This window comes from Rhodococcus sp. DMU2021 (assembly GCF_019641445.1).
GTDB lineage: Bacteria > Actinomycetota > Actinomycetes > Mycobacteriales > Mycobacteriaceae > Rhodococcus > Rhodococcus pyridinivorans.
Genome location: NZ_JAIFKB010000001.1, coordinates 1 through 115,343, shown reverse-complemented (window position 1 = coordinate 115,343; position 115,343 = coordinate 1). Strand labels below are relative to the sequence as shown.

97 protein-coding genes, 6 tRNA genes, 1 rRNA gene and 3 pseudogenes (1 of these 107 running past the window's edge) are annotated in these 115,343 nt (G+C 68.5%); 48 read left to right on the top strand and 59 right to left on the bottom strand.

Annotation, left to right across the window (positions count from 1 at the left end):
• Positions 1-1,761: the 3' portion of an aminopeptidase N gene (gene pepN, locus K3M35_RS00530; RefSeq protein WP_064060713.1), read on the top strand. 822 nt of this gene lie to the left of the window's left edge; 1,761 of the gene's 2,583 nt are visible here — the last part of the coding sequence; its start codon lies off the left edge, out of view; its stop codon occupies positions 1,759-1,761.
• A gap of 123 nt (positions 1,762-1,884) precedes the next feature.
• Here the strand turns inward: pepN and K3M35_RS00525 are convergent, their stop codons facing one another.
• The 3 genes from K3M35_RS00525 to K3M35_RS00515 are packed head-to-tail and all read right to left on the bottom strand — an operon-like array spanning position 1,885 to position 3,306.
• Positions 1,885-2,358 (bottom strand): DUF5130 domain-containing protein, encoded by a 474-nt coding sequence (locus tag K3M35_RS00525; protein ID WP_006551128.1) that lies wholly within the window; start codon positions 2,356-2,358, stop codon positions 1,885-1,887.
• Positions 2,345-2,617: a membrane protein gene (locus K3M35_RS00520; protein WP_006551127.1), complete on the bottom strand. Its 273-nt coding sequence runs from the start codon at positions 2,615-2,617 to the stop codon at positions 2,345-2,347. The genes K3M35_RS00525 and K3M35_RS00520 overlap by 14 nt, the downstream gene beginning before the upstream one ends.
• Positions 2,618-2,676: 59 nt before the next feature.
• A complete protein-coding gene (locus K3M35_RS00515) occupies positions 2,677-3,306 on the bottom strand; it encodes an HNH endonuclease (RefSeq protein WP_024100561.1) in 630 nt (209 codons plus the stop codon).
• Positions 3,307-3,492: 186 nt separating this feature from the next.
• Here K3M35_RS00515 and K3M35_RS00510 point away from each other — a divergent pair, with 186 nt between their 5' ends.
• A complete protein-coding gene (locus tag K3M35_RS00510; protein ID WP_006551125.1) occupies positions 3,493-3,885 on the top strand; it encodes a globin in 393 nt (130 codons plus the stop codon).
• 16 nt (positions 3,886-3,901) lie between these two features.
• On the opposite strand, the gene K3M35_RS00505 is transcribed toward K3M35_RS00510, so the two are convergent.
• Entirely contained in the window at positions 3,902-4,321 is a 420-nt protein-coding gene (locus K3M35_RS00505; RefSeq protein ID WP_064060711.1) for a cupin domain-containing protein, read from the bottom strand.
• Positions 4,322-4,405: 84 nt separating this feature from the next.
• On the opposite strand from K3M35_RS00505, the gene K3M35_RS00500 reads away from it, so the two are divergent.
• Complete coding sequence (locus K3M35_RS00500) at positions 4,406-6,019, top strand: glycoside hydrolase family 13 protein (protein WP_220665856.1); 1,614 nt, start codon at positions 4,406-4,408, stop codon at positions 6,017-6,019.
• Positions 6,020-6,026: 7 nt separating this feature from the next.
• On the opposite strand, the gene K3M35_RS00495 is transcribed toward K3M35_RS00500, so the two are convergent.
• From K3M35_RS00495 to K3M35_RS00435, 13 genes are all read right to left on the bottom strand, one after another.
• Positions 6,027-6,722 (bottom strand): hypothetical protein, encoded by a 696-nt coding sequence (locus tag K3M35_RS00495; protein ID WP_082921035.1) that lies wholly within the window; start codon positions 6,720-6,722, stop codon positions 6,027-6,029.
• Positions 6,723-6,750: 28 nt separating this feature from the next.
• Complete coding sequence (locus K3M35_RS00490; protein ID WP_016691845.1) at positions 6,751-7,185, bottom strand: thioesterase family protein; 435 nt, start codon at positions 7,183-7,185, stop codon at positions 6,751-6,753.
• A gap of 3 nt (positions 7,186-7,188) precedes the next feature.
• A complete protein-coding gene (locus K3M35_RS00485) occupies positions 7,189-11,997 on the bottom strand; it encodes an NAD-glutamate dehydrogenase (protein ID WP_220665855.1) in 4,809 nt (1,602 codons plus the stop codon).
• A 140-nt stretch (positions 11,998-12,137) separates the two neighbouring features.
• A complete protein-coding gene (locus K3M35_RS00480) occupies positions 12,138-12,560 on the bottom strand; it encodes a thioesterase family protein (protein WP_019289031.1) in 423 nt (140 codons plus the stop codon).
• A complete protein-coding gene (gene ettA / locus K3M35_RS00475; RefSeq protein ID WP_006551119.1) occupies positions 12,553-14,226 on the bottom strand; it encodes an energy-dependent translational throttle protein EttA in 1,674 nt (557 codons plus the stop codon). The genes K3M35_RS00480 and ettA overlap by 8 nt, the downstream gene beginning before the upstream one ends.
• 72 nt (positions 14,227-14,298) lie before the next feature.
• Positions 14,299-15,429, bottom strand: coding sequence for a lipase family protein (locus tag K3M35_RS00470; RefSeq protein WP_374107745.1), 1,131 nt, complete (start codon positions 15,427-15,429; stop codon positions 14,299-14,301).
• A gap of 90 nt (positions 15,430-15,519) precedes the next feature.
• Entirely contained in the window at positions 15,520-17,553 is a 2,034-nt protein-coding gene (locus K3M35_RS00465) for a cytochrome c oxidase assembly protein (protein ID WP_037216483.1), read from the bottom strand.
• 2 nt (positions 17,554-17,555) lie between these two features.
• Positions 17,556-18,806 (bottom strand): VWA domain-containing protein, encoded by a 1,251-nt coding sequence (locus K3M35_RS00460; protein ID WP_220665853.1) that lies wholly within the window; start codon positions 18,804-18,806, stop codon positions 17,556-17,558.
• Entirely contained in the window at positions 18,806-19,654 is an 849-nt protein-coding gene (locus tag K3M35_RS00455) for a MoxR family ATPase (RefSeq protein WP_138845521.1), read from the bottom strand. Before K3M35_RS00455 ends, K3M35_RS00460 begins: the two co-directional genes overlap by 1 nt.
• 44 nt (positions 19,655-19,698) lie before the next feature.
• Positions 19,699-20,610: an XdhC family protein gene (locus tag K3M35_RS00450; protein ID WP_037216509.1), complete on the bottom strand. Its 912-nt coding sequence runs from the start codon at positions 20,608-20,610 to the stop codon at positions 19,699-19,701.
• Positions 20,611-20,656: 46 nt separating this feature from the next.
• On the bottom strand, positions 20,657-23,050 hold the full coding sequence (locus tag K3M35_RS00445) for an aerobic carbon-monoxide dehydrogenase large subunit (protein ID WP_064060703.1): 2,394 nt from the start codon (positions 23,048-23,050) through the stop codon (positions 20,657-20,659).
• A complete protein-coding gene (locus tag K3M35_RS00440; RefSeq protein ID WP_019289024.1) occupies positions 23,050-23,535 on the bottom strand; it encodes a (2Fe-2S)-binding protein in 486 nt (161 codons plus the stop codon). The genes K3M35_RS00445 and K3M35_RS00440 overlap by 1 nt, the downstream gene beginning before the upstream one ends.
• A gap of 4 nt (positions 23,536-23,539) precedes the next feature.
• Positions 23,540-24,424, bottom strand: a complete 885-nt coding sequence (locus K3M35_RS00435; protein WP_024100552.1) for a xanthine dehydrogenase family protein subunit M — start codon at positions 24,422-24,424, stop codon at positions 23,540-23,542.
• Positions 24,425-24,673: 249 nt separating this feature from the next.
• On the opposite strand from K3M35_RS00435, the gene K3M35_RS00430 reads away from it, so the two are divergent.
• From K3M35_RS00430 to gdhA, 3 genes are all read left to right on the top strand, one after another.
• A complete protein-coding gene (locus K3M35_RS00430; RefSeq protein WP_006551111.1) occupies positions 24,674-25,330 on the top strand; it encodes a DedA family protein in 657 nt (218 codons plus the stop codon).
• Between the two features lie 62 nt (positions 25,331-25,392).
• Positions 25,393-25,466: transfer RNA gene (locus tag K3M35_RS00425), tRNA-Arg, on the top strand.
• Positions 25,467-25,667: 201 nt separating this feature from the next.
• A complete protein-coding gene (gene gdhA, locus K3M35_RS00420) occupies positions 25,668-27,011 on the top strand; it encodes an NADP-specific glutamate dehydrogenase (RefSeq protein WP_220665852.1) in 1,344 nt (447 codons plus the stop codon).
• 131 nt (positions 27,012-27,142) lie between these two features.
• Here the strand turns inward: gdhA and selB are convergent, their stop codons facing one another.
• From selB to K3M35_RS00405, 3 genes are all read right to left on the bottom strand, one after another.
• Positions 27,143-28,885 carry a selenocysteine-specific translation elongation factor gene (gene selB, locus K3M35_RS00415; RefSeq protein ID WP_220665851.1) on the bottom strand — a complete coding sequence of 581 codons (1,743 nt, stop codon included), beginning with the start codon at positions 28,883-28,885 and terminating at the stop codon, positions 27,143-27,145.
• Positions 28,885-30,189, bottom strand: coding sequence for an L-seryl-tRNA(Sec) selenium transferase (gene selA / locus K3M35_RS00410; protein WP_220665850.1), 1,305 nt, complete (start codon positions 30,187-30,189; stop codon positions 28,885-28,887). The genes selB and selA overlap by 1 nt, the downstream gene beginning before the upstream one ends.
• Before the next feature lie 33 nt (positions 30,190-30,222).
• Positions 30,223-30,317, bottom strand: a tRNA-Sec gene (locus K3M35_RS00405).
• Positions 30,318-30,375: 58 nt separating this feature from the next.
• Between K3M35_RS00405 and selD the strand changes: the two genes are divergently transcribed.
• The 5 genes from selD (at position 30,376) to K3M35_RS00375 (ending at position 38,117) form a co-directional block, all read left to right on the top strand.
• Complete coding sequence (gene selD, locus K3M35_RS00400) at positions 30,376-31,398, top strand: selenide, water dikinase SelD (RefSeq protein WP_024100547.1); 1,023 nt, start codon at positions 30,376-30,378, stop codon at positions 31,396-31,398.
• A 109-nt stretch (positions 31,399-31,507) separates the two neighbouring features.
• Complete coding sequence (fdh, locus tag K3M35_RS00390; protein WP_259443449.1) at positions 31,508-34,852, top strand: formate dehydrogenase; 3,345 nt, start codon at positions 31,508-31,510, stop codon at positions 34,850-34,852.
• Positions 34,849-35,760, top strand: a complete 912-nt coding sequence (locus K3M35_RS00385) for a 4Fe-4S dicluster domain-containing protein (RefSeq protein WP_024100544.1) — start codon at positions 34,849-34,851, stop codon at positions 35,758-35,760. Before fdh ends, K3M35_RS00385 begins: the two co-directional genes overlap by 4 nt.
• Entirely contained in the window at positions 35,760-36,779 is a 1,020-nt protein-coding gene (nrfD, locus tag K3M35_RS00380; protein ID WP_064256404.1) for an NrfD/PsrC family molybdoenzyme membrane anchor subunit, read from the top strand. The genes K3M35_RS00385 and nrfD overlap by 1 nt, the downstream gene beginning before the upstream one ends.
• A 33-nt stretch (positions 36,780-36,812) precedes the next feature.
• Positions 36,813-38,117 carry an OFA family MFS transporter gene (locus tag K3M35_RS00375; protein ID WP_006554384.1) on the top strand — a complete coding sequence of 435 codons (1,305 nt, stop codon included), beginning with the start codon at positions 36,813-36,815 and terminating at the stop codon, positions 38,115-38,117.
• A 22-nt stretch (positions 38,118-38,139) separates the two neighbouring features.
• On the opposite strand, the gene K3M35_RS00370 is transcribed toward K3M35_RS00375, so the two are convergent.
• Genes K3M35_RS00370 through K3M35_RS00355 form a run of 4 tightly spaced genes read right to left on the bottom strand, consistent with a single transcriptional unit; the run spans position 38,140 to position 41,256 of the window.
• On the bottom strand, positions 38,140-38,568 hold the full coding sequence (locus K3M35_RS00370) for a hypothetical protein (protein ID WP_220665849.1): 429 nt from the start codon (positions 38,566-38,568) through the stop codon (positions 38,140-38,142).
• 50 nt (positions 38,569-38,618) lie between these two features.
• Entirely contained in the window at positions 38,619-38,861 is a 243-nt protein-coding gene (locus tag K3M35_RS00365; RefSeq protein ID WP_006554382.1) for a hypothetical protein, read from the bottom strand.
• Positions 38,839-40,095 (bottom strand): acyl-CoA desaturase, encoded by a 1,257-nt coding sequence (locus K3M35_RS00360; RefSeq protein WP_220665848.1) that lies wholly within the window; start codon positions 40,093-40,095, stop codon positions 38,839-38,841. Before K3M35_RS00360 ends, K3M35_RS00365 begins: the two co-directional genes overlap by 23 nt.
• 42 nt (positions 40,096-40,137) lie before the next feature.
• Positions 40,138-41,256, bottom strand: a complete 1,119-nt coding sequence (locus K3M35_RS00355; RefSeq protein WP_220665847.1) for a ferredoxin reductase — start codon at positions 41,254-41,256, stop codon at positions 40,138-40,140.
• Between the two features lie 154 nt (positions 41,257-41,410).
• Here K3M35_RS00355 and K3M35_RS00350 point away from each other — a divergent pair, with 154 nt between their 5' ends.
• Positions 41,411-42,064, top strand: a complete 654-nt coding sequence (locus K3M35_RS00350; protein WP_006554379.1) for a TetR family transcriptional regulator — start codon at positions 41,411-41,413, stop codon at positions 42,062-42,064.
• Positions 42,065-42,142: 78 nt separating this feature from the next.
• Positions 42,143-42,976, top strand: a complete 834-nt coding sequence (locus tag K3M35_RS00345) for an alpha/beta fold hydrolase (protein ID WP_220665846.1) — start codon at positions 42,143-42,145, stop codon at positions 42,974-42,976.
• A 39-nt stretch (positions 42,977-43,015) separates the two neighbouring features.
• Here the strand turns inward: K3M35_RS00345 and K3M35_RS26830 are convergent, their stop codons facing one another.
• Both K3M35_RS26830 and K3M35_RS26825 read right to left on the bottom strand, forming a co-directional pair.
• Positions 43,016-43,141 carry a hypothetical protein gene (locus tag K3M35_RS26830; protein WP_019289009.1) on the bottom strand — a complete coding sequence of 42 codons (126 nt, stop codon included), beginning with the start codon at positions 43,139-43,141 and terminating at the stop codon, positions 43,016-43,018.
• A gap of 134 nt (positions 43,142-43,275) precedes the next feature.
• Positions 43,276-43,332 (bottom strand): annotated as a pseudogene (locus K3M35_RS26825) (TetR/AcrR family transcriptional regulator); the annotation flags it as partial.
• Positions 43,333-43,491: 159 nt separating this feature from the next.
• On the opposite strand from K3M35_RS26825, the gene K3M35_RS00335 reads away from it, so the two are divergent.
• Entirely contained in the window at positions 43,492-44,313 is an 822-nt protein-coding gene (locus K3M35_RS00335) for an acyl-CoA thioesterase II (protein ID WP_019289008.1), read from the top strand.
• 112 nt (positions 44,314-44,425) lie between these two features.
• On the top strand, positions 44,426-45,316 hold the full coding sequence (locus K3M35_RS00330; RefSeq protein ID WP_220665845.1) for an SGNH/GDSL hydrolase family protein: 891 nt from the start codon (positions 44,426-44,428) through the stop codon (positions 45,314-45,316).
• Positions 45,317-45,322: 6 nt separating this feature from the next.
• Here the strand turns inward: K3M35_RS00330 and K3M35_RS00325 are convergent, their stop codons facing one another.
• Positions 45,323-46,654: an MFS transporter gene (locus tag K3M35_RS00325; protein ID WP_019289006.1), complete on the bottom strand. Its 1,332-nt coding sequence runs from the start codon at positions 46,652-46,654 to the stop codon at positions 45,323-45,325.
• Positions 46,655-46,784: 130 nt separating this feature from the next.
• On the opposite strand from K3M35_RS00325, the gene cmrA reads away from it, so the two are divergent.
• Positions 46,785-47,591, top strand: coding sequence for a mycolate reductase (gene cmrA / locus K3M35_RS00320; RefSeq protein WP_006554373.1), 807 nt, complete (start codon positions 46,785-46,787; stop codon positions 47,589-47,591).
• A 27-nt stretch (positions 47,592-47,618) separates the two neighbouring features.
• Here the strand turns inward: cmrA and K3M35_RS00315 are convergent, their stop codons facing one another.
• On the bottom strand, positions 47,619-49,160 hold the full coding sequence (locus K3M35_RS00315) for a helicase HerA-like domain-containing protein (RefSeq protein ID WP_019289005.1): 1,542 nt from the start codon (positions 49,158-49,160) through the stop codon (positions 47,619-47,621).
• Between the two features lie 273 nt (positions 49,161-49,433).
• Here K3M35_RS00315 and K3M35_RS00310 point away from each other — a divergent pair, with 273 nt between their 5' ends.
• From K3M35_RS00310 to K3M35_RS00285, 6 genes and pseudogenes are all read left to right on the top strand, one after another.
• Positions 49,434-50,891 carry an NAD(P)/FAD-dependent oxidoreductase gene (locus tag K3M35_RS00310; RefSeq protein WP_220665844.1) on the top strand — a complete coding sequence of 486 codons (1,458 nt, stop codon included), beginning with the start codon at positions 49,434-49,436 and terminating at the stop codon, positions 50,889-50,891.
• Positions 50,892-50,963: 72 nt separating this feature from the next.
• Positions 50,964-51,563 carry an oligoribonuclease gene (gene orn / locus K3M35_RS00305; protein ID WP_024100533.1) on the top strand — a complete coding sequence of 200 codons (600 nt, stop codon included), beginning with the start codon at positions 50,964-50,966 and terminating at the stop codon, positions 51,561-51,563.
• An 86-nt stretch (positions 51,564-51,649) separates the two neighbouring features.
• A tRNA-His gene (locus K3M35_RS00300) sits at positions 51,650-51,725 on the top strand.
• 140 nt (positions 51,726-51,865) lie between these two features.
• The gene (gene nhaA, locus K3M35_RS00295) at positions 51,866-53,710 is read left to right on the top strand and encodes a Na+/H+ antiporter NhaA (RefSeq protein ID WP_220665843.1); all 1,845 of its coding nucleotides are present in this window, start codon (positions 51,866-51,868) and stop codon (positions 53,708-53,710) included.
• Positions 53,707-54,174 carry an MFS transporter gene (locus K3M35_RS26820; protein ID WP_374107749.1) on the top strand — a complete coding sequence of 156 codons (468 nt, stop codon included), beginning with the start codon at positions 53,707-53,709 and terminating at the stop codon, positions 54,172-54,174. Before nhaA ends, K3M35_RS26820 begins: the two co-directional genes overlap by 4 nt.
• 11 nt (positions 54,175-54,185) lie before the next feature.
• Positions 54,186-54,962, top strand: a pseudogene (locus tag K3M35_RS00285) (hypothetical protein); the annotation flags it as partial.
• A 40-nt stretch (positions 54,963-55,002) separates the two neighbouring features.
• Here the strand turns inward: K3M35_RS00285 and K3M35_RS00280 are convergent.
• Entirely contained in the window at positions 55,003-55,260 is a 258-nt protein-coding gene (locus K3M35_RS00280) for a DUF488 family protein (RefSeq protein WP_231780829.1), read from the bottom strand.
• 47 nt (positions 55,261-55,307) lie between these two features.
• Here K3M35_RS00280 and K3M35_RS00275 point away from each other — a divergent pair, with 47 nt between their 5' ends.
• Positions 55,308-57,974 (top strand): excinuclease ABC subunit UvrA, encoded by a 2,667-nt coding sequence (locus K3M35_RS00275; RefSeq protein ID WP_220665841.1) that lies wholly within the window; start codon positions 55,308-55,310, stop codon positions 57,972-57,974.
• Positions 57,975-58,937: 963 nt separating this feature from the next.
• On the opposite strand, the gene K3M35_RS26815 is transcribed toward K3M35_RS00275, so the two are convergent.
• The 3 genes from K3M35_RS26815 to K3M35_RS00260 form a co-directional block, all read right to left on the bottom strand.
• A complete protein-coding gene (locus tag K3M35_RS26815; RefSeq protein ID WP_374107744.1) occupies positions 58,938-59,390 on the bottom strand; it encodes an HIT family protein in 453 nt (150 codons plus the stop codon).
• Positions 59,391-59,483: 93 nt separating this feature from the next.
• Positions 59,484-60,626, bottom strand: coding sequence for a lipase family protein (locus K3M35_RS00265; protein ID WP_217579922.1), 1,143 nt, complete (start codon positions 60,624-60,626; stop codon positions 59,484-59,486).
• A gap of 17 nt (positions 60,627-60,643) precedes the next feature.
• Positions 60,644-61,864, bottom strand: coding sequence for an Ig-like domain-containing protein (locus K3M35_RS00260; RefSeq protein ID WP_211269804.1), 1,221 nt, complete (start codon positions 61,862-61,864; stop codon positions 60,644-60,646).
• Between the two features lie 257 nt (positions 61,865-62,121).
• Here K3M35_RS00260 and K3M35_RS00255 point away from each other — a divergent pair.
• Together K3M35_RS00255 and K3M35_RS00250 are read left to right on the top strand one after the other, a co-directional pair.
• A tRNA-Lys gene (locus K3M35_RS00255) sits at positions 62,122-62,194 on the top strand.
• A gap of 95 nt (positions 62,195-62,289) precedes the next feature.
• A tRNA-Lys gene (locus tag K3M35_RS00250) sits at positions 62,290-62,362 on the top strand.
• Positions 62,363-62,481: 119 nt separating this feature from the next.
• Here K3M35_RS00250 and K3M35_RS00245 read toward each other — a convergent pair.
• Positions 62,482-62,706: a DUF3618 domain-containing protein gene (locus K3M35_RS00245; protein ID WP_006554762.1), complete on the bottom strand. Its 225-nt coding sequence runs from the start codon at positions 62,704-62,706 to the stop codon at positions 62,482-62,484.
• Positions 62,707-62,795: 89 nt separating this feature from the next.
• Here K3M35_RS00245 and bcp point away from each other — a divergent pair, with 89 nt between their 5' ends.
• Complete coding sequence (bcp, locus tag K3M35_RS00240; RefSeq protein ID WP_217579923.1) at positions 62,796-63,269, top strand: thioredoxin-dependent thiol peroxidase; 474 nt, start codon at positions 62,796-62,798, stop codon at positions 63,267-63,269.
• Between the two features lie 24 nt (positions 63,270-63,293).
• Here the strand turns inward: bcp and K3M35_RS00235 are convergent, their stop codons facing one another.
• The gene (locus K3M35_RS00235) at positions 63,294-64,664 is read right to left on the bottom strand and encodes a dipeptidase (RefSeq protein WP_024100529.1); all 1,371 of its coding nucleotides are present in this window, start codon (positions 64,662-64,664) and stop codon (positions 63,294-63,296) included.
• Complete coding sequence (locus K3M35_RS00230) at positions 64,661-65,422, bottom strand: TetR/AcrR family transcriptional regulator (RefSeq protein WP_217579924.1); 762 nt, start codon at positions 65,420-65,422, stop codon at positions 64,661-64,663. Before K3M35_RS00230 ends, K3M35_RS00235 begins: the two co-directional genes overlap by 4 nt.
• Before the next feature lie 88 nt (positions 65,423-65,510).
• Between K3M35_RS00230 and K3M35_RS00225 the strand changes: the two genes are divergently transcribed.
• From K3M35_RS00225 to K3M35_RS00215, 3 genes are all read left to right on the top strand, one after another.
• Positions 65,511-66,458 (top strand): ATP-binding cassette domain-containing protein, encoded by a 948-nt coding sequence (locus K3M35_RS00225; RefSeq protein ID WP_217579925.1) that lies wholly within the window; start codon positions 65,511-65,513, stop codon positions 66,456-66,458.
• On the top strand, positions 66,455-67,240 hold the full coding sequence (locus K3M35_RS00220) for an ABC transporter permease (protein WP_019288998.1): 786 nt from the start codon (positions 66,455-66,457) through the stop codon (positions 67,238-67,240). Before K3M35_RS00225 ends, K3M35_RS00220 begins: the two co-directional genes overlap by 4 nt.
• Positions 67,241-67,319: 79 nt before the next feature.
• Positions 67,320-68,120, top strand: coding sequence for a TetR family transcriptional regulator (locus K3M35_RS00215; protein ID WP_006554758.1), 801 nt, complete (start codon positions 67,320-67,322; stop codon positions 68,118-68,120).
• Between the two features lie 10 nt (positions 68,121-68,130).
• Here K3M35_RS00215 and K3M35_RS00210 read toward each other — a convergent pair whose 3' ends face one another.
• Together K3M35_RS00210 and K3M35_RS00205 are read right to left on the bottom strand one after the other, a co-directional pair.
• Positions 68,131-68,538: a holo-ACP synthase gene (locus K3M35_RS00210; protein WP_006554757.1), complete on the bottom strand. Its 408-nt coding sequence runs from the start codon at positions 68,536-68,538 to the stop codon at positions 68,131-68,133.
• Between the two features lie 14 nt (positions 68,539-68,552).
• A complete protein-coding gene (locus K3M35_RS00205; RefSeq protein WP_220665840.1) occupies positions 68,553-77,864 on the bottom strand; it encodes a type I polyketide synthase in 9,312 nt (3,103 codons plus the stop codon).
• A 402-nt stretch (positions 77,865-78,266) separates the two neighbouring features.
• Between K3M35_RS00205 and K3M35_RS00200 the strand changes: the two genes are divergently transcribed.
• The 5 genes from K3M35_RS00200 (at position 78,267) to K3M35_RS00180 (ending at position 80,270) form a co-directional block, all read left to right on the top strand.
• On the top strand, positions 78,267-78,809 hold the full coding sequence (locus K3M35_RS00200) for an HNH endonuclease signature motif containing protein (protein ID WP_220665839.1): 543 nt from the start codon (positions 78,267-78,269) through the stop codon (positions 78,807-78,809).
• Positions 78,806-79,297, top strand: coding sequence for an HNH endonuclease (locus tag K3M35_RS00195; RefSeq protein WP_064257052.1), 492 nt, complete (start codon positions 78,806-78,808; stop codon positions 79,295-79,297). Before K3M35_RS00200 ends, K3M35_RS00195 begins: the two co-directional genes overlap by 4 nt.
• Before the next feature lie 28 nt (positions 79,298-79,325).
• Positions 79,326-79,410, top strand: a tRNA-Leu gene (locus tag K3M35_RS00190).
• 69 nt (positions 79,411-79,479) lie between these two features.
• Positions 79,480-79,896, top strand: a complete 417-nt coding sequence (locus K3M35_RS00185; protein WP_220665838.1) for a transcriptional regulator — start codon at positions 79,480-79,482, stop codon at positions 79,894-79,896.
• A complete protein-coding gene (locus K3M35_RS00180) occupies positions 79,893-80,270 on the top strand; it encodes a DUF3817 domain-containing protein (protein ID WP_006554752.1) in 378 nt (125 codons plus the stop codon). The genes K3M35_RS00185 and K3M35_RS00180 overlap by 4 nt, the downstream gene beginning before the upstream one ends.
• Before the next feature lie 76 nt (positions 80,271-80,346).
• On the opposite strand, the gene K3M35_RS00175 is transcribed toward K3M35_RS00180, so the two are convergent.
• From K3M35_RS00175 to K3M35_RS00165, 3 genes are all read right to left on the bottom strand, one after another.
• The gene (locus tag K3M35_RS00175; protein ID WP_006554751.1) at positions 80,347-80,787 is read right to left on the bottom strand and encodes a response regulator; all 441 of its coding nucleotides are present in this window, start codon (positions 80,785-80,787) and stop codon (positions 80,347-80,349) included.
• Complete coding sequence (locus tag K3M35_RS00170; protein ID WP_220665959.1) at positions 80,784-82,349, bottom strand: CHASE3 domain-containing protein; 1,566 nt, start codon at positions 82,347-82,349, stop codon at positions 80,784-80,786. The genes K3M35_RS00175 and K3M35_RS00170 overlap by 4 nt, the downstream gene beginning before the upstream one ends.
• A 70-nt stretch (positions 82,350-82,419) precedes the next feature.
• Positions 82,420-83,604, bottom strand: coding sequence for a PP2C family protein-serine/threonine phosphatase (locus K3M35_RS00165; protein WP_232333466.1), 1,185 nt, complete (start codon positions 83,602-83,604; stop codon positions 82,420-82,422).
• Positions 83,605-83,780: 176 nt separating this feature from the next.
• On the opposite strand from K3M35_RS00165, the gene K3M35_RS00160 reads away from it, so the two are divergent.
• Together K3M35_RS00160 and K3M35_RS00155 are read left to right on the top strand one after the other, a co-directional pair.
• A complete protein-coding gene (locus K3M35_RS00160) occupies positions 83,781-84,137 on the top strand; it encodes an STAS domain-containing protein (RefSeq protein ID WP_259443448.1) in 357 nt (118 codons plus the stop codon).
• Positions 84,138-84,192: 55 nt separating this feature from the next.
• Positions 84,193-84,675, top strand: a complete 483-nt coding sequence (locus K3M35_RS00155) for an ATP-binding protein (RefSeq protein ID WP_024100519.1) — start codon at positions 84,193-84,195, stop codon at positions 84,673-84,675.
• 82 nt (positions 84,676-84,757) lie between these two features.
• Here K3M35_RS00155 and K3M35_RS25930 read toward each other — a convergent pair whose 3' ends face one another.
• Positions 84,758-84,883 carry a hypothetical protein gene (locus tag K3M35_RS25930; protein ID WP_019288990.1) on the bottom strand — a complete coding sequence of 42 codons (126 nt, stop codon included), beginning with the start codon at positions 84,881-84,883 and terminating at the stop codon, positions 84,758-84,760.
• Between K3M35_RS25930 and K3M35_RS00150 the strand changes: the two genes are divergently transcribed.
• A complete protein-coding gene (locus K3M35_RS00150) occupies positions 84,882-85,073 on the top strand; it encodes a hypothetical protein (RefSeq protein WP_024100517.1) in 192 nt (63 codons plus the stop codon). The two genes, K3M35_RS25930 and K3M35_RS00150, sit on opposite strands and share 2 nt — an antisense overlap.
• 119 nt (positions 85,074-85,192) lie before the next feature.
• Positions 85,193-85,483, top strand: a pseudogene (locus K3M35_RS26570) (DUF3349 domain-containing protein); the annotation flags it as partial.
• A 192-nt stretch (positions 85,484-85,675) separates the two neighbouring features.
• Here K3M35_RS26570 and rdgB read toward each other — a convergent pair.
• From rdgB to clpS, 7 genes are all read right to left on the bottom strand, one after another.
• Positions 85,676-86,287 carry an RdgB/HAM1 family non-canonical purine NTP pyrophosphatase gene (gene rdgB / locus K3M35_RS00140; protein WP_006554745.1) on the bottom strand — a complete coding sequence of 204 codons (612 nt, stop codon included), beginning with the start codon at positions 86,285-86,287 and terminating at the stop codon, positions 85,676-85,678.
• A gap of 7 nt (positions 86,288-86,294) precedes the next feature.
• The gene (gene rph, locus K3M35_RS00135) at positions 86,295-87,083 is read right to left on the bottom strand and encodes a ribonuclease PH (RefSeq protein ID WP_006554744.1); all 789 of its coding nucleotides are present in this window, start codon (positions 87,081-87,083) and stop codon (positions 86,295-86,297) included.
• 34 nt (positions 87,084-87,117) lie between these two features.
• Positions 87,118-87,879 carry a cyclic nucleotide-degrading phosphodiesterase gene (locus K3M35_RS00130; RefSeq protein WP_071934706.1) on the bottom strand — a complete coding sequence of 254 codons (762 nt, stop codon included), beginning with the start codon at positions 87,877-87,879 and terminating at the stop codon, positions 87,118-87,120.
• Between the two features lie 143 nt (positions 87,880-88,022).
• A complete protein-coding gene (locus tag K3M35_RS00125) occupies positions 88,023-88,655 on the bottom strand; it encodes a rhomboid family intramembrane serine protease (protein ID WP_217579928.1) in 633 nt (210 codons plus the stop codon).
• A 26-nt stretch (positions 88,656-88,681) separates the two neighbouring features.
• Positions 88,682-89,812, bottom strand: coding sequence for a P1 family peptidase (locus tag K3M35_RS00120; RefSeq protein WP_217579929.1), 1,131 nt, complete (start codon positions 89,810-89,812; stop codon positions 88,682-88,684).
• A complete protein-coding gene (locus tag K3M35_RS00115; RefSeq protein WP_024100511.1) occupies positions 89,773-90,351 on the bottom strand; it encodes a DUF2017 domain-containing protein in 579 nt (192 codons plus the stop codon). Before K3M35_RS00115 ends, K3M35_RS00120 begins: the two co-directional genes overlap by 40 nt.
• A gap of 24 nt (positions 90,352-90,375) precedes the next feature.
• Complete coding sequence (gene clpS, locus K3M35_RS00110; protein WP_024100510.1) at positions 90,376-90,732, bottom strand: ATP-dependent Clp protease adapter ClpS; 357 nt, start codon at positions 90,730-90,732, stop codon at positions 90,376-90,378.
• A gap of 69 nt (positions 90,733-90,801) precedes the next feature.
• On the opposite strand from clpS, the gene K3M35_RS00105 reads away from it, so the two are divergent.
• From K3M35_RS00105 to K3M35_RS00095, 3 genes are read left to right on the top strand one after another with little or no spacing between them, the layout of a single operon-like run.
• The gene (locus tag K3M35_RS00105; RefSeq protein WP_217579930.1) at positions 90,802-92,133 is read left to right on the top strand and encodes a nicotinate phosphoribosyltransferase; all 1,332 of its coding nucleotides are present in this window, start codon (positions 90,802-90,804) and stop codon (positions 92,131-92,133) included.
• Between the two features lie 5 nt (positions 92,134-92,138).
• A complete protein-coding gene (locus K3M35_RS00100; protein ID WP_006554737.1) occupies positions 92,139-92,756 on the top strand; it encodes a nicotinamidase in 618 nt (205 codons plus the stop codon).
• Positions 92,757-92,781: 25 nt separating this feature from the next.
• Positions 92,782-94,809 (top strand): ATP-dependent DNA helicase, encoded by a 2,028-nt coding sequence (locus tag K3M35_RS00095; RefSeq protein ID WP_217579931.1) that lies wholly within the window; start codon positions 92,782-92,784, stop codon positions 94,807-94,809.
• 22 nt (positions 94,810-94,831) lie between these two features.
• Here the strand turns inward: K3M35_RS00095 and glgP are convergent, their stop codons facing one another.
• Entirely contained in the window at positions 94,832-97,408 is a 2,577-nt protein-coding gene (glgP, locus tag K3M35_RS00090; protein WP_024100507.1) for an alpha-glucan family phosphorylase, read from the bottom strand.
• 486 nt (positions 97,409-97,894) lie between these two features.
• Here glgP and K3M35_RS00085 point away from each other — a divergent pair, with 486 nt between their 5' ends.
• The 3 genes from K3M35_RS00085 to K3M35_RS00075 are packed head-to-tail and all read left to right on the top strand — an operon-like array spanning position 97,895 to position 103,597.
• Complete coding sequence (locus K3M35_RS00085; protein ID WP_217579932.1) at positions 97,895-99,913, top strand: maltotransferase domain-containing protein; 2,019 nt, start codon at positions 97,895-97,897, stop codon at positions 99,911-99,913.
• The gene (gene glgB, locus K3M35_RS00080) at positions 99,910-102,120 is read left to right on the top strand and encodes a 1,4-alpha-glucan branching protein GlgB (RefSeq protein ID WP_006554733.1); all 2,211 of its coding nucleotides are present in this window, start codon (positions 99,910-99,912) and stop codon (positions 102,118-102,120) included. Before K3M35_RS00085 ends, glgB begins: the two co-directional genes overlap by 4 nt.
• Before the next feature lie 28 nt (positions 102,121-102,148).
• Positions 102,149-103,597 (top strand): neutral zinc metallopeptidase, encoded by a 1,449-nt coding sequence (locus tag K3M35_RS00075; protein ID WP_217579933.1) that lies wholly within the window; start codon positions 102,149-102,151, stop codon positions 103,595-103,597.
• 58 nt (positions 103,598-103,655) lie between these two features.
• On the opposite strand, the gene K3M35_RS00070 is transcribed toward K3M35_RS00075, so the two are convergent.
• From K3M35_RS00070 to K3M35_RS00060, 3 genes are all read right to left on the bottom strand, one after another.
• Positions 103,656-104,546 carry a tetratricopeptide repeat protein gene (locus tag K3M35_RS00070; protein WP_019288978.1) on the bottom strand — a complete coding sequence of 297 codons (891 nt, stop codon included), beginning with the start codon at positions 104,544-104,546 and terminating at the stop codon, positions 103,656-103,658.
• 115 nt (positions 104,547-104,661) lie between these two features.
• Complete coding sequence (locus K3M35_RS00065; protein ID WP_006554730.1) at positions 104,662-105,021, bottom strand: DUF3817 domain-containing protein; 360 nt, start codon at positions 105,019-105,021, stop codon at positions 104,662-104,664.
• Positions 105,022-105,126: 105 nt separating this feature from the next.
• Positions 105,127-106,317, bottom strand: coding sequence for an acetyl-CoA C-acetyltransferase (locus tag K3M35_RS00060; protein ID WP_024100503.1), 1,191 nt, complete (start codon positions 106,315-106,317; stop codon positions 105,127-105,129).
• Between the two features lie 104 nt (positions 106,318-106,421).
• Here K3M35_RS00060 and mce point away from each other — a divergent pair, with 104 nt between their 5' ends.
• From mce to K3M35_RS00045, 3 genes are all read left to right on the top strand, one after another.
• Positions 106,422-106,907: a methylmalonyl-CoA epimerase gene (gene mce, locus K3M35_RS00055; protein ID WP_033096419.1), complete on the top strand. Its 486-nt coding sequence runs from the start codon at positions 106,422-106,424 to the stop codon at positions 106,905-106,907.
• Between the two features lie 83 nt (positions 106,908-106,990).
• Complete coding sequence (locus tag K3M35_RS00050) at positions 106,991-108,247, top strand: hypothetical protein (RefSeq protein ID WP_217579934.1); 1,257 nt, start codon at positions 106,991-106,993, stop codon at positions 108,245-108,247.
• A 56-nt stretch (positions 108,248-108,303) separates the two neighbouring features.
• Positions 108,304-108,975: a MerR family transcriptional regulator gene (locus tag K3M35_RS00045; RefSeq protein ID WP_308257037.1), complete on the top strand. Its 672-nt coding sequence runs from the start codon at positions 108,304-108,306 to the stop codon at positions 108,973-108,975.
• A gap of 239 nt (positions 108,976-109,214) precedes the next feature.
• Here the strand turns inward: K3M35_RS00045 and K3M35_RS00040 are convergent, their stop codons facing one another.
• Positions 109,215-109,538: an ATP/GTP-binding protein gene (locus K3M35_RS00040; RefSeq protein WP_217579935.1), complete on the bottom strand. Its 324-nt coding sequence runs from the start codon at positions 109,536-109,538 to the stop codon at positions 109,215-109,217.
• A 2-nt stretch (positions 109,539-109,540) separates the two neighbouring features.
• Positions 109,541-110,215: an endonuclease NucS gene (gene nucS, locus K3M35_RS00035; protein ID WP_006554723.1), complete on the bottom strand. Its 675-nt coding sequence runs from the start codon at positions 110,213-110,215 to the stop codon at positions 109,541-109,543.
• Positions 110,216-110,257: 42 nt separating this feature from the next.
• Between nucS and K3M35_RS00030 the strand changes: the two genes are divergently transcribed.
• The gene (locus tag K3M35_RS00030) at positions 110,258-111,805 is read left to right on the top strand and encodes an adenylate/guanylate cyclase domain-containing protein (RefSeq protein WP_217579936.1); all 1,548 of its coding nucleotides are present in this window, start codon (positions 110,258-110,260) and stop codon (positions 111,803-111,805) included.
• Positions 111,806-111,814: 9 nt separating this feature from the next.
• On the opposite strand, the gene ehuA is transcribed toward K3M35_RS00030, so the two are convergent.
• The 5 genes from ehuA to rrf all read right to left on the bottom strand — a co-directional run.
• Complete coding sequence (gene ehuA / locus K3M35_RS00025) at positions 111,815-112,579, bottom strand: ectoine/hydroxyectoine ABC transporter ATP-binding protein EhuA (protein ID WP_174479673.1); 765 nt, start codon at positions 112,577-112,579, stop codon at positions 111,815-111,817.
• Positions 112,580-112,640: 61 nt separating this feature from the next.
• A complete protein-coding gene (ehuD, locus tag K3M35_RS00020; protein ID WP_006554720.1) occupies positions 112,641-113,285 on the bottom strand; it encodes an ectoine/hydroxyectoine ABC transporter permease subunit EhuD in 645 nt (214 codons plus the stop codon).
• On the bottom strand, positions 113,282-114,016 hold the full coding sequence (ehuC, locus tag K3M35_RS00015; protein ID WP_217579937.1) for an ectoine/hydroxyectoine ABC transporter permease subunit EhuC: 735 nt from the start codon (positions 114,014-114,016) through the stop codon (positions 113,282-113,284). The genes ehuD and ehuC overlap by 4 nt, the downstream gene beginning before the upstream one ends.
• Before the next feature lie 16 nt (positions 114,017-114,032).
• On the bottom strand, positions 114,033-114,926 hold the full coding sequence (gene ehuB / locus K3M35_RS00010) for an ectoine/hydroxyectoine ABC transporter substrate-binding protein EhuB (RefSeq protein WP_006554718.1): 894 nt from the start codon (positions 114,924-114,926) through the stop codon (positions 114,033-114,035).
• Between the two features lie 305 nt (positions 114,927-115,231).
• Positions 115,232-115,343, bottom strand: a 5S ribosomal RNA gene (rrf, locus tag K3M35_RS00005); the annotation flags it as partial.

The window sequence follows — 115,343 nt, the reverse complement described above, 5'->3', positions numbered from 1 at the left end:
GCGGTGACCTTCCTGGAGGACTACGTCTTCCGGTCCAAGGTCACCCGCTACTCCTACGAGCGCCGCGCCGAGACCGTCCTGCACGAGATGGCGCACATGTGGTTCGGCGACCTCGTCACTATGCGCTGGTGGGACGACCTGTGGCTCAACGAGTCGTTCGCGACGTTCGCGTCGGTGCTGTGCCAGGCCTCGGCCACCGAGTACACCAACGCGTGGACGACCTTCGCGAACGTCGAGAAGTCGTGGGCCTACCGGCAGGACCAGCTGCCGTCGACGCACCCGATCGCCGCCGACATCCCCGACCTCGCCGCGGTCGAGGTCAACTTCGACGGCATCACCTACGCCAAGGGCGCGTCGGTGCTCAAGCAGCTCGTCGCCTATGTGGGGCAGGAGCCCTTCCTCGCCGGTCTGCGCGAGTACTTCCGCGACCACGCCTACGGCAACGCCACCTTCGACGACCTGCTCGCCGCGCTGGAGAAGGCCTCCGGCCGCGACCTGTCGGACTGGGGTGCCCAGTGGCTCAAGACCACCGGCCTGAACATCCTGCGACCGGACTTCGAGGTCGACGACCAGGGACACTTCACGCGTTTCGCGGTGGTGCAGGAAGGTGCCCAGCCCGGCGCCGGTGAGTTCCGCGTGCACCGCCTCGCGATCGGTGTGTACGACGACGACGGCTCCGGCAAGCTCGTCCGCACGCACCGCGTGGAGATCGACGTCGACGCCGCCGAGCGCACCGAGGTCCCCGATCTGGTGGGCGTGCCGCGCGGCGCGTTCGTCCTCGTCAACGACGACGACCTGACGTACTGCTCGGTGCGGCTCGACGAGGAGTCGCTCGCGACCGTCATAGACCGGGTCGGCGACATCGCCGAGTCGCTGCCGCGCACCCTGGTGTGGTCGGCGGCGTGGGAGATGACCCGTCAGGCCGAGATGAAGGCGCGCGATTTCGTCGCCCTCGTGCAGCGCGGTATCGCCGCCGAGACCGAGGTCGGTGTCGTCCAGCGTCTGCTCATGCAGGCGCACACCGCGCTGGAGAGCTACGCCGACCCGTCCTGGGCCGCGGAGCAGGGCCGGGCGGACTTCGCCAACCGTCTGCTCGAGCTCGCCCGCGAGTCCGTCGCCGGCTCCGACCATCAGCTCGCGTTCGTCAACGCGCTGACCACCGCGTACCTGTCTCCCTGGCACACCGAGGTGCTCGAGGAGCTGCTGGGCGCCGATCCGGCGACGGTCGGCCTGCCCGGGCTGACGGTCGACACCGATCTGCGCTGGCGGATCGTCCAGGCGCTCGCCGCGGCGGGTGAGGTCGACGGCGAGGGCGTGGAGTCGCCGTTCATCGACGCGGAGGCCGAACGCGACCCGACGGCCGCGGGTGCCCGCCAGGCGGCGGCCGCCCGCGCGGCCCGTCCGCAGGAGGCCGTCAAGGAGCAGGTGTGGCAGACCGTCGTGCACGACGACAGCGTCCCGAACATCACGGCGCGCGCCGTGATCGGCGGTTTCGCCCCGGCCGGTCAGGGCGAATTGCTCGAGCCGTACGTCGCGCGGTACTTCGCGGAGGTGCCGGGAGTGTGGGAGCGCCGTTCGAGCGAGGTCGCGCAGACCGTCGTGATCGGGCTCTACCCGTCGTGGTCGATCAGTGAGCAGTCGGTGGCTGCGGCAGACGAGTTCCTCGCCGGCGACCATCCGCCGGCGCTGCGCCGGCTCGTCGTCGAGGGTCGTGCCGGGGTCGTGCGCTCGTTGAAGGCACGCGCGTTCGACGCGTCCTGACGCGACGACCTCACCGAACGACCGTGGGCGGTGCCCACATGAGACGCCCACATGAGACGACTGTGGCCCGCCGCCTCTCCTTCGCGGAGTGGCAGCGGGCCACAGATGGTCGTGGGCTCCGGACTAGGGAGCGACCATGGCGTTCGCGATGACGCGGACGGCACTGGTGATGCCGTCGAGCAGATTCCCCTGGCCGAAGGACGACACGGCCGCGGTCACGCCGAGCTGCAGCACCCGGTCGGTGGCGCGGTCGGCGGCGGTGCGACCCGAGCGGATCTCGATGCTCCGCTGGTTCGGGAAGACGGCGACGAGGACCGAGTTGTCGGCGTCCGGCGTCGTCGGCAGCAGGGCGTCGGTCGCCGCGGCCGGATTCTCGTCGTCACCGATGTAGACGGTGAACCGCACATTGGTGATCCGCGTCGCGTGCGTGAGCGTGTCGTCGAGGGTGATGAGGTCGCGGTCCTTGAAGGGCGCACCCGTGAAGGCCTGACCGAGACCGCGCACGGCGGAGATGCGTCCGCTCGCGGTGAGTGCCGCACCGTGCGGCAGGTTCTCCGGCGCGACGACCGGACGCTGGATCACGTCACCACTTGCCACTTGCGGTACCTCCGATCAGCTCCGCCGAGGTCAGAGCGGCATGACCGTGACCATGATGCGGGTATTTCCAGGGATGGGTCGATTCGTCGGTCGCGGTCCACAGGAGCGGTCCGTGCTCCCATTTCCGGTCGAGCGTGTACGGGTCGTCCGACGGCGTGGAGCCCGGGTACTTGCTCAGGACGAAGGACAGCCCACCGAAGACCAAGACGATCAGCAGCGGGATGCCGACGAAGATCAGGGTTGTCTCGAGAATGCTCACAGCCAAACGTTAGCCCAGCCGGGCCCGAAAGGCCTCATATGCCCCGGAGAACGGCCCGATCAGGCCGCGCCCTCCCCCAGATAGGGCAGCCAGGTGGGGTGCAACTCGGGCAGGGTGGCGAGCAGGCGCCAGTGCCGGCCCTTGGGCGGATTCGGCACCACACGCAGGGTCCATCCGAGTTCGGTGAGCAGCTTGTCGGCCTTGCGGTGGTTGCACGGCGCGCAGCATGCGACGCAGTTCTCCCAGGTGTGCTCGCCGCCTCGGCTGCGCGGCACGACGTGGTCGATCGTCTCGGCCTTGCCCCCGCAGTAGGCGCACCGGTTCAGGTCGCGGTGCATGAGCGCGGCCCGGGTGAGCGGCACCCGCGCGTGATACGGAACGCGTACATAGTTGCGCAGACGGATCACCGATGGCAGCTGCACGGACCATTCTGCCGACCGCACCAGCGGGGCGAGCGGATCGTCGTGCACGGTATCGGCCTTGCCCCCGGCCATCAGGACCACGGCCCTGCGAGCGGGCAGGGCCGTGAGTGGCTCGTAGGTGGCGTTGAGCAGCAACACTCGACGTTTCAACCAGTCGGGTACCGTCGCGGTGCTGTCGTGCACCACGCGCAGTGTGGTAGCCCCCGGCACCCCTGCAGGGGCGTCCGCGGGCGGGAGTTGTCGATGCGAGCTGCTGCTGTGCTTCATACGACCTCCGAAAAGACTGGGAACAGTGGACCACGGATGCTCCCGAATCGCACCCCAAATCAGCGGACCGGTCCAGGTCGGGCCGGTGAACATCCGGTGACGGTCCCGCCCGGCACGGCTCGTCGGGCGGTGTGCGGTCGGGAGCGGGCACAATGGACGGTCGAGAGGGACGGTGAACGAATACAGATGAGTGACGAGCAGACCTTCTACGAGGCGGTCGGTGGCGCCGAGACGTTCCGCCGGCTCACTGCACGGTTCTACGAGGAGATCGCACGGGACGAGATCGTCCGGCCCCTGTATCCCGAGGAGGATCTCGGTCCGGCCGAACGACGCATGCGGATGTTCCTCGAGCAGTACTGGGGCGGCCCGCGCACCTACTCCGAGGAGCGGGGCCACCCGCGGCTGCGCATGCGTCATCATCCCTTCCGGATCGGGCCGCTCGAGCGCGACGCCTGGTTGCGCTGCATGCACACCGCGATCGCATCGATCGACGAGAAGACGCTCGACGACGAGCACCGCCGGCAGCTCGTCGACTACATGAACATGGCGGCCGACTCGATGATGAATTCCCCCATCTGACCGAGGTCGGCGCAGCTCAGCGGCCCAGAATCCGGCGCAGGCGGTCCTCCACCTTCTGGGTGAACCGCGCCGCCGGCGACAGGTGACGACGCAGGACGGCGTGCTTGCGCACGTATTCGGGGACCTCCCACAGAGCGGTGGTCCCGGCTCGGAAGATCGCCGCGTCCCCGGCACGCAAGGTGCGCGGCTCGGAGTCTGCGGACGAGACGATGACCGAGCCCTCCACGATGTGAACAATCTCGTCGACGCCGAAATGCCAGTCGAAGCGACCGGCCGTGCAGTCCCACACGTGTGTGGTGGTGGTGCGGTCGGCGCTGGTCGCCCACTGACCGCTGCGCGCCACGGGCGCGCCCTCGCGGATCCACGCAGGGTCGATCGGGTCGTCGCGCAGCTCCACGTCGTCCAACCGAACCGCGACGATCGATGTCGTATTCATGCCGTTCGTCCTATCATGCGGGCAGGCCCGGACGGAACGGCCGCGGCCACGTTCGCCCTGCCTTTCGCCCTGTCGTCTGACACGATGAGTCCCGTGGCCCACCCCGCAGCACCGACCTCCGGACGAGGCGACCCGACGGTTCCGTGGTGGCGCAACGCTGTCTTCTACCAGGTCTATCCCCGCTCGTTCGTCGATGCGAACGGTGACGGCATCGGCGACCTCGCGGGGGTGCGCAGCCGCCTCGGCTATCTCGAACTGCTCGGTGTCGACGCGATCTGGCTCAACCCGGTGATGCGTTCACCGATGGCCGATCACGGCTACGACGTCTCCGATCCTCGCGACATCGACCCGCTGTTCGGGGACATTGCCGATCTCGAAGCGCTGGTCGCCGACGCCCACGCGCGCGGCATCCGGGTGGTGATGGACCTCGTGCCGAACCACGTCAGCGTCGAGCACCGCTGGTTCCGGGCCGCGCTCGAAGCCGGGCCGGGCAGCCGTGAACGCCGGCGCTTCCACTTCCGCGACGGGCGCGAACCGGACGGCAGCGCACCACCGAACAACTGGCCGAGCGTCTTCGGCGGGCCGGCCTGGACCCGCATCACCGAACCCGACGGCACGCCCGGTCAGTGGTATCTGCACGTCTTCGCTCCCGGGCAGCCCGATCTGAACTGGGACGACGAGGAGGTCGTCGAGGACCTCGACAAGACCCTGCGGTTCTGGCTGGACCGGGGCGTGGACGGTTTCCGGATCGACGTGGCCCACGGGATGGCCAAGCCCGCAGATCTTCCCGACCACGAGGGGTGGGAGACCAACGAACTGCTCGGGCACTCCCCCGCCGACCCTCGGTTCAACAATCCCGAGGTGCACGACATCCACCGCCGCATCCGGCGAGTCTTCGACGAGTATCCGGACTCGGTGGCGATCGGTGAGATCTGGGTCGACGACCACGAACGGTTCGCCGAGTACCTGCGCCCGGACGAACTGCATCTCGCTTTCGACTTCCACCTGACGCTGTCGGACTGGGACGCCGACGCCGTCCGCGACGCGATCGAGAAGGGCCTGGCGGCGGTGACGTCGGTGCATGCCTCACCGACGTGGACGCTGTCGAACCACGACGTCGACCGTGAGGTCACTCGGTACGGAGGCGGTGAGGTCGGGCTCGCGCGGGCACGCGCGATGATCCTCGTCGCCCTCGCGCTCCCGGGAGCAGTGTTCGTTTACAACGGTGCCGAACTGGGGTTGCCGAACGTCGACCTGCCCGACGAGGTGCTGCAGGATCCGGTCTGGGAGCGATCCGGCCACACCGAACGCGGACGCGACGGATGCCGCGTGCCGCTGCCGTGGGAGGGCGAAACACCGCCCTTCGGGTTCACCTCCGCCGGGTCCGCGTGGCTGCCCCAGCCGCCGGAGTGGTCGGCGCTCACCGTTGAGAAGCAACTCGAGGATGCGGGCTCGACGCTCTCGCTGTACCGCCAGGCGATCGAGATCCGTACGGAGCGAAGGCGATCCGAGGGCGGTGGGATCGGCTGGTACGGAAGCCCGGCGGGGTGCCTGGCCTTCCGCCGTTCCGACGGCCTGACCTGTGTTCTCAACGCCGGCGACGTCGCGGTCGATCTGCCTCCCGGCGAGGTGCTGCTCGCGAGTGCGCCGCTCACCGGACACGCACTGCCACCGGACACCGCCGCCTGGTTGGCGTGAGGCTCCCTCAGAGGACGCTCAGACCGAGCCCCCCGCCGCGGCGCAGATAGACCGACCCGAAGCGGGCGTCGAGGCGCATCCAGGTGGCGGACGCCCGGACCCGGACCACCTCGGCGGGATCGATACCCGTCGAGTCGACGCTGTCACGACCGGCACCCGGCACGAAGCCCATCGCACCGAGCGCGAACACCATGCGCATCGGCACACCCACGGTCGTCCCGGCACCGCTCACCTCGAGAACCTCTTGGGCGAGCAACGACGCCGGCGGTCCCTGCGCGCCATGCTCGCGGGTGAGCGCGACGCCGCGTTGCGCGAGTGCGACGAGGATCCGTGCCGGCACGTCGTCGACGTGGACGTAGCCGTCGTCGGGTGGAAGTGCGCCGCGCCAGGCGGAATCCATCGCCCAGCCCGGGTCGACCTCGGTGCGCGGTTCGGACCCGGCGAGGAGCGCGGCCCGCAGCGACTCGGCGGCCACGCAGGTGTCGGCCGGAGCCACGGTTCCGCGGACGACGCGTCCGGCGAGCACCTCGAAACCGGTGCGTGTCCACACACCGAGCAATCCGTCGCCGCGGCGGCGCAACCGCACCACGGCAGCCTCGTCGAGACGCGCGGCCCGGGCCAGGAATGCGGCGAGGTCGACGCTGTCGTCGGGGTCGGCGAGCGTCAGGAGGCGCTCTGCACGTCGGATCCGGTCGTCGGTCACGTCGGCCTCGTCAATTGCGGTGCCACCGTCAGTTTCGTTGCCACTGACGCAGGAACTCGCGTTCGTCGTCGCTGAGCCGGCGCAGTCGCTGGGTCTCGATGTCGAACGCCGCGATCTGGGTGGACGCGACCACCGCCGGCGCCGAGTCGACCGGGGCACCGCCCGGCCGCACCTCGTACCCGATCGTGAAGTCGACGGCCCGCACCTTCTCGGTCCACATCAGCACGTCGAGCGGACCGTCGTCGTGGCGCAACTGCCCGCGGTAGCGGACGTGGAGGTCGGCGATGACGGCGCCTTCACGCAGATCGCGGGTGGGGCGACCGTCTGCGAACAGCCACGGGATCCGTGCTTCCTCGAGGAGGGTGACCATCCGCGCGTGATTGATGTGCTGGAAGACGTCCATGTCGGACCACCGCACCATCACCTCGGTGTGGAAACCGAACTGTTCGCCCGCACCGCTCACTCGTTACCTCCGATCGGATGCGCGCGTGCGCACCATGCCCCTGATCTGTCGTGCCGCCACCGAGAGGGTGGCGAGGTCCAGACTTCCAGACGCGAATATCTCGTCGAGCGCCGCCCTCGCACGGACGAGTTTGGAGCCGTTGGACGACTCCCAGTCCTCGATCATCTCCTCGGTCGACTCCCCGGGTTCGGCGCCGGCGAGCACGTCGAGGACGAGCGACCGCAACGAGCCGTACAGGTCTTCGCGCAGCGCGAGGCGTGCCAGCGAATGCCAGCGGTCGCCCCGCTCGAGACCGGAGACCGCCGTGAGCAGGCGGTCGACGCCGAGACGCGCGTCGAGGGCGTAGTAGAGATCGGCGACCTCCGCCTCGTCGCGCTGCTCTATGTCGGCGATGTCGATGACGTCGAGCAGCGGGAACTGGTCGAGGAGCCGGAAGACGACGCCCGTGAGCTCCTCCGGTGCTCCTCGTTCGAGGAGCGGGCGGGTACGACGAAGGAAGTCCTCGGCGTGGTGCCCGCGCATCCAGTCCGCGACCCGCGGTGCGAGACGCGCGAAGGCATCGCGGTAACGGCTGATCTCGGCACCGACCGCGAGGGGCTGCGGTCGCGTGGCGAGGAGCCGGCGCGACGCCCGGTCGAGCACGCGGCGGGATTCGAGCAGCAGGTCGTCCTCGATGTCGACAGGCAGCCCGGCGGCCCGGATCTCGTCCCACAGGGCCGGTAGCCCGAAGATGGTGGTAACGGCGGTGTAGGCGCGGATGGCGTCGGTCGCCGTCGCCCCGGCCTCCTCGGCGAGCCGGTAGACGTAGGTGGGGCCGCCGTTGTCGACCGTGGTGTTGGCCAGCATGGTCGCAACGATCTGCCGACGCAGCGGATGCGCCCGGATTCCGGCCCGGAACCGCTCGCGCAGAGCGGGCGGGAAGTAGGCGGGCAGGATCGACGCGAAGGTCTCATTGTCGGGCAGGTCCGTGGCCAGCAGGTCGTCGACGAGGGCGAGCTTGACGTGGGCGAGGAGCTGCGCCAGCTCCGGCGACGTCAATCCCTCCCCCGCCGCTTCACGACGATCGAACTCGGCCTCGTCGGGCAGGGCCTCGAGGCCGCGGTCGAGTCCACGATCGAGTTCCAGGGCTGCGAGCATCCGACGGTGCACCCCCAGCAGGGACGGCGCGACGGCCCGCTCGAGTCCGAGCACGGCGTTCTGCGAGATGTTGTCGGCGAGAACGAGTTCGGCGACGTCGTCGGTCATCGACGCGAGCAGCGGATTGCGGTCCTCCGCCGCGAGTTCGCCGGCGGTCACCATAGCGTCGAGGAGAATCTTGATATTGACCTCGTGGTCGGAGCTGTCGACGCCGGCCGAGTTGTCGATCGCGTCGGTGTTGATCTTTCCGCCGGCGCGCGCGAACTCGATGCGGCCGCGTTGCGTGACACCGAGATTGCCGCCCTCGCCCACGACCCGGGCACGCAGTTCCTGCCCGTCGACGCGCACGCCGTCGTTGCTCTTGTCCCCCACATCCGCATGGGTTTCCGTCGACGCCTTCACGTAGGTGCCGACACCGCCGTTCCACAACAGGTCGACGGGTGCGCGCAGGATCGCGCGGATCAGTTCGGGCGGTGGGAGTGCGGTGACGTCGTCGGGCAGGTCGAGCACCGCACGCACCTCGGGACCGACGGGCACCGACTTGGCCGTCCGGTCCCACACCCCGCCCCCGGCCGAGACGAGTTCGGTCGAGTAGTCCTTCCACGACGACCGCGGCAGTTCGAACAACCGGCGCCGCTCCTCGAACGACCGCTCCGGATCGGGATCGGGATCGAGGAAGATGTGCCGATGGTCGAAGGCCGCGACGAGCCGGATGTGCCGGCTGAGCAGCATGCCGTTGCCGAAGACGTCACCGCTCATGTCACCGATGCCGACGACGGTGAAATCGTCCGCCTGCGGGTCGGATCCGAGTTCGCGGAAGTGACGCCGGACGCTCTCCCATGCACCGCGCGCGGTGATGCCCATCTCCTTGTGGTCGTAACCGGCGGAGCCACCTGACGCGAACGCGTCGCCGAGCCAGTAGCCGTATTCCGCCGCAACGGAATTCGCGAGGTCGGAGAATGACGCGGTGCCCTTGTCCGCGGCCACCACGAGATACGGGTCGTCGTTGTCGTGACGCACGACCCGCTGCGGCGGGACCGTGTCGTTGCGGGCGGCGTCGAGGTTGTCGGTGATGTCGAGCAGACCGGCGATGAAGCACCGGTAGCACCGCTCGCCACGCTCGCGGACGGCGCGCCGGTCCGCCTCGGCGTCACCGGTCGGACGCGGGGCGTGCTTGACGACGAAGCCGCCCTTCGCACCCACGGGCACGATCACCGCGTTCTTCACGGCCTGCGCCTTGGCCAGGCCGAGCACCTCCGTGCGGAAGTCCTCCCGGCGGTCGGACCAGCGCAGACCACCGCGGGCGACGGGACCGAACCGCATGTGGACGCCCTCGACGCCCGGGGCGTAGACGAACACCTCGAAAGCCGGTCGCGGCTGGGGTAGTTCGGCGATCCGTCGCGGATCGAACTTGAGCGACAACGCCCGGCCGTCCGGGCGCTCGTGCCCGATACCGCCGGCCACGTAGAAGTTGGTGCGCAGGGTCGCACGGATCAACGAGAACAGTCCCCGGAGGATGCGGTCGGTGGCCAGGGCGGTCACCTCTGCGATCGTCGTCGTGAGTTCCTCGGCGATCTGCTGTTCGCGTTCGGCGGAGGCGTTCTCCGGATCGAATCGGGACTCGAACAGCCCGACGAGCAGCGCCGCGGTGTGGGGGGCGCCGAGCAGCACACCTTCGATGTTGTACTGGCTGTACGGAAATTCGGTCTGGCGCAAGTACTTCGCGTAGGCGCGGAGAAGCACGACCTGCTTCCAGGTGAGCCCGGCGCGCAGCACGAGCTGGTTGAACCGGTCGGTCTCGACCGCCCCCCGCCAGGCCACGGTGAAGGTGTCGGTGAGACGATCCGCCAGGGTCGGATCGGCCTCCACGATGCCGTGCTCGATGTCCTCGGGCAGACAGAGTCCAAAATCGTATATCCCGCACTCGATTCCGTCCGATCGCGGCAGCCGGTAGGGCCGCTCGTCGACGACCTCGACGCCGAGGCTCTGCAACACCGGGAGGATCCGGCCGAGGGTGACCGTCTCGTCGGCGATGTACAGGGTGAAACGCAACGACAACGGATCGTCGGAACCCGGACGGTACAGGTGCGTGTCGAGATCGCCGGAGTCGAGCGCTTCCAGACGCCGCAGGTCGTCCAGGGCACGTTCGGAGCCGAAGTCCTCCTTGTACGCCTCGGGCACGACCTCGGCGTACCGCTGCACCAGCAACGGATCGAGATCGCCGGTCGCGGCCGCCGCCTCACCGAGCCGATCGGCCCAGTTGCGGGTCACTTCCGCGAGCATCGCCTGGATCCGCAGGCGGTTCTCCTCGGAGGTGTCCACCTCGCGACGTGCGCGCCCGGAGAAACGGATCGTCACGTGCAGCAACGCGAGGTCACGTTCGGAGACCCGCGCGGTGTAGTCGAGTACGCCGCCACCGAACTCGCGCAACAGGATGTCCTGGATCGCCACGCGCACCTTCGTCGTGTAGCGGTCGCGCGGCAGGTAGACGAGGCACGAGATGTACCGCCCGTAGGTGTCGACGCGGACGAACAACCGCACCTGCCTGCGGATGTCGACCACCGCCGTGACGGTCTCGTAGAGGGTGTCGGTGTCCATGGAGAACAGTTCCGCGCGGGGCACCGTCTGCATGATCTCGAGCATCGCCTGGCCGCTGTAGGACGACAGCTCGACCCGCGCCCGCGCGACGACCTCCCGCACCCGGCGCGAGACCACGGGGATGTCGAGGATGTTCTCGTGCAGAGCGGTCACGGTGAGGACACCGAGGAAACGATCCTCCCCGACGAGCGCGCCGTCGGCGTCGAGCCGGGCGACGCCGACGAAGTACGGATAGACGGAACGGTGCACGGTGGCGGGAAGCGCGCCCTGAGTGAGCACGAGCAGCGGGCGGCGGCACGTGCCGACCTCACCGGGCAGGTCGAGCGGGTCCGCGACCGAGGCATCGGTGCGCAGCACTCCCCTGCCGCTGCCGGGCACGGGCGTCGCGCGCACGTTGTCGTCGCCGCCGTCGGGAACGAAGTCGTAGCGCCGGTAGCCGAGAAGGGTGAAGTTCCCGCCGCTCAACCAGCGCAGCAGTTCGGCGGTCTCGGTGAGCTCGTCGGCCGTGTAGTGCGCCGGCGGATCGGCGGCCAGGCCGTCGAGCGCGTCCGCGAGGTCGCGCTGCAGGGCGTGCATCTTCCCGGAGTCCGACGCCACCTGCCGCACATCGGACAGTACGCGCCGCAGGCCGTGATCGATCTCCTCGAGCGATTCGTCGTCGACGGGCCCGCGCAACTCGATGTGCATCCACGATTCGGCGACTCCACCCGAGGCCCGTCCGCCTTCGTCGGCCAGGCGCTCGAGGTCGCCCTCGGCGGTGCGGCGCGCAGACAGGACGGGGTGGATGACCGTCGCCACCGAGACACCCAGCCGGGACAGCAGTGCCAGCACCGATTCGACGAGCAGCGGCATGTCGTCGGTGACGATCTGTACGGCGACACCCATGCCCTCGGTGCGGCGCACACCGACGACAGCGGTGCCCGGTGCGCGGCGACGACCGAGACGGACGTGCTCGAACGCGGCCGCGCCGTGGTCCGTGGTGAACTCTCCGGAGCCCTGATAGATCCGCTCGAGGACCGCCTCGGGAGAGGCATCGCTGTCCGTTGCATTTGTCTGCACCACAGCCGGATCGGCCATCGACACCCTTCCTGCTCTGTCGGGCGGATACACCGCGCGCCGCGGACGGACTCGTGATCGAGCCTATCCGCGGCGCGCAATCGGGGGGTCGGAACCGGCGGGTCCGGTAACAGCCGGGCCGGTCGACAGGATGTACCCGCTCAGCCGGTGGGCGTGACGGCGCGGTGCCGGTCGAGCACCGCCCGTACCTCGTCTGTCAACGGCTGCGACGTGTCGGTCTCGGGATCGAAGCCGACGAGCACGGTGTCGGCGACCGCGCACACCACGCCGTCCCGGTCGAGGATCGTCTGACGCACCGTGAACGAGCTCGTGCCGAGACGAAGCACCGTCGTCTCGACCTCGATCGGCGCCGAGGAATCCTTGATCGGACGCAGGAACTCGACGTCCATCTTCCGGAGCACGACGGCATCGCGGGCCGGCAGCTCGCTCCGGAAGAACTTGATGCGCCCTTCCTGCAGGTATTCCACGACCTTGGCGTTGTTGACGTGCCCGAGCCGATCGGAGTCGCCCCAGCGCACCTCGACCGGGCACCGGTAGGGCCGGTGGCCGTTGCGCTCAGTCACGCGTGAGCTTCCGGTGCGTGACGCGGTGCGGACGTGCCGCATCGGCTCCGAGACGCTCGATCTTGTTCGCCTCGTAGGCCTCGAAGTTGCCCTCGAACCAGAACCACTTGCCTTCTTCGACGTTGCCCTCCCACGCCAGGATGTGGGTACAGGTGCGGTCGAGGAACCAGCGGTCGTGGGAGATCACGACGGCGCAACCCGGGAACTGCTGCAGCGCGTTCTCGAGCGACGACAGGGTCTCGACGTCGAGGTCGTTGGTCGGCTCGTCGAGGAGGATCAGGTTGCCGCCCTCCTTGAGCGTGAGCGCCAGGTTCAGGCGGTTGCGCTCACCACCGGAGAGCACACCGGCCGGCTTCTGCTGGTCGGGACCCTTGAACCCGAACGCGCTCACGTACGCGCGCGACGGCATCTCGTTCTGCCCGACCTCGATGAAGTCGAGACCGTCGGAGACCACCTCGAAGACCGTCTTCTTCGGGTCGATGTTCGCGCGGTTCTGGTCGACGTAACTCAGCTTGACCGTGTCGCCCACCTTGACGGTGCCGCTGTCGGGCTCCTCGAGACCGACGATGGTCTTGAACAGCGTGGTCTTGCCGACGCCGTTGGGACCGATGACACCGACGATGCCGTTGCGCGGCAGCGTGAACGACAGGTCCTTGATCAGGACACGGCCGTCGAAGCCCTTGTCGAGGTGCTCGACCTCGACAACGACGTTGCCCAGACGCGGCGGCGTCGGGATCTGGATCTCCTCGAAGTCGAGCTTGCGGTACTTCTCGGCCTCGGCTGCCATCTCCTCGTAGCGGGCCAGACGCGCCTTGTTCTTCGTCTGCCGTGCCTTGGCACCGGAGCGGACCCACTCGAGTTCCTCGCGGAGCCGCTTCTGCAGCTTCTGGTCCTTCTTGCCCTGGACCTCGAGACGCTCGGCCTTCTTCTCCAGGTAGGTGGAGTAGTTGCCCTCGTAGGGATGCAGCTTGCCGCGGTCGACCTCGCAGATCCACTGCGCGACGTGATCGAGGAAGTACCGGTCGTGGGTGACGGCCAGCACGGCGCCCGGATAGGAGGCGAGGAACTGCTCGAGCCACAGCACCGACTCGGCGTCGAGGTGGTTGGTCGGCTCGTCGAGGAGCAGCAGGTCGGGCTTGCTCAGCAGCAGCTTGCACAGCGCGACACGGCGGCGCTCACCACCGGAGAGGTGGGTGACGGGCTCGTCCGGCGGAGGGCAGCGCAGTGCGTCCATGGCCTGCTCGAGCTGCGAGTCGAGATCCCACGCGTTGGCGTGGTCGAGCTCCTCCTGGAGCTTGCCCATCTCCTCCATCAGCTCGTCGGAGTAGTCGGTGGCCATGAGCTCGGCGATCTCGTTGAACCGGTCGAGCTTGACCTTGATCTCGCCGAGGCCCTCCTCGACGTTCTCCCGGACCGTCTTCTCCTCGTTGAGGGGCGGCTCCTGCTGGAGGATGCCGACGGTGGCCTCCGGATCGAGGAAGGCCTCGCCGTTGCTGGGCTGATCGAGCCCGGCCATGATCTTGAGAATCGACGACTTGCCCGCGCCGTTGGGTCCGACGACGCCGATCTTCGCGCCGTGGTAGAAGCTCATGGTGACGTCATCGAGGATGACCTTGTCACCGTGCGCCTTGCGCACCTTCTTCATCGTGTAAATGAACTCCGCCATGACCACCAGCGTATCGGTCGACGGTCGATAACCCACATCGTGCGACCACGGGATGCCCGGGCCGCGCCCGCGTCAGCGCCGCAGCAGCTCCGCGACGAAGCCTGTCGTGTCGGGCAGCGACGCGAACATCGTCTCCGAATGCCCCGTCGGGTACGTCCGGAACTGCGCGTTCGCGCCCCCGGCCCACAGGTCCCCGATCAGTTCGAACGCGAGCGGCGCGGGCACCGTCGTATCGCGCAGACCCTGCGCGAGGAACAGTGGCCGGTCGTAACCACGGGTCGGCACCGCGACATAGTCGGTGAAGGCGGCGCGGAACCGGTCGTCGCTCAGCGGACGGGCAAGGACCTCACCGATGCCGACCTCGCCGTAGCGGTCCATCAGCTCGTCGTAACAGAGTCGCTCGGCGGCGTCGACCACCTCGCGACCGAGGGGAGTGAGGTATCCGTCGACGTCCAGGGAAGGATCGGCGTCGCGCAGACCCGCGAAGATGTAGGCGGCGAACGCCGTGAGCCCGTCGAGACCGAGATCGGGGAAGCCCGGGAATCCGAGCGGGAACAGGTACTCGAGGTTGGACGGGGCGCCGGTCGTGAGTGTCCCGCGAAAGTCCAGTTCGGGCGCGCGGGAGGTCGCAGCGTGCGCGGTGTGTAGACCGGTGTGCCCACCCTGCGACTGGCCGATCACGACCCAGCGGTCGGACAGCGACGGTTCGACAGCGCGTCCCGCCCGCACGATGTCGATGACGCTGTTCGCGGCGCTCTGCCCGTCCAGATAGCGGTGCAGCCCGCCCGACCCGAGGCCCGGATAGTCGGCTGCCACGACGGCATAGCCCTGCCCGAGCCAGTGGTCGAGATAGGCAGTGTCGCGCGGTGTGCGCGGCAACCGCGAGGGCGCGCACGAATCGTCGAGACCGACGGTCCCGTGGGCCCATGCGACGACGGGCCACCCGCCCTCGGGAGGCGTGCCGGGAGGGACGAACAGTGCCCCGGTCGCCGTGGTCGGGGTGCCGTCGCGCCACTGCGTGGTGTAGGCGAGGACGCGAGCCGAGGACGCCCCGGGCAGGGACGATTCCGGGTCGAGCGTGGCGACCTCGACAACCTTTCCCGGCGCCGGGTTCGCGCCCACCGCGGGAGGTGACACGACGGTCGTCAGCAGTGCCAGAGCACCGGCGAGCAGCAGGGCGGGGACGTGCGTGGTACGGGTCACGCCGAGGACGATACGGACCGTCCGGCCGCGGCGTCCGTATTCGTCCGATTCGCCGCGGCGCGACAGGATGTGCACGTCGGATCGGCGCGGCTAGCGGCCTTCGCGGTCGCGGCGCGCCAGCTCGGCGAACATCGCGTTGTGTGCCGCGAGATCGGCGTCGTCGTCGCGTTCGGCGGCCCGGTCGACACGTCGCGCCGTGCGCCGGTCGCTGCGCGACCACTGGACGAGCAGGGCGAGCATCACGAGCACGAGCGGGATCTCGCCGGCCGACCATGCGATGCTGCCGCCGACCTTCTGATCGGAGAACAGGTCGTAGTTCCACGGTAGTGCCAGGCCGCGGTAGTAGCTCTCGGCCATCACCGTGCCCATGCTCATGAGGGTCACGCCGAAGAAGGCGTGGAACGGGAGCGAGCCGAAGACCATCGCCAGCTTCGTCACGGGCTGCAGGTCGCGTGGCGACGGGTCGACGCCGATCACCACCCAGTAGAACAGGTAGCCGCTGAGCAGGAAGTGCAGGTTCATCAGGACGTGGGCGGTGTGACTGTCGATGAACGCGGTGAAGATCCCTCCGAGATACAACGCGTAGAAACCGCCGACGAACATCACCGATGCGACGATCGGATGCGTGAAGAAGCGCGACAGCGGGCTGTGCAGGAACTCGAGGATCCATTCGCGCGGTCCGGGAGGGGCGTTGCGGCCGGCCGGCTTGAACGCACGCAGGGCGAGGGTCATCGCCCCGCCGAGCGCAAGGAGCACCGGGGCGAGCATCGACAGAGCCATGTGCGCGCCCATGTGCACGCTGAACATCGCCGGGGAGTACATGCCGACGCCCGAACTGGTGGCGACGAACAGCACGAAGCAACCCGAGAACCAGGCGATCGACCGGCCGACCGGCCACGAGTCGCCGCGCTTGCGCAGCGTCCACAGACCGATGGCGTAGGCGGCGGCGAACACGAGAGCAGCCGTGCCGAAGATCAGGTCGAAGCGCCACTGGCCGAAGAACAGGCTCACGAACGACGGCGGTACGTCGAGCTGGTAGCCGAGCTCGACCTCCTGGATCGTCGGTACCGAGGCCGGCGGCGGCGGGGGCGTGCGGCCGAGTCCCACGGCCAGGCCGATGGTCGCGGCGAGGACGAACGCTTCGACGAGGGTGAACCGCACGAGCGCGGACCGGCTCGTGGGGTCGGCTTCGAGGGCCGGAAGCGCCCGGCGTCGCTGAGCCCAGCCGAAGATGCCGAGCAGGATCAGCGCGACGGTCTTCGCGAGCAGCAACCCGCCGTAGGTGGTGGTCGTCAGGTCGTCGAACGACATGCGGACCGCGGCGTTGATCACGCCGCTGACAGCCATCACGACGAACGCGAGTCCGGCGACGAAGGAGAACCGCCGGGCGGCGACATCGGTGTGCTCCCCTCCCCGCATCGAATGGGCGAGCAGCGCGAACAACCCGCCGGCCCAGACGGACGCCGCGCCGAGGTGCAGCACGAGGCTGTTGGTCGCCATATCGTGCGAACCACCCGACGAGGAGTGCCCGGTCAGGGCGATCGGCATGAGGGCGACGAACGACAGCAGCAACAGATACGGCGTCCACGACCAGCGCACTGCGAGTCGGGTCAGCAGCGCGGTGATCAGCGCGAGCACGGTCGTCCAGGCCCAGGCCAGCGCGACCTCCACCTGACCGAGCGCCGAGAACAGGTTCTCCGGACGGATGGCCTCACTCAGCGGACTGCCGGAAGTGTCGGACAAGGTCAGCGGCACCATCAGCGCCGCTGTCACGGCCCACACCGTCGCCGCGACGCCCGCCGTCCGCACGGCGCGATAACCGCCGACGTCGAGTACCCCGCTCCGCTGCGGGGGCACGAGGAAGGCGGCGAAGAACAGCGAGCCGATCGTGATGACCGTCGCGATCTCGGAGATCGCGCGGACCGCCGGGAGACCGTAGGTGGTGAGCGGACCGGGATCGGGGATGCCGAGCAACACCAGAGCCTGCGCAGCGGACAGTCCGACCGCGAACGCCGCGACGAGGGCGGCGAGGAGGCCGAAGAGAATCAGCAGTGCCGGCGGGTTTCCCCTCATGGGGGCGGGCGCCGGAGGCTGCGCGGGAGACGCGAGCTCGGATGTTGCCATGCCTACCAGGGTAGGACGTTCACGCCATGACCTACGACACGCCGTCGGAGTCCCCCGTCCCCCGTATCCGTGGACGTAACAACGTCGACGGCGTGCTGCAGGGCCACGAGTGTGTCGGCCGCCACCATCGCGTCGCAGTGTGGAAGCGCGGCGGACATCGACCCGGTCGAGGGCGTGAAACCGGACTGCCCGGCCCGGGGGTTGAGCCACACCAGCCGGTGCGCGCGACGCCGGATCCTGGCCAGGACGTGGGCGAGTTCGGTGGGATCGTCGCTGTCCCAACCGTCGGACGCGACGACGACGATCGCTCCGCGCATCAGGTGTCCGTGATGGGAGGCGACCACCTCGGCGAGCGAACCGGCGATGCGGGTGCCTCCGAACCGCGTCCGTACCCGCTCGTTGGCGACGCCGATCGCCTGATCGACCGACCGGTGCCGGAGGACCGGCGTCAGACGCGCAGCTGTGGTGGAGAACACGAAGACCTCAGCCGTTCCGGTGTGGGCGAGCGCACGCACGAGATGCAGATACACCCCGATGTAGGGACGCATGGAACGGCTGACATCGCAGAACACGACGACCTGCCGCCGGCGTCGACCCGGTCGCGTGCGGATCAGCCGGAGCGGCTCGAACCCCGTGCCGCGGGAGGCTGCGATGCTCGCGCGGATGTCGACGCGTCCGGTGTGGCGTTGCACCCGGCGGCGGGTGCGGCGGATCGCCCAGCGCGCTCCGGCCGCCTCGATCCATGTCTCGAGGAGTGCGAGTTGCGCCGGGTCGAGGTCGTCGAACCGCTGATCGGCGATCTCGGCCAGTGCGCTCGCCACCTCGCGCCCCGGGCGGCCGGGTGCCCGCTCCCCCTCTGCGGATTCGACGATCGTCCTGGTGACCCATGGAACGTCGCGCCCGGAAGTGGGAACCCCGATGGGCCGGCTGGGTCCGTCCGGTGTCGACGCCCCCGGCGCGCCTTCGTCCTCGGGTCCCGTGCGACGGGCGTGCGGGTCGAGCGGAACTGGTGCCTCGCCGAACACCCGGTCGAAGACCGTATCGAAGGTGGACAGGCTCTCGTACCGGTCGACGAGGGTGAGCCGCGCGGTCCAGTACAACCGAGTCCGCGTGGTTGGCGGACACGCACGCAAGCCGCGCGTGAAGGTCGCCGCTCCGTCCGCCGGGACCACGATCCCGGCGGACCTGAGCCGGTCGACCAACGCGACTGTGAAGGCGGCGTGATCGACCCCGGGGAGCAGCCCGGCGCTCATTACACTTCGGTGGAGACGAAGCGGGTCAGCGCCTCCCCCAGCGCGTCGCCGTCGTCGGGAGTCTTCGCCAGTGCCGCGAGCGACATCGCCGCTTCGGGCCGGACGAGGTCGGTGACACCGAGCGCGGCGAGGGCCGATACCCAGTCGATGGTCTCCGCGATTCCGGGTGCCTTGTCGAGATCGAGTCCGCGGGCCACCGCGACGAAATCTGTGGCACGTTCGACGAGCGCGAGGTTCGCCGATGGCACCGTGCGACGCAGGATCGCCACCGCCCGAGCGCGGTCGGGGTAGTCGATCCAGTGGTACAGGCAACGTCGCCGCAGTGCGTCGTGTAGGTCGCGGCTCCGATTCGAGGTCAGCACGACAACGGGCGGGCGGGTCGCGGTGAGGGTGCCGAGTTCGGGAATGGTGACGGCGAACTCCCCCAGGAACTCGAGCAGCAACGCCTCGAATTCGTCGTCGGCACGGTCGATCTCGTCGACGAGCAGAACGGCGGGTGTGTCGCCGCGGTGGCGGACGCAGCGCAGGATGGGGCGTTCGAGGAGGTATTCCTCGGAGTACAGGTCGGCTTCGGCGGGAACGTCGCCGCGCGCCTCGGCGAGCCGGATCGCGAGCAACTGGCGTTGGTAGTTCCAGTCGTAGAGGGCCTCGGCGACCGACAGTCCCTCGTAGCACTGCAACCGGATCAGCGGGCTGCCGAGAATCTGCGCGAGCACCTTGGCGGCAGTGGTCTTGCCGACCCCAGGTTCGCCCTCGAGCAACAGCGGTCGCCCCAATGCGACGGCGAGGTGGATGGCGGCGGCGGTGCCCTGATCGAGTAGGTGATCGTGGCTGTCGAATCTGGCCATCACGTCGTCGACGCCGGTGAAGATGCCCGGAGAGGACGGGTCGGTCACGCGACGTCGTCCTTCTCGAAGCGGCTGCGGCAACCCGGGCAGCAGAACCACATCGTCCGGCCCGCAACGACGAGGTGCGGGGTGGACTCGGTGATCGTGACGGTCATCCCGCACACCGGGTCGACGGCCGTCTGCGGCTTCGACTCCGTCTCCCTCGGCACCTCGACGCGTCGACAACTCTCCTCGGAGGGGCGGATGAGGCTGCCGCTGCGCGCGACTCGCACGATGTCGGCCACGATCGACAGTCCGATCTCCGCGGGGGTGCGGGCACCGATATCGAGCCCGACCGGGGTGTGCACGTGGGCACGCTCGTCGTCGGTCGGATCCACCTCGTCGAGCACCGCGGCGCCACGGGTGTGACTGGCGACCAGACCGATATAGCGGCTTCCGGCGTCGAGCGCCGCGCGGATCACACTCCCCTCGTCGCCTCCGTGACTCGCGACGATCACCACCGACGCCTCGGCAGGCACTCGCGTCCCGCGGATCCGTTCCACCGAGTAGTCGACGCGCCGCGCGAAGTCGCTCACGGCGTCGGCCACGGGCGAGTCCCCGAAGACGGCCACCACGAGCGCAGGCATCCGCGGCTCGAGAAAGATCTCGGTGGCCCCACCGGACATGCACGGGTTGACCGCGATCGTCGCCCCCGGGGTGTCGGGGAACTCGGCGGCTCCGGCCGGCAGCACCCGTAGGAGCATGCTCTCCCCTCGCTCGAGCACCGTGCGGGACATTTCGCGCACCGAGTTCTCGGTGCACTGTCCGCCGACGAACCCCTCGATCGTGCCGTCGGCGTGGACGAGCGCCCGGTCGCCCGAGTGCGCGGACGTCGGCGGCTGTGCCCGTACGACGGTCGCTTCCACGAACGGGCGGCGTTCGCTGCGCAACTGTGCTGCCCGCACCGCAAGGTCCATGTCCTCGTACTCCGCTCGTTCCACTCGAATCCTTCTGTCGCGTCGCTCAGATCGGCGGGGTCGCGCGACCCTGCATGGCTTCCCACACCCGCGACGGTGTCAACGGCATGTCGGCGTGCCGGACGCCGAGGGGTTTCAACGCATCGACCACGGCGTTGACGATCGCGGGTGGGGAACCGACCGTGGCGGATTCGCCGATGCCCTTCGCGCCGATCGGGTGATGCGGTGACGGAGTGACGGTGAACGCCGTCTCGAGCGTGGGTACCTCGAGGGCGGTGGGGATCAGGTAGTCCATGAACGACCCGCCCAGGCAGGTGCCGTTCTCGTCGAACGCGATCATCTCCATCAGGGCCATGCCGATCCCGTCGACGATGCCACCGTGCACCTGCCCCTCGATGATCATCGGGTTGATGCGGGTGCCGCAGTCGTCCACGGCCAGGAACCGGCGGATCTTCACCTCCGCGGTGCCGGGATCGACGTCGACGACACAGAAGTAGGCGCCATAGGGATAGGTGAGGTTCTCGGGGTTGTAGCAGATCTGCGCCTCGAGACCGCCTTCGAGACCTTCGGGCAGATCGCCGGCGCCGTGGGCCCGCATCGCGATGTCCTGGATCGTGACCGCCGCTGACGGGTCGCCCTTGACTCGGAAGGTGCCCTTCTCCCATTCGAGATCGGCGACGGAGACCTCGAGCATGCCCGATGCGATTATCTTCGCCTTGTCGCGCACCTTGCGGGCTACCAGCGCGGCGGCCGCGCCGGACACCGGTGTCGAGCGGCTTCCGTAGGTGCCGAGCCCGAAGGGGGTGTTGTCGGTGTCTCCGTGGACGACGTCGATGTCGTCGGGCGGGATGCCGATCTCCTCCGCGACGATCTGCGCGAAAGTCGTCTCGTGTCCTTGCCCCTGGGACTGCACCGACAATCTCACCACGGCCTTGCCGGTGGGATGGACACGCAGTTCGCAGCCGTCGGCCATGCCGAGACCGAGGATGTCCATGTCCTTGCGCGGACCGGCGCCGACGGCCTCGGTGAAGAACGACATGCCGATACCCATCAGCTCACCCCGTGCGCGGCGTTCGGCCTGCTCGCGGCGCAGCTCGTCGTAGCCGACGATGTCCATGGCCTTGCGCATGGTGGTCTCGTAGTCGCCCGAGTCGTACTTCCAGCCGGTCTTGCTCGTGTAGGGGAACTGATCAGGGCGCAGGAGGTTTTTCAGGCGCAGTTCCGCAGGGTCCATGTCGAGGTCGTAGGCGAGGCAGTCGACGAGCCGTTCGACGAAGTACACGGCCTCGGTGATGCGGAACGAGCAGGCGTAGGCGACGCCGCCGGGTGCCTTGTTGGTGTAGACCGCGGTCATGTGGGAGTAGGCGGCCTCGATGTCGTAACTGCCGGTGAACACACCGAAGAAGCCGGCCGGATATTTCACCGGGGCCGCGGTGGCGTTGAAGGCGCCGTGGTCGGCGAGGACACGGGACCTGATCGCGAGGATGCGACCTTCCTTCGTCGCCGCGATCTCCCCGACCATGATGTAGTCGCGTGCGAAGCCGGTGCTCATGAGGTTCTCGCTGCGGTCCTCCATCCACTTCACCGGATGACCGGTGACCAGCGACGCGACGATCGCTCCGACGTAGCCGGGGTAGATGGGGACCTTATTGCCGAATCCCCCGCCGATGTCGGGTGAGATGACGCGGATCTTGTGCTCGGGCAGACCCGCCACCAGCGCGTACAGCGTGCGATGGGCGTGCGGGGCCTGTGTGGTGGACCAGAGCGTCAGCTTCCCGGAGATCCGGTCGTAATCGGCGACCGCACCGCAGGTCTCCATCGGCGCGGGATGCACGCGTGGATAGACGATCTCCTGCCGGGTGACGACGTCGGCCTTCGCGAAGACCGCGTCGGTGGCCGCGGCATCGCCGGTTTCCCAGTCGAAGCAGTGGTTGTCGGTCTTGCCGTCGAGATCGGTCCGGATCACCGGTGCCTCGGGCGACAGGGCCGTGCGCACGTCGACGACCGGGTCGAGCATCTCGTAGTCGACGTCGATCAGTTCGAGGGCGTCGCGCGCCGAGTAGTGGTCGTCGGCGACGACGAAGGCGACCTCCTGACCGTGGAAGCGCACCTTGTCGGTGGCCAGCACGGCCTGTACGTCGTTCGACAGCGTCGGCATCCAGGCGAGCCCCTTCTCTGCCAGATCGGCGCCCGTGATCACCGCCCGCACCTTCGGGTGCGCGAGGGCGGCGGACGTGTCGATGCCGTTGATGCGCGCATGCGCAACCGGCGATCGGAGCACCGCGAGATGCAGCATGCCGGGCAGCCGGACGTCGTCGACGTAGTTGCCGCGGCCCCGCACGAACCGCGGGTCCTCCTTGCGCAGCATCCGGCCGTGTCCGCACGGCTTGCCATCGTTGTCCTGTTCCTCCGGGCGTGTGTCCGGTTCGACCGCGGTCATCACGACACCTCCGTGGGTTGCGCCTTCGAGGAGTGTTCGGCGGCCCACCGGACCGACCGGACGATGGTGGTGTAGCCGGTGCAGCGGCAGATCTGCCCGGAGATCGCCTCGCGGATCGTCGCCTCGTCGGGGTCGGGATCGCGGTCGAGCAGGGACCGCGCGGTGATCATCATTCCCGGGGTGCAGAAGCCGCACTGCAGTCCGTGGCAACGCACGAAGCCTTCCTGCACGGGGTCGAGGACACCGTCGCGTTCGAGTCCCTCGACGGTGAGCACCTCGTGGCCGGCGGCCATGACCGCCAGCGTGGTGCACGACTTCACCGGCTCGCCGTCCACGGCGACGACACACGTACCGCAGTTGCTCGTGTCGCAACCCCAGTGGGTTCCGGTCAGACCGAGGTGGTCGCGCAGGAAGTGCACGAGCAGCGTCCGGGGTTCGACGTCGGCGGTGACACTCTCGCCGTTGACCGTCATCGAGATCTGCATCGGTTCACACCCTTTCGGTGACGCCGAGACGTTCGGCGGATTGGCGCAGGGCCCGCACCGTCAACTCCGATGCGAGGTGACGCTTGTAGGCGGCAGTGCCGCGCTGATCGGTCTCGGGATCGCATGCCGACGCGGCCGCCGCTCCCGCCTCGCGGAAGAGTTCCTCCGAGGCCGGCGAGCCGCGCAACAGCTCGGACACCCTCGACAGCGCCGCCTCGTCGGCGCGCACCGCCGTCAGCCCGACACGCGCGTCGGTGATGCGTCCGTCGTCCGACATCCACAGCGCGGCGCCCGCGGCGGCCACCGCCCAGTCGCCGGTGCGACGCTCGACCTTCTCGTACGCACTGGCCCCGGTGCCCTTCCTCGGCAGCCGCACCTCGACGAGCAGTTCGTTCGGGGCGACCGCCGTCTCGTAGGGGCCGAGATGGAAGTCGTGGAAATCGAGCTCGCGCACCCCGCCCGGTCCGCGTACGACACAGGTCGCGCCGAGCACTGCACACACGGTGGACAGATCCTCGGCAGGATCTGCCTGACACAACGACCCACCGAGCGTTCCACGATTGCGGACGACAGGATCGGCGATCACGCGCTCGGCATCGCGGAAGATCGGGAAGATCTCGGCGAGTTCGTCGGATTCGAGAAGCCGGCGGTGCCGGACCAGGGCACCGAGGCGCACGGACCCGGGTTCGAACACGATGTGATCGAGTTCGTCCGCGAGATCGTTGATGTCGATCAAGTACTCCGGATTCGCGAGCCGAAGTTTCATCATCGGCAGCAGACTGTGCCCGCCGGCGACGACCCGGGCCCCCTCTCCGTGCCGGTCGAGCAACTCGACGGCGTGATCCACTCCGGTGGCACGCTCGTACTCGAATGGGCCAGGAACCTGCATGAAGAACTCCCGCCATCAGGTGGCGCGGACCGGTTTCCCCCACCAGCCGCCCACGATTCCCCCTTGGTGCGCTCATAGTAGACCCGACTCGAGATCGATGCGACGAAACGGGCGAATCAGAATCGAATCGTTCCCTTGCGGTCGACGGTGTGTGCCGTAACGCCGCCGTCGTCCGGAGTCCTCGGCGGTGCGAGCGGATAGCGTGGAAGGAGCCGACTGGCGGACCCGACGGGAGCACCACACAGATCCATGGACGTGATCAACGAATTCATCATCGGCCAGGCCGCAGCCCTGTGGGTCTACCCGTTGCTCTTCGCCGTGTGCATCCTCGACGGCTTCTTCCCACCGGTGCCCAGCGAGACCGTCCTGGTGACCCTGTCGTCCCTCTCCGGCTCGACCGGGCGTCCTTACCTGTGGATCGTCATCGTGCTCGCGGCGCTCGGCGCGATCATCGGTGACAACATCGCGTACGCGATCGGACGGAAGGTCGGTACCGAACGGTTCCGGTGGATGCGCCGCCCGAGGGCACGAGCCGCTTTCGCGTGGGCGCGGCGCGGACTCGACAAGCGCGGCGCCGCAGTGATCCTCACGGCGCGATACATCCCGATCGGCCGGATCGCTGTGAACATGACGGCCGGAGCGACCCGCTACCCGCGGCAGAAGTTCGTGCCGCTCACGATCCTCGGTGGCACGACCTGGGCGCTGTACTCGGCGTTCGTGGGGCGCCTCGTCGGCGGTTGGTTCGAATCGCAGCCGCTGTTCGGCGCCGCGGTCGCCATCTGCGTCGCGGTGGTCCTGGGTGTCGGAATCGACCATCTCATCCAACGGTTCAAGACCGGTCGAGTGGACGTTCCGCGGGGCGAATCGAGCCCCGACGACGAACGGGGCAGCACGCTCGAGCGCTGACCCCGGCGGGTACGAGGGTGTGTGCGGCGACCTCGGGGAGCACCCGCTAAGATTCTGGCCGCGCCTCCGTAGCTCAGCTGGATAGAGCAAGAGCCTTCTAATCTCTAGGTCGCAGGTTCGAGTCCTGCCGGGGGCACCTCGACCGCCGGCGGACCACCCGTCGCGGGGCCGCACATCATACCGGTGAACTGGGCATTTCGCCCGGTAGACAGGCCGTTCGGATCGTGTGTTTCTCATCCCACCTTGCCGCAGGGTTAACACATGCTAAGGGCCACGTCCTATAGTTCTCGTCGTAAATCCCGTGTTACAGAATCCTCACAGAGTCAGGTAGGTGGGCGTGTCGACATCGGACCGCATCGAAGAGATCTACGAGCAGGTCAAGGCCCGCAACGCAGGTGAACCCGAATTCCACCAGGCTGCGGCCGAAGTGTTCGAGTCTCTGCATGTCGTGCTCGAGCGGCACCCCGGATACTTCGAATCCGGTCTGATCGAGCGCCTGTGCGAGCCGGAGCGGCAGATCATCTTCCGCGTGCCGTGGATCGATGATCAAGGTAACGTCCACGTCAACCGTGGCTTCCGCGTGCAGTACAACAGCGTTCTCGGCCCCTATAAGGGCGGGCTGCGCTTCCACCCGAGCGTCAACCTCGGCATCGTCAAGTTCCTCGGCTTCGAGCAGATCTTCAAGAACGCCCTCACCGGCCTGCCCATCGGCGGCGGCAAGGGCGGCTCGGACTTCGACCCCAAGGGTCGCTCCGAGCAGGAGATCATGCGCTTCTGCCAGTCGTTCATGACCGAGCTGCACCGCCACATCGGTGAGTACACCGACGTCCCGGCCGGTGACATCGGCGTCGGCGGCCGCGAGATCGGGTACCTGTTCGGCCAGTACAAGCGCCTCACCAACTCCTACGAGTCCGGCGTCCTTACCGGCAAGGGCCTGACCTGGGGTGGTTCGCAGGTGCGCAAGGAGGCCACCGGTTACGGCGCGGCCTACTTCGTCAACGAGATGGCCAAGACCGCCGGCACCTCGCTCGACGGCCGCACCGCCGTCGTCTCGGGTTCGGGCAACGTCGCGATCTACGCCATCGAGAAGATCCACCAGCTCGGCGGCACCGCGATCGCGTGCTCCGACTCCTCCGGCTACATCGTCGACCGCAAGGGCCTCGACGTCGCTCTCCTCAAGGAGATCAAGGAGGTCCGCCGCGGACGCATCTCCGAGTACGTCGACGAGCGCGGCGACGCCGAGTTCTTCCCCGGCGGCAACATCTGGAACGTGCCGTGCGACGTCGCACTGCCGTGCGCCACGCAGAACGAACTCGACGAGGACTCGGCGAAGACCCTTGTCAGCAACGGCGTGAAGATCGTCGCCGAGGGCGCCAACATGCCCACCACCCCGGGCGGCATCAGTGTCTTCCGCGACGCCGGAGTCGCCTTCGCGCCCGGCAAGGCCGCCAACGCCGGTGGTGTGGCGACCTCGGCGCTGGAGATGCAGCAGAACGCCTCGCGCGACTCGTGGCACTTCGACTACACCGACGAGCGTCTCGCCGGGATCATGGCAGACATCCACGGCCGCTGCGTCGAGACCGCCGCCGAGTACGGCAAGCCGGGCGACTACATCCACGGCGCCAACATCGCCGGCTTCGTGAAGGTCGCCGACGCCATGTTCGCACTGGGCGTCATCTGACGCTGTGTTCGCACTGGGCGTCATCTGACGACTGATTCTTCATGCGAAGTGCGGGTACCGACGAGTTCGGTACCCGCACTTTGCGTTTCGGGTGAAGGGTCGTCCCGCCGGAGAGTGCGGGGACGGCGACTCTAGCGGACGATCTCGCGGCGGTCGTCGGGGAGCCGGCGTGTGCGACCCGCCTTGTCGAGCCGGTCGAGCAACGGCAGGACCACCCGCCGTGTCGTTCCCAGGCGTTCGCGCGCGGCACTGGTCGTGAAGGGCTGGTCCAATTCGCCCAGCAGCTCCACGGCCGTGTCGGCGGCGTCGGGGAGCAGGACGATGCCCGGGCCCGCCCGCCACAACCGTCCGCTGCGTTCGGCCGCGCCGAGGGCCCGGTCGTCGAGGCCGAGCTCGCGTAGGCGATCGGCGGTCGGGGCCGCGAACGGGGCGGCCGACAGGTCGCGGCGCACCTGCTCGACGGCTTTGCGGATCTTCGGCGGTAGACCGTCGGCGCCGGGAGCGATCACCCGCCCCCCGACCACTTCGAGCGGAGGTCGCACCAGCGCCCGGACGAGGTCCGGTGTGGGAAGACGCAGCTGCGACGCCAGCACCGTCAACGGCGCCGCCGGATCCAGTGGATGGGTGCGGGCATGGGCCTGCACGAGTGTGGGCAGCCGGTCGGCGACGGTCTTCGCGAGACCGGGTGCGACGAGCCACGGCCCGACCGTCAGGTGCTCTCCCCGTGCGAGTGGGATGCCCAACTGTCGCAACCGTTGCCGGTGCAGGAGTCCGCGGCGGGCGAGTTCGTCGGCCAGGTGCGGCGTCCCGTCGGCCCCTGCCAGTTGCAGCGCGCGGCGTGCCGCCGCGCCGCGACGCCGGAATCGGGGTGGATCGGGGTCGAGAACGGCGGCTCGCCAGATCATCCGGCGGCCCGGGTCGCGCAGCAACGCGCGGTCGCCGATCCGCAGGGGCAGCGGGCGGTCGAGGGTGAGCCGGACGAGATCGTCTGCCAGCGGACGGCACCGGACACCGACGTCCGCGGCTCCGATGTGCAGCACCGGAGCGACGGGCGGCCGGTCGTCGCCGCTGATCCGAACGTCGACGACGGTGGTGTGGTGCCACGCGCCGGGCGTGACGAGCACACTGCCCCGTCCCAGATCGTCGACCCGGCCGGTGAGATTGAGGGCGACCCTGGCCACGCCGCTCACCGCGCTCCGGTCGCGACCGAGTGCCTGCACGCTGCGGACCCGCAGCGGCGTGTCCCCCAGCACGAGGGTGTCCCCCACGCGCACCGTGCCCGCGGGAAGGGTTCCGGTGACGACGGTTCCGGATCCACGCACGGTGAACCGGCGGTCCACCCAGAGCCGGACGTCGGCCTGCGGATCGGGGTCCGGAAGCGAGGCGACCATCGTCGTCAGTGCGCTCCGGAGGTCGTCGAGGCCCATCCCGGTGCGCCCGCTCACGGCGACGACGGGCGCCCCCGCCAGACTCGTGCGGGCGACCTCCGCCGCGGCCCGCGCGGCCGCGGGTCCCGGATCGGCGAGATCGGCCCGGGTAACGGCGACGACCGCGTGGCGCACGCGGAGCGCGTCGAGTGCTGCGAGGTGTTCGGCCGCCTGCGGCATCCACGGATCGTCGGCGGCCACCACGAACAGCGCGGCCGGGACCGATCCCACTCCGGAGAGCATCGTCGTCAGGAATCGCTCGTGCCCGGGGACGTCGACGAAGGCGACCTCCCCCACCTCTGGCCAGGACGTCCAGCAGTAGCCGAGCTCGATGGTCAGTCCTCGTCGCCGTTCCTCGGCGAGCCGATCCGGGTTCGCACCGGTGAGCGCCTCGACCAGCGTCGACTTGCCGTGATCGACGTGACCGGCGGTCGCGACGACCTGCATCAGGATCCTTCGCGAGCGGCCACGCGCGTCACGGCGTCGATCAGCTCGCCGTCCTCGGCGGGGTCGACCGCGAGCAGGTCGAGCAGCAACCGGCCGCGTTCGACGCGGCCGACGACGGGGTGCTCACCGAGCCGCAACGGGAGTGCGAGATGTTCGGGCAGGGCGATCGCGACGCTCGGCAGGACGACGTCCGGGGCGCCACCGCCCCCGACGACGCCGTCGGAGTCGACCACCTCGGGTTGGCACTCCGAGGGCAGCGCCACGCAGATCGCCTGTGCGCGGGCGCGGAGATCTTCCGGGCGGGAGGCCAGCGCCGACGCCACGGGTGGCATCGGTCCCGTCAGGGTCGCTTCGAGAGCGGCCAGGGTGAGCTTGTCGACGCGCAGCGCCCGCGCGAACGGGTCGCGCCGCAGGCGTTCCACGAGTTCGGCCCGTCCGAGCAGCAGGCCGGCCTGCGGACCGCCGAGGAGCTTGTCGCCCGAGGCGGTCACCAGGTCGGCGCCGGCACGCAGCGCGGTGGTGGCGTCGGGTTCGTTCGACAGCCGCGGATGCGGCGCGAGCAGACCCGATCCGATGTCGACCACGACGGGCGGTCCGAGTCCGGAGAGTTCCCGGACCGACACCGACGACGTGAAGCCGCTGACGGTGAAGTTCGAGGGATGCACCTTGAGGACGAAGGCGGTGTCGTCGTCGAGGGCCGCGGCGTAGTCGCTCAGGCGCACGCGGTTGGTGGTGCCGACCTCACGCAGCGTCGCGCCCACGGATTCCAGCAGTTCCGGGATCCGGAAGCCGTCACCGATCTCGACCAGTTCGCCCCGTGCGATCACGATCGAGCGACCACCGCGTGTGAGCACCCGGGTGACCAGGGCGAGAGCCGCGGCACCGTTGTTGACGACGTGGATGCCGCCGGCGTCGGGTACCTGTTCGGCGAGTGCTTCGAGGGCGCCGCGTCCTCGCCGTCCGCGCCGACCGGTGGCCAGGTCGAGTTCGACGTCGGTGGCGCCCGCCGCGGTGGACACCGCCTCGACCGCCGCTCGGGACAGCGGGGCGCGACCGAGATTGGTGTGCACCACCACGCCGGTCGCGTTGACGACGCGGCGCAGGGTGGTCGCCTGCTGCGGCAGCGACGCGACCGCGACGTCGGCGACGGCATCGGGCCCGATCTCGCCGTCGCGGCACCGTTCCTGGGCCGCGACGACGGTCTGCTTGACCAGTCGGGCGCCGAGCCGGTCGACGGCCTCGCGCAGGCGCGGATCGGCCAGAACCTGGTCGGTGCGGGGAACGTCCCGCCTCGGATCCGGCACGCGCTCCTCAATCCCACGGTCGACGAAAACTTTTGGCGGAGGCGGACGGGAATCGAACCCGCCCAGCCCAGATACTGGGCCACAACGGTTTTGAAGACCGCGACCGTCACCAGACGAGAACCACCTCCGCGCTCACCCTAACCGAAGTCGGGCCCTCGGTTACGACTCGCCCGTATGTTTGGGTTCATGACCGCACACGTCGACTTTCCCGAGGGCGCCATCCGACTCACCCAGTACGCCGCCGGCGGCGGGTGCGCATGCAAGGTTCCGCCGGGTGAACTCGAGCGGGTGCTCGGCGGTCTGCAGGGTGGACGGGCCTCCGGCGAACTGTTGGTGGGTGTGGAGAACGGCGACGACGGAGCCGCGGTCCGGATCGATCCGGCGCCCGACGGGAGCGGCCGGGCCGTCATCGTGACGGCCGACTTCTTCACCCCGGTCGTCGACGACGCCTACGACTGGGGACGGATCGCCGCCACCAACGCCATGTCCGACGTCTACGCGATGGGTGGCACGCCGATCATCGCGGTCAACCTCCTGGGCTGGCCGCGCGAGCTCATCCCGTTCGAACTCGCCGCCGAAGTCATGCGCGGCGGCGCCGACGCGTGCGCCGAGGCGGGTGCCCATCTCGCCGGCGGGCACAGCATCGACGACCGGGAGCCGAAGTACGGACTGGCGGTCACCGGTCTGGGCGATCCGGATCGCCTGCTGCGCAACGACGCTGCCACGCCCGGCCTGCCGCTGACTCTCACCAAGCCGCTCGGTCTCGGCATCCTGAACAACCGTCACAAGGCCACCGGCGAGCGTTTCGAGGAAGCGGTCGCGGTGATGACGACACTCAACCGCGAGGCGGCACAACTTGCGCACGAGGCCGGTGTCCGCGCCGCCACCGACGTCACCGGCTTCGGTCTGCTCGGCCATCTGATGAAGATGATGCGGGCCAGCGGCACGACCGCTGTGATCGACTCCGCGGCCGTGCCGTACGTCGCGGGAGCGCGCGAGTCGCTCGCGGAGGGATTCGTGCCCGGCGGGAGCCGTCGCAATCTCGATTGGGTCCGCGAGCAGGTCGACTCCGAGGTGGACGACGACGAACTACTCCTGCTCGCCGACGCTCAGACGTCCGGCGGTCTCCTGGTCGTCGGGGAGCTCCCCGGCCATCCGGTCATCGGGGAGGTGGTCCCCGCGGGCGAACACGCGATCCGGGTGCGCTGACCCCGACGACCGACGGACATGCCGACACACCTGCACGGGATCCGGATTAACCGGCACGAAGCGCGGGTAGACGGTAACTTCGGAACGAGAGCGCAGGAAAGGAGCACCGATGGCGGAGAAAGACACGTCCCTCCCCTGGCCCGTCCTGCGCCAGTTCCTCGGTAAGGACCTGCTCGGACGCGGCAAGGCCGCACGGTCCCGTCGTACCGAGGAGATCGAACCGCGCACCTCCACCGCCGATCGTGTCGCCCGCAGCGTGTGCCCCTACTGCGCTGTCGGATGCGGACAGAAGATCTTCGTCAAGGACGAAAAGGTCGTCCAGATCGAAGGCGATTCCGACAGCCCCGTGAACCGCGGGCGCCTGTGCCCCAAGGGCTCGGCGAGCAAGAACCTCGTCACCAGCGAGCTGCGAGAGACCCGGGTCCGCTACCGCCGGCCCTACGGCACCGAATGGGAAGACCTCGATCTCGACACGGCCATGGAGATGGTCGTCGACCGCGTGCTGAAGACCCGCCGCGAGACCTGGCAGGAATTCGACGACAAGGGCCACCGTGTCCGGCGCACGATGGGCATCGCCAGCCTCGGCGGTGCCACGCTGGACAACGAGGAGAACTACCTCATCAAGAAGCTGTTCACAGCGATGGGGGCGGTCCAGATCGAGAACCAGGCCCGCATATGACACTCCGCCACCGTCCCCGGTCTGGGGACCAGCTTCGGGCGCGGCGGCGCCACCGGCTACACAGCCGACCTGGCCAACGCTGACTGCATCATCATCCAGGGTTCCAACATGGCCGAAGCCCACCCGGTGGGCTTCCAGTGGGTCGTGGAGGCCCAGAAACGCGGTGCCCGCGTCATCCACATCGACCCGCGCTTCACCCGTACCAGCGCGGTGGCGGACAAGCACGTCCCGATCCGGGTCGGCAGCGACATCGCCTTCCTCGGCGGCATCGTCAACTACATCCTGGGCAACGAGCTGGACTTCCGCGAGTACGTCGTCAACTACACGAACGCCGCGGTGCTCGTCAGCGACAAGTTCGAGGACACCGACGATCTCGACGGGCTCTTCTCGGGCTTCGACCCCGAGAAGCGGACCTACGATCCGACGAGCTGGCAGTACGACGTGGAGGACGAATCCGGCGACCTGCACAAGTCGCAGGCCAACGGCTCCGACGAGCACGCCGAGCATCGGGACACGGCCGCGGGCCTGCAGAACGAGTCGCACGGCATGCAGACGGCGAGCCACCCGAGGCGCGACGAGACCCTACAGCACCCGCGGTGCGTCTACCAGGTGCTCAAGCGGCACTTCGCCCGCTACACCCCCGAGGTGGTCGAGCAGGTGTGCGGCGTCTCGCAGGAGGACTTCCTCGACGTCTGCCGCGCGTGGACCGAGAACTCCGGTCGGGAGCGGACGACGGCGCTCGTCTACAGCGTGGGCTGGACCCAGCACAGTGTCGGTGTGCAGTACATCCGCACCGGCGCGATCCTGCAGCTGCTGCTCGGCAACATGGGCCGCCCCGGCGGAGGCATCATGGCGCTGCGCGGTCATGCCAGCATCCAGGGCTCGACCGACATCCCGACGTTGTTCAACCTGTTGCCCGGCTACCTGCCGATGCCCGACGCGAACAAGCACCACTCGTTCACGGACTGGGTCGACAGCGTGCGCAACCCGGGCAGCAAGGGTTTCTGGTCGAAGGCCGACGCCTACGCGGTGAACCTGCTCAAGGCATACTGGGGCGACGCGGCGACCGCCGACAACGACTACTGCTTCGACTACATGCCGAAGATCACCGGCGACCACGGCACCTACCGTTCGGTGCTCGACATGATCGATGGAAAGGTCAAGGGCTACTTCCTCCTCGGGCAGAACCCGGCCGTCGGCTCCGCCCACGGGCGCGCGCAGAGGCTCGGGATGGCGAACCTCGACTGGCTCGTGGTGCGCGACCTGTTCGAGATCGAGAGCGCCAACTTCTGGAAGGACTCCCCGGAGATCGAGACCGGTGAGATCGTGACCGAGGAGTGCGCCACCGAGGTGTTCCTCTTCCCGGCGGCCTCCTACGCCGAGAAGGAAGGCACCTTCACGCAGACCCAGCGGATGCTGCAGTGGCGGGAGAAGGCCGTCGAGCCGCCCGAGGACTGCCGCTCGGAACTGTGGTTCTTCTACCACCTCGGCCGCATGATGCGGGAGCGTCTGGCCGAGTCCACCGACGAGCGCGACCGTCCGCTGCTCGACCTGGCATGGGACTACCCCGTGCACGGCGAGTACGACGAGCCGAGTGCCGACGCAGTGCTCATGGAGATCAACGGCTACGACGTCGCGACCCGTCGGCCACTGTCGTCGTTCACCGAGATGAAGAACGACGGCTCCACCCTCGGTGGCTGCTGGATCTACACCGGGGTCTACGCCGACGGCGTCAACCAGGCCAACCGGCGTAAGTCCCGGCACGAGCAGTCGTTCGTGGCTCCCGAGTGGGGCTGGGCGTGGCCGATGAACCGCCGCATCCTGTACAACCGGGCATCCGCCGACCCCGAGGGCAGGCCGTGGAGCGAACGCAAGGCCTACGTGTGGTGGGACGAGGACGCACAGCAGTGGACGGGTGCGGACGTGCCGGACTTCGAGAAGACGAAGCCGCCGAGCTACCGCTCCCCCGACGGCGCCGACGGTGTCGAGGCGCTCGAAGGGATCGATCCGTTCATCATGCAGGGCGACGGCAAGGGTGCCCTCTACGCCCCCCAGGGGCTCGTCGACGGTCCGATGCCGACGCACTACGAACCGGTGGAGTCGCCGTTCCGCAATCCGCTCTACGCGCAGCAGGCCAACCCGACGCGCATGGAGTACCGGCGTGACGACAATCCGATGAACCCCTCACCGCCGGATGAACACAGCGACGTGTTCCCCTTCGTGTTCACGACGAGTCGTCTCACCGAGCACCACACCGCCGGCGGCATGAGCCGCTATCTCGAACATCTCGCCGAACTGCAACCGGAGATGTTCGTGGAGGTCTCCCCCGCCCTGGCGGCCGAACGCGGACTCGAGCACATGGGCTGGTGCCACGTCGTCACCGCCCGCTCTGCGATCGAGGGCCGGGTCCTGGTGACCGAGCGGTTGCGTCCGCTGAAGGTGGAGGGACGGACCGTCCACCAGGTGTGGATGCCCTATCACTGGGGCAGCGGCGGCATGGTGACCGGCGACTCGACCAACGATCTGTTCGGAATCACGTTGGACCCCAACGTGCTCATCCAGGAGACCAAGGTCGGTACGTGCGACGTCCGGGCAGGACGCCGACCGTCCGGAGCGGCACTGCGGGAGTACGTCGAGGGATATGCGCGGCGGGCCGGGGTAACCGATCACGTGTACCCACCCATCGTGACGGTCCCGGACGGCGATACGGCCTCGGACGACCCACGTGCCCCGGAGACCTCGGACGACCCACGTGCCCTGGAGGAGGACGAGTGACGGGTCCCAACAGCTTCTTCGGACCGATCGACCCGGCACCCGATGCCGGGTACGAGGATCCGCCGGCTCGCAAGGGCTTCTTCACCGACACCAGTGTGTGCATCGGGTGCAAGGCTTGCGAGGTGGCCTGCAAGGAGTGGAACGACGTCCCCGAGAACGCCTTCGCGATGCTCGGCACCTCGTACGACAACAGTCATTCGCTCAACGCCAATCAGTGGCGGCACGTCGCCTTCATCGAGCGCCCTGCGGAGTCGAAACCGCCGGTCTCGCTGGGGATGCCGACCGTCGGCGCGACCCCGACGGAGCTTCCGGAGGAGGAGAAGCCGGACTTCCGCTGGTTGATGTCCTCGGACGTGTGCAAGCACTGCACCCACGCGGCGTGCCTCGACGTGTGCCCGACCGGGTCGCTGTTCCGCAGCGAGTTCGGCACGGTGGTCGTGCAGGACGACATCTGCAACGGCTGCGGATACTGCGTCGCTGCGTGCCCGTACGGCGTCATCGACCGTCGCAAGGGTCCAGAGGGCGACCCGAAGGTCGGTATCGCCCAGAAGTGCACGCTCTGTTACGACCGGCTCACCGACGGCCAGACCCCGTCCTGCGCGCAGGCGTGCCCCACGGAGTCGATCCAGTACGGCGACGTCGAGGAACTGCGCGCTCGCGCCGAGGAACGACTGGCCGCCCTGCACGAGCGCGGCGTGAGCGAGGCACGACTCTACGGCAACGATCCCGAGGACGGGGTCGGCGGGACCGGCGCCTTCTTCCTGCTCCTCGACGAACCGGAGGTCTACGGCCTGCCGCCGGATCCGGTGGTGACGACCAAGGATCTGCCGGAGATGTGGACCCGCGCCGCAGTGGCAGCGGTCGCGATGCTGGCGGGCGCCGCCGCGTCGTTCCTGAGGAGGCGCTGATGACCCAGGTGCAGCACGGCGGCAGCCCGGGCAACCCCCGCCGGTCCGGAGGTGGTCGCGGCGGCGACCGGGTGATGGTGCCGGAGGCCGACTTCGAGTCCTATTACGGACGCCAGATCGTGAAGCCGGCCCCGTGGGAACACGACATCGCGATCTATCTGTTCACCGGCGGCGTGGCCGCGGGCAGCTCGCTGCTCGCCGCGGGCGCCGATCTCACGGGGCGGCCCGCCCTGCGTCGCGTCGCCCGATTCGGTTCGCTCACATCGCTGCTCGTCAGTGTCGGTGCGCTGGTTCACGATCTCGGCAAACCGAGCCGCTTCCTCAACATGCTGCGAGTCGCCAAACCGACCTCCCCGATGTCGGTCGGTACGTGGATCCTGTCGCTGCACGGTCCGTTCGCGGGCGTCGCGGCGGTCGCGGAGATCGCCGCGATGCTCCCCGCCCGGTGGAAGCGCGGGCCGGTGCGCCTGCTGCTCGCCCTCGGCCGGCCCGCCGGGATCGTGGGTGCACTGACGGCACCGCCGGTCGCCGCCTATACCGGAGTCCTGTTGTCCGACACCGCAACCCCAGCCTGGCACTCCGCCTTCAAGGAAATCCCCTTCGTGTTCTGTGGGTCGGCAGCGGCCGCATCGGGTGGTCTCGGACTGCTGGGTGCGCCGGTCGCCGAGGCCGGGCCGGCACGCGCCTTCGCCGTCGGCGGTGCGCTCGTCGAACTCGCGACCGAGCAGCAGATGGAGAAGTCGATGGGCCTGTCGGCCGAGACGCTCCACCAGGGCCGCCCCGGGCGACTGATGAGGGCCAGCAAGGCATTGACGGTGGCCGGCGCGCTCGGCGCACTCGCCGGCCGCCGCAATCGCGTGGTATCGGCAGTGTCCGGTGCCGCTCTCATGGCCGGTTCGCTGTGCACGCGACTCGGCGTCTACGAGGCCGGCATCGCGTCGGCGAAGGATCCCAAGTACACCGTCGTTCCCCAGCGTGAACGAGTCGATCGCGGGGAACCCGTTCGTTACCGCAGCTGAGATCCGGCTCGCGGGCAGGACGAGGGAGAACGCATGGACTCCGGCAAGCCTACGCGCGAACCACACGGCGACGCCGCGACGGCTCAGCCTCCGGGCAGCTTCCGCTGGCTCCTCGTGGCCGGGGGTCTGTTGCTGCAGTTCTCGATCGGCGCGGTCTACGCGTGGTCGGTCTTCGGCGGAGCCCTCGAGAGCGCCGACTCCTGGCAACTGAGCACGGTCCGGGCCTCACTGCCGTTCACCGTGACCATCGGCATGATCTTCATCGGCACCTATCTCGGTGGCCGACTGCAGGATCTGAAAGGTCCCCGAGTCGTCGCGTTGATCGGCGGCATCATCTATGCGCTCGGCATCCTCCTCGCCTCCTTCACCGACGGAGCCGAGGACTACTGGCTGCTCATCCTCGGGTACGGCATCATCAGCGGTTTCGGGCTGGGCTTCGCGTACATTGTCCCGATCGCCATGCTGCAGAAGTGGTTCCCCGACAAGACCGGTCTCATCACCGGACTCGCTGTGGGCGGTTTCGGGTTCGGCGCCGTGCTCACCTCGCCGGTCGCGCAGTGGCTCATCGACCGGAATCCGGACGACCCCACGAGCGCCTTCCTGCCTTTGGGTATCGCCTACCTCGTGATGTCGCTGGCCGGTGCGGCACTCTTCCGCAACCCGCCCGAGGGGTACACCGTGCCGGGCTTCGACCCCGTCGGCCGCGACGGCAGCGGAGCGGACCGCGGCAAGGAGTACACCCAGAACGAGGCCCTCCGCACGCCCCAGTGGTACCTCCTGACCGCCATCCTCACCCTGTGCGTGACCGCCGGCATCTCCCTGATCTCGCAGGCGAAGCCGAGTGCGTCCGACATCGCCGGTTTCAGCACCTCCGGCGCGGCGGCACTCGTGGGCGTGCTCGCGATCTTCAACGGCGCCGGCCGGATCGTGTGGGCGGCGATCTCCGACCATATCGGCCGGATGAAGACCTTCACCGCACTGCTCGTGCTGCAGGGCGTGTGCCTGATCGTGCTGCCGCATGCCACCGGCGTGGTGCTGTTCTCGGTCCTGGCCGCGATCATCTATCTCTGCTACGGCGGCGCATTCGGCACCATGCCCGCCACCGCCGGCGACTTCTTCGGGGTCCGCAACGCCGGCGCCATCTACGGCCTGATGCTCATCGGGTGGAGCATCGGCGGCATCATCGGCCCGATCATCGCGTCTACGCTCCTCGGCGACGACAAGGCCTATACCCTCGCCTACACCACCATCGGCATCATCGCGCTCGTATCGGTCGTGCTCACGATGATCACGAAGGTACCCGCGGCACGCCGGGAGTCGGCCTCGGCCCGGTCCTGATCCGGAGCGCCGCCCTGCTCGCTCACACTCGGGGCGCTTCGTGGGTGTGCAACCACGAGACGACCTGCGTGCGGGAGTGCACGCCGAGTGTGTCGAGGATCCGTTCCAGGGCACCGTTCGCCGCGTCGACTGCAGAGCCGAGGCGCCCGAGATGGAAATGGGCGAGCCCCGAGACCCACAGCGCAGAGGCCTTGTTCCACCGCTCGCCGTGCTGGCCCGCCATCTCGACGACACGAGCACACGCCTTCAGGGCGTCGTCGCGTCGTCCGTCGTAGGTCTGCGCCATCGCCAGCTGGAACAGGCAGGTCAGGTGGGCGGCGTGGTGGCCGTGCGCACGATGCACTCGGGCCGCACGGAGGTAGAGGCCGATCACCTCGGCCGTCGCCCCGCAGAACAGTGCGTGCAGAGCGCTCCAGTGCGCGACGAGGTGGCCGGGTCCGTCACCCCGCACCACCTCGAGCGTCCCCGCGCGGTAGGAACTCGATCCGCCCTTCCGATCCGCTACTCCGCGGGAGGGGCCGAGCGACGATCCGACGTCGCCGGCCCTTCTCCGCGTTCCTCGTCGTCGCGCGCGGCGCGGGCGGCCTCGCGCATCTCGATCGCGTCGGTGATCAACTCACCGATCTCGCGGGTGACGTCGCGGACCGCTCCGGTGATGATCCCCGCGATCGCGCCGACGTGGGTGGCCGCCGACTCGGTGACCTCCTGGATCGTGTCCTTGTTACGCTCGAATCTTCCCACCATGTTCGACCCCCTCGATCGTGTCGTCCGCGAGGGTACCCGCATCGTCGAGCGGGCGATCGGTGGAGCGGTGACGTTCGATGATCACCCGCGACTCGGGTTCGGGCGCGAACCAGCCGGGAGGGAGAGCAAGCGTGAAGATCTTCTTCCACACCGATGTCACCTGGGCGGTGAAGCCACCGGTGTTGTACGGAAGTCCGTGCTTCTCGCACAGTTCCCTGACCTTCGGCGCGAGCTCCGGATAGCGGTGCGCCGGCAGGTCGGGGAACAGGTGGTGCTCGATCTGGTGCGACAGGTTGCCCGACATGATGTGGAACAACGGCGACCCGGTGATGTTCGCGCTGCCCAGCATCTGCCGGACGTACCACTCACCACGGGTCTCCTCGGCGGTCTCCTCCTCCGCGAAGGACTGCACGCCGGACGGGAAGTGGCCGCAGAAGATGATCGAGTACGCCCACACGTTGCGCACCAGATTGGCGGTCGCGTTGCCGAGCAGCGTCGGGAAGAACATCGGTCCGCTCAGCAGCGGGAAGGCGATGTAGTCCTTGATCACCTGACGGCGCGCCTTGCGCCACCAGCCTTTCGCGATCGGGATCACGTCGCGCCACGAGCGTTTCCCGGCGACGATCCGGTCGACCTCCGCGTCGTGCATCATCACGCCCCACTCGAACAGCAGCATGAGGGCGGTCGCGTAGACCGGGTTGCCGAGATAGTAGGGATGCCACTTCTGGGCCGGGTCCATGCGCAGGATCCCGTATCCTATGTCGCGGTCCTGGCCGAGGATGTTGGTGTAGGTGTGGTGCACGTAGTTGTGCGAGTGCCGCCACTGGTCCGACGGGCACACCGTGTCCCATTCGAAGACACGGGAATTCAGCGACGGCTCGCGCATCCAGTCGTATTGACCGTGCATGACGTTGTGCCCGATCTCCATGTTGTCGAGGATCTTCGACACGCTCAGCGCCGCGACACCGGCGACCCATGCGGGCGGGAGGAATCCGACGAAGAGCAGACCGCGACCGGCGATCTCGAATCCGCGCTGCGCCCTGATGATCCGGTAGAGATACTCACGGTCCTCGTCACCGAGGGATGCGAGCGTCTGCTCCCGCAGTGCGTCGAGTTCGCGGCCGATCTCCTCGACACTGTCGTGGTCGAGGACGAGCGGTTCGTTCTCGACCGAAGAGCTGCGGTCGGACAGGAAGGGCAGGAAGGGAACGGTGGGTAGGGACAATCCGAACATGATGTCCTCCAATGATTTCGGTGGTGTCGCCGGACGGCCGGTTCAGAGTTCGACGGCGACGTCGCCGACCGGGGCGTTGACACAGATCTGGATGCGGCGGCCTGGTTCCGAATCGACGTCGCCGGTACGCACGTCGCGCGTGCACCCCGACAGCCGGACGGCGGTGCAGCTGTGGCAGATGCCCATGCGGCATCCGTGTTCGGGCGTGAGACCGGCCGCTTCGGCCTGTTCGAGCAGCGTCGACCCGGTGTTCTGGGCAACCACGCCGGATTCGGCGAAGGAGATCTCGCCGCCGGCATCGTCCGTCGACACGACCGGTGGTGCGAGGACGAATTCCTCGGTGTTCACCATCGTCTCGGCGCCCTGTTCGGCGTAGACCTCGCGGATGCCCGCGACCATCTCCGCCGGACCACACACGAAGGTGGGCGTGTCGGCGTACCAGGGTGCGACGGCCGCGAGGTGGCTGCGGTCGAACCGACCCTGCAGCAGCCCGTCGTCGGAGCGGGTGTGCGCGTGGACGATCTCGATGTTGGGTCGGTCGGCAAGAGCGTCGAGTTCGGCGCGGCGCGGAACATGCCCGGGGGTGCGGGTGTAGTAGAGCAGCACCGCGCACCCGTCGTACCCCTCGGCGACGAGACCGGACAGCATCGACAGCACGGGAGTCAGCCCGGAGCCCGCGGCGACGAACAGCAGACGTCGGGGGCGTGGGCTCGGCAGCACGAACTCGCCTGCGGGAGAACCGAGTTCGATGACGTCTCCGACCTGCGCTCGGTCGTGGAGGTGGCGTGAGACGGTACCCTCGGGATGCCTGCCGATGGTGAACCGCAGGTCGGGCCGGCGCTTCGACTCCGCTTCGACGAGCGTCGGCGAGTAGCAGCGCGTATGCCGCACACCGTCGACACGCACCGACACGGTCACGTACTGCCCGGGTAGGGGTCGGCACGGCTGCGCGGGGCGCACCGTGATCGTGAGCGAGTCGGTGGCACTTCGATCTACATCTGTAATCCGGGCATAGTTCGCCGACGTGACGAGAAGCGGGTCGGCGAGTTCCAGGTAGCGGTCCGGGTGATGCGGGTAGGACAGCACTCCGAGTGCCTCTACCAGCAATTTTCGCAACGAACCCGAGCGCCGGACGGGCGTCGGACGGGCGCGCACGATCATGTCTGTCCGCCTTTCGGTAGACCTCTGCGTGCTCAGTGAACGAATGTGCACTGAAATCAGTGTGACAGCCGGACACACCCGCCTGTCAACCCCGATGTGACTGCTGACACAGATGTACGGACACCGCTGGGAACGTCATGCCTAGACTCAGGGGGTGTCCACCGCTTCCGCACCTCCGCCGACCACACGCGCCGAACGCAAGGAACGCACACGTCAGGCGCTTCTCGACGCCGCCCTCGACCTGTCCGCCGACCGGGGACTCGGCGGGCTGAGTCTGAGGGAGGTGGCCCGTCACGCGGGCATCGTGCCCACCGCGTTCTACCGGCACTTCTCGTCCATGGACGAGCTCGGCGTCACCCTTGCGGCGGACACGATGCGGGTACTTCGGCGCCTGCTGCGCGACGCGCGTCGCACGCCCGGTCCGGCAGGTGCGCGGCAATCGCTCGACGTGCTGGTCCAACAGGTACGGGCACACAAGGCGGCTTTCCGGTTCCTGGCACGCGAACGCCACGGCGGCGTTCCCGAGGTCGCCGCCGCGATCTCCGTCGAACTGCGCCTGCTGACCAGCGAGCTCGCCGCCGACCTGGGCCGCTCCCCGGGCCTCGAGGACTGGGAGTTCGACGATCTCGAGATGGCCGCCGATCTGCTGGTCACCGCGATGCTCGATTTCGTCCTCGACCTGCTCGCCGTCGAACGTCCCGGCAGTGCGCAGGAATCGGAGGTGGTCACGCGCGCGGAGAAACAGATGCGTCTGATCCTGCTGGGCGCGGCGGCGTGGCGGCCGCGACGGACGTCGAACGACCGGTGACGGGTCGGCTCGACGCCGGTTCGTCGAGGTGGCCAGGAAATCCTGTCGCAGACACTCCTCTTCCGTAACGTGGTTCCCATGGCATCGACCGAACCCGCCACCTACGACGACCTGACCTTCGACGTGCGCGTGGCGGGTCCGAGGGACGGCCCACCCGTCGTGCTCCTGCACGGCTTCCCCGAGACATCACGCAGCTGGACGCCGGTGGCGCGCCTGCTCGTCGAGCGCGGTTTCCGCGTGATCGCCCCCGACCAGCGCGGGTACTCCCCCGGTGCCCGGCCGAACGGCGTCGAGCACTACGCGGTGCCGGCGCTCGCCGGTGATGTCCTCGGCCTGCTCGACGAGTTCGGGCTCGATCGCGCCCACCTCGTCGGACACGACTGGGGCGCCGCTGTGGCGTGGTACTTCGCCGCCCACAATCCCGACCGCGTCTCGGCGTTGACCGCGGTCTCGGTCCCCCACCTCGCCGCCTACGGCTGGGCGTTGCGGGAGGACGCCGACCAGCGCGAACGCTCCTCCTACATCGGTCTCTTCCGCGAGGAAGGCAAGGCGGAGACCCTGCTCCTCGCCGATGACGCGCGGCGCCTGCGGGCGATGTTCACCTCCGCAGTCGACCACGACTCGGTCGACCACTACGTCTCCGCCCTGTCCGCGCCGGGCGCTCTCACCGCCGCCCTGAACTGGTATCGCGCCATGACGCGGGATCTCGATTCGACTCCCCCGGTCCGCGTCCCGACGACCTACATCTGGAGCACCGCCGACATCGCGGTCGGCCGCGCCGGCGCCGAACGCTGCGGCGAATTCGTCGACGCCGAGTACGACTTCGTGGTCCTGCCCGACGTCTCGCACTGGATTCCGGAGGAAGCGCCGGCCGAGATCGCGAACGCAATCTCGCGGCGACGGAACGGCTGAGAGTCCACCGACCGTGGCTTCCGGCCGCTGCAGCTTCGGTCAGCCCACCACCGGGGCGAGCAGCACCTCGAGTTCGGCGACGACCGCATCGAGCGGAGCCGGACTGCGTTGCGCCGGGGCCGCGACCAGCGCGCCCTCCAGGGCGGCGATGACCAGGCTCGCCAACGACCGGCACGCTCTGCACCGACGCCGTCGGCCGTCAGCGACCGCTCGATCCGGGTGGTTGCCCGGTCCGTCGTCTCTTCGACGAGTTGCGCCTTACCGCCGGGAAAGTGGTGGTAGATCGAGCCGCGCGGCGCCCCGCTGTTCTCGAGCACGTCCCGGAACGACGTGGCCGCGACACCTCGTTCGCTCATCAGCGCGATCGCGCCGGCGATCATCGCCGCGCGCGGTCCGTCCCGCCGTTCTGCAGCGATCACCCGTTCCTCCGGCAGTGGTGGTTGTCCCCCATACTCTGTGTATGTTGTCGTACGGATCCGATCCTGCGCGACACCATCTTCCGAGGAGACCCTGCCATGACCGACGTCTCGGTGACCACTCACGTCTTCGACGCTGCCGTCGACCTGTTCGAGGTCCGGGACGATCGCACCGAAGGGCACACGCACCCCGCCTACGCGAACATGGTCGGCCCGTTCGGCGGTATCACCGCCGCGACTCTCCTCCGCGCGGTCGAACGACACCCGGACGTCCTCGGCATGCCGCTGTCCCTGACGATCAACTACGCCGGCCCCATCGCCGACGGACCGTTCGACATCGCGGTGCGCCCGGTGCGCACGAACCGGACCACCCAGCACTGGTCGATCGAACTGTCGCAGGGCGGCGAGGTCGCCACCACCGCAACGGCCGTCTTCGGTCTCCGTCGCCCCACCTGGTCGTCGACCGAACTGCAGGCGCCGGCCGCCCCGGCACCCGACTCGCTCGAGCCGACACCGCTGCCCGACTTCATCGCGTGGGCACGCAACTACGAGATGCGGTACACCGCAGGAGTCGTTCCCGAGGAGGGCAGCGCGGAGGTCGCCGACTCCACGTCGACGCTGTGGGTCCGCGACGTCCCGTCGCGCCCGCTCGACTTCGCCTCGCTCACCGCGATGTGCGACATCTTCTACCCCCGGGCATTCCTGCGTCTGGGTCGGGTGCTGCCGGCCGGCACGGTCTCGATGACCGTCTACTTCCACGCGGACCCGGAGACCGTTGCCGCGCAATCCGACAGCCCCGTGCTCGCGACCGCACGTGCGAATCGGTTCGAACAGGGCTTCTTCGACCAGAGCGCACAACTGTGGGGTCGCGACGGCGTTCTGCTCGCGACCTCGCACCAGATCGTCTACTTCAAGGCATGAGCGGGACGGTCGGTATTCGATCGACCCGACCGGTCGGCATTCGGCGCCCGCTCCGGTCACCGGCACACCTGTAGCCTCGGAAACATCCACCCACCGGATTGCGAGGTCCACTGTGACGATGCCGAGACTTCTCCGACGGTCGGGGGTCATCGCCTGCGCCGCAATCGCGTTCACGACCGTGGGCACGGTCGCCTGCGCCGACACGCAGGACATGCCCCCGGCTGCGGACTACGCGTCGTACGTCGCCCTGGGAGACTCGTTCACCTCCGGGCCCGGCATCCCGCCGCAGACCGACGGCGATCCGTGCGGGCGGTCGGAGAGCAACTACCCCACCCTCGTCGCGACCGATCTCGGTATCGAGGACTTCGTCGACGCGTCGTGCGGCGCCGCCACCTCACTCGACTTCGCGATGCCGCAGACCACCTTCCGCGGCGCGACGGTGCCACCGCAGTACGACGCGCTGCGCCCCGACACCGAACTCGTCACTGTGGGTATCGGCGGCAACGACATCGGTCTCGTCCAGCTGGCGCTGGGATGCGTCAATCTCTCGGCGCCACCCGATGGCGCGTCGTGCGCGATCACGAACACCCCGGACGGCACCGACCGTGTCGACGCCGCCATCGACGCCTTCGCGCCCGTCTACACCACGGTGATCGACGAGATCCGCCGGCGTTCCCCGGAGGCACGCATCGTGCTCGTCGGCTATCCCACCGGAATCCGCGACGGCGGGTGCTTCCCCGAGCAGCGGATCTGGCCCGACGACGCGACCTACCTGCAGGAGAAGATCGACCGGTTGAACACCGTCATGCGCGAGCAGGCCGAGGCCGCGGACGTGGACTACGTCGATCTGCGCGATTCGAGCCGCGACCACGACGTGTGCGCCGATCCGGAGACCCGGTGGATGGCCGGCCTGCAGCCGGCCGCCGGATCGATCCCGCTGCATCCGAACGCGGCCGGGCACCGCAACGCCGCCGACCAGGTGCTCGCCACGATCACCGACTGAGCCGGTTCACGCCTGCTCCGGCGTCTCGGGAGCCCGCACGGCGAGCAACGACACCAGGCCCGCGCCGAGCACGATCAGCAACCCCACGATCCCCGCTCGGTCGGTGCCGAACCACCACACGAAGAACCCGAACAGCGTCGGTGCCAGAAACGACACCGCACGTCCCGTCGTCGCGTAGAGACCGAACATCTGCCCCTCCCGTCCCGGCGGCGTCAGGCGCGCCAGGAAGGTCCGCGCCGACGACTGGGCCGGACCGACGAACAGACACAGCACCAGACCGAAGATCCAGAACATCGTCGGACCCGACACCACGAGCAGGACGATGCTGGTCGCGATCATCGCGACCAGCGAGCCCACGATGACCGCCTTGGGCCCGACCCGGTCGTCGACGCGTCCGGCCACCAGTGCGCCCACCGCGGAGACGACGTTCGCGGCGACACCGAAGATCAGCACGTCGCCCGCTCCGATCCCGTAGACCGTGACGGCGAGGACCGCCCCGAAGGTGAAGACGCCGGCGAGACCGTCCCGGAACAACGCCGACGCCCCGAGGTACCAGATGGTGCGACGATCCGCCCGCCACAACTCCGTCAGGTCGCGCCACAGCACGCGGTAGGACTCGACGAAACCGGCGCGGCGGGCGACGTCGCCACGCGCGACCGGCTTCTCCGGGACGGCGAGCAGCACGGGCACAGCGAACACCGCGAACCACACGGCCGCGAACAGCGCGACGAGCCGGATGTTGGTGCCGCCCTCGGTGGGCACACCGAGGAAACCGCGGGTGTCGCCGTCGCCGGCGATGAACCCGGTGTAGCACAACAGCAGGAGCACGATGCCACCGAAATAGCCCATCGCCCAACCGAAGCCCGACACCCGTCCGATGTCGTCCGGCGTCGACACCTGGCGCAGCATCGAGTTGTACGGGACCTGCGCGAGCTCGGCCATCACGGATGCCACGCCGAGCAGGACCAGCCCGAGCCACAGATAGTGGTAGTCGTCGCGCACGAAGTACATCGCCGCCATCGCCGCGACGGTGACCCCGGTGAGGATGCCCAGCGACCATTTCCGTCGCCCGACTGCGTCGTACCGCTGGCCCGACACCGGCGCGGTCACGGCGATGACGAACCCGGCGATGCCGAGCGACCATCCGAGCCAGGTGCTCGCCGAGATCCCACCCGGCAGGTCGTCGCCGACCGCGTCGGTGAGATAGACGGAGAATACGAACGTCAGGATCACGGCGTTGAACGCCGCGGAACCCCAGTCCCACAGACCCCACGAGACGACCTGACGACGTGTCGTGGCCTCCCCGGCCCCGCTCGCCGTGTCCGTGAACGCATTCATGCCCCGGAGCCTAGGCTTCCGGAGCTGCGGTGGCATGGAACGACTCCGTCGCGCGGCACCGAACGACTCGGCCCCATGGCCGGGGCGGGCCCGGTCGCCGCTCCCGAGCCTGCCGCTACGCTGACCCACTGTGACTCTGCCGAATCCCCATCCCGATGCCCGTGCCGTCGTCACCGGAGCGTCCTCCGGCATCGGCGAGGCCCTCGCAACCGAACTCGCCACCCGCGGCCATTCGCTGATCCTGGTCGCCCGTCGCGGAGAGGTGATGGAGGTCCTCGCCGAGACCCTGCGCGCGAAGCACGGCGTGACCGTCGAGGTGCGCGCCTGCGATCTGTCGGACCGCGACGCACGGACACCACTCGCCGACGAACTCGGACGTAGGCGCATCAGCATCCTGTGCAACAACGCCGGTATCGCCACCTTCGGCGCGGTCGCCGAGCTCGACGCGGCCTACGAGCGGGCACAGGTCGAGCTCAACGCCGTCGCCGTCCACGACCTCACCCTCGCGGTGCTGCCGCAGATGGTCGAGCGGAACTCCGGCGCGATCCTCATGGTGGGTTCGGCCGCAGGCAACATGCCGATCCCGAACAACGCCACCTACGCCGCGACGAAGGCGTTCGTCAACACCTTCTCCGAGTCCCTGCGCGGTGAGCTCAAGGGCACCGGCGTGCATGTCACGCTGCTCGCCCCCGGCCCGGTGCGCACCGAGGAACCCGACCCGGCCGAGGCGTCGATCGTCGACAAGCTGGTCCCGGACTTCCTGTGGATCTCGAGCGAACACACCGCGAAGGTGTCGCTCGACGCGCTCGCCGCGAACCGGATGCGCATCGTGCCCGGTGTGATCAGCAAGGCCATGTCGGCTGCCGGTCAGTTCTCGCCGCGGTCCATCTCGGCCCCGATCGCCGGCGCGTTCTACAAGAAGCTCGGCGGCAGCTGACGGGCCACCGCCCAACGAATCGTTCCTTCACCGCCTTCGGCGGCGTCCTGTGCCGAATAGGCTCCGGCCGATCTCCCGGCCGGCTGCGGACGCCGCCGAGCGGATGAAGCTGCGCACGGCTGCGCTGCCGAGCACCTGCTCCACGACCGACGCCCCGGCATCGTCCGGCGCCTGCGACGGCATATCCGGGATCGGTTCGATGTCGGTGGCCCCGACCACCGATGCGGTGAGCTTCTCGTAGGCCGATTCCCGGTCGATGGTGCGGCCGTACTTCCCGTAGAGCGGGTTCGCTTGCGCCGACGCACGCATCGCGCTCTCCCCCACTGTGCCCATCAGCGAGCGCGGCGGTCGCAGACGCGTCCAGGCGACGGGCGTGGGCGTGCCCAGTTCGGACAGGACCGTCACGATCGCCTCCCCGGTCGCCAGACCGGTCAGAGCGTCGGCGAGATCGTAGGCGTCGGTCTTCGGGAAGGTACGCACCACCTTCGCGAGCGCGGCCTCGTCCTCGGGGGTGAAGGCGCGCAACGCGTGCTGGATCCGCGCTCCCAGTTGTGAGAGCACGCTCCGGGAGATATCGGTGGGCGACTGCGTACAGAAGACCACACCGACGCCCTTGGACCGGATGAGCTTCACGGTCTGTTCGATCTGCTGCAGGAACGCCTTCGACGCATCGGTGAAGAGCAGATGCGCCTCGTCGAAGAAGAACACGAGCCGCGGTGTGTCGACGTCGCCGACCTCCGGTAGCGACTGGAACAGGTCGGCGAGCAACCACATCAGGAATGTCGAGAACAGCGCGGGTCGAGTGGCCTCGTCGCCGAACTCGAACAGGTTGATCGTGCCCTGACCGTCGATCACCCGCAGCAGGTCCTCGACCTCCAGTTCGGGTTCGCCGAAGAATCCGTCCCCACCCGCGTTCTCGAGGTTGACGACCGCGCGGAGGATGACGCCGGCGGTCGCGGGCGACACGGCACCGAGATCGTCGAGTGCACCGCGCCCTTCGTCGCTCGTCAGGTGGCGGATCACCTGCCGCAGGTCGGCGAGATCGAGCAGCGGCAGGCCGTTGCGGTCGGCCCAGTGGAAGATCAACCCGAGAGTGGACTCCTGAATGGCGTTGAGCCCCAGCACCTTCGAGAGCAGGATCGGCCCGAACGAGGTGACGGTGGCGCGGACGGGGATACCGACCCCGTCGGTACCGAGCGAGTAGAAGGCCACAGGGTGCCCCGTGGGCGTCCAGTCCTCGTCGCCGGTGTCGCCCGCGCGGTTGAGCACCGCATCGTCGGGCTCGCCGGCGGCCGACAGGCCCGACAGATCGGACTTCACGTCGGCCATCACCACCGGCACCCCCGCCGCCGACAGTTGTTCGGCCATGACCTGCAGCGTCTTGGTCTTGCCCGTGCCGGTCGCACCGGCGACCAGCGCGTGACGATTCAGAGTGGCGAGCGGGATGCGCACCGGCGCGTCGGGATCGGCGACGCCGTCGAGCACGACGGTGCCCAGTTCCAGCGCCTCGCCGATCACCTCGTACCCGGCCGCGATGGTCGCGGCGGTGATCTCCGGCTTGTCGGTCATGCTCGCCCCCTCCGGCCTCGACCTCGCCCACTGCGACGGTACCGGGCCGTCGAACCCACGGAAGAACCATTCTTATCGGATGCCGGAATTGTCGCATTACAGTGATTCCGATCACAACCGCAGCGGCACGGTTTCCCAGCTAGTACACCGCGTTGACCTGCACTTTCTCTACGAGAATCCGTTCCGTCGACGACGTGAGGATCGTTCGCAAAAACAACGACGTGTGCTAGCAACGAACTACGCGACATATTCCACGAACACAGGAGAAACACATTGACGCCCAAGATCGCCATTCTCGGAGCAGGTCCCAGTGGACTCGCACAGCTGCGCGCTTTCGAAGCAGCCCGAAAGGCCGGTCTGGAGCAGATCCCCGACATCGTCTGCTACGAGAAGCAGCCCGACTGGGGAGGAATGTGGAACTACACCTGGCGCACGGGACTCGACGAGCACGGTGAGCCCGTCCACGGGAGCATGTACCGCTACCTGTGGTCCAACGGCCCGAAGGAATGCCTCGAGTTCGCCGACTACTCCTTCGAGGAGCACTTCGGACGCCCCATCCCGTCGTACCCGCCGCGCGCCGTCCTGCTCGACTACATCATGGGTCGCGTCGAGAAGAGCGACGTGCGCAAGTACATCCGGTTCAACACTGCGGCGCGGTGGGTCGAGTGGTCCGACGAGACGCAGAAATTCACCGTGACGGTGATGAACCACGACCGGGGCGCGCTGGAGTCCGACGAGTTCGACCACGTCGTCGTCGCCACCGGACACTTCTCCACCCCGCAGGTCCCCCACTTCGACGGTCTCGACCGGTTCCCGGGACGTGTGCTGCACGCCCACGACTTCCGCGACGCCCGCGAGTTCACCGGCAAGCGACTGCTGCTCGTCGGCAGCAGCTACTCGGCCGAGGACATCGGAACGCAATGCATCAAGTACGGCGCCGAACAGGTCACCTTCAGCTACCGCAGCGCACCGATGGGTCACCACTGGCCCGAGCAGTTCTCCGAGGTGCCGTTGCTCACCCATGTCGACGGCAAGGTCGCCCACTTCCGTGACGGCAGCACCCGCGTGGTCGACGCCATCGTGCTGTGCACGGGGTACAAACACCACTACCCGTTCCTGCCCGACGAACTCGCACTGCGCACCGACAACCGGCTCTACCCGCGCGACATCTACAAGGGCATCTTCTTCCAGCGCAACCCGAAGCTGATGTACCTCGGCGCACAGGACCAGTACTTCACGTTCAACATGTTCGACGCCCAAGCCTGGTACGCACGCGACTTCATGCTCGGCCGCGTCGACCTGCCCGACTTCGACACCCGCGAGCAGGACATCGACCACTGGCGGGCACGCGAGGAGAAGCTGTCGTCGCCGGTGGAGGAAATCGACTTCCAGGCCGCGTACATCCGCGATCTCGTCGACCGCACCGACTACCCCGAGTTCCACGTCGAACGCCAGGGGGAGGTGTTCAAGCAGTGGAAACAGGACAAGAAGCGCGACATCATGGGCTACCGCAACAACAGCTACCCCTCGACGCTCACCGGCACCGTCGCTCCGCCGCTGCCGGCACCGTGGATGGAGATCCTCGACGACTCCCCCGAGTCCTTCCTTCGGCACGACTTCACCGCCCCGGAAGTGAGCACAGTGGGCCGGACCCTCGACCGGCAGCACACCCCGGCGGCACGTCGTTCCACCCGTCCGGCGGCGCCGCGCACGGCCTCCGTGAAGGCGTGAGGGTGCCCGTTTCCTACCGGACCGTCGACGCCGCGCCTCATGGGTGCGGCGTCGGTGGATAGTCTGTCTGTCGTGCAGGACAAACTGGTATGGATCGACTGTGAGATGACGGGGCTGCGTCTCGGCAGCGACAAACTGATCGAGATCGCGGCTCTGGTCACCGACAGTGATCTCAACGTGCTCGGCGAGGGCGTGGACATCGTGATCCACGCCGATGACGACGCCCTCGCCGACATGCCGGAAGTCGTGCAGCAGATGCACGAGCGGTCCGGCCTCACCGAAGAGGTGCGCCGCTCGACGGTCAGCCTCGCCGAAGCGGAGAAACAGGTCCTCGCGTACATCCGGGAGCACGTTACCGAGGCGGGCACGGCGCCGCTGGCCGGCAACTCCATCGCGACCGACCGCGCGTTCATCACCCGCGACATGCCCGAGCTCGACAACTACCTGCACTACCGCATGGTGGACGTCAGCTCGATCAAGGAGCTGTGCCGGCGCTGGTATCCGCGCATCTACTTCGGTCAGCCGGAGAAGGGCCTGTCGCACCGGGCACTAGCGGACATCAAGGAGTCGATCCGCGAACTGCGCTACTACCGGCGCACGGCCTTCGTGGCGCCTCCCGGCCCCACTCCGGCCGATCTTGCAGCCGTCGTGAAGGACCTGGGACCGGCCTGACCAGCCGATTCGTCTTTTTCGTCTTCGTCAGGCTAGTATCTGTACCGCAGGCGCAAGCCACCGAAAGGTTGCCGGCGAATGCAATGGTGAGTGTAGTTCAGTTGGTAGAGCACCAGGTTGTGATCCTGGCTGTCGCGGGTTCGAGTCCCGTCACTCACCCCAAACGGGTCAGGTGTGAACTTGCGACCAAGGGTCCGCCCTTGGTCGCGGTTCGCCCCTGGCCCATCTTCTTTGCCTCGGCGGCCCACGGTCGACAAGTCTCGCCGCCGGGCGCTGCCCTTGGGTCCCGATATACTTCCCGCATGACGAGTGGGCAGGTGGAACGGCACACTAGTTGGCGAACGATTCGCACGGAGTCGGGTTCGGCTGTGCTCTTGGTCGTCGTCGCAGCGGTCGCCTTGCTCTGGGCGAACTCGCCACTCTCCGAGGCCTATTTCGGGCTGTGGGATGTCGAGATCGGGTTCGATGTCGGCGGGTTCGGACTGCACATGAACCTGCACCACTGGATCAACGACGGCCTCATGGTGGTCTTCTTCTTCGTCGTTGGCCTCGAGGTGCGACAGGAATTCGCGCATGGGTCGCTCCGAGACGCCAGCCGCGCGCGTCTCGCGTTGATCGCTGGCGTCGCTGGCGTGGCACTGCCCGCAGTTTTCTACATCCTGATCGTGGCCGCCGCGGGCGGCGACGGGCTCGGTGGATGGGGCGCGGTGGTCGGTACCGACACCGCGTTCCTGTTGGGTGCCCTCGCGCTCGTCGGCCCGAAACTCTCCGGCCAGTTGCGGGTGTTCCTACTCACCCTCACCGTCGTCGATGACTTCCTCGCCGTCTCCATCATCGGCATTTTCTACAGCGACGAGATCCGGCTCGTTCCGCTGCTGATCGCAGTTGCCTGCCTCGCCGGGTTGTGGCTTCTGGGTCGTTCGCGGCAATGGAGCGCCACACCGTACGTGCTGATTGTCATTGTGCTCTGGTTCGCGACCGTTGATTCCGGAGTCCACGCCTCCCTCGCGGGCATGGTCGCAGGACTCCTTATCCCCGCCTACCCGACGCGTCGGCACAAGGTGGTCGCGGCTCGTCAGCTGTTCCGCGACTTCTGGCAGTCGCCGAGCGCGGCATCGGCCCGCGCAGTCGATCGAGGCTTGGCGCGAGGTATCTCGGTAAATGAACGCATGCACGAGGTCTTGCGCATGCCGACCGCGCTCGTCATCGTCCCGATCTTCGCGCTCGCGAACGCTGGCGTCGACCTGCGCGGCGGCGTGCTCGTCGATTCCTTCCAGTCCTCCGTGACGTGGGGAGTCATCGTGGGTCTCGTGCTCGGCAAACTTCTCGGCATCGGTCTCGCCACCTTCGTCGCTGTGAAGCTTGGAGCCGGTCGGCTTCCCGAGGGTGTCGGGATGGGCAGCGTGTTTGGCGGCGCGGCGCTTTCGGGGATCGGGTTCACCGTGTCGCTCCTGGTGATCGGCCTCGCGTTCGGCTCGACGCCCGACCTGGGTCGGCAAGCGACCGTCGGCGTGTTGGTCGCGATGATGCTCGCTACCGCGCTTGGTTGGCTGATTTTCCGGGTTGCTGCGAAACGCTGGGGAGAGGAGACGGCAGATCTGCCGATGGTGCTCACACCACCCGTTGATCCTGAAGTCGACCACATCCGCGGACCAGAGGACGCCCAGCTCACGCTCGTCGAGTACATCGACTTCGAATGCCCCTATTGCGCGCACGCAACGGGTTCCTGGGAGGACCTTCGCAGCCGGTTCGGGGACGATCTCCGGTATGTCGTTCGCCATCTGCCACATCACCCTCACGGCCCCATAGCCGCACGAGCGTCGGAGGCGGCATCGAATCAGGGGATGTTCTGGCCGTGGCTGGACTTCGTCTTCACGCGGCAAGATGCGCTCGAGCGCGAAGATCTGATCCGCTACGCCGAAGAGCTGGGCCTGGATGTCGCCCAGTTCACGGCTGACCTCGATAGTGCCGCCGTACGTGCCCGTGTGGAGCGGGATCTCGAAAGCGCCGATGCAAGCGGGGCGCACGCCACCCCGACGTTCTTCGTAGACGGCCGACGGTTGCTGGGTAGCTACGACGCTCGAACGCTCACCTCAGCCCTCGAAGCCAGCCGCCGAGGCACACGAACCCAGGAAGTGCGCTCCTGAGTCGTCAGGCGTCGCGGGGCGCGTCGATACACCTGCCCGAGCGAACAAGAACACCCGATGGCAGGGCGCTCGTCGCCCTCGACAGCGCTGGCGCGGGAATGTACCTCCCCGTTGCGGCACTCTTCCTCATCCAAGTTCGCGGATTCTCGGTTACGGACGCGGGCCTCGCATTGGGCATCGGGGCAGGCGTCGGACTGCTGTTCCCCGTGCTCGCCGGGACGCTGGTCGACCGAGTTGGCCCTCGCAGGGTGATCGGCACCGGACAGTTGCTCCGAGCCATCGCGATGCTCGTCTACCTACTCGTACCCGGTTGGCCCGGGGCGATTGCCGGGAGCGCGATCTGCGCCGCCGGGATGCAGCTGCACTACGGATCGCTATACGCCTTCCTGACAGCATTGCGTCCCAGCGACGGGTCTCACGATGCGCAGTTCGCTCGCGTTGAGATGGTGCGTTCGGCTGGCTAGGTGCTGGCGCGCTCCTCGGTGCCGTGCTGCTGGCCTGGGACCCCGCCATGTTGCCTTGGCTGCTGGCGGTCAAACTCGTCACGTCGACGATGGCAGCCATACTTGTGGTCACGATGCGGATGCCGCCGCACACGCCATCTCGCTCGGTGAAGGCTACGTCCGCCGCACCAGGAGTGCTACGGAACCGCCCGTTTCTCGGGCTCATCCTTCTGGGCTTTCTCATCACCCTGGTGATGGAGTTCTTCCCGGTTGCCTTTCCGGTGATCGCTGTCGAACAACTCGGCGCGCCGGCATGGTTGCCGAGCCTCGCAAACGCCGGCCTGGCCATGCTGTCGAGCACCCTCACAGGAGTCGCGGTGGCGCTGACGAGCTCACGTTCTCGGGCATTCGCTGTGCGGCTCGGAGCAGTGCTGCTCTTGGCGTGGATCGCCTCAATGGCGGCCGTCTACGCGGTTCCTTCAGCGTGGCTTGCGGTGGCCCTGTTCGGATCGGCGCTGATCTTCGGAGTCGGCACGGTCGTGCTCGGCACGAGGATGAACGCGGCCGCGAGTGAGGCCGCCCCACCGGAACAGGCTGGACGCTACCTCGCTGCGTTCCAGTACTCATTCAGCGTCGCCAGCCTCACCGCGCCTCTTCTGATGTCGGCTTTCGCGTTGTCGGGTTGGTTGCCGTGGGCGCTACTCGCATTGGGGCCTGCGGGGGCGCTCGTACTGCTTCCGTGGCTACGTCGCGCGCTGCCGTCCCGTGTGCTCGCTCTCGCTCCCGACGAGACTGAAGCCGGAGCCTAACCCGTCCGCATCCGACGGGTGAGGACGACGCCACCACCTGTTACAAGAGATGCTGGTAGTCACGTAGCGCTTGCTCTGTCGGGGTGAGGAGCAACTCCTGCCGATAATGCATGTCGCAAATCTCACTGAGGAAGAACTCGAGGTCGTCTCGCTTCGCGAATCCTGCGAGCTGCGAACGGTTCCGCAGCCGTATGTCAACAAGAGCCGTCGCGCCGCTGTCGGAGAGCAGACCGAAGAACTCGCGCGCCTTCTTCTTCGTGAACCCGATGGTAAACAGCCGCATCGTCTTGCCTCCCACGGTCGATGAACCTGCTTACCACGAGACCCGCTTGGTACAGTTCCGAAATGGATCACCTTTCCTCAGTGTCCACCCACGTCCAGCCCGATGTCCGGGTGCGTGGTGCCCGCGAACACAACCTCAAGGACGTCGATCTCACGGTTCCGCGTGACGCGATGGTTGTGTTCACGGGCGTGTCCGGATCCGGGAAGTCCTCCTTGGCTTTCGGCACGTTGTACGCGGAGTCGCAGCGGCGCTACTTGGAGTCAGTTGCCCCGTACGCGCGGCGACTGATCGACCAGGCGGGTGTCCCCGACGTCGACTCCATCACCGGGATGCCGCCCGCAGTCGCCTTGCAGCAGCAGCGCGGAGGGCGCAGCGCGCGCTCCTCTGTAGGCAGCATCACCACGCTGTCGAGTGTGGTTCGGATGCTCTATTCGCGAGCCGGTGAATACCCAGACGGTCAGCCGATGCTCTACGCCGAGGACTTCTCCGCGAACACCGTGCAGGGCGCGTGCCCCGAGTGCCACGGCATCGGCAGAGTGTACGCGGTGACCGAGGAGCGGATGGTGCCCGATCCCTCACTCACCATCCGGGAGCACGCCATCGCATCGTGGCCGACCGCCTGGCACGGCCACCAGTTGCGGGACGTGCTCGTCGCGCTCGGCTACGACGTCGACGTACCGTGGAAGGATCTGCCGAAGAAGGATCGGGACTGGATCCTCTATACCGACGAGACCCCCTTCGTTCCCGTCCACTCTCGACTCACACTCGCCGAGGCGCGCCGGGCAATCCGAGCAGGAATCGAACCGAGCTACTCGGGCACCTTCGTCGGCGCGCGGCGGTACGTGCTCGACACTTTCGCGAACACGAAGAGCGCGTCGATGAAGCGCCGCGTAGCCCAGTTCATGAGCGCGGCGGTCTGCCCGGTGTGCCATGGGAAGCGGCTCAAACCCGAAGCACTGACGGTGACGTTCGAAGGACTCGATATCGCGGACTTCTCAGCCTTGCCACTGCGTGAATTGGCTGAGCTCCTCGAGTCCGTCGTCGCCGAGTCTGACCGCGAGGGCGAGACCTCCGGCGCCGTGGTAGACGTCGCGACTAGACGTGAAGCCGTCGAGCAGCGCGTTGCTGCTGGCGGCTCCGCGCACTCCGCTGCGCCGGATGTCCGTCGCACACCGAATCAGTCTGTCGAGAAGCGCGCCGCGGCAGCCCGCCTGGGCGCAGAATTGCTGGACCGCCTGCGCCCCATCATCGATCTCGGACTCGGTTACCTCTCGCTAGGTCGCACTACGCCGACACTGTCCGGAGGGGAGCTACAACGACTTCGACTCGCCACGCAGCTCACGTCGGAACTGTTCGGTGTTGTCTACGTCCTCGACGAACCGTCAGCCGGTCTCCATCCGCACGACGTCACCGCGCTGCTGGGTATCCTCGACGGGCTGAAGCAGCGCGGCAACAGCCTCTTCGTCGTGGAGCATTCCGTCGACGTCATGCGGCACGCGGACTGGCTGGTCGACATCGGCCCCGGAGCCGGGGAACGCGGCGGGCGCGTGATCTACAGCGGACCCACGGACGGGCTCGCGGAGGTCGACGAGTCGGTGACGCGCGGATACATCTTCGGGGGCAGCGGCCTTCCACCGCACCAGCCCCGTGCCGCAAACGACTGGTTGCAGCTGGAGCACGTCACCCGCAACAACCTGCGGGACGTATCTGTGGCGCTACCGCTCGGAACGCTCACGGCTGTCACTGGCGTGTCAGGGTCGGGGAAGTCCAGCCTTGTCAGTCAAGTCCTGCCTGCCCTCATCGGCGCCAGGCAAGGAGACGCCCCTCGCGTCGAGGAGGAAAGCGCTGAGCCCGACGCCCTGCTCCTCACTGACGAGTCCGATGAACTCGGAGGGTCGGTCGAGGGCGATCTCACGACCGTCCGGCGTGTGGTGAGCATCGACCAGAAACCCATCGGCCGCACGCCCCGCTCCAACGTCGCGACCTACACAGGACTCTTCGATCATGTGCGGCGCCGGTTCGCCGAGACGCTGGAAGCTCGGACACGCGGATACAAGCCCGGTCGGTTCTCCTTCAATGTCGCAGGCGGCCGTTGCCCGACCTGTGAGGGTGAAGGCTCGGTGATGGTCGAGCTGCTCTTCCTGCCCTCGGTCTACACCGTGTGTCCCGACTGCCATGGCACCCGCTATCAATCGAGCACCCTGGAGATCACCTGGCGAGGGCGCAACATCGCGGAAATCCTCGCGATGAGCGTCGAAGAGGCTCACGAGTTCTTCGCCGGCGAGTACGACGTGATGCGCTCCCTCACCTCGCTGGTCGATGTCGGGCTCGGTTATCTGCGCTTGGGACAGCCGGCCACAGAGCTCTCCGGTGGGGAGGCGCAGCGTGTGAAGCTGGCCACCGAACTGCAACGAGCGCAGCGCGGCGACACTCTGTACGTGCTCGATGAGCCGACCTCCGGATTGCACTGTGCCGACGCAGACCGTCTAGTTACCCACCTTCAGACTCTCGTCGATGCGGGCAACACGGTCGTGATGGTGGAACTCGACATGCGAGTGGTCGGCGCAGCCGACTACGTTATCGATCTCGGGCCGGGAGCCGGTGACAACGGCGGCACAGTGGTCGCGTCCGGAACGCCAGCAGAGGTCGCCGCGTCGAGAAACAGCGCTTCAGCACCGTATCTCGCCGCCGCCCTCGCCGAGGCCGCGACGCTGACGTCAGGGGCATAACCTTCTCCCTCGAGCATGATGCTCAGCAGGCGCAAGCTGTCGACGAACTCCCGAGGCGCCTCGACGGTGGGGACATGCGCGGCAGATGGCGCGACGACGACTTCGGTGCCGAGCCGACTGGCCATCTCTACCTGCACGTCGAACGGCCACGCTTAGTCGTCGGCAGCGCGCCCAACCCAGAAGGGCACTCCGATCGACGCCACCTCGCCGACCCGGTCGGGGGCCTATCGTCCCGCACCGCGTCCGTTGAGTTCGGACAGCTGCATCGGCAGACGGGCCATAATCGCTATCGCCTGGGATCAGTGCTCGAACCCCCGATTGCTGCACCTGGTCGATACGTGCGGCGAGCTCCTTCGCGTCTGGCACGCTGAGGTGGTCGCGCCAGACCTGCGCGTCCACGGGGCTCAGCCCCACCACCGCCCCGTCACGCTCAGCGAGCCAAAGCGTCTCGACTGCTCCCAGCCTGGACAGGATGCGACCTGTCACCGGGTCATTGGGCTCGACCAGCATGGACAGCACCATCCTCGCGGTGCGCTCGTCGCTCGCGACATCACTCAAGCTGGCCATCGTCGGTTCCTCTCGGCGTTTCACTTACCGACGAGGTACACGGTCGGCCCCGGTTGGGCCGCAGCTAGGAGAGGACTGCGCGGATAAAGATGCCAACTCCCATCAGCAAGAGCGCGCCGTAGAAGGGCAGAATCGACCACGAAGACCAAACGCTCCAGGTCGGTACCCATCGGCCAACAACAGTGTTGACTCGCTCACGCCATCCGGCCGACGCCGGTATCGGATCGTCAGCTTATGATGGGTCGAGTGAGAACTGCGGGACGGCCCGCGTGCCCCGTGCAACTGTGTCGTACAGGCGCCGATAGGCGCGTTCTTGTCGCAAGTAGTTGGCGTCGAGGAACATGAAGAGCACGACCGCGGCGAGTACGAGCAGAGCTACCGCCCGGGAGTGCTGGATCAGCGCGAACCCATAGGTGGCCGTCGCAACTGGCAGCAGCCACCCCTTCGCGCTTGATGACGCAGCGGACATGCGAGTGACGACTGCCTGGATGAAGTCGAGGTGCTTCCGCCGATCTTCTTCAGAGGGTGCGCTCGACGTGCTCTACTGTTGCTCGCCTTCCGACACTCGACTCTCAGCGCTTCCCACGCGTCGTCCTTCTCCTTCTCGCTGTAGTTGCTTTCGGGCGGCCAGATGTGTCCGATGGGGTCGCCTTCCCAGCGAGGCACAAGATGAATGTGCAGGTGGAAGACGGTCTGGCTCGCCGCACTGCCGTTGGACTGGATGACATTGAGCCCGTCCGGATTGACTGCACGTTTGACCGCTGCGGCGAGCCGGGTTGTTGCGTCAGCGAGCTGTTCCGCAGTGCTTCGGTCAAGCGTCCAGATGTCGGGAACGTGGATGCGAGGCACCCCGAAGAGAACCCCCGATCGGATTTCCGATCGGGGGTTTTCTCGTTCCCGGAAGAATCCTCACGCACAGCGGTTCCTCACGCGCAGGCCGGTCTATTCGAACGAGCGCGTCACGAAAGCGTCGACGTCGGCCCGGGAGCGCTCCACCGTCGTGTAGTGCCCGGCCATATAGACGCGGTAGTCGACGTCCGCCCCTGCGACCTTCATATCGGCGGCGAGCGCCGCGGACAGCGGCAACGGGACCATCACGTCGTGGATGCCGTGCGCGAGGAAGACCGACCGGTCGTAGCCGTCCACCGGGGCGGCGAGATAATCGGCCAGCAGCGACGGCATCGGACCCTCGGCCAGCGGGCGCGCGAGCAGATCCCCGACCGGGATGTCGCGCACCGACTCCTCGAGATCGTCGTAGCAGAGCTCTTCGGCGCGATCGACGACCTCACGGCCGATCGGGGTCAGGTAGCCCTCGACGTCGGCCTCGGGGTAGGCGTCGCGCAGCCCAGCGAAGATGTACCCGCTGAAGCTGACGAGGCCCCACAGTCCAGGATCAGGGAAGCCCGGGACGCCGATCGTGAAGGCCCGTTCGAGGTTCGCCGGAGCACCCGTCGCGACCGTTCCGCGGAAGTCGAGTTCGGGAGCGCGGGAGGTCGCGATCGCAGCGGTGTGCAGCGCCGCGTGTCCTCCCTGCGACTGCCCCATCACGATCCAGCGCTCCGACAGCGGCGCCCCACCGTCGCGGGCGGCCCGGACGATGTCGACGATGCTGTTCGCGGCGCTGGGGCCGTCGAGATAACGGTGGAGACCCTCGGAGCCCAGACCCGGGAAGTCGGCCGAGACGACCGCGTACCCGGAATCGAGCCAGTGTTGCAGATAGGTCCGCTCGAGATCGGAACGCGGCGTGCGGGTCGTGAGCGCGCAGTCGTCGCCCACACCGGTCGTGCCGTGTGCCCACGCGATGACGGGCCAGCCACCCTCGGGGGCATCCCCCCCGGGCAGGAACAACGCGCCCGTGGCGACGGTCGGCTCCCCCGACCGCCACTCGGTGGCGTACTCGAGCTTGATGGCCGTCGCGGCACCGGGCACCGACAGTTCGTCGGGCAGCGGCTGTTGCGAGACCACCGAACCCGGTGCCGGAGCGGACGACGCGACCGGCGAGGCCGCCGCCCCTGCCGGTGTCAGCGCCGCGAGCAGCACGGCACAGCAGAAGGCAGCGCTCCACCATCTCCCCCGAACGGCCATCGATCCCCCTTCACCCGTCACGCCGCAGCGTTGCCGGCTTTCCATGTCGACCACGGGATGTTCCAGTCACCGAGTCCGTCCGTTCCGGGGAGAGTGCCGCCCACGGTGTTGCGGACCACGACGATGTCGCCGCGCTTGGTGTTGTCGAAGATCCACTTGGCGTTGGCGGGGCTGAGGTTCAGGCAGCCGTGACTGACGTTGCGCACACCCTGGTCGCCGAGCGACCACGGGGCGGAGTGGAAGAAGATGCCGCTGTAGGACATCCGCGTCGCCCACTCGACCGGCGTGCGGTAACCCTGCGCCGAGTCGGAGGGGACGCCGTAGGTGGACGAGTCCATGATCATGGACTCGAACCGGTCGCCGATGATGTAGACGCCGTTGGGCGTGGGCGTGGAGTCCTTGCCGAAGGAGGTCGGCATCGCGATGACGTCGACGCCGTTGCGCGTGACAGTGACCTGCTTGGTCGCGTCGTCCGCCGTGATGACCACCGCATCGCCGATGGTGAAGGACGAGTGGACGTCGGACTGACCGAAGAGGCCGTCGCCGAGATCCTTGCCGTAGACGTTCACATCGACGGTGATGGCGGTGCCGGGCACCCAGTAGTTCTCCGGCCGCCACCGCACCTCGCGGTTGTTGACCCAGTAGAAGGCGCCCTCGACGGGCGGGTTCGTGGTGACGGTGATGGCCGCCTCGGCCGCGAGCCGATCCGGGATGTTCTCGTCGAACTGCACGGCGATCGGCTGGCCGATACCCACGATCGAACCCTCACCGGGCAACACGTAGGGCTGGGTGAGATTGGCCGGCGACGAGGTGGTGAAGGCCGCCGTCGACGTGGTCGCGCCGCCGAGTCCGTACGCGACGGCCTCGAGCGTGTAGGAGCGGTTGTAGCCGAGCGGTGCGGTGTTCACCCAGGTGAGTCCGTCGTCGGCGAGTTCGCCCTGCACCGGCTCCCCTGCAGGGTTGAGCAGGGTCACCGAGTCGAGCTTGCCGTTGACCACCGAGACCGTCACCGGGTCGATCGGCGAGAAGCCGACCGATCCGTCGGCGACACTCGACGACACCGTCGGCTTGATCAGCGCCGCCACGGGATTGGAATCGATGGGCACTTCTTCGGCGCCCGTTCCCGAACCGCCGGCGCATCCCGTGACGAACGCAACAACGCCGACGACGACCACTCCGAGGATTCCCCGTACCCGACGCCCCCGGGGGTTCCCCGCACTCGACTCCGTCACTTCCATACTCCGATCCCGCCTCCCCCAAGGCACCGAAAACGCACGTCACAACACCGAACACGATGATGCCAGCTTCTCTTGCGGCCGACCCGACGCGACTCCCCCGTACGTCGGTAACGTTCGAATGACAATCGCTCCGACCGTCCGATCCGTTACCTCCACAACCTTACAGAAACATTCTGACCAGCCGATTTGGCGCGTCGCGCGACGGTGTGTAATGTTCTTCTCGTTGCTGGGACGGCATCCCGGGAATACATCGTCAAGCGCCATTAGCTCAATTGGCAGAGCAGCTGACTCTTAATCAGCGGGTTCGGGGTTCGAGTCCCTGATGGCGCACAACACGAAGGCCGGACACCCAGTGTCCGGCCTTCGTTCTGGCGGTGACACCGTCCTCCGCGTCGCCCGGCGACGACCGGGAGACACATCGTCAAGCGCCATTAGCTCAATTGGCAGAGCAGCTGACTCTTAATCAGCGGGTTCGGGGTTCGAGTCCCTGATGGCGCACAACACGAAGGCCGGACACCGGAAACGGTGTCCGGCCTTCGTCGTTCGCGGCGGTTCGGCCCCGGAACGAGGAACACCCACGCCGGGTCCGCGTGGGTGTTCCTGTGTGCAGCCGGGGATCAGCGCAGGATTCTGCGCAGTACCAGCAATCCGACGACCGTGCCGGCCGCGATCGCCGCGTACTTCTTCACCTGCGGCTGGTTCACCTTCGCGAGGATGGTCTGCTTCGTGCTTGCCACCAGATTCTTCGGGTTGGCGCGGACGCTCAGTTCGTCGAGTGTGCTCGCGAGCTGATTGCGGGCCTTCTCGATCTCCCGCTCGATGTCCTCGGTGTCCCTAGCCACGTGTCCTCCAGAAGGTCGCTGCAGTGTGCTGCGACCACGGTAATGGACGCGCGCCGGGAATGGCTGCACGGTCCACTACTGTCGCCTCCATGACCGAGAACAGCAGACTCGCCCCCGGTGATCCCGCACCCGATTTCACCCTTCCCGATGCCGACGGCAACGAGGTGTCGCTGTCGGATTATCGCGGACGCAAGGTCATCGTGTACTTCTACCCCGCCGCGAGCACCCCGGGATGCACGAAGCAGGCGTGCGACTTCCGCGACAGTCTCGCCGAGCTGAACGAGGCGGGCCTCGAGGTGATCGGCATCTCGCCCGACACGCCTGCCAAGCTCGCGAAGTTCCGCGACGCCGAACAGCTGACCTTCCCGCTGCTGTCGGATCCCGAGAAGATCACCCTCCAGGCATGGGGTGCCTTCGGCGAGAAGAAGATGTACGGCAAGACCGTCACCGGCGTCATCCGCTCGACCTTCCTCGTCGACGAGGACGGGAAGATCGAGGTCGCGCAGTACAACGTCCGCGCGACCGGGCACGTGGCGAAGCTGCGCCGCGACCTGTCCGTCTGACGCCCGGGTGCCCGGCCGGCAGCGTTACCGCGGCGCCAGCGAGGTCAGCAGCAGCGCCTCGGCTACGGCGAGATTCTCGATCTCGGTGGGGTCGACGCTCTCGTTCGGCGCGTGGATGACGCAGCGCGGTTCCTCGACGCCGATCAGGGCGATCTCGGCCCGCGGCACGGCGCGGTGCAGCGCGGTGCACAGCGGGATCGATCCGCCCTGCCCGGCGGTCCCGACCTCCCGGCCGTAGGCGGCCTCGAGCGCCGCGCGCAGTGCGGCGTAACCCGGACCGTCCGTCGCCGCCCGGAAGGGTTCGCCGAGGACGTCGCGGTCGATGCGCAGATGCGCTCCCCACGGCACGTGGGCCTCGAGATGGGCAACGAGCGCGTCCTGGGCGGTGCGGGCGTCGATGCCGGGCGGCACGCGCAGGTTCAGGCGTGCGGACGCGCGTGGCACGACCGCGGCGGCCGATCCGACCATCGGCGGAGCGTCGATCCCGAGGACGGTCAGTGCCGGTCGCGCCCACACCGCGTCGGCGACGGTTCCGGAGGTGGGGAGCGAGACACCGTCGAGCACGCCCGCGTCGGCGCGGAAACGGTCTTCGGGATAGGGCACACCGTCCCAGGTCGCGGTGCAGTCCAGTCCGTCGACGACGGTGTTGCCGTGCTCGTCGCGCAGGGTGCCGAGCAGATGGATCAGCGCGGCCAGCGCGTCGGGGGCCGCTCCCCCGTACATCCCGGAGTGGATCTCGCCCTTCAGCGTCTCGATGTGGACGTCGACGTTCGCGATGCCCCGCAGCGTCGTGGTGAGGGTGGGCCGGCCCACCTCGGCGTTGCCGCTGTCGCCGATGACGATGAGATCGGCGTCGAACATCTCGGGTCGTTCGGCGACGAGGTGGTCGAGGCCGGCGCCGCCCATCTCCTCCGAGCCCTCGACGACGATGCGGACACCGACGGGCAGTGGGCCGTCCGCACACAGCGCCCGCAGTGCGAGCAGGTGCATAACGACGTTGCCCTTGCAGTCGGCGGCGCCGCGGCCGTACCAGCGGCCGTCCCGTTCGGTGAGCGTGAAGGGCTCGCTGCGCCAGAGTGATTCGTCGCCGGGCGGCTGAACGTCGTAGTGGCTGTAGAGCAGAACCGTCGGGGCGCCGTCGGGGGCGGGCGTATGTCCGAGTACGGCGAGTGAGCCGTCGGCGGTTTCGATCGTCTCGACGCTCTCGATTCCCGCCTCGGTGAAGGCATCCCGCACCCAGTTCGCTGCACCGACGCATTCCTCCACCGGGAACTGGCGCGGATCCGCGACGGAACGGAACGCGACGAGCCGCGCGAGATCGTCGCGCGCAGCCGGCATCGCCTCCCGGATCCGCTCGCGGATGCGCTGCGTCGCGTCGGTGTCTGTCGCTGTCATGATCCGTCCTCCGCACGTCGGATGAGTACGTCGATTCCGTCCAGCAATCGTTCGAGACCGAAACGGAAGTCCTGCTCGTGCCATACTGCCTCGTCGTCGGCGTCGCTCCCGTCGGGGTCGAACGCGCCGCCCTCGACCGCCGCCAGCACCGAGGGGTACTTCTCGGGATCGAGGATGCGCCGCAGCATCGCCGGGGTGTCGGACGGGTCGTCCGCGACATCGGTTCCGAGTTCCCACGAGAAGCGTGCGCGACCGATGGCGTAGAGCGAGATCATCATCACCACCTGCACCTTCGCAGGTTCGTCGAGTGGGGTGGCGGACAGCGCGCCGAGTCCCGCGTCGAGCCAGAGCAGGTTGTTGGGATAGTACGGCGCCGTGCGGATCGGGTACTGCGTCAGCCACTTGTGCGCGCGCAGACTCCGGTACTCGGCCATCGCCCATGCCTCGAGCCGTTCCCGCCAGTCGCATCCGACCGGTAGCTCGGGGGGCGACCCGATGGCGCGGTCCCACGCGAGTTCGACGAGCTGGTCCTTGTTGCTCACGTAGCGGTACAGCGACATGGTGGTGAAACCCAGTTGCTTGGCCACCCGGCTCATCGAGAGCGCTTCGAGCCCTTCGGCGCCCGCCACCTCGATCGCCGCATCGAGGACTTGTTCGAGCGTGAGTCCCCGTCGCGGGCCCCGGGTGCCGGTATCGCTCAATCCCCATGCCAGCTGCACACTCTGCGGCAGCGGATCGTCGGGCTCGGGACTGCTCATGCTCCTCCAGATTTCGGGTCTTTCCGCCATCCTAAAACTGCGTACGCTATACACATCGGTATATTGCATACACAGTTAGTGAGATGTCATGACTCGTTCCGTTCCCGCCATCGACGTCCGGGACCTACGCAAGTCGTTCGGCCCGACCACCGTTCTCGACGGCGTCGACCTCCGGGTCGACACCGGATCCGTCTTCGCACTGCTCGGCGCGAACGGCGCCGGCAAGTCCACCACCGTCCGCATCCTGACCACCCTGTTGCGCCCCGACGCGGGCACCGTCACCGTGGCCGGCCTGCCCCTCCCCGGCCGCGCCCACGCCGTGCGCGAGAACATCGCACTCACCGGCCAGTACGCCGCGATCGACGACGTCCTCACCGGCACGGAGAACCTCCGTCTCGCAGCGCGCCTCGCGCACCTGCCGTCGGCCGCGATTCCCGGTCGCGTCCGTGACCTGATCGAACGTTTCGACTTCGCGCACGTCGCCGACCGGCGCGCCGGCACGTACTCCGGCGGCACGATGCGACGCCTCGACATCGCCATGAGTCTCGTCGCGTCCCCGCAGGTGTTGTTCCTCGACGAACCCACGACCGGGCTCGACCCGCGCAGCCGCCTCGTGATGTGGGAGGCGATCCGCGAACTCGCCGACGACGGCGTCACCATCTTCCTGACCACCCAATACCTCGAGGAGGCCGACCGACTCGCCGACCGCATCGCCGTCCTCGACGACGGGCGGATCGTCGCCGAGGGCACACCCGACGAACTCAAGTCGCTTGTGCGCGGCGGCTATCTCGAACTGCGCTTCTCCACCGACGCCGACCTCACCCATGCCGCGTCGGTGCTCGACGGCGAGATCGACCGGGCAGCACTGACACTGCAGGTCCACACCAAGGGCGATCTGCCCCACGTCGCCGCCCTGCTCGACCGCCTCGCCGCCGAGGCGGTCCCCGTCGAGAAGTTCGGGCTGCACTCCCCCACCCTCGACGACGTCTTCCTCACCCTCACCGGCTCCACCGACGAAACAAAGGTCGTCCGATGACACTCCTCGCGCACCCCACCCCGCTCCGCTTCGCCGCGCGCGACCACGCCGCCGTGACCGGCAGGAACCTGCGGCGGATGCTCCGCAGCCCCGACGCGCTGCTGATGGGTCTCGCACTGCCGGTCCTGCTGCTCGTGTTGTTCGTCTACGTCTTCGGTGGCGCGATCGACACCGGCACCGACTATCTCAACTACGTCGTGCCCGGCATCGTGCTGTTGTCGGCGTCCTTCGGGGCGGCACAGACGGCCGTCGCGGTCGCCTCCGACATGCACCGCGGCATCGTCGACCGGTTCAGGTCCATGCCCATCGCCCGCTCCGCCGTGCTCACCGCGCACGTCGTCGCGAGTCTGGTCCGCAATCTCGCCAGCACCGTCGTGGTGTTCGTGGTGGCCGCACTCATGGGATTCCGGCCCGACGCCCACCTCGTCGAATGGGTGGCCGCCACCGGTGTCATCGCGTTGTTCGTCCTGGCGATCTCCGCCGTCTCGGCCGCGCTCGGGATGCTCGCGGGCAATGACGAGGCCGCGAGCGGGTTCACCTTCCTCCTGCTCTTCCTCCCCTACGTGAGCAGCGCGTTCGTCCCGCCCGAGACGATGCCCGGATGGCTGCGCGGTTTCGCCGAACACCAGCCGGTCACCCCGGTGATCGAGACCGTCCGGGGACTGCTCACCGGCACCGGGATCGGGTCGTCCGCGATCGTCGCGATCGGGTGGTGCGCGGCGTTCACCGCAATCGGCCTGGTCGCCGCCACAGCACTGTTCCGACAGCGGACCGCACGCTGACCTGTGGCTGCCCGGTTTGTGACACTCTGACTCACAACAAGTATTCGGGAAAGCACGGACGTCCGGCTAGCCTGGGCGCGTGGAGTCAGCAACGAACGGCCGCCGCGCCCCGCGCCGGATCGATCCGGCGCTCGAGGTTCAGGCCGAGCCCCAGGAGCTCGTGCCGCGTCGGCGGCCCACCCAGGAACGGAGCCGCCGCAAGTTCGACGCCCTGTTGGCCGCCTCGCGTGAACTGCTCACCGAGGTCGGCTTCGAGTCGTTCACCTGTGAGGAGGTCGCGTCCCGCGCCGACGTCCCCATCGGCACGCTCTACCAGTTCTTCGCCAACAAGTACGTGATCGTGTGCGAGCTCAACCGGCAGGACCTCGTCGGCGTCCAGAGCGAACTCGCCCAGTTCAACGGCAAGATCCCGTCCGTCGACTGGTTGCGCTTCCTCAACAGCTTCGTCGACCACCTCGCCGGACTGTGGACCACCGATCCGTCCCGCCGCGAGGTGTGGCTCGCGATGCAGTCCACCCCGTCCACCCGGGCCACCGGCGCCATCCACGAACGCGAGTTCGCCGAGCAGGTCGCGCGGATGCTGGCACCGCTCACCCCGGACACCCCGCGACCGCGCCGGAAGCTCATGGCCGAGGTGCTCGTCCACATCGTGTACTCGATGCTCAACTTCTCGGTGCAGGACGACCAGACCCACGCCGACGCCGTCGTCGAACTCAAGCGCATCATGGTCGCCTACCTGCAGATCGCCGAACAGGACTCACGCGCTCAGGCCAAGCGACGCCAACGCCGCGAGGAACGCGAGGAATCCGCACGCGGACAGGCCGGCCGGCAGGACACCGAAACGGATCAGGCCGAGGAAGCCAGCGCTCCCTCGGCCTGAGTCCCCACATCTACGTACGCCGGCCGTCGACCTCGTCGAGGACGACGAACGCGCCGGCCATGTCACCGTCGTGGGTCAACGACACATGGATCCGGACGCCGGTCAGCTTCTCGGCGACCTGCCGGTGCAGCCGGATGCTCGGGCGACCCCACGCGTCCGAGACCACTTCGATCTGCTGATGGATCGTCTCCGGTAGCACCGGTGGGCTGCCGAACAGCGACGCCGACCACGCCTTGATCACCGCCTCCTTCGCCGCCCACCGGGCGGCGAAGTGCCGGGCGGGATCGGAGCTGCGGGTGTTCGCGTCGCGACGCTCACCCGGTGTGAAGTTCGCCAGCATCGTCGTTCCCGTCCGACCCAGCTGTTCCGCGAACTCCGGCACCGACACGAGGTCGAACCCGACACCCGCAACTCCCATCCCGAGACCCGTGCCTACTTGCAGCCGGGCAGACCGGAGCGGTACACGTCGTCCTCACCGAGGCGAGCCTCCGGCGAGAGCAGCATGTCCGCCTCGAGCTGACGCGTGGCCGAAGCCAGCACGTGATCGTCACCGAGACGACGATCCGCGGGCCGCTGGTAGAGCGACGCTCCACCGGTCATCGCGTCCACCAGGCGACGCTTGCCGGCGACGGTGCGCTCGGCCGCCTTCGCCAGGTAGACCTCCCGGCGCTCCGCCGGGATCGCCTCGACGAACGCCTGCGGATGGACCACCGCGATCAGACCCGACACGTGCCCGAAGCCGAGGCTCGTGAGCAGACCCGCCTTGAGCGGGAGCTGCTCGCCGAACCGGATCGGCGTGCGCGGCCACACCAGGTGCTCGAACTCCGCCATCTTCTCGTCGACACAGTCGAGGCTGCGGTTCGGCGGAACCACACCCTGCGCGAGGACCTGGCACAGGCCGATCAGCTGGAAGGCGGCGGCGCCACCCTTGGCGTGACCGGTCAGCGACTTCTGCGAGACCACGAACATCGGGTTGCCCTCGCTGCGGCCCAGCGCACCGGCCAGACGCTCGTGCAGCTCGGCCTCGTTCGGGTCGTTCGCGGCGGTCGAGGTGTCGTGCTTGGAGATCACCGCGATGTCGTCGGCCGTGAGACCGAGCTTGCGCAGTTCCTTCGCGAGACCCGACTCGCGTCCACCGCGACCCGCACCGAGCGCACCGATGCCGGGCGCCGGGATCGAGGTGTGCACACCGTCGGCGAACGATCCGGCCCAGGCGACCACACCGAGCACCGGCAGGCCCATCTCGAGCGCGACATCGCCGCGGGCGAGCAGGATCGTGCCGCCACCGGCCGACTCGACGAATCCACCGCGACGACGGTCGTTGGCGCGGGAGAAGCGACGATCGCTGATGCCCTTGGCCTGCATGTCCTCCGACTTGGCGGTCGCGGACATGTCACCGAAGCCGACGATGCCCTCGATACCGAGATCGTCGAAACCACCGGCGACGACCAGATCGGCCTTGCCGAGCTTGATCTTGTCCACGCCCTCCTCGACGGAGACCGCAGCCGTGGCGCACGCCGCGACCGGGTGCACCATCGCGCCGTAGCCACCGACGTACGACTGGACGACGTGCGCGGCGATGACGTTCGGCAGGGCCTCCTGCAGGATGTCGTTCGCCCGCGACTCGCCGAGCAGCGTGTCGATGTACAGCGACCGCATCGAGGACATGCCACCCATGCCGGTGCCCTGCGTGTTGGCGACCATCGACGGGTGTACCCAGCGCAGCAGCTCGGACGGGGTGAAGCCACCGGTGAGGAAGGCATCGACCGTGGTGACGATGTTCCACAGACCCACCCGGTCCACCGAGTCCGCCATGTCGGCGGGGATGCCCCACTTGGTGACGTCGAAGCCGGTCGGGATCTGGCCACCGACCGTGCGGGTCAGCTTCGCCTTGCGCGGCACGCGGATCTCGGTGCCTGCCTTGCGGGTGACCGTCCAGTCGCCCGACTCGGCGTCGACCGACGCGACCGTGTTCTCCGGATCGGAGTCGACAAACGCGCGGGCCTCGGCCTCGGAACCGACGACGAAGGACAGGTCCTTGTCGAGGAAGACCGAGGTCAGCAGCGGAGCCGTGTTGTCGATCATCGCACCGTCGTCGCCGTAGCGGCGGATGCCGCAACGCTCGACCACCGCGTCGTGGTAGCGGTCGGCAATCTCCGCCTCGGGCACCAGCTCACCGGTCTCGGTGTCGTAGAAGCCCGGCTTGGGATCGTTCTCCCAGCCGATCAGGCCCGTGACCCACGCCAGCTCGAGCACACCGGCGGCCGACAGTTCCTCGTCGACCTCCATCTCGAAGCGGGTGCGAGCGGAGCCGTAGGGGCCGAGCTCGCCGGCACCGACGATGACGACCGTGTCGGCGAGGTCGGCGGTGACCGTGCCCCACTCGGGGGTCGGCAGCTCCTCGGCGCGCGGAGGCTCGGGCAGCGCCGCGATGGTCGCGGTGCCGTCCTCGTCGGCCTCGACGGCGTCGGCCGCCTCCTGCGCCTGCTTCGCGAGCGCCGGCAGGTCGACGTCCACCTCGGACAGTCCACCGGTCAGGTCCGCGACGAGCGGAGCCTCGGCAGCGAGACGCGTGGCCTCCGGTCCGACCAGCTTCAGCAGCTCGTCGGCCATCTCGTCCGTCGACCAGGTGCGGACACCGGCAGCCTCGACAGCCTCGACCAGCGGGTCGTTGCCGCCCATCAGGCCCGTGCCGCGCACCCAGCCGATGAGGGCGTGGGCGAGGGTGACGCGCTCGGCCCAGGTGCGCTCGGCGCTCCAGCGGTTGATGACCGCGTCGAGTGCGGCCTTGGCCTCACCGTAGGCACCGTCGCCACCGAACTTGCCGCGGTTCGGCGAACCGGGCAGCACGACGTGCAGGTGGGTGTCGACGTCGCGGTCGTACCCGATCTTCGACAGTCCGGCGATCAGTCGCTCGACCGACCACAGCAGCACCCGCATCTCCATCTCGGCCCGCGCACCGGCGTCGGCGAGCGAGCCCGCCACGCGCGGCGCGGCGAACGGGAAGAGCAGCGTCGGGGTGAGCGCGTCCTTGATGAGCTTCTTCGCACCACCGGCGACCTCGACGGTCTCGGTGCCGATCCACTCGATCAGGGCGTCGACGTCGCTGTAGGACGCCATGTTCGCGGGAACCACCCACAGCGCGGCGCCGGCACGAGCGTTGCGTGCGTACAGCTCCTTGTAGAAGCCCAGGCGGCTGTCGTTCAGCGAGGACGTGGTGACGACGACCGTCGCACCGCCGGCGAGCAGCTTCGCGGCGACGGCTGCGCCGATACCGCCCTTGCTGGCGCCGGTGACCACGGCGACCTCGTCCGCGTACTCGGCACCCTCGGTGACGACGGCGGTCTCGGCGATCGCCGCGTAGGTCTGCGCGAGCTCCGTACGGCCGGCCTCGGTGGCCTTGCGGCCCCAGAACTCGGCGTGCGCAGCCACGGTCCGACCCGCACCGATGAAGCGTTCGACGTCGAAGCTGTTCGAATCCCCCGTCGCTCCGCTCGCCCCTTCCCCGAGCCAGACGCGGGCCAGGTCCTCACGGGCGGTGGCCCAGCGGTCGTCGATCAGGACGGCCTTGCGCTCGTCGAAGGCCGGAGCGACCAGACGCGGCCAGTCGGAGCCGAGCTCCGCGGAGACCAGGTCGACGAGTTCGTCGTCGGCCTTGTCGGCCAGGCCCGAGACCTGCTCGGTGTGGCCGAGCTGCTCGAGCACGAGACGTGCGGCACTGGCGAGAACCCCGTCGCGGCCGGTGATCTGCTCGGCGAACTCGCCGAGGGCAGCGGCGTCGACCGTCGCTCCCCCGCCGCCACTGGCGGACGGCATCGACACGGCGATTCCGCGACGCGAGGCCACCGACTGCACGGCGGCGTCGATCAGCTTGTCGACCGAAGCGGCATCCGCGAGGGCACCATCGGTCAGGCCCCCCAGGTCGCCGCCGCGGACGGACGAACCGTCGCGGCTGCCGAGAGCAGCTTCGGCGGTGACGTGCGACGCCCAGCCCTCGCCCAGACCCCACACCTTGGCGACGCGGTCGGCGACGTAGGCGGGACGCTTGCCCGACGGACCGAACACCTTGCGCAGGTGATCGTTGATCGAGTCCGACAGCACCGGGCCGAAGGGGCGGTAGGTGCGGGCGAGACGGTCGACCGTGCCGGCGAGGGCACCCATGTCGGCGTCGGCGGCACCGTCGATCGCGCCGAGCGAGAGCTCGGAACCGAGGTCGACGAGCAGCTGGTTGCGACGCGAGGACACGCCGTCGCACAGCGCCTCGATCGTGTCGGCGGGGCCGATCTGATCCGGGCGCAGCTTCGTCCACAGGGCGATGAGCACCTTGGTGGCGTCGGCGGCCTTGAACGCGATGTCGTCCGGGGTCGGGCCACCGGCCGGCGCAGCGGGAGCCGCGGCGGGTGTCGGGGCCGCAGCAGCGGCGGGAGCGGACTCGGCAGCCGGTGCGACCGGCTCGTCGTCCTCGACCGGAGCGGGATCGGTGTCGGTCGAGTACACGATCGACGCCTCGCGCTCGATGTTGAGCACCTCGACGGGCTGACCGAAACGACCGGGCAGCTTCAGCGTCTGCGACGCGAGGTTCGCGACGGTGGGCGCGCCACCGAGGCCTACCTCGACGAACCGCTCGACACCGAGACCACCGTCGGTCTCGTCGGCGAACAGCAGATCCTGGGTCTCGATCCAGCGCACCGGCGACGCGAACTGCCAGGCCAGCAACTCGGCGAGCACCACGCGGGTGAGCTCGACCGGCTTGGCCGACCAGCTGTCGAAATCCGCGAGGACGTCGGCGAGCGGCTGCGACGGCACCAGGTCGGCGATCTCCTGGATGAACTCGCGACCCAGGTTGAACGGCTTGGGCACGAGGTTCGGGATGTACCGGCCGATGAGGATGTTCGGGTCGATCTCCTGCGGCAGCAGGGCGAGCAGACGTTCACGGAAGTCGTCGACACCGCCGCGCAGCACGGTCGAGTGGAAAGGCACATCGATGCCCGGGACGAGGATGAACGCGCGCTTGCCACCGAACTCGGCGACCTTGCGCTCGATCACGGACTCGAGGGCTTCGAGGCCGGCGACCGTACCGGCGATCGCGTACTGCGATCCGCGCAGGTTGAGGTTGACGATCTCCAGGAATTCCCCGGTCTCCTCGGCGACACCGGCGACGAAGGCCTGCAGGTCCGCATCGTCCACACCGAACTGCGACGGCCGGATCGCGGCCATGCGGTAGTTCGAGCGGCCGTGCTCGTCGCGCGGCACGAGAGCGTGCATCGCGGAGCCACGCTGGAAGACCACCTCGAGGACGGCCTCGAGCGGCAGCACACCGGCGACCGCGGCGAGCGCGTTGTACTCGCCCACCGAGTGACCGGCCAGGAAGGCGTCGTCGACGAACGCACCGGCCTCCTCGAGCTCGGCGATCTGCGCGACACCGAGGGTCGCCATCGCGACCTGCGTGAACTGGGTCAGGTGCAGCACGCCGTCGGGGTGCTTGTGGGTGACACCGCGGGCCTTGAGGACCGTCGGGTTGTCGCGGACCACGGCCAGGATCGAGAAGCCGAGCGCCTCGCGGGTGTGCTTGTCGGCGCGCTCCCAGATCTCGCGGGCGGCCTTCGAGCGGGCACGGGCGTCGAGGCCCATGCCGGGACGCTGGATGCCCTGGCCCGGGAACGCGTAGACGGTCTTCGGCGCGGCGATACGGCCGGTCGCGACCATCACCAGATCACCGTCGACGCGGCAGCCGACCTCGACGACCTCGGCACCACCGTCGGTGGCGATGCGGTCGACGCGCACGTCGATCTTCGCACCCGGACGGACCATGCCCAGGAAGCGAGTGGTCCATGCCGTCAGGCGACGGACCGGCAGCTTCGCGTCCTGCTCAATCGCGGTGACGACCTGCTGCGCCGCAGCCGACAGCCACATGCCGTGGACGATCGGGCTTCCGAGACCAGCGAGCAGCGCGGCGTTGTCGGAGGTGTGGATCGGGTTGTGGTCGCCGGAGACCTTCGCGAAGGCGCTCATGTCGGTCGGCGCGACGATCACGGCATCGCGGCGGCGACGACGCGGCGTGTCGGTGACGGCCTCGGTGAGAGCGCCACCGGCGCGAACCGGATCGGCGAGATCGGCGGTGCCGGTGCGGCCGCGGATCGCGAACCGCTCGGCCAGGGTGGCGACCACCCGGTCGCCCGAGCCGTCACCGCTGTCGGCGGTGATGACCACGTCGACCTCGACGACGCGACCCAGGTCGGTGTCGGAGACACCGGTGACCTCGGCCTTGACGCCCAGGAAGGCGGGATCGGTCGGCAGACCGTTCTTGACGTCGATCGCGTGGTCCAGGTGGACCAGGTCGAGCATGCCCTCGATGACCGACAGGTCGGTCTCGGTGCGGGCGGCGCCCAGCGCGGCGAAGACGGCCGGCCAGCAGGCACCCACGAGCACATCGGGCACACCATTGCCGCTCGGCGTCAGGGTGGCGGGCAGACCCGAACCGGTGACACCGGCGTGGTCGGCGATCTTCTCCGGCAGCCAGCCGAGAGTGATACGGGCAGCGCCCTTCCTGACCTCGGGCAGTTCCTGACCGGCGGCGACACCGAGCAGAGCGGACATCGACGCATCGGCGTCGGCCTCGGTGACGACAGGCGCGCCACCGGAGACGACCGAGGCGGGCACGGTCAGGCGGATCTCGACGGCCTTGTCGCGCACCAGCGGAACCCGCAGGCCGACGTGCTCGTCGTCGAGGATCGTCAGGGTCGCACCCGTCGGGGCGTGCGAAGCAGCGGTCTCCGACTCGACGGTCCACTCGTCCAGATCACCGAGACGGTGGATCGGGTTGCGGGTCTGGCGACCCGCCCACGAGACGTCCGGCGAGGACAGCACGGCGTCGAGCAGACCCGGCGCGATGTCGCGGTGACGACGCGCGGCGAGCTCCACCGGCTCCGCGCCCTCGGCGACGAGCTCGTCGGCCGTGGCCTTCTCGAAACGGTCGAGGAGTTCACCGACCGGCTCGTCGACACGGGTGATGCCGGCAACGGCGACGGTGCCGGGGATCACGCACACCTGGTCGGCGGAGTAACGCGGATCGTGGGCCTGCCACAGCGAATCCGAACGCCACCAGCGACGCACGTCCTGGTCGACGACCGGAACGAAGTTGACGGGCTTGCCGGGGGTGCGGCACAGCGACACGAAGAACGGCACGTCGGCGGGATGCAGCACGACGTCACCCGCGTCGGGATACTGCGCGAGCAGCGACTTGATCGCGGCGTACGGGCGCTCGAGCACCGCGTCGTCGTCGAACAACGTCGGGATCGGGCCCCGGCAGACGGGATGCAGGCGGGCCTCGGCGCGCTGCAGCATGTCGCGGAAACGCTCACGCCACGACACGTCCAGCCACGGGCTGGTGTGCGCCTCGGCGAGGACGTCCGCCAGATCGGTGCCGCAGTCGAACTCGGCACCGTTGTCCGCGCCGACCGCCAGCTCGAGGTAGCGCTCGAGCCACTGCAGGTAGGTCATGGTGTCGAGGTCGCCGAAGTACGGCTTCGCCGTTCCGTTCAGCGCATCGACGATCTCGGCTCGGCGCGCGGCCACGGCGTCGGCATCACCGGCGACCTCGTCGAGGAGGCGGCCCGTGCGCGAAGCGGCGTTGTCGATCTCGTGGATGTCGGCGCCGAGCTGGCTGCGACCGGAGGCCATACCGCCGGTCGCGGTGCCGGCGGCAACCCAGTCGGGAGTGCCGGGGGTGTCGACGAGCAGCTGCTTGACCTCGGGAGCCGTGGTGGCCTCGAGGGTCGCCATCGCGGCGGTACCGACGAGGATGCCGTCGAGCGGCATCGCCGGGAAACCGTAGACGGTCGACCAGCGACCGGTCAGGTACTCGGCAGCCTTCTCCGGCGTGCCGATCCCACCGCCGACGCACAGCACCAAGTTCGGGCGCGTGCGCAGCTCGGCGTAGGTGTCGAGGAGCAGATCGTCGAGGTCCTCCCACGAATGGTGACCACCGGCGCGGCCGCCCTCGATGTGGGCGATGACCGGATAGTCCGGGACCTCGTTGGCGATACGGATCACCGAACGGATCTGCGCCACCGTGCCCGGCTTGAAGGCGACGTGCTCGATGCCGGCCTCACGCAGGTCGGAGATGATCTGCACGGCCTCGTCGAGCTCCGGGATACCGGCGGTGACGACGACACCGTCGAAGGGCGCACCGGCCGCGCGGGCCTTGGGTACGAGGCGCTTGCCGCCCACGTGCAGCTTCCACAGGTAGGGGTCCAGGAACATCGAGTTGAACTGGACGGCGCGGCCCGGCTCGAGCAGCTCGGTGAGCTCGGCGACGTGGTCGGCGAAGATCTGCTCGGTGACCTGACCGCCGCCGGCGAGCTCGGCCCAGTGACCGGCGTTCGCGGCCGCGGCGACGATCTTCGGATCGACGGTCGTGGGGGTCATGCCCGCGAGCAGGATCGGCGAGCGGCCCGTCAGGCGGGTGAAGGCCGTCTCGACGGCGATGCGGCCGTCGGGCAGCGCGACCGGCTTCGGAGCGAACTCCGACCAGGCACGCGGAACCTCGGGCTCGGCGCCCGGGGTGAGGAGGTTGCGCTGACCGCCGCGGGTCGCGGCGGCGATGATGCCGACGCCCTGACCGCGCAGGCCCGAGCTGGTCATGCGGGTGAGGAGCTCGCCCGGACCGAGGTCGAGGATCCACGAGGCACCGGACGCGAGGGCGGAGTCGACCTGCTCGACCCAGTCGATCGGGGCGACGAGGATGGCCTGCGCCAGGCTGCGCGCGAGCTCGGAGTCGAGCTCGCAGCGGGCGGCCCAGTCGGCGACCTGCTCCACGGCATCCGCGAAGGCGGGGTGATGGAAGCCGACCTCGGCCGCGACGGGCTCGAAGGTCGGGGAGAACACGGCGCCACCGCGCTTCTTGGCCTCGCGCTCACGGGTCTCCGCGGCGGAGATCTGCTCGCAGCGTTGCTGCACGCGCTCGAGAGCGGCGGGCGGGCCCGACAGCACGACGCGACGACGGGCGTTGCGGATCGCGACGACGGCGCTGCGCTCGGGGTCCTGGCCCTCGAAGACCTCGGCGACGATCGCGCGCAGGCGCTCGGGGTCGACGTTGGCGACGGCGAGCATCGGGTACTTGCCGGCGCCGGAGATCAGGCCGCGGCGGCGACCGACGAGGGTCGCGGCGGCACCGATGAGCTGGGCGATCGCGAGGATTTCGGCGTCCTTGCGGCCGGCGGCGGCGACGGACTCGACGGCGAGGACGCCCTGCGAGTGGCCGATAACCGCGCTCGGTGCGACGGAGTCGACGTCGAGGCCCTGGTTCGCGAGCGCGCGCAGCGCGGCGACCTGGGTGAGGAAGACGCCGGGCAGCGACACGGCGGCAGAGGTGAGAGCTGCTTCGGAGGGGCCGGCGGGCGCGTCGTCCTCGTCGACGAGTTCGGCCTCGAGGATCCACGCGACGGGGTCGAAGCCCGTCGGGCGGACCACGACGAGGTCGCCCGCGACCGGGGCGAGGTGCGCGGTGGCGCGGTTGACCAGGTCGGTGAGGACCGGTTCGAGTCCGTTGTCGCGGCTGAGCTCCTCGAGCGAGGTGAGCCAGGGGGCACCCTGGCCGCCGAAGGCGAGCGCGTAGGGCTCACCCGCGAGGAGCTTGTCGACCAGGGCAGGGGCCGGAGCGGCTGCCGTGGACCGATCGGTGGTGCGTCGTGATGCCTTCGAGTTCCGTCCGTTGTCGCCTGGTGTGGTCTCGTCGATCGTCACGCGTGTGGTTCCTCTCCTGAACACCCCGGCGTCGAGGCTTCGTGTGTCAGCGCTGCGCGCCGGTGTGCTGCTGGACTAGTGGTCCGCTGTTCGGGCACGCCCAGGTTCGCACAAAATCATGAGGGGTTCCTCATGTTTTGTTTCGCGCAGTTTGCTCGACACCTCTCCCACCAGTGATTTCGCTCACACGCTTCCTCGAAAGTAACTGGTCGGTAACCCGAATCGCTCCTGGCTGCGCCGATGCGTGGACGTCCACGAACCCGAGGAATCCCTCACGTTTTTCGTTATCAAATCGTTACCTATTGACGAGCGTCGCGGATCGTGCATCGCAAGATCGAAAACGTGTCGGCGCCCGCGGTTAGCCTTCGGCCGGATCGAACAGACATTCGAGATGGGGGCGAGATGGGGAAGCGGATCGAGTACACGAGGGAACTGCTGGAGGAAGCAGTGACCGCGTCGATCAGTACTGCAGGTGTTCTCCGCTACTTGGGGCTTCGAGCAGGCGGAGGTAGTTACGTCGTCGTGAAACGACGGATCGAGGCCTACGGAATCGACACATCACATTTCCGGGGCATGGCCCACCAGAAGGGACGACCGGCCCGGAACCGGCTGCACTGGTCGGACGTGCTCACGGTCGCACCGGCCGGCTCGAACCGGAAGGAGACCAGAGCGCTCAGGCGCGCACTCCTCGAACACGGTCGTGCACACGAGTGCGAGATGTGCGGCATCGGACCGGAGTGGCTCGAATCTCCGCTCGCGCTCCACATCGATCACGTCGACGGCAATCCGAACGACTCCCGCCCGCACAACCTTCGCTTCCTGTGCCCGAATTGCCACAGTCAGACGCCGACCTGGGCGGGCAGGAACGCACGTCGCGTTCTCGGCGAGCCCCCCGAGCGGACTCCCGGCCGGATCGGAGCGGAACCCGAAGAGGCGGCATTATGACGCGACCGGTCAAGTACACCGAAGAGATGCTGCAGGAAGCGGTTCGGAACTGCGTCAACTTCGCCGAGGTCATGCGGTACTTCGGCCTCAAACCCAATGGCGGGCACCACACGCATCTGAGCCGCCGGATCCGCGCCCTCGGCATCGACACGTCCCACTTCACCGGACGGCCCAGGACGACCGAGCGCAGACCGTACGTCCGTCACGAGTGGCAGGACCTCCTCATCGAGAAACCGCGCGGATCCAGACGCACGAAACCGGATCAGCTCCGACGGGCGCTCGTCGAGTACGGACGCCCCTACCGGTGCAGCCGATGCGGCACCGAGCCCGAGTGGAACGGGAGACCGCTCACCTTGCACGTCGACCACATCGACGGAAACCCTAACGACTCCCGCCCGGAGAACCTCCGCTTCCTGTGCCCCAACTGCCACAGTCAGACGCCCACCTGGGCCGGACGAAACGTACAACTCCGTATGGCGCCGGAGTGACGGCCATGCCGTATCCTGCTGAGGTCTGGCGCGAGTGGCGGAATTGGCAGACGCCCGGGTTTTAGGTACCCGTGTCTTAGGACGTGGGGGTTCGAGTCCCCCCTCGCGCACCACGTGACCTCACCCACGGTGCACCGACCGGTCTTGGCAGGTCGGTGCACCGTTCGGGTACCGTCGAGGGCGTGTCCGAGCATCGCCCTCCCCGCCGGTTGGCCCTGATCATCCTGGTCCTGGTGGCCGCGACCGGATGCCTCGGCCTCGGTTACTGGCAGTGGGTCCGGTTCGAAGCGGTCGGCGGCACCTACCAGAATCTCGGCTACGCCCTCCAGTGGCCGGCCTTCGCCTTCTTCTGCGTCTACGCCTACCGGCGCTTCGTCCGCCTCGAGGCCGAGGAGCAGGAAGCCGAAAGCACCGGCGGACGACGCCCGTCCGAGCCGGACGAGCCCACCGAGATCCCCGAAGATCTTCTTCCCACCCGTCCGCGCACGCTCGCCGAGGCACGCGAGCAGGAGGCCGCGGATCCCGACGCACAACAGATCAACGAGTACAACGAGTACCTCGCGCAGCTTGCGCGCAGGTCCGATAGGAGCGCTCAGTGAGCACGACCCCCGAGCAGGCGTCCGGCCAGGCCACCACGCCGCGCGTCGTCAGTGAGGCCGACCGCAAGAAGATCCGGTCGGCTCTGCTGCGTTACCGCGTGCTCGCCTACGCGACCGGTATCTGGCTGCTGATCCTCACCGGTGAGATGGTCGCCAAGTACATCATCGGTGTCGAGAACGTGCCGGCCTGGATCGCGATCGTGCACGGCTGGGTGTACGCGGTGTACCTGGTCCTCACCTTCGACCTGTCGATCAAGGTGCGCTGGCCGATCGCCCGGACGGTGTGGACGCTCCTGGCGGGCACCATCCCGTTCCTGTCCTTCTTCGTCGAGCACAAGCGCACCCAGCAGGTGAAGGCCGACTTCGGCGTCTGAGCCGGTAACCTCTACGAACACGAATCGGGCGGATCCTTTCGAAGGATCCGCCCGATTTCGTTGCGAACGAGCGCGCTCAGCGTCGCGGCAGGCGCACCACCTGCACGAAGAACTCGTCGATCTGGCGCACCGCGTGGATGAACTGATCGAGGTCGACCGGCTTCGTCACGTACGCGTTGGCGTGCAGCTTGTAGCTGCGGAGGATGTCCTCCTCCGCTGCCGAGGTCGTGAGGACGACGACGGGGATGTCGGTGAGGTCGGTGTCGGACTTGACCTGCTCGAGGACCTGCCGTCCGTCGTACTTGGGCAGGTTCAGGTCGAGGAGGATCAGGTCGGGCCGAGGGGCGCTCTCGTACTCTCCGCGCCGGTAGAGGAAGTCGAGTGCCTCCTCGCCGTCGCGGACCACGTGAAGGGTGTTTCCGATCTTGTTGTCCTCGAACGCTTCGCGCGTCATCAATTCGTCGCCGGGGTCGTCCTCGACGAGGAGGACGTCGATCGGCCGCCCGGAAACGCTCATGCAGATGCCCCTTTCAGAGCGACTTCGGTTGCAGACATGTCGTCGCCTGCCTTGGGAATCGTAAAGCAGAATCGACTGCCTTCCCGATACTGCGGGTCGAGCCAGATCTCTCCACCGTGGTATTCGACGATCTTGCGGCAGATGGCCAGGCCGATGCCGGTGCCGGTGTAGACGTCCCGGCCGTGCAGCCTCTGGAAGATCACGAAGACCTTGTCGGCGAACTCTTCGGCGATACCGATTCCGTTGTCCTGCACGGAAAATCGCCAGAACTCGTCGTCCCCGTCGACGATCTCCTCGCAGTCGACCCGGATCTCCACGGGCCTGTCCTCGTGGCGGAATTTGATCGCGTTGCCGATCAGGTTCTGCCACAACATGATCATCAGTGTGGGATCGCCCACGATCGTCGGCAGGGACTCGGGCCGGGTGATCTCCGCCCCGGATTCCTCGACCGCCTGGGAGATGTTCGTCAGAGCCGCGTCGAGGGTCACGTCCAGTTCGGTGCGGACGTGCGCGTCGCTGACGCGTCCGACGCGGGAGAAGGTCAGCAGGTCGTTGATGAGCACCTGCATACGCTTCGCGCCGTCGACCGCGAAGGCGATGTACTGGGTGCCGCGTTCGTCGAGCTTGTCGCCGTAACGCTTCTCGAGTAGCTGACAGAAGGACGCGACCTTGCGCAGCGGCTCCTGCAGGTCGTGGGAGGCGACGTAGGCGAACTGTTCGAGTTCGGAGTTCGAGCGCCGCAGTTCCGTCGTCTGGTTCTCGAGTTGCTCCTCACGCTCGTGCGCGACCTGCAGTTCGCGCACGATCCGCTCGCGCATGTCCTCGACGTCGCGACCCAGCGCATAGATGTCGGCGGGGCCCTGCGGCTCGATCTCGCGCTCGAAGTTCTGGCCCGCGACGACGCTGCGCGATGCCTGTCGCAGACGCTGGATCGGACGGACCATGATCATCTGGAGCAGGACTGCCAGGCCCACGCCGGCGAGCAGGAAAACCACGACCATGCCGGCAAGGATGCGGTCGCGCGTGGTGCGGGTGTCCTCGAGAGTCGCGATGCCGTCCTCTCGGGCCTGCGTGAGATCGGCGTTCTGGACCTCGAACGCCGCCCGGAGCCGGTCGAACGCGACGCGGCCCGCATCGACGACGGCGGGATCCACGAACTGCGGTTCCCCCGGTACGACGGTGGAGATGAGCGGTTCGGCGTACACGCGTCGCCACTGCGCCGCGTGCGTTTCGATCGCGTCGAGGTCCGCCATCAGCTTCTCCTCGTCGCCGACGAGAGCGCGCAACTCGGCGGCGGCAGCCTCCTCCTCCCGCCGTCCCTCCTCGTAGGGCATGAGGAAATCGGGATCGGCGGCGAGAATGTAGCCCCGTGCGCCCGTCTCCTGGTTGATCAGCGCCGATTGCAACCGGTACGCCTCGACGCGGGCGGGCTGGATCCGGTCGCGCACGTAGTTGGAGTATTCGGTCGTCTCACGGAGGAAGTGGCTGCCGACCACGGTGCCGACGACCACCAACACACCCATCACGCCGAGTACGAGCAGGAACCATGCCTGGACCGTCATCCTGCGAGAGGGAGGGCGACGCACGTCCCCCGTCTCCGCCGTTGCGTCGCTGTTCGTCATGCGGTGATGATCACTTCCTGTTCCATTGCACGTGGACGACTGCCACGTCGTCGGACAGCCCTCCCCTACTGTCCGCGAGTTTCTCGGCACCGTCGATCAGCGAGTCGGTGAACTCGGCAGCCGGCAGATGGGCGCGTTCGCGCGCGAGCTCGAGGAGTCCTTCCTCACCGAGTCGTTCCGGGCCGTCGCCTCGATGACCCTCGAACAATCCGTCGGTGAACAACACGATCGCGCCGTCCTCGGGCAGATCCAACTCGTGGACGGGCCAGGTGGCCACTCCCGGCAGCAGGCCGAGAGCGGGACCACCGGGCGCTTCGATCCAGTCGATGGTTCCGCGGTGGCGGAGCAGCAGCCCGGGATGACCGGCCCGCATGACCTCGACGGTGCCGTGGTCGGCACACATCGTGAGGTTCGTCATCGACGCGAAGAAGCGACTCTCCGTGCGCTCGGCGACGAGCAGTTCCTCGAGTTGGTGCAAGCGGCGGGGACCGTCTACCCCGCTGAGCACGAGCGTGCGCCACGCGATGCGCAGGCCCACGCCGAGGGCGGCCTCGTCGGGGCCGTGACCGGAGACGTCGCCGATGAGGACGTGGACGGTGCCGTCGCCGGTCTGCACGACGTCGTAGAAGTCGCCGCCGAGAAGAGCAGACGACCGGCCGGGTCGGTAACGGGCGACGACGTCGAAGTCCTGCCCGTCGCGCAGGAGTGGGGACGGGAGCAGGCCGCGTTCGAGTCGGGCGTTCTCCTGCGCGTGAAGCTGGCTCGCCTGGAGTTCCGCCGCAGCGATCTCGGTCTGCTTTCGCTGGATGGCGTAGCGGACGGCGCGGCCGAACAGATCGGGTTCGACGCGTCCCTTGACGAGATAGTCCTGGGCGCCGACGGACAGCGCGGCGAGGCCGGTCTGTTCCTCCGCGAGGCCGGTGAGGACGACGATGGGGACGGAATCGGTAATTTCCTGGATGCGGGCGACGGCTTCGAGGCCGCTCGCATCGGGCAGGTGGAGGTCGAGAAGTACGCAGTCGGGAGCCGACGTGGCGAGTTCGTCGCGGGCCTGCGCAAGTGTCTGCACCCACACGACAGTCATCTCGGGGGCACTGTCGACGACGAGTTCCTCCACGATGAGCGCGTCGCCCGGATCGTCCTCGATGAGGAGCAACGACGGTGGTTCGACCGACTCGCTCTGCGCTCGGTGCATGTCCACTCGGCGCCCCTCCCTCCCTGCTCGAAAGGGAACATTACAGACTCGACGACAGCATGGTCACAGGGTGGTCACGGCGGGTCGCGGCCACGGCCGACGGACCGATATGTGCATCTATCGGCACGATCTTGCATGATGGCAAGGTGAACGATCCCATGACCGCGCATCCGCATATGACTGTTTCCACGAGCCGTATCGGCTCCGTGGCCGTACTGTCCGTCAACGGCGAAGTCGACATGACGAGTGCCCCGCTCCTCGAGCAGGAAGCCCTCGCACTCCTCGACACCGACATCTCCGGACTTATCGTCGACCTCAGCGGGGTTGATTTCCTCGCTTCGATGGGTATCGCTCTGTTGGTCGAGTTGTCCAAGCGAGCCGGCGACAACACCGGTTTCGCCGTCGTGGCACATGGCAGCGCCACGGCACGCCCGCTCGAACTCCTCGGCCTCGGAGAGGTCCTGGCGATCCATCCGAAGCTCGACGACGCGCTCGTCGGCCTCGGTAACTCGCCGGAAGGCGTCTCCGAGTAGACCGCCGTACCCGACGAACCGAGGAGCCATGTCGTCTGCGCCCGAGGAGTCAGCTTTGCTTTTTCCCGACGAGATCCGTTCGTCGGGTGTGCGAGCCGACCCGACCGAGATTGCAGGCCTGCGGGTCGTCACGAGGCGGTGGCTGGCGAAGCTCCCCCTCAGCGAGGACCAACGACAGGACATACTGCTCGCGAGCTACGAAGCGCTCGCGAATGCCGTCGAGCACGCCTATGCGCCGGACGACGCGCACGGCACGCTCGACTACGAGGCGACGTATCTGCCCAACGAGGGTGAGGTGGTCGTGCGGGTCGTCGACCACGGCTCCTGGCACGACGCCGTCGACAGCGACGCCCGACGTTCACGCGGTCACGGGCTGACGCTGATCCGCAATCTGGCCAGCGACGTCCAGGTCTCGGCCGGCCCGAAGGGCACGGTCGTCGAGATGCGCTGGGTCCTCGAGGAGACGGACAGGGCAGAGAACGACAGGGTAGGGGACGACAGGGCAGGGGACGAACTCTCGTCCCACGACGCGAGCTGATCTGCGCGGTAGGCGCGCGTCGCGAGTTCCCGATCGAAGCGGCCGCGGGAGGAGCACGATGCTCCTCCCGCGGCCGCTTTCGTCATACCTGCAGGGCACCCACGTCCGGCTTCGCGGGACCGAACTTCGGTGCCAGTTCGCGGCGTGCCGCACGGTCGCCGAGGTGTTCGAGCAACCGGCGCCCGGGAGCCGATCTCGTCAGGACCATGTGGCTGCGTTTCCATCTCCGCGGACGCGGTAGCCGCCCTGTGGAGGCGATCGCGTGGATCTTCGTGCGCACGGTCGAGAACGTGGCCGTCTCCTGTGTTCTCGACCGTCCCCCGGTGGATCGGGACGTCGTGGCCGACGAGCTCACCGCCATGGTCACGGCGTATCTGCGGGACATGTCGCTCCCCTGACGGGGCGAACCAGGTGTTCCTCGCTATCGTGGCGGGAACCCTGTGACCCTGACAGGGGGTTTCCGCCGGACCCTTCGGTTCGAAGGGTCCGATGCGGGACGGTGAGTGAGGAGGCGGCGATGGCGCGTTGGAATCCACGGGTGGTACTGGACTGGTTGCGTGCGGGATATCCCGAGGGGATCCCGGCCAAGGATCACTTCGCGTTGCTTGCCGTGCTCGAGCGTCGGCTCACCGACGAGGAACTTCTCGAGGCGATCGAGACGGCGGCGGCGACCGCGTCCGAGCACCCGGAGCGGCAGGTCGACCACGACACCCTGCGGAAGATCGTGGCAGGGGTGATCCACGAGGAACCGGACCCGCAGGACGTCGAGCGCGTCCGTGAGCAGCTGGTCGCTGCGGGCTGGCCCGTTGTGGGCGGTGAACTCTCCCGCGGCGACGAGGCGGCCGAGCCCGTCGAACCGGATACGCAACCGACGACCGGGACGACTGCGGCGCCGGCATCCGACGCTGTTGCTGCATCGGATACCGACGCCGCGGAACCCGTGCGCGAGGAACGTGGGACGCAGGCCGGCGCGCGTTAGCGACTCGCGGCGAGCCGCGAATCAGGCGCTTGCGGCGAGCGCAGCGAGGGCGGGCACGAGCTGGGCGAGCGCCCGTCCTCGATGCGACTGTGCGTCCTTCTCCTCCGCGGACAGTTCCGCGGCGGTGCGTTCCTCGCCTTCGGGGCGGAAGACCGGGTCGTAGCCGAAACCGTTCTCGCCGCGCGGCTCGCGCACGATGCTGCCGCGCCATTCGCCGCGCACGACGGTCGTGACGAATCCGTCGTCCGACGGCACCACGAGCGCGCACGCCGACACGAAGGCCGCGCCGCGACGCTCGTCCGGCACATCCTGCATCTGGCCGAGCAGCAGTGCGGTGTTCGCCTCGTCGTCGCCGTGGCGTCCGCTCCAGCGCGCCGAGAGCACGCCGGGCATGCCGCGCAGGGCGTCGACCTCGAGACCGGAGTCGTCGGCGACGCAGGGCATCCCTGTGGCGGCTGCGCCGTCGCGGGCCTTGGCTCCGGCGTTCGCTTCGAAGGTCTCCCCCGTCTCGGGTGCCTCCGGGTAGGGCGGGACGGTGTCGAGACCTACGAGTTCGATGCCGTCGATCCCGGCGCGGTCGAGCACGCGCTGCAGTTCGCGCAGCTTCTTCGCGTTGCGACTTGCGACCAGCACCCGCACGTCAGACTCCGAACTTCTTCTTGACGACCTCCGCCTCGACCGGCTCGGGCAGGGTGCCCAGGTACGGCTCGGCGAGCACCTCGCGCTGGATCCGGCACAGTTCCTCGATGCCGGCGAGCGAGGAGTCGAGCATCGCGTCGAGCGTGGAACGCGGGAAGGTCGCGCCTTCGCCGGTGCCCTGGACCTCGACGAGGGTGCCTGTCTCGGTGGCGACGACGTTCATGTCGACCTCGGCGCGCACGTCCTCCTCGTAGGGCAGGTCGAGACGGACACGTCCGTCGACCACGCCGACGCTGACGGCGGCGATCTGGCACGAGATGGGCTGCGGGTCGGCGAGGCTGCCCGCGGCACGCAGGTAGGTCACCGCGTCGCACAGTGCGACATAGGCGCCGGTGATCGCCGCGGTGCGGGTGCCTCCGTCGGCCTGCAGCACGTCGCAGTCGATCGCGATGGTGTTCTCGCCAAGGGCGGCGAGGTCGATGCATGCGCGCAGCGACCGGCCGACCAGGCGGCTGATCTCCTGGGTGCGGCCGCCGAGCTTGCCCTTGACCGACTCGCGTCCGCTGCGGGTGTGGGTGGCGGCGGGAAGCATCGCGTACTCGGCGGTGAGCCAGCCGAGACCGGAGCCCCTACGCCACCGCGGCACGCCTTCCTCGACGCTGGCGGTGCACATCACGCGGGTCTGTCCGAATTCGACGAGCACGGAGCCCGCCGGGTGGTTGGTGAAACCCCGGGTGATGCGAATGCTCCGGAGTTCGTCGTCCGCTCTGCCGTCTTCTCGTGTCGTCACTCGTCCGAGCCTAGGCGATCCGGGGGCGGGCCTTTCAGATGCGGTACACGTCTCCGGCGGTGACCGCGTGGACCGGTCCGGAGTACTCGGCCTTGGCCTCGGCGATGACGTCCTCGCGGGAGGTCCACGGCGGGATGTGGGTCAGGAGGAGTTCGCCGACACCGGCGAGGGCCGCGACGCGACCGGCCTCGGTGCCCGAGAGGTGCACGCCCTCGGGGCGTTCCCCCGGCGCGTGGGTCCACGACGCCTCGGCGAGCAGCACGTGGGCGCCGCGGGCGAGTTCGACGACCGAATCGCACATGCCGGTGTCGCCGGTGTAGACGAGGGTGCGGCCGGAGTCGCTGGTGATGCGGAAGCCGTAGGCCTCCGGCGGGTGGTGGACGCGGCCGGGGCAGATGGTCAGGCTCCCGAACCGGATTTGCTCGCCGTCGCCGAGCATCCGGACGTCCAGGGTGTCGCTGACGTCGTCGACCTCGCCGGGGATCTCCGCGGACGCCACACCGATGCGGTGGGCGGTGCCGGCGGGACCGTAGGTGAGGACGCGGCCCTGCGGCGGGGACGGCGAGTAGCGGCGCCAGACCAGCAGACCGGGCAGGTCGAGGCAGTGATCGGCGTGCAGATGGGACAGGAGGATCGACACTTCGCCGGGGTCGGCGTGGCGCTGGAGCGCGCCGAGGACGCCGGGACCGAAGTCGATGACCAGGGGCGGGGTGTCCGGTGCCGTCAGCAGGTAGCCGGAGGCTGCGGAATCCGGCCCGGCCACACTGCCCGAGCACCCCAGAACGGTCATGCGCATATCAGCCATGCTGCCATGCCGAAGGTCCCTCGATGAAGCCAACGCGCGTATTGCGGCGCAGACTCACAGTGGCCGGGAAGGTGTGACGCGCGGATCGTTCGGCCACTTCGCGCGGCCGATCGGCGGGTTGTCGGCGCGGGTGGTCAGCGCGGCACGACCGAGGGGGTGGTGCGACGGGCGCGACGCGCGTCCGCGGACAGCGCCCACGCCGCGAGAACGCCGCCGACCGCACCGAAGAAGTGCCCTTCCCAGGAGATCCACGGTTCGCTCGGCAGCACCCCCCACAGCATGCCGCCGTAGAGGAACAGCACCACGACTCCGAGCAGGATCTGCCCGGCCTTGCGGGTGAACACTCCGCGCACGATCAAATAGGTGAGCCACCCGAAGATCAGGCTCGACGCTCCGATGTGGGTCTCGCCCGAGCCCGCGATCAGCCACGTCCCCACTCCTGCGACGACCCAGATGATCGCGGTCGCGGCCAGGCCGCGCCCGATGCCGGAGAGCAGCACCAGGAAGCCGAGGACGAGCGCGGGCACGGTGTTGGCGGTGAGGTGGGCCCAGTCGGCGTGCAGGATCGGCGCGAACAGCACGCCCCACAGCCCGTCGGCGGTGCGGGGTTCGACACCGGCCGCGTCGAGATCGGCGGGGAGCACCGCATCGACGGTCTCGATGCCGTAGAGCATCGCGACGAACCCGCCGATCCACAGTCCGGCACGTTGCCAGATCGGCCGGATGCGGGTGTCGGCGCCGGTGCCGGTGCCGCTGGGAATGGTCATGGCACCATTCTGCCGTCACGTACCGGTCAGTGGCCGAAGACCGAGGGCAGCACGTCGCGATAGGCGGGGATGTCGGCCACGGAGGTCGCGGACAGGATCGCGTCGACGATCGCGCGTTCGACCACCACCGCGGCGGCCTCGCACACCGCGGCGAGGATCGGCAGTTCGGCGGCGAAGGCCAGGATCGACGGGGCGTCGCCCAGTGCGTCGGAGACGTCGGCGGTGCCGGTCGAGAGGGCGAAGATCGTGTCGCCGTCGAGCGGTGAGTGCGCGGGACGGATCGCGCGGCCGAGACCGTCGTGCCCGGTGACTGCGACGCGACGGCACGCCGCCTTCGACAGCGGTGCGTCGGTGGCGACCACACCGATCGTGGTGTTCAGGACGGTGCCCTTGTCGCCGAGCGCGCGGGCCGCGGCCAGATCCGCCGCGGAGGGCGACGACAGTCCGAGTTCTTCGGCTCGCGCGGCGTCGACGCCCCAGGGCAGTCCGGTCACGGGGTCGAACACCGAGCCGACGGGGTTGGCGACCATCAGTGCCGCCACGGTCACCCCGGTCGCGGGACCGTCCGTGATCCGCACGCTCGCCGAGCCGATGCCGCCCTTGAGCGCCCCGGCGCGGGCACCGGTGCCGGCGCCGACGCTGCCGCGCTCGAGGTGCGTGGAGCTGGCGGTGGCCGCGGCGGTGCATCCGGAATCGGCGGTCGGGCGCGCGGACCACTGACCCACCGGCAGGTCGAAGATGACGGCGCCGGGGACGATCGGGACGACCGCGCCGGGCGCGCCCATCGGAATGCCCTTGCCGTTCTTCTCGAGATAGCACATCACGCCGTCGGCGGCGGCCAGCCCGTATGCGCTGCCACCGGTGAGGAGGACCGCGTCGACACGCTGCACGGAATGACTCGGATCGAGCAGGTCGGTCTCCCGGGTGCCCGGTCCCCCGCCGCGCACGTCCACCGATGCGACGGCGGACGGGTCGGCGAGCACGACGGTGCATCCCGTGGCGGCGCCCGTACCGGGAATCTCGGGGGTGCCGACGGTGACCTCGGGATCGAGGCGCTGCCAGTGACCGACACTCAGACCCGCCACGTCGAGCAGCGAATCGGTCGGCCCCGGCACGGTCACGGCTGAAGCGCCTGGACGAGGGAGTCCTGCATCCATGTCAGCCAGTGGTAGACGTCGAGATGCGGGGCACGCGGATCGTCGTCGTCGAGGACGTCGGGGGTGTCGGCGTCGATGCCGAGGGTGGTGCCGAGCGCGAGCCGCACGTCGTTGAGCCCGTACAGCCAGGCTTCGGCCTGTTCGGGATTGAGCACCACCTTGCCGCCGCCTTCGGGCACGGTGCGCAGGATGACCGCGCCGGCGGCGAGCTTCGCATCGATGATGCTCGGTTCGTGCAGGCTCCGCATCGCACCGTTGAGGTCGGCGGCGTCGTCGCCGACATCGGCGACGGCATCGGCGTCGGGGCGGTGGAAGTCGGGAAGGAGTCGTCGCAGCGCCGGGATCTCGGGCGGGGTGGCGTTACCGGTGCGCAGGCCGGTCAGCGCCGCGAGGTCGTCCTGCGGGGCCTGTCCGGCGCGTTCCTCGAGCATGCCCAGCACGGAGGACACGAGCGACCGCAGCACCGACGCTTCGTGGGCGTCCATCTCCGACCGGAGCTTGGGGCCGCTGAGCGAGTTCTTCCTGGTCCACTGCCGCACGTCGGTCGGGCCCTCCTGTGGGGATCATTCGTCGCGTTGCATCGTCGCCCACAGTCCGGCGGCGTGCAGACGCTGCACGTCGTGTTCCATCTTGTCACGCGAACCACTCGACACGACGGCCTTGCCCTCGTTGTGGACCTTGAGCATGAGCTCGGTGGCCTTGGCCTTGCTGTACCCGAACAGCTTCTGGAAGATGAACGTCACGTAGTGCATGAGGTTGACGGGGTCGTCCCAGACCACGGTCACCCATGGCCTGTCGACCGCTTCGATCTCCTCGACGATTTCGGCCTCGGCCGGAACGGCCTGTCCCGCCATGGCCGGAACGGCCTGGCCGGCCATGAATCGGACGTCGAGCGGAGTGGTCGTACTACACGGCGCCATGTTCCCAGGGTACGACTTCGGAGCACGGCGAAAAACCCGCCTCGGAGGCCGTGGCTCTACAGTGATCGGGTGCCCGAAGTCATTCACCGTGCCGGTCGTCCCGGCACCGCACTGTTCACGGACAAGTACGAGTTGACCATGCTCGAGGCTGCCCTGGCGGACGGCACGGGCGACCGCCCGTGCGTCTTCGAGGTCTTCGCCCGGCGTCTTCCCCCGGGCCGGCGGTACGGCGTCGTCGCAGGCACCGCGCGGTTGATCGAGGCACTCGGATCGTTCCGGTTCGACGAGGCCGAACTCGAACTCGCCGCCGGTTTTCTCGCTCCGCGCACCGTCGAGTGGCTGCGCGACTTCCGGTTCTCCGGCGACATCGACGGCTACCGCGAGGGCGACTTCTACTTCCCGGGTTCACCGATCCTGTCGGTGAGCGGCACCTTCGCCGAGTGTGTGCTACTCGAGACGCTGACGCTGTCGATCTTCAACCACGACAGCGCGATCGCCTCCGCGGCGGCGCGCATGGTGAGTGTGGCCGACGGCCGCGCGCTCATCGAGATGGGGTCGCGGCGTACCCACGAGGAAGCGGCGGTCGCCGCGGCGCGCGCGGCCTATCTCGCGGGCTTCGACTCGACGTCCAATCTGCAGGCCGCACAGCGGTACGGCATCCCCGCAGCGGGTACCGCCGCGCACGCGTTCACCCTGCTGCACACCACGACGGCTGGTCGCGACGAGGCGTCCGCCTTCCGCAGCCAGGTCGAGAGTCTCGGTGTGGGCACGACCCTGCTGGTGGACACCTACGACATCGCCGAGGGCGTGAACACGGCGATCGCGGTGGCCGGCCCCGAACTCGGTGGCGTGCGGATCGATTCGGGCGATCTCGGTGTGCTCGCCCGCCAGGTGCGCGAACAACTCGACGGACTCGGCGCGACCCGCACGAAGATCGTGATGTCCGGTGATCTCGACGAATACGGGATCGCGGGTCTGCGCGCCGAACCGGTCGACGGCTACGGCGTCGGCACCTCGCTGGTGACCGGCTCGGGGGCTCCGACGGCGGGCATGGTCTTCAAGCTCGTGGAGGTCGATGGTCTCGCGGTCGAGAAGCGCAGTGCGTCGAAGGAGTCCCGAGGGGGCGCGAAGCGGGCCGTCCGGTACGCGCGGAGGACGGGCACGCTCGTCGAGGAGGTCGTGTACCCGGCCCGCACCGAGCAGGTCCCGCCGGGCGAGGGTTCACAGGTCCACGAACTGATGATCCCGCTGGTCCGCGGCGGCGAGGCAGTCGGCGATCTGCCTACCCTGGAGGAGAGCCGTGAGCACCTCCGGCAGGGCATGGTGCGTCTGCCGTGGGAGGGCCTGACGCTCTCGGCCGGGGATCCCGCCATCCCCACCCGCTTCGTCCGTGAGGGGTGAGTGCCATGCGCGCATTGCTGGTGGTCGACGTCCAGAACGACTTCTGCGAGGGCGGTTCGCTCGCCGTGGAGGGCGGCTCGCGGGTGGCGTCCGACATCACCCGGTTCCTGCAGGCGCACGGTGACGACTACGCGTACATCGCCGCAACCCGCGACCACCACGTCGATCCCGGAGACCATTTCTCTCCCGAACCCGATTTCGTCGACTCGTGGCCGCCGCACTGCCGGGCAGGGACGCCGGGCGCGGACTTCCACCCGGAACTGACTACGGACCGGTTCGAGGCCGTCTTCTCGAAGGGTGCCGACGACGCCGCCTATTCGGGCTTCGAAGGAATCGACGACGAGGGCACGACGTTGGCGTCGTGGTTGCGCGACCGCGGCGTGACGGACGTCGACATCGTCGGGATCGCCACCGACCACTGTGTGCGGGCCACCGCGCTCGACGCGATCGCGGAGGGTTTCGGCGCCCGGGTGCTGCTGCCGTACACCGCCGGGGTGTCGGAGACGACGATCCGCCCAGCCCTCGAGCGGATGCGCGAGGCCGGTGTCGAGCTGGTCACCGACCTTCCCGGCGTCACCGATATCACCGAAGTCACAGGTAGCTGGGCCGCAGACCGAAGGTGACGGTGGGGACCGATAGCCTGTGCCGGTGCCGGATCTCCCCGAAGTCCCAGAATTGCTGCGAACCGCGGTGCACGCGCTGGGCGGTAAGGAGCGGCGCAACCAGCTGACGATGGCCTCGGCCGTCGCGCACAGCATCGATACCGGCGAACACCTCGCCGTGCAGGCCGGCACGGGTACCGGCAAGTCGCTGGCCTATCTGGTGCCGAGCATCCGCTACGCGGTGAAGACGGGTCGCACCGTGGTGGTCTCCACCGCGACCATCGCGCTGCAGCGGCAGCTCGTCGAGCGCGACCTGCCGCGACTCGCCGACGCCCTCGCCGGTTCGCTCGGCCGTCGCCCGCGTTTCGCGATCCTCAAGGGTCGCGGAAACTACCTGTGCCTGAACAAGATCCATACCGGTCTCGCCGAGGAGACGCCCGACGCCGAACTGTTCGACGCGTTCGCCCTCTCGCGCATCGGCCGCGAAGTGCGGCGGGTGACGGAGTGGTCGTCCACCACCGAGACCGGCGACCGCGACGACCTGTCCCCCGGTGTCTCCGATCAGGCGTGGCGTCAGCTGTCCGTCACCGCCCGCGAGTGCCTCGGCAAGTCGCGGTGCCCGGTGGGAGAAGACTGCTTCGCCGAGATCGCGCGCGCCGAGGCCGCGCAGGTCGACGTGGTCGTCACCAACCACGCGCTGCTCGCGATCGATGCGATCACCGGCATCTCGATCCTGCCCGAGCACGATGTCGTGGTCGTCGACGAGGCCCATGAACTCGTCGATCGGATCACGAACGTCGCCACGGCCGAGTTGTCGCCGGGCACGGTGTCGGCGGCTGCGCGGCGCTGCGTCAAGCTCGTCGAGGACCAGGAGATCGACCGGCTCGACGGTGCCGCCGAGAACTGGGAGTCGTTCCTCGAAGAACTGCCGGCTGGGCGCTGGGACGAACTGCCCGAGGGCGCGGCGGCCGCGCTGGCCTCGATCCGCGATGCCGCCTGGGCCGTACACACGGCGATCGGACCGGCCAAGCCCGGCACCGATCCCGAGGTCGCCGCGGCCCGCAGTCAGGCGCTCGCGGAGATCGACGAGGTGCACGACTGCGCGGTCCGGGTGCTGACGACCTTCGAGCAGCGAGACCCTTCGCAGCGACCCGACGTCGTGTGGCTTGCCGCCGACGAGTTCCGCGGCAACGTGCGCCGCACCGTGCGGGTCGCGCCGCTGTCGGTCGGTGGGTTGTTGCGCAGCCGGTTGTTCGGTGAGTCCACCGTCGTCCTCACGTCCGCGACCCTCACGGTCGGCGGGTCGTTCGACGGCCTCGCGGTCAACTGGGGTCTGCCGCCGCAGTCGCCGGCCCGCAGCGACACCACCTCCGCGTCGGGTACCGAACCTCCTTCCGACAAGGGCGATCTCGCGTGGAATGGGATCGACGTGGGGTCGCCCTTCGATCACGCGAAGGCGGGCATCCTCTACATCGCCAAGCATTTGACGCCACCCGGCCGCGACGGTCTGCCGCCCTCGCATCTCGACGAGATCGCCGAACTGGTCACCGCCGCCGAGGGGCGCACGCTCGGGTTGTTCTCCTCGATGCGCGCCGCGAAGGCCGCCACCGAGGCGCTGCGCGAGCGTCTCGACACGCCGATCCTGTGCCAGGGCGACGACGCGACCGGCGCGCTGGTCGAGAAGTTCGCAGCCGACGACGCGACGAGCCTGTTCGGCACCCTGTCGCTGTGGCAGGGCGTCGACGTTCCGGGCCCGTCGCTGTCGCTGGTGATCATCGACCGGATTCCGTTCCCCCGCCCCGACGATCCGCTGCTGGTCGCCCGGCAACGCGCCGTGGAGGCTCGCGGCGGCAACGGGTTCATGGCGGTCGCCGCCAATCACGCCGCTCTGCTGTTGGCGCAGGGTGTCGGGCGACTGTTGCGCAGCACCGACGACCGGGGCGTGGTGGCGGTGCTCGACTCGCGCCTGGCGACCGCACGGTACGGCGGTTATCTGCGTGCGTCGCTGCCGCCGTTCTGGGAGACGGCCGATCCGGCGGTGGTCCGCCGGGCACTCACGCGTCTGCGCGGCTGAGCACCCGGCGGGTCCTGATCTCCTACGGGAGCGCGACCATGCCGAGTTCGGCGGGTGAGGCGAGCAGCCCGTGCCTGGGCAGCACCCGCACCGTGTAGCCGACGGCGCCGGCGAGCGGCAGCGGCACGGTCGCGGTGAACTCCTCTCCCAGCGGGTCGGTACCGATGTGCTGCATCGGCACGGTGACGGGGTCGCCGATCGTGTCGTCGGAGCCCACGCGCCCGACCACGGCCTGCACCTCGACATCTTCCGGGGTCAGGTCGCCGAGTTGGACGTGCGCGGTCAGCCCCAGCGGCAGACCGATCTGCGGCACGTCCGGAATCGGCGTCGAATCGACCTGCGCGACACGCACTCCCGGCCACGCCGCCTCGATGCGGTGCCGGTAGTCGGCCAGCGCCCGCGCACCCGCGTAGTCGTCGGCGGTCACCTTCGAGGCTGCCGCGGCCGCGGGGATGTAGTAGTCGACGGCGTAATCGCGCACCATGCGCGAGGCGAGCACCTTCGGGCCGAGATCCTCGAGCGTGTGGCGCACCATCTCGATCCAGCGGGCCGGCACACCGTCGGAGTCGCGGTCGTAGAAGCGCGGCAGCACCGAGCGTTCGAGCAACTCGTACAGCGCGGCGGCCTCGAGATCGTCGCGGCGGGTGTCGTCGACCCCGTCGGCGGTGGGGATGGCCCAGCCGTTCTCGCCGTCGAACATCTCGTCCCACCATCCGTCGCGGATGGACAGGTTGAGACCGCCGTTGAGAGCCGACTTCATGCCCGACGTACCGCACGCCTCGAGCGGGCGCAGCGGGTTGTTCAGCCACACATCGCAACCCCAGTACAGATAGCGGGCCATCGACATGTCGTAGTTGGGCAGGAAGACGATTCGGTGCCGCACGTCGTACTCGTCGGCGAACCGCACGACCTGCTGGATGAGCGCCTTGCCGGCGTCGTCGGCGGGGTGGCTCTTGCCGGCGACGACGAGCTGCACGGGCCGTTCGTCGTCGAGCAGCAGGGCGCGCAGCCGTTCGGGGTCGCGCAGCATCAGGGTGAGGCGCTTGTAGGTGGGCACGCGCCGCGCGAACCCGACGGTGAGGACGTTCGGATCGAAGACCGACTCGATCCAGCCCAGTTCGGCCTCGGTGGCGCCGCGTTCGAGCCACGACTCGCGCAGCCGGCGACGCACCTCGGCGACGAGCTGGGCGCGCAGCGCGTTCCGGGTGGACCACAGTTCCTTGCGGTCGATGGTCTGGAGCAGTTCCCAGCCGCGGGCCTCCTCGACGCGGTCGGGTCCGGCGAGGCGGTTGGCGAGCGCGATCCATTCGCGCGCGGCCCAGGTGGGGGCGTGCACACCGTTGGTGACCGAGCCGATGGGCACTTCGGCGGCGTCGAATCCGGGCCACAGTCCTTCGAACATGCCGCGGCTGACCTCGCCGTGCAGCTTCGACACACCGTTGCAGCGCTGGCCGAGGCGCAGACCGAGATGTGCCATGTTGAACACGTTCGGGTTGCTCTCGCGTCCGAGCGCGAGGATGCGGTCGACGGTGAGGCCGGGCAACAGTGCCGACTCGTTCTCGCCGTTGGTGCCCGAGAAGTAGTGGCGCACGAGATCGATCGGGAAGCGGTCGATACCCGCGGGCACGGGGGTGTGGGTGGTGAAGACCGTGCCGGCCCGCACGGCGGCGAGCGCTTCGTCGAAGTCGAGTCCGGCGCCGGTGACGAGTTCGCGGATGCGTTCGGCGCCGAGGAAGCCCGCGTGTCCCTCGTTCATGTGGAAGACATCGGGGTCGGGCAGGCCGTGGATGCGTGTGTAGGCGCGCACCGCGCGGACACCGCCGACGCCGGCGAGGATCTCCTGCTTGATGCGGTGGTCCTGGTCGCCGCCGTAGAGGCGGTCGGTGACCCCGCACAGCTCCTCGTCGTTGGACGGGATGTCGGAGTCGAGCAGCAGCAGCGGGACGCGCCCGACCTGGGCGATCCAGATTCGCGCGTCGAGTGTGCGCCCGCCCGGCACGGCGACCTGCACGAGCGCGGCGGTGCCGTCGGCCTCGGTGAGCAGTCGCAGCGGCAGGCCCTGCGGGTCGTAGGAGGGGTAGTGCTCCATCTGCCATCCGTCGGCGCTGAGCGACTGCCGGAAGTAGCCGGACCGGTATAGCAGGCCGACGCCGATGAGCGGCAGGCCGAGATCGGAGGCGGCCTTGAGGTGGTCGCCGGCAAGGATTCCGAGGCCGCCGGAGTAGTTCGGCAGCACCTCGGTGACACCGAACTCCATGGAGAAGTAGGCGATGCCGGCAGGCAGTGTCGTGCCGCGCTCCTGCTGTTCCTGGAACCAGCGGGGGCGGGTGAGGTAGTGCTCGAGGTCGGCGGCAGCGGCGTCGAGCCGGGCGAGGAAGTCGCCGTCCTCGGCGAGCGCATCGAGTCGGGCCGGCGGCACCTCGCCGAGCAGTCGGACAGGGTCATTGCTGCACCGGCGCCACAGGTCCGGGTCGACCGATTCGAACAGGTCCTGGGTCTGCGGGTGCCACGACCATCTGAGGTTGGCCGTCAGGGCTCCCAGCGCAGCCAGCCGCTCGGGAAGATGGGCTCGTACGGTGAACCGGCGCAGTGCTTTCACGGGGTGCACACTACCGACCGACCGAGCTTCGTGACGGCCGGGCGGCGGATCTCATGTGCCCGGATCCATGCCGGTCGCGGACAGGATCGCCCGGCACCCGGAGAGGGCCACACCGCGGGGCCTTCTCTCCTGCGGCCGACCTCCCGTCGACCGGTGGACTCAGAGTCCGCCGAGGAGCAGGTGCAGCAGGTCTCCGACGACTCCGATCAGCCCGGCAACCAGACCCATGTGTTCTTCCCTTCGTCGTGCCTCCGAGGAGGCTGTTGTCGTCTTGCAGAACAAACAGTAGGGAGCGGGGTGTTGCCGTCCGGTCAATTGAAGTGAACGGTGAGTTACAGATAATTTCGCCGCTGCAGAGGGGATCCTTCGCGGGTCCCGCCGCATGCACAGCCGCGCGGCGCGACCTCCATTACGGTGGTTCGAGACACGGTCGTTGCCCCCATCGGCCCTGCTCGTCCACCCGGACCCGCACGGAACGGAGCTAGCGTGACAGGTCGGCTCGCCATCGACGACGTACAACCCTCCATCGACGGAGGGCGTTATCCGACGAAGGCGGTCGTCGGGGAGGTGGTGCCGGTCTCCGCCGTGGTGTGGCGCGAGGGCCACGACGCGATCGCCGCGACACTCGCCGTTCGAGGACCGGCCGACGATCCCGAATCCGCCGGCAGGCTGGTGCGGATCCCGATGGTTCCGGGCACCGAACCCGACACCTTCCACGCCACCTTCTCCCCCACGAGCGTCGGTGCGTGGACCTACCGGGTCGAGGCGTGGAGCGACCCGGTGGCGACCTGGCGGCACGCGGTCACCGCGAAGACCGAAGTCGGGCAGGACGCCGCCGAACTCGCGAACGACCTCGAGGTCGGCGCACGGATCTTCGAGAAGGCCGCGAAAGGCGCACCGCGCGGCAACCGTCCCGCTCTCCTCGCGGTCGCTGCGTCCCTGCGCTCCGACCGTCCGCTGGCCGAGCGCATCGCCCCGGCCTTCGCCCCCGACGTCACCGAGATCCTCCGCGCCCATCCGCTCCGCGAGCTGATCACGCGTGGAAAGGCGTTCACGGCGTTCGCCGATCGTCGCCGCGCGCTGTTCGGCTCCTGGTACGAGTTCTTTCCCCGGTCCACCGGAGGCTGGTACGAGGACGGAACCCCGCGGCACGGCACCTTCGCCACGGCCGCCGCAGATCTGCCGCGCATCGCGGCGATGGGCTTCGACGTCGTCTACCTCCCCCCGATCCATCCGATCGGCAAGGTCAACCGCAAGGGACCGAACAACACCCTCGTCGCCGGCCCGGATGACGTCGGGTCGCCCTGGGCGATCGGTTCCGACGAGGGCGGCCACGACGCCATCCACCCCGAACTCGGCACCGAGCAGGACTTCCGCGATTTCGTCGCCCGCGCGAAGGAACTCGAGCTCGAGGTCGCCCTCGATCTCGCCCTGCAGTGCGCCCCCGACCACCCGTGGGCGCGTGAGCACCCGGAATGGTTCACCGTGCTGCCCGACGGCACGATCGCGTATGCGGAGAACCCGCCCAAGAAGTACCAGGACATCTATCCGATCAACTTCGACGACGACCCCGAGGGCATCTACGCCGAGGTCCTGCGCGTGGTCCGGCACTGGATCCGGTTGGGCGTCGACATCTTCCGCGTCGACAATCCGCACACCAAGCCCCCGAACTTCTGGGAGCAGCTCATCGCCGAGATCAAGCGCACCGATCCCGACGTGCTGTTCCTGTCGGAGGCGTTCACCCGGCCCGCCCGCATGTATGGGCTCGCGCGACGCGGATTCACGCAGTCCTACACGTATTTCACGTGGCGGGTCGCGAAATGGGAGCTCACCGAGTTCGGTACCGAGATCGCCGCGAAGGCCGACGAGGCCAGGCCGAACCTGTTCGTCAACACCCCCGACATCCTGCACGAGACCCTGCAGCACGGCGGACCGGGCATGTTCGCGCTGCGCGCGGCGCTCGCCGCCACCCTGGCTCCCTCGTGGGGCGTGTACTCGGGGTACGAACTGTTCGAGCACCTCGCGGTGCGGCCGGGCAGCGAGGAGTACCTCGACTCGGAGAAGTACCAGTTGCGGCCGCGCCGATACGACGAGGCACGCCGGCGCGGCGAGTCGCTCGAACCGTGGCTGACCACCCTCAACCGCATCCGGCGCGCGCATCCGGCGTTGCAGCAACTGCGCAACATCGCCTTCCACCACGTCGACAACGACGCGCTCATCGCCTACTCGAAGTTCGATCCGTCCACCGGGGACTGCGTCCTCACGGTGATCAACCTCAACCCCTATGGGGCCGAACAGGGCACGGTCTGGCTCGACATGCCGGCGATCGGGCACGACTGGCACGACCACTTCCCTGTTTACGACGAGGTGAGTGGGGAACAGTACTCGTGGGGACAGGCCAACTACGTGCGCCTCGAGCCGTGGCGGGCGGTGGCGCACATCCTGGTCCTGCCCCCGATCGGCATCCCCACCCGCACAACGCTCGCCTACAGGAGGCAGTCGTGACCGTGCCGCCCCAGACGCCGGGCGCCGATGTTCCGCGCCGGCGCCACAGCCCGCGACCGGAGGACCTCGACCTGCTCGCCGCCGGTGAGCACCACGATCCGCACGCGGTGCTCGGGGCCCATTCGCATCCGGAGGGGACGGTCATCCGGGCACTGCGCCCCGGGGCCGAGAAGGTCGCCGCCCGGATCGGTGGTCGCGACCATCCGCTCGAACCCGTGGGCGAGGACGTCTTCAGCGCCCTGATCCCGGTCTTCGATCTCGCCGACTACCGGCTCGTGGTGACCTACCCGTTCGATCACGTCGAGGTCGTCGCGGACGGTTACCGCTTCATGCCGACGCTGGGCGAGCTCGACCGTCACCTGCTGAGCGAGGGCCGGCACGAACGGCTGTGGGAGGTGCTCGGCGCCCATCCGCGGACCTATGAGACCCCGGACGGCCCGGTGACGGGCACGTCCTTCGCCGTGTGGGCACCGGGCGCACGCGGGGTCACCGTCGTCGGCGACTTCGACGGCTGGGGTGGACGCACCGCCCCGATGCGGGTGCTCGGCTCGAGCGGTGTCTGGGAGGTCTTCGTTCCCGGTGTCGAACCGGGCGCGCTGTACAAGTACCGGGTGCACGGCCGCGACGGATCCGTCCGCGACAAGGCCGACCCGATGGCGTTCGCCACCGAGGTGCCCCCCGCGACCGCGTCGAGGGTCACGGAGAGTCGCTACACCTGGAACGACGACGACTGGGTCGCGACCCGCGAGAAAGCGCAGCCCTGGCAGGAACCGATGGCGGTCTACGAGGTGCACCTCGGTTCGTGGCGCCCGGGCCTGAACTACGTCGAACTCGCCGATCAGCTCGCCGAGTACATCCTCGAGACCGGTTTCACGCACGTCGAGCTGCTGCCGGTCGCCGAGCATCCCTTCGGCGGGTCGTGGGGTTACCAGGTCACCTCCTACTACGCTCCCACCTCCCGGTTCGGCACTCCCGACGAGTTCCGCGCGTTCGTCGACCGTCTCCACGCCGCCGGGATCGGCGTGATCATGGACTGGGTGCCCGCCCACTTCCCGAAGGACGAGTGGGCGCTCGCGCGCTTCGACGGCAGCCCCCAGTACGAACATCCCGATCCGCGCCGCGGCGAACAGCTGGACTGGGGCACCTACGTCTTCGACTACGGCCGGCCCGAGGTGCGGAACTTCCTCGTTGCCAACGCCCTGTACTGGATCGAGGAGTTCCACATCGACGGTCTGCGCGTCGACGCCGTGGCCTCGATGTTGTACCTCGACTACTCGCGCCCCGAGGGCGGCTGGACGCCGAATATCTACGGCGGGCGCGAGAACCTCGAGGCCGTTGAGTTCCTGCAGGAACTCAACGCCACCGTCCACAAGCACTATCCGGGGATCGTGACGGTCGCGGAGGAGTCGACCTCCTGGCCGGGCGTGACCCGCTCGACGAACGTCGGTGGGCTCGGCTTCAGCATGAAGTGGAACATGGGCTGGATGCACGACACCCTCGGCTATCTCGGCCGCGATCCCGTGCACCGCACCTACCACCACCACGAGATCACGTTCTCGCTCGTGTATGCGTGGAGCGAGAACTTCGTACTCCCCATCAGCCACGACGAGGTCGTCCACGGCAAGGGCACGCTGTGGACGCGACTGCCGGGCGACGACGCCACGCGTGCAGCCGGCCTGCGGTCGATGCTCGCCTACATGTGGGCGCATCCCGGCAAGCAGTTGCTGTTCATGGGCCAGGAGTTCGGGCAGGTCGCCGAGTGGTCCGAGGAACGCGGCCTCGACTGGTGGCAGCTCGACGAACCGCTCCACGCCGGTATCCACCGCCTGGTGTGCGATCTCAACGGCATCTACCGCTCGCACCCGGCGCTCTACACGCTCGACACCACGCCCGGCGGATACTCGTGGATCGACGCCAACGATGCGCACAACAACGTCCTGTCGTTCCTGCGCTACGGCAGCGACGGCTCGGTGGTCGCGTGCCTGCACAACTTTTCGGGCACGACCTACGGCGACTATCGTGTCGGATTGCCCGAACCGGGCACGTGGGAGGAAGTGCTCAACACGGACGCGACCGCCTACCAGGGCAACGGAGCGGGCAACTTCGGGGCCGTGGAGGCCGACGAACATTCGTGGCACGGGCGTCCCGCCTCGGCTCGGGTGACCTTGCCTGCGCACGGTGCCATCTGGTTGTCGTTGCGGAGGTGACGCTGCCCGACGACAGGAGCACAACGACATGCGACGGACGCACCGGTTCGCGCGACTGGTGGTGCCCGCACTGACCGTCGTCCTGCTGGCGGGCTGCGCCCAGCGGATCGAAGGAACGGCGGTGTCGATCTACGACAACCCCTTCACCGTGGCGGGGCTGCCCGTCACCTCCGGGGCGTCGGGTCCGCGCAGCGGGGTGCCCGATGCGGACATCGAGATCGAGAACACCGACGGCGGTCCCGTCGACGTCCTGGCCGGCAACGCGATCGCCGACATCGAGGAGTACTGGCGTCAGGAGTTCGCGTCGGTCGCCCGGGGCACCTTCCGCCCGGTCGAGACGATCGTGTCGTGGGATCCGTCCGAGCGACGGGGCCCGCGTTTCTGCGGCAAACCCACCTACGACTTCATCAACGCGGCCTACTGCAGCGGTGGTGACGAGATCGGATGGGACCGCACCTACCTGATGCCGCAGCTCATCGACAGCTTCGGACCGATGGCCGCGGTGACGGTCCTCGCTCATGAATACGGGCACGCCGTCCAGCACACGGCGGGGCTGGTCGCCGAGGACGACCCCGGCATCGTGTTCGAGCAGCAGGCCGACTGTTTCGCCGGTGCGTTCATGCGGCACGTCGCGGAGGGCCGGTCGACGCACTTCCAGCTCGACACCTCCGACGGGCTGAACAACGTGCTCGCGTCGATGGTGCTCTTCCGCGACGCCGATCCGAACGACCCCGACTCGATCCACGGCTCGGCCTTCGAACGCGTGACGGCCGTGCAGATCGGATTCACCGACGGGGCCGGCTCATGTGCACGCATCGACGCCGCCGAGATCGAGTCGCGCCGCGCCGACCTGCCGCAGTACTACAACTCCGCAGACGACGGCGAACTGCCGGTCACCGACGAGTCGGTCGAGGCGATCTTCGAGTCGTTCCACCAGGTCTTCGACCTGGACGCCCTGCCGCAACTCGATCTGTCGGGCGCCGACCTCGGGTGCTCGGACGCCCGGGCCACCTCACCGGTGTCGTACTGCCCCGCGACGAACACCGTGGGCGTCGACATGGAGGCACTGAGCGAGCGCGGTACGGCCGCCCCGCCGGGAAGCGGCTTCGATCCCGGTGTCCGCGGCGACTACAACGCCTACGTGCTCGTCGCCTCCCGCTACGCTCTCGCGGTGCAGAAGGAGGCCGGCCAGTCGCTCACCGAGCCGCGCACGGCGCTGCGGGCGGCGTGCCTGTCGGGGGTCATCAGTGCCGCGCTGAGCCCGGACAGCACCCTCGCCTCGACCGTCGACCCGAGCCAGGTGCTGGTGTGGCTGTCCCCCGGCGACCTCGACGAGGCGGTCTCGGGCCTGCTCACCGACGGTCTGGCCGCGAGCGACGTCAACGGCAACACGGTGCCGAGCGGGTTCGCGCGGGTGGATGCCTTCCGCACCGGCGTCCTCGGCGGCGAGGCGGGCTGCACCGGCCGTTACCGCTGAGACGACACCGGCCGCCCACCACGAGTGGTGAGCGGCCGGTCCGGCGGATCGGTACGGATCAGTAGAGGGCCATCGCGAGCTTGCGGCGCGACGACACCACGACCGGATCCGCGGCATCGAACAGTTCGAACAGTTCGAGGAGCCGGGTGCGTGCCGCGGTGCGTTCGTCCCCGGCGCTGCGACGCACGAACTCGATGAGACGACCGAAGGCCGCCTCCGGCTGCTGCGCGAACAGTTCGGCGTCGGCCGCGGTGAACTGGGCTTCGAGGTCGTTCGGAGCGGCATCGGCGCGCTCGATCGCATCCTCGGGAATCTTGCTCGCGCGGGCCAGGAAACGCACCTGGCGCAGCGCGGCCTGCGCCTCGGTGTTGTTCGGCTCGGAGTTCAGGACGAGTTGGTAGGCCGCCTCGGCGCCCTCGAAGTCGCCGTTCTCGAGTGCCTGCTCGGCAGCCTCGAAACGCGGGTCGGCGGGCTGTTCCTCCGGCTCGGCGCCGGGCGGGCCCGACAGCTTGCCTGCGACGGCGTTCCGGATGGCGTCGAGCCACTGACGCAGCGCGGGCTCGGGCTGCACGCCCTGGAAGTCGGCGAGCGGCTGGCCGGCCGCGATCGCGACGACCGTGGGCACCGACTGGACGCCGAAGGCCTGGGCGATCCGCGGGTTCGCGTCGACGTCGACCTTCGCAAGGACCCACGCACCGTTTGCCTCGTTCGCGAGCTTCTCGAGAACGGGTGAGAGCTGCTTGCACGGTTCGCACCAGGTCGCCCACAGGTCGACGATCACGGGCACCTGCATCGACCGCTGCAGCACCTCGGTCTCGAACGTCGCTTCGGTGACGTCCACGATCGGGGCGATGGCACCGGGTGCGGCGCCGTCGCCACCGGACGGAGGCGGAGGCGGCGGCGCGGAGGCCCTCTCCTTGAGCGGTGAGAGATCCACCGCGCCGGACATCGCCGCGGCGACGGCGGCAGAACGTGCTGGACGGGAACCGGGTCGAGTCACGTCCACCATTTTGTCACGAGTGGTCCGAATCGTGCTGCGCGGACCGGGGGACGTCGCCGTGAGGTCAGACGGTCGCGGTGGCGTCCTCGCGGGTGGCGGGAGCGGACAGCTCTCCGAGGCGACCGGTGCGCACGGCCCAGCGCTCGAAGACGATCGTGCCGAACGGGGGCACGCTCGAGACGAGGGCGAGGAAGGTCGTCTTGAGATCCCACTTCAACGACCACGCCGTGAGGAGCGCGATGAGCACGAACGGGATGAAGCCGGCCACGCCGTGCACCATGCCCGGGATCGCGATGGCCTCTTCGTAGCCGAGCACCCACTTGAAGAACATGGCGATCAGGAGGGCGAGCCAGGTCACCGCTTCCCAGATCGCGATCAGCCGGAATCGTTTCGCGGGCGTGGACACGTCGAGGATGTTGGTCATGCGGCCATTGTGCCGAAAGGCCTACGACAAGCCGTAGTTCAGTGAGAGACATCACGGCCCCGGCATGCTTGCGCCGGGGCCGTGATCATGCTTTAGAGAAAGGGGTCAGTTCTCGGGCACCCGCACGATGAGCGCGTCGCCCTGGCCGCCACCACCGCACAGGGCGGCAGCGCCGACACCGCCGCCGCGGCGCTTCAGCTCGAGCGCCAGGTGCAGCACGATGCGCGCGCCCGACATGCCGAGCGGGTGGCCGAGCGCGATCGCACCGCCGTTGACGTTCACCTTCGCGGGATCGATGCCCAGCTCACGGGCTGAGACGATGCCGACGGCGGCGAACGCCTCGTTGATCTCGATCAGGTCGAGGTCCTTCGGGTCGACGCCCTCACGCTCGCAGGCCTTGGCGATCGCCCGTGCCGGCTGCGACTGCAGGGTCGAGTCCGGTCCGGCGACGACGCCGTGGCGGCCGATCTCGGCGATCCAGCTCAGCCCGAGCTCGGTGGCCTTGGCCTTGCTCATCACGACGACCGCGGCGGCACCGTCGGAGATCTGCGAGGCCGAACCGGCGGTGACGGTGCCGTCCTTCGAGAAGGCCGGACGCAGCGAGCCGAGCGACTCGGTGGTGGTCTCCGGGCGGATGCCCTCGTCGGCGGCGAAGACGATCGGGTCGCCCTTGCGCTGCTTGATCGACACCGGCACGACCTCGTCCTCGAACAGGCCGTCCTTCCAGGCGCGGGCGGCCCTCTGATGCGAGGCGGCGGCGAAGGCGTCCTGCTCCTCGCGGGAGACGAAGCGGTCGCCGGAGTTGGCCGACTCGGTGAGGTTGCCCATCGCCTGGTCGGTGAAGATGTCGTGCAGGCCGTCGTAGGCCATGTGGTCGCGCAGGGTCACGTCGCCGTACTTGAAGCCGGCGCGGGACTTCTCGAGCATGTGCGGGGCCTGGCTCATCGACTCCTGGCCGCCGGCGACGACGACGTCGAACTCGCCCGCGCGGATCAGCTGGTCGGCCATCGCGATCGCGTTGATGCCCGACAGACACACCTTGTTGATGGTCAGCGCCGGGACGTCCATCGGGATGCCGGCGGCGACGGCCGCCTGACGGGCCGGGATCTGGCCGGCGCCGGCGGTGAGCACCTGGCCCATGATGACGTATTCGACCTGCTCAGGAGCCACACCGGCGCGCTCGAGCGCACCGGAGATCGCCACGCCACCGAGATCCGATCCGGAGAAATCCTTGAGCGAGCCCTGAAGACGCCCCATGGGCGTACGGGCTCCGGCGACGATGACAGAACTGCTCACGGGACATTCCTCCGAAAGATCGGCATGTGATCGGAAAACTCCACTCGGATATTCACCTGAATCCCGATAGGAGTGCACTCAACGGTACCGCTACCGTCTAGAGCATGACCGAGACCTCTCCCACATCCGCTCCGGCGGCGTCCGTTCTCGCTTCCGGACTCGTCACCGCCATCGATCACGTCGGCATCGCAGTGCCCGACCTCGATGCCGCTCTCACCTGGTACGCCGAGAACCTCGGTCTCGTGTCCACCCACGAGGAAGTCAACGAGGAGCAGGGCGTGCGCGAGGCGATGCTGGCCGTTCCGGGGACCTTCGAAGGGTCCACCATGATCCAGCTGCTCGCCCCGCTGAACGAGAAATCCACGATCGCGAAGTTCATCGACCGCAATGGCCCGGGTCTGCAGCAGCTTGCCTACCGCGTCTCCGACATCGATGCCGTCTCCACTGCGCTTCGTGAGCGCGGCGTCCGCTTGCTGTACGACGCACCCCGTCGCGGCACCGCCGATTCGCGCATCAACTTCTTGCATCCGAAGGACGCGGGCGGCGTCCTCGTCGAGCTCGTCGAGCCGGCTGCACATCCCGCTCACTGACGGCCGTTCCGGTGCGCTCCCGAAGACGGATGGGGCGGGAGCGCATCCGGGTCGTACCCGCAGGGACCGGGTAGATTGTCTCCATGGTCTTCGATCGTGATCGCGCACCCAGCCACCTGCCGTTCTCCATCGTGCGGAAGGGATTCGACCGCGACGAGGTGACCAACTACTTCGCCCGGTTCGAGGCCGAGCTGCGCGTGACTGCCACCGACCGCGACGCCGCCGCCGCGCAGGCCCGCGATCTGGCCCGTCAGCTCGAGAACGCCCGCAACGAGATCGACGAACTCCGCAAGGACGTCGACCGTCTGTCGGTGCCGCCCACCACCGCCGAGGGCATGAGCGACCGCATCTCCCGGATGCTGCGTCTCGCCTCCGACGAGGCCTCCGAGCTGCGGGCCCGCGCCGAGGCCGACGCCGCCGAGATGATCTCGCTGGCGGAGCAGGAGGGCATCCGCCTCCGGGGCGACTACGAGAAGAAGCTCGCCGAACTCGAGGACACCCGCGTCGCCTTCGCGGCCGAGCACGAGCGGACGATGACTGCGGCCCGCGCCGAGGCCGAGCGGATCGTGGCTGCTGCCCGCGCGGAGGCCGAGCGACTCGACGCCGAGGCCGAGGCCAAGCGCGAGCAGGTGCAGCAGGACTTCGAGATCACGATGTCCGAGCGTCGCACGAAGCTGCTCGGAGCCCTCGACGAACTCGAACGGACGAGTAAGGCCGAAGCCGAGCGCCGCATCGAGGAAGCCACGCAGGAAGCCGAACGACGGCTCGCCCGCGCCACCGAACAGTCCGAGCGGAAGGTTGCCAACGCGCGCGACCTCACCGAGGAGCTCCGCGTGCTGCGCGGACGCATCCTCGGCCAGCTCGACGCCGTTCGCGAGCAGCTCGACGACGTCCCCACGCTGCTCGCGGGCATCAACCGCGAGGGCGAACTGCTCGACCGGGAGATCTCCCTCGACGAGCCCCGCACGACCGTCCTCGGCACGGCGCGCGACAAGCAGGGCAGCGACAAGCAGGGCAGCGACAAGCAGGGCTCGGACGACGAGAGCCCGACGGAGCCGGCATCCACCGAGGCCGACGCGAAGGCGGACAAGACCACGCCGCTGCCGCAGACCGACAAGACCACGCCCATGCCGCAGGCCGACCGGACGGTGCGGATCCCGAAGAGCGATGCCCCCGGCTCGGCCTCCGGCCCGAACTCGGCCGCGCAGCCGAACAGCGGCGCACAGGGATCCCAGTCCACTCCACGCACGCCGAACGCCTCGGCACCGCATCGCTCACCCTCGGTCGGTTCCGGTGTGCAGGGCCGCTCCCCCGCCGTGGCCAGCAAGGTCCGCAATTGACCGTCGCCGACCCTCGGGCTTGACCTTCGAGTCGGTCGAAGCTCCATGATGGGCCGGTGACCGACCCGGAGATGATGTCGATCGGCGTGTTCGCCGAACTCGTCGGACTGACCGCGAGCGCCTTGCGGTTCTACGACGACGCCGGCCTGCTGCGTCCCGGGCAGGTCGATCCGTCGACGGGATACCGGTTCTATACCCGCTCCCAGGTCCCGTGTGCGTGCCGGTTGCGGCAGTTGCGGGAGATCGGGATGCCGCTGCCCGCCATCGGTGAGTTCTTCGCCGCCGACACGGACGAGGCCGCGCGACTGCTCGACGACCACGTCACCGGGATGACCACGGAGGCCGAGCGGCTCCGACGGGCGGCCGCGACCCTCGCGGCGTCCCTGCGCGCCGAATCGCGCCGCGTGATCTGCACGGTGCCGGGACCCGTCCTCGCCAGCGCCGTCGATCAGGTCTCCGCCGCCACCGGTCACGACCCCGATATCCCGGTACTGAACGGCGTGCACAGGGAAACCGGATCCGGCTGCGTGAGGCTGACCGCCACAGACCGGTACCGGCTCGCCACCCGGACGCTCGCGCCCACCGATCCGACCTGCACGACGACCCCGCCGAGTCCCTGGTCTGGAATGTCCGCGCCCTCGACGCTGCCGATGCCCTCACCGACGAGCGCGCACAGCGACACCACGACACCCTCCGGGTCGCAGGCTTCTATCCGAGCCTGTACCTGAACCTGGCCGACGACTTCCGACGACTCGGATCGCTCCGGGCGGCCGCGGAACATCTCGACCGCGCGCAGGACCACCTGTCCGCACTCCCCGACGATCCCTACGGCAACACCATCCGCACGGCCGTCCACGAGGTGCGTCGGGCGATCACCGACCGCGATACGGCGCCGCGAGCGTCTGCGCCGGGCACGGCCCGCTGACGGGTCCACTCCGACCGGCTTGCAGCGACCGGTCCGTGGTGGCTAGGACCAGCGTCGGGTCGGTCGGCGGGTCCCGCGACCCGCCCAGCATCCGCTGTGCCAGTGCCGCCGGTCCTCCGCACCGCCGAGCGCATCGGTCGGCCACGCGACGACATGGGGTGTTCCCGGCGCGATCTCGTGATCGCATCCCGGGCACCGGTACGGCTTGGTGGCACGCGAACCCGGCACGGTGCGCACGGTGAAACGCTCACCTTCGGCCCCCGCGGGACCGCTCTCGGTGCGCACCGTCGCCCCGAAGTAGGTCGGGGATTCTTCGGCCGCCCCGCCGCGCTTGCGGCCGGTGCGGGATCTGTTGCGGCGCGGCACGATCAGAACAATCTGAACTCGGTGCTCTCGGTGCCCCGCAGCGCCTCGTAGTCGAGCACGAGGCAGCGGATGCCGCGGTCCGTGGCCAGTGTCCGCGCCTGCGGCTTGATCTGCTGGGCCGCGAACACGCCACTGACGGGCGCGAGCAGCGGATCCCGGTTGAGCAGTTCGAGATAACGGGTGAGCTGCTCCACCCCGTCGATCTCGCCGCGGCGCTTCACCTCCACGGCGACGGTCGCTCCGTCGGCATCACGGCACAACAAGTCCACGGGGCCGATCGCCGTGGGGTATTCGCGCCGGATCAGGGTGAAGCCCGTCCCGAGGGTCTCGACGTGCTCGGCGAGAAGTTCCTGCAGGTGAGCCTCGACACCGTCCTTGATCAGACCGGGGTCGACACCGAGTTCGTGGCTCGAATCGTGGTCGATCTCTTCGAGAGTGATGCGCAGCTGCTCGCCTGCCTTGTTGGTGACCACCCACAGGGCCTCGGCGTCCTCGACGGACTCCTCCTCGAGCCAGCAGGGTGGGCTCATCCAGTTCAGGGGCTTGTAGGCACGGTCGTCGGCGTGGACACTCACCGAACCGTCGGATTTGACGAGGAGGAGACGTCGGGCCGTCGGCAGATGAGCCGTCAGGCGTCCGATGTAGTCCACACGGCAACGGGCAATCACAAGACGCACACAGCCACCCTAGAGGATCCACTCGACTAGTCTCGAACGACCATGCCCGCACGCAGTCACCGCACGGCCCCGCTCGGATCGGCCATCCTGGGAGAGCCTGCCGAACCGATCCGACGGCAACGCATCAGGATCCAGACCCTGTTGACGTTCTCCCTGATCGGTACGCATCTCGTCGGTGCCCTGATCGTGGCCGCTCTCATCAACGTCGTGATCCCGGGCCCGTCCGTACTGACCTCCGACTTCCTCGTCATCACCGCGATCCTCGCTCCTGTCTACGTGGTCTCGGCCGTCGTGGTCGGATCGGTGCTCGGTACCCGGGCGACCCTCCGCAGGCTGCGGTGGGCGCTGGAGAACCGGCCGCCCACCCCGCAGGAACAGCGGATCGCGTTGCGGATGCCCTGGCGTACCACCCTCCAGCAGGGAGCACTGTGGTTCATCGGGTTGATCCTGTTCACCGTCGGGTTCGGGGTCATCGACCCGCAGACGATCCCGAAGGTCGCGCTGACCATCACCCTGGCCGGTGTCACGGTGTGCGGATTCGCGTACATGTTCACCGATTTCGCGCTGCGCCCCATCGCGGCGCGCGCACTCGAGGTCGGGACGCCTCGTCGCCCGCGCCTGGCCGGCACCACCGGACGCGTGATGCTCGCGTGGGCCCTGGGCAGCGCGGTGCCCGTTGTCGGTCTGCTGTTCATCGCGGTGTTCAGCTTCATCCGTCCCGTCACATCGACGCGCCTGGCGATCACGATCCTCGCCATCGGCGGACTCGGTCTGCTCACCGGCTCGCTGCTGATGTTCCTCACGATCCGGTCGACGATCGCGCCGATCGAATCGGTGCGCGCCGGGATGCAGCGCATCGCGTCGGGCGATTTCGATACCGCGGTCGTCGTCTACGACGGAACCGAATTGGGGCAGCTGCAGACGGGGTTCAACCGGATGGCCGAAGGCCTGCGCGAACGCGAGAAACTGCGCGACGTGTTCGGCCGCCATGTCGGACGGGAGGTCGCGGCTGCGGCGCTGGCCAATCCCGGTGTCCTCGGCGGTGAAGAACGGGACGTCGCGGTGTTGTTCGTCGACATCGTCGGGTCCACCGCGTTGGCCGCGAGTCGCCCGCCGTCCGAGGTGGTGGCGCTGCTCAACCGCTTCTTCGCGGTCGTCGTCGAAGAGGTCCACGCGGCCGAAGGATTCGTCAACAAGTTCGAGGGCGACGCGGCGCTCGCGATCTTCGGCGCGCCGGTCGCCCTCGACAACGCCGCCGGCTCCGCGCTCGGCGCCGCGAGAAGGATGGCGCGACGCCTCGCCGACGAAGTGCCGGAGTGTCGCGCGGGCATCGGGGTCACGGCAGGTCGCGCGGTCGCCGGGAACATCGGCGCGCAGGAACGCTTCGAGTACACCGTGATCGGCGATCCGGTCAACGAAGCAGCGAGGCTGTCGGATCTCGCGAAGACCGTTCCGGGTTACGTCGCGGCGTCGGCCCGCACCGTGCAGCTCGCCCCCGAGGACGAACGCGCACGGTGGGAACTGGGTGAGGAGATCACCCTGCGCGGTCGTTCCGAGCCGACGCGCCTGGCGATTCCGCGCGCGGACTGACGGCCGGCCTCACTCCCCCGCCAGCACCGCGTCGAGGAACTTGCGGGTGCGTTCCTCCCGGGGGCTGGTGAAGATGCGCTCGGGCGGCCCCTCCTCCACGATGCGACCCCGATCGAACATCAGCACACGATCGGAGACGTCGCGGGCGAAGTGCATCTCGTGCGTCACGATCAGCATCGTGATGTCGGTCGTCTCGGCGATCCTCCGCAGCACGTCCAGCACATCGGCGACGAGTTCGGGGTCGAGGGCCGAGGTCACCTCGTCGAGCAGCAGGATCTCCGGATCCATCGCGAGGGCACGGGCGATCGCGACCCGCTGCTGCTGACCACCCGACAGTTGTGTGGGGTGAGCGGTCTCCTTGTCGGACAGACCGACCATCGCGAGCAGCTCCCGCGCACGGTCGCGTGCCTCGGCCTTACTGCGACCGAGGACGTGGACCGGAGCCTCGGTGAGGTTCTCCATCACGTTCATGTTGGGGAAGAGGTTGAACTGCTGGAAGACCATGCCGATGCTTCGGCGCATCGTCCTCAGGTAGCGCTCGGAGGCCGGGACGAGACGCGTCCCCTTGCGTTCGTGGCTGAGTGGTTCGCCCTTGACCCACACCACACCGTCGTCGATCTTCTCGAGGGTCATGAGCAGGCGCAGGATGGTCGTCTTGCCCGAACCGCTCGGACCGATCAACGTGACCCGTTCCCCCGGGGCGACGGTGAAGTCCAAGTGGTCGAGTACTACGTGGTCGCCGAATCTCTTGACCACGGAGTCGAAACGGATCATGGATCCATCGGAGCTGGCGGCGGGAAGCGAGTCGCCGTCGGCACCGGCTTCCTTGTGCATCTCAATAGGCAAGGCGACGCTCCAATCGGCGGACGAGCAACGACGTCGGGTAGCTGGCGATGAGGAAGATCAGGCCGGCCAGCGTGAGCGGCTCGAGGTACTGAAAGTTGCGCGCACCGAACTGCTGGGCTGCGGTCACCATCTCCACGACGGAGATCGTGAACAGGAACGGGGTGTCCTTGAACAGCGACACCGCGTAGTTGCCCAGCGCGGGCACGACACGGCGCACGGCCTGCGGCAGGATCACCGCACGCCACGTACGCATCGGCGACAACGACAGGGCGCGGCACGCCTCCCATTGTCCTTTCGGCACGGCGTCGATGCCCGCCCGGTACACCTCGGCCATGTAGGTCGAGTAGTGGATCCCCAGTACCGCGATGCCGATCTGCAGCGCACTGAACTGCGGGAGCAGGTAGTAGACGAACAGGAGCTGCACCACGAGTGGTGTGAGCCGGATGAACTGGACGACGGCGGACAGCGCCGTCGCGAGCACCTTCGGCAACGAGCGGCGGGCGACGGCCACGACCAGCCCCAGCACCGCGGCGACCACGAATCCGAGGACCGTGGCCAGCAGGGTGATCCGGAATCCTTCGAGCAGTACCGGAAGCGCGTCGGCCGCGCGTTGCCAACTCCAGTCGACGGTCATGAGCGTGCCCCCACCGGCTGATCGAAGACCGGGGCGAGCCCGAAGATCTCACGGAGCGTCGGACCGGTCCCGAGTCGGCTCTTCGCACGCACCTCGAGCGCATTCATCAGCAGCGTCAGCAGATAGCCGAGCACGAAGTACAGCACCAACCCCACACCGAACGCGAAGATGGTGTCGCCACTGCCTCTACGGAGCTGCTCGATCTGGAACGTGAGGTCCTGCAGGAGGATGTAACTCGCCAGTGCTGTTCCCTTGAGCAGCTGGATGAGCAGATTGGTCAACGGCGGGATCATCTCAGCCCAGGCCTGCGGGAAGACCACCCGTCGCATGCGTTGCCAGTAGCCGAAATTCAGCGCTGTCGCCGCCTCGATTTGCGGCTTCGGCACCGAGGCGATCGCACCGCGCACCACCTCCGCTCCGTAGGCGCCGTAGTTGAGCGACAGCGCGAGGATCCCGCACACGATCGATTCGAGCCGGAACCCGAATAACGGCAGAACATAGAAGAACCAGAACAGCTGCACGAGAAGCGAAGTGCCGCGGAAGAACTCGATGAACACTCTCGCGCTGCCACGCAGGACGAGGTTCTTCGCGCCTGCCGCCAGTCCGAGGGCCACTGCGAGCAGGAACGCGAAGACCGCACTCCCCAGGGTCAATTTGACGGTGACGAGCAGACCGTCGAACAGTTGGGGGAAGGAGTTCCATAGCAGTTCGATCTTCGAACCGAAATCCATTACGACGCAGCCGAGATCAGGAAACGCCCTCGCAGAGCATCTCGGTCGTCAGCCCCGGATCGGGCATCTCGGCCTCCGTGAACCCGAAGTCGCCGACGATCGAAAGGTACTTCTGCGGGTCGGACGTGATCTTCGCCAGTTCCTCGTTGTAGGCGTCGCGCAGTTCGGTGTCCTCCTTGCGGAAGACCGTCCCGCCGGCGCCCACCTGAGGTACCCCGTCGATCTCCGCGACGAACGACTCGGTGACGTCGACGGGCGCACCCTCGTTGTTCTGCTTCATCCAGTTCAAGGAGATACCCGTCAGGGCGAAGACGTCGGCGCGTCCGTTGACGACGGCATCCATCCCGTCCTGGGGAGACGCCACCTGCATCGCGTCGATGCCGAGGGCGGACGCGTAGTCGGCTTCGATCGCGCCGGTCATGACGGCCATCCGGACGCCGCTCTCGGCGATCGACTGCATGTCGGCGAGTTGTTCCGGGTTGCCCTGCGGGACCATGAGTGCGGTGGTGTAGTTGAACTCCGGCTCGCTGAACAGTGCCTGTTCGCAACGCTGCGGGAGGATCGACATGCCGGCGCTGACCACGTCGAATCGTCCGGCCTGCAGGCCGGGAATGAGCGCACCGAAGTCGGTGGCCACACCTTCGACGTTGTCGATGCCGAGGTTCTTGAAGATCTCGCGGTGCAGAGCGACGGTGGCGCCGGTGAGTTCGCCGTCCTGCATGAAGCTGTAGGGTGCCTCGCCGGCGAACCCGACGGTGACGGTGCCTTCCTGCTGGAGCCGTTCGAGGGTCGAGCCCTCGGTGTCGGTGTCGACGCTCGTACATCCTGTGATGGCCGCGCCGATGAGTCCCAGTCCCGCGATCACCGCCGTGAACTTGCCGGCGGTACCCGTAGTCGATCGATTCGTCATCGTCTCGCCCCTCCTCGTCGTCGACGAGAACGCCCCCGACAGGCGCTCACACGCCGAACCCACACGAACCGTGCGATCGTGCATGAGCGGACGTTACCGACATAAGTAGGCATAGCCTGGAACAGGGCGTGTTTGTTACGAGGTCGTGATCGGCCGGGCGCCGGCGATGGAAAAGGGGCGCACCGTACCCGAGAACCGTTCGGAGCGTGAGTACTTTCCCGTGAGATGGGATCATCCGACGGTCCGGAGAGAGCCCGGAGAACACGAAAGGGGACCCACAGTGTGGGTCCCCTTTCGGAACGGGTGTTCGGCGGTGTCCTACTCTCCCACACCCTGTCGAGTGCAGTACCATCGGCGCAGACAGGCTTAGCTTCCGGGTTCGGAATGGGACCGGGCGTTTCCCTGTCGCTATGGCCG

What these genes read in the sequence shown, in the direction of transcription:
- K3M35_RS00515 (WP_024100561.1), bottom strand. Translation starts at nt 3,306, where the DNA reads ATGAAGCACAGCAGCAGCTCGCATCGACAACTCCCGCCCGCGGACGCC.
- K3M35_RS00510 (WP_006551125.1), top strand. Translation starts at nt 3,493, where the DNA reads ATGAGTGACGAGCAGACCTTCTACGAGGCGGTCGGTGGCGCCGAGACG.
- K3M35_RS00505 (WP_064060711.1), bottom strand. Translation starts at nt 4,321, where the DNA reads ATGAATACGACATCGATCGTCGCGGTTCGGTTGGACGACGTGGAGCTG.
- K3M35_RS00500 (WP_220665856.1), top strand. Translation starts at nt 4,406, where the DNA reads ATGAGTCCCGTGGCCCACCCCGCAGCACCGACCTCCGGACGAGGCGAC.
- K3M35_RS00485 (WP_220665855.1), bottom strand. Translation starts at nt 11,997, where the DNA reads ATGGCCGATCCGGCTGTGGTGCAGACAAATGCAACGGACAGCGATGCC.
- ettA (WP_006551119.1), bottom strand. Translation starts at nt 14,226, where the DNA reads ATGGCGGAGTTCATTTACACGATGAAGAAGGTGCGCAAGGCGCACGGT.
- K3M35_RS00465 (WP_037216483.1), bottom strand. Translation starts at nt 17,553, where the DNA reads ATGGCAACATCCGAGCTCGCGTCTCCCGCGCAGCCTCCGGCGCCCGCC.
- K3M35_RS00460 (WP_220665853.1), bottom strand. Translation starts at nt 18,806, where the DNA reads ATGAGCGCCGGGCTGCTCCCCGGGGTCGATCACGCCGCCTTCACAGTC.
- K3M35_RS00455 (WP_138845521.1), bottom strand. Translation starts at nt 19,654, where the DNA reads ATGGCCAGATTCGACAGCCACGATCACCTACTCGATCAGGGCACCGCC.
- K3M35_RS00450 (WP_037216509.1), bottom strand. Translation starts at nt 20,610, where the DNA reads ATGGACCTTGCGGTGCGGGCAGCACAGTTGCGCAGCGAACGCCGCCCG.
- K3M35_RS00445 (WP_064060703.1), bottom strand. Translation starts at nt 23,050, where the DNA reads ATGACCGCGGTCGAACCGGACACACGCCCGGAGGAACAGGACAACGAT.
- K3M35_RS00440 (WP_019289024.1), bottom strand. Translation starts at nt 23,535, where the DNA reads ATGCAGATCTCGATGACGGTCAACGGCGAGAGTGTCACCGCCGACGTC.
- K3M35_RS00435 (WP_024100552.1), bottom strand. Translation starts at nt 24,424, where the DNA reads ATGCAGGTTCCTGGCCCATTCGAGTACGAGCGTGCCACCGGAGTGGAT.
- K3M35_RS00430 (WP_006551111.1), top strand. Translation starts at nt 24,674, where the DNA reads ATGGACGTGATCAACGAATTCATCATCGGCCAGGCCGCAGCCCTGTGG.
- selB (WP_220665851.1), bottom strand. Translation starts at nt 28,885, where the DNA reads ATGCAGGTCGTCGCGACCGCCGGTCACGTCGATCACGGCAAGTCGACG.
- selD (WP_024100547.1), top strand. Translation starts at nt 30,376, where the DNA reads ATGACCGCACACGTCGACTTTCCCGAGGGCGCCATCCGACTCACCCAG.
- nrfD (WP_064256404.1), top strand. Translation starts at nt 35,760, where the DNA reads ATGACCCAGGTGCAGCACGGCGGCAGCCCGGGCAACCCCCGCCGGTCC.
- K3M35_RS00375 (WP_006554384.1), top strand. Translation starts at nt 36,813, where the DNA reads ATGGACTCCGGCAAGCCTACGCGCGAACCACACGGCGACGCCGCGACG.
- K3M35_RS00365 (WP_006554382.1), bottom strand. Translation starts at nt 38,861, where the DNA reads ATGGTGGGAAGATTCGAGCGTAACAAGGACACGATCCAGGAGGTCACC.
- K3M35_RS00360 (WP_220665848.1), bottom strand. Translation starts at nt 40,095, where the DNA reads ATGTTCGGATTGTCCCTACCCACCGTTCCCTTCCTGCCCTTCCTGTCC.
- K3M35_RS00355 (WP_220665847.1), bottom strand. Translation starts at nt 41,256, where the DNA reads ATGATCGTGCGCGCCCGTCCGACGCCCGTCCGGCGCTCGGGTTCGTTG.
- K3M35_RS00345 (WP_220665846.1), top strand. Translation starts at nt 42,143, where the DNA reads ATGGCATCGACCGAACCCGCCACCTACGACGACCTGACCTTCGACGTG.
- K3M35_RS00335 (WP_019289008.1), top strand. Translation starts at nt 43,492, where the DNA reads ATGACCGACGTCTCGGTGACCACTCACGTCTTCGACGCTGCCGTCGAC.
- K3M35_RS00325 (WP_019289006.1), bottom strand. Translation starts at nt 46,654, where the DNA reads ATGAATGCGTTCACGGACACGGCGAGCGGGGCCGGGGAGGCCACGACA.
- K3M35_RS00315 (WP_019289005.1), bottom strand. Translation starts at nt 49,160, where the DNA reads ATGACCGACAAGCCGGAGATCACCGCCGCGACCATCGCGGCCGGGTAC.
- nhaA (WP_220665843.1), top strand. Translation starts at nt 51,866, where the DNA reads ATGACGAGTGGGCAGGTGGAACGGCACACTAGTTGGCGAACGATTCGC.
- K3M35_RS00275 (WP_220665841.1), top strand. Translation starts at nt 55,308, where the DNA reads ATGGATCACCTTTCCTCAGTGTCCACCCACGTCCAGCCCGATGTCCGG.
- K3M35_RS00265 (WP_217579922.1), bottom strand. Translation starts at nt 60,626, where the DNA reads ATGGCCGTTCGGGGGAGATGGTGGAGCGCTGCCTTCTGCTGTGCCGTG.
- K3M35_RS00260 (WP_211269804.1), bottom strand. Translation starts at nt 61,864, where the DNA reads ATGGAAGTGACGGAGTCGAGTGCGGGGAACCCCCGGGGGCGTCGGGTA.
- bcp (WP_217579923.1), top strand. Translation starts at nt 62,796, where the DNA reads ATGACCGAGAACAGCAGACTCGCCCCCGGTGATCCCGCACCCGATTTC.
- K3M35_RS00235 (WP_024100529.1), bottom strand. Translation starts at nt 64,664, where the DNA reads ATGACAGCGACAGACACCGACGCGACGCAGCGCATCCGCGAGCGGATC.
- K3M35_RS00230 (WP_217579924.1), bottom strand. Translation starts at nt 65,422, where the DNA reads ATGAGCAGTCCCGAGCCCGACGATCCGCTGCCGCAGAGTGTGCAGCTG.
- K3M35_RS00225 (WP_217579925.1), top strand. Translation starts at nt 65,511, where the DNA reads ATGACTCGTTCCGTTCCCGCCATCGACGTCCGGGACCTACGCAAGTCG.
- K3M35_RS00220 (WP_019288998.1), top strand. Translation starts at nt 66,455, where the DNA reads ATGACACTCCTCGCGCACCCCACCCCGCTCCGCTTCGCCGCGCGCGAC.
- K3M35_RS00210 (WP_006554757.1), bottom strand. Translation starts at nt 68,538, where the DNA reads ATGGGAGTTGCGGGTGTCGGGTTCGACCTCGTGTCGGTGCCGGAGTTC.
- K3M35_RS00200 (WP_220665839.1), top strand. Translation starts at nt 78,267, where the DNA reads ATGGGGAAGCGGATCGAGTACACGAGGGAACTGCTGGAGGAAGCAGTG.
- K3M35_RS00195 (WP_064257052.1), top strand. Translation starts at nt 78,806, where the DNA reads ATGACGCGACCGGTCAAGTACACCGAAGAGATGCTGCAGGAAGCGGTT.
- K3M35_RS00175 (WP_006554751.1), bottom strand. Translation starts at nt 80,787, where the DNA reads ATGAGCGTTTCCGGGCGGCCGATCGACGTCCTCCTCGTCGAGGACGAC.
- K3M35_RS00170 (WP_220665959.1), bottom strand. Translation starts at nt 82,349, where the DNA reads ATGACGGTCCAGGCATGGTTCCTGCTCGTACTCGGCGTGATGGGTGTG.
- K3M35_RS00165 (WP_232333466.1), bottom strand. Translation starts at nt 83,604, where the DNA reads ATGCACCGAGCGCAGAGCGAGTCGGTCGAACCACCGTCGTTGCTCCTC.
- K3M35_RS00160 (WP_259443448.1), top strand. Translation starts at nt 83,781, where the DNA reads ATGACTGTTTCCACGAGCCGTATCGGCTCCGTGGCCGTACTGTCCGTC.
- K3M35_RS00150 (WP_024100517.1), top strand. Translation starts at nt 84,882, where the DNA reads ATGTGGCTGCGTTTCCATCTCCGCGGACGCGGTAGCCGCCCTGTGGAG.
- K3M35_RS25930 (WP_019288990.1), bottom strand. Translation starts at nt 84,883, where the DNA reads ATGGTCCTGACGAGATCGGCTCCCGGGCGCCGGTTGCTCGAACACCTC.
- K3M35_RS00130 (WP_071934706.1), bottom strand. Translation starts at nt 87,879, where the DNA reads ATGCGCATGACCGTTCTGGGGTGCTCGGGCAGTGTGGCCGGGCCGGAT.
- K3M35_RS00125 (WP_217579928.1), bottom strand. Translation starts at nt 88,655, where the DNA reads ATGACCATTCCCAGCGGCACCGGCACCGGCGCCGACACCCGCATCCGG.
- K3M35_RS00120 (WP_217579929.1), bottom strand. Translation starts at nt 89,812, where the DNA reads ATGGATGCAGGACTCCCTCGTCCAGGCGCTTCAGCCGTGACCGTGCCG.
- clpS (WP_024100510.1), bottom strand. Translation starts at nt 90,732, where the DNA reads ATGGCGCCGTGTAGTACGACCACTCCGCTCGACGTCCGATTCATGGCC.
- K3M35_RS00100 (WP_006554737.1), top strand. Translation starts at nt 92,139, where the DNA reads ATGCGCGCATTGCTGGTGGTCGACGTCCAGAACGACTTCTGCGAGGGC.
- K3M35_RS00075 (WP_217579933.1), top strand. Translation starts at nt 102,149, where the DNA reads ATGCGACGGACGCACCGGTTCGCGCGACTGGTGGTGCCCGCACTGACC.
- K3M35_RS00070 (WP_019288978.1), bottom strand. Translation starts at nt 104,546, where the DNA reads ATGTCCGGCGCGGTGGATCTCTCACCGCTCAAGGAGAGGGCCTCCGCG.
- K3M35_RS00065 (WP_006554730.1), bottom strand. Translation starts at nt 105,021, where the DNA reads ATGACCAACATCCTCGACGTGTCCACGCCCGCGAAACGATTCCGGCTG.
- mce (WP_033096419.1), top strand. Translation starts at nt 106,422, where the DNA reads ATGACCGAGACCTCTCCCACATCCGCTCCGGCGGCGTCCGTTCTCGCT.
- K3M35_RS00050 (WP_217579934.1), top strand. Translation starts at nt 106,991, where the DNA reads ATGGTCTTCGATCGTGATCGCGCACCCAGCCACCTGCCGTTCTCCATC.
- K3M35_RS00030 (WP_217579936.1), top strand. Translation starts at nt 110,258, where the DNA reads ATGCCCGCACGCAGTCACCGCACGGCCCCGCTCGGATCGGCCATCCTG.
- ehuA (WP_174479673.1), bottom strand. Translation starts at nt 112,579, where the DNA reads ATGATCCGTTTCGACTCCGTGGTCAAGAGATTCGGCGACCACGTAGTA.
- ehuD (WP_006554720.1), bottom strand. Translation starts at nt 113,285, where the DNA reads ATGACCGTCGACTGGAGTTGGCAACGCGCGGCCGACGCGCTTCCGGTA.
- ehuC (WP_217579937.1), bottom strand. Translation starts at nt 114,016, where the DNA reads ATGGATTTCGGTTCGAAGATCGAACTGCTATGGAACTCCTTCCCCCAA.
- ehuB (WP_006554718.1), bottom strand. Translation starts at nt 114,926, where the DNA reads ATGACGAATCGATCGACTACGGGTACCGCCGGCAAGTTCACGGCGGTG.